Source organism: Leptospiraceae bacterium (assembly GCA_015075105.1).
GTDB lineage: Bacteria > Spirochaetota > Leptospiria > Leptospirales > Leptospiraceae > JABWCC01.
In genome coordinates this window covers 1598427-1713769 of the sequence record JABTUZ010000001.1, presented here as the reverse complement: position 1 = coordinate 1713769, position 115343 = coordinate 1598427, and the positions used below count along the sequence as shown (strand labels likewise).

104 protein-coding genes, 3 tRNA genes and 1 other RNA gene (2 of these 108 cut by a window edge) are annotated in these 115343 nt (G+C 36.0%); 81 read left to right on the top strand and 27 right to left on the bottom strand.

Annotated elements, in window-relative coordinates; all coding sequences use genetic code 11:
- Positions 1-208: the 5' portion of a DUF1564 family protein gene (locus HS129_08410; protein ID MBE7412067.1), read on the bottom strand. Its footprint begins 254 nt before the window's first position; the window shows 208 of its 462 coding nt (coding positions 1-208); its start codon is at positions 206-208; its stop codon lies beyond the left edge, outside the window.
- A gap of 169 nt (positions 209-377) precedes the next feature.
- Here HS129_08410 and HS129_08405 point away from each other — a divergent pair, with 169 nt between their 5' ends.
- Complete coding sequence (locus HS129_08405; GenBank protein MBE7412066.1) at positions 378-2546, top strand: hypothetical protein; 2169 nt, start codon at positions 378-380, stop codon at positions 2544-2546.
- Positions 2547-2593: 47 nt separating this feature from the next.
- On the opposite strand, the gene HS129_08400 is transcribed toward HS129_08405, so the two are convergent.
- Both HS129_08400 and HS129_08395 read right to left on the bottom strand, forming a co-directional pair.
- Positions 2594-3463: an urea transporter gene (locus HS129_08400; protein ID MBE7412065.1), complete on the bottom strand. Its 870-nt coding sequence runs from the start codon at positions 3461-3463 to the stop codon at positions 2594-2596.
- Positions 3464-3509: 46 nt separating this feature from the next.
- Positions 3510-5036 (bottom strand): hypothetical protein, encoded by a 1527-nt coding sequence (locus HS129_08395; protein MBE7412064.1) that lies wholly within the window; start codon positions 5034-5036, stop codon positions 3510-3512.
- A gap of 94 nt (positions 5037-5130) precedes the next feature.
- Here HS129_08395 and aroA point away from each other — a divergent pair, with 94 nt between their 5' ends.
- The 13 genes from aroA (at position 5131) to HS129_08330 (ending at position 16029) form a co-directional block, all read left to right on the top strand.
- Positions 5131-6426, top strand: a complete 1296-nt coding sequence (gene aroA, locus HS129_08390; GenBank protein MBE7412063.1) for a 3-phosphoshikimate 1-carboxyvinyltransferase — start codon at positions 5131-5133, stop codon at positions 6424-6426.
- Positions 6423-7133, top strand: coding sequence for a (d)CMP kinase (locus tag HS129_08385; protein ID MBE7412062.1), 711 nt, complete (start codon positions 6423-6425; stop codon positions 7131-7133). Before aroA ends, HS129_08385 begins: the two co-directional genes overlap by 4 nt.
- A gap of 40 nt (positions 7134-7173) precedes the next feature.
- The gene (locus tag HS129_08380; protein MBE7412061.1) at positions 7174-8859 is read left to right on the top strand and encodes a 30S ribosomal protein S1; all 1686 of its coding nucleotides are present in this window, start codon (positions 7174-7176) and stop codon (positions 8857-8859) included.
- A 5-nt stretch (positions 8860-8864) separates the two neighbouring features.
- Positions 8865-9620: a hypothetical protein gene (locus HS129_08375; GenBank protein MBE7412060.1), complete on the top strand. Its 756-nt coding sequence runs from the start codon at positions 8865-8867 to the stop codon at positions 9618-9620.
- Between the two features lies 1 nt (position 9621).
- Positions 9622-10236 carry an ATP phosphoribosyltransferase gene (locus HS129_08370; protein MBE7412059.1) on the top strand — a complete coding sequence of 205 codons (615 nt, stop codon included), beginning with the start codon at positions 9622-9624 and terminating at the stop codon, positions 10234-10236.
- A 98-nt stretch (positions 10237-10334) separates the two neighbouring features.
- Positions 10335-10538, top strand: coding sequence for a 50S ribosomal protein L32 (gene rpmF, locus HS129_08365; GenBank protein MBE7412058.1), 204 nt, complete (start codon positions 10335-10337; stop codon positions 10536-10538).
- 6 nt (positions 10539-10544) lie between these two features.
- A complete protein-coding gene (gene plsX, locus HS129_08360) occupies positions 10545-11549 on the top strand; it encodes a phosphate acyltransferase PlsX (GenBank protein ID MBE7412057.1) in 1005 nt (334 codons plus the stop codon).
- An 87-nt stretch (positions 11550-11636) separates the two neighbouring features.
- Positions 11637-12398 (top strand): 3-oxoacyl-ACP reductase FabG, encoded by a 762-nt coding sequence (gene fabG, locus HS129_08355; protein MBE7412056.1) that lies wholly within the window; start codon positions 11637-11639, stop codon positions 12396-12398.
- A 178-nt stretch (positions 12399-12576) separates the two neighbouring features.
- Positions 12577-12810, top strand: a complete 234-nt coding sequence (acpP, locus tag HS129_08350; protein MBE7412055.1) for an acyl carrier protein — start codon at positions 12577-12579, stop codon at positions 12808-12810.
- Between the two features lie 57 nt (positions 12811-12867).
- Complete coding sequence (rnc, locus tag HS129_08345) at positions 12868-13605, top strand: ribonuclease III (GenBank protein MBE7412054.1); 738 nt, start codon at positions 12868-12870, stop codon at positions 13603-13605.
- Positions 13606-14055 carry an NUDIX hydrolase gene (locus HS129_08340; protein ID MBE7412053.1) on the top strand — a complete coding sequence of 150 codons (450 nt, stop codon included), beginning with the start codon at positions 13606-13608 and terminating at the stop codon, positions 14053-14055.
- Positions 14056-14059: 4 nt separating this feature from the next.
- The gene (gene aroB, locus HS129_08335; protein ID MBE7412052.1) at positions 14060-15148 is read left to right on the top strand and encodes a 3-dehydroquinate synthase; all 1089 of its coding nucleotides are present in this window, start codon (positions 14060-14062) and stop codon (positions 15146-15148) included.
- Between the two features lie 5 nt (positions 15149-15153).
- Positions 15154-16029, top strand: coding sequence for a mechanosensitive ion channel (locus HS129_08330; protein MBE7412051.1), 876 nt, complete (start codon positions 15154-15156; stop codon positions 16027-16029).
- Here HS129_08330 and pyk read toward each other — a convergent pair.
- Positions 16022-17455 carry a pyruvate kinase gene (gene pyk / locus HS129_08325; GenBank protein MBE7412050.1) on the bottom strand — a complete coding sequence of 478 codons (1434 nt, stop codon included), beginning with the start codon at positions 17453-17455 and terminating at the stop codon, positions 16022-16024. The two genes, HS129_08330 and pyk, sit on opposite strands and share 8 nt — an antisense overlap.
- A 131-nt stretch (positions 17456-17586) precedes the next feature.
- Between pyk and HS129_08320 the strand changes: the two genes are divergently transcribed.
- From HS129_08320 to ssrA, 9 genes are all read left to right on the top strand, one after another.
- Positions 17587-18477: a histone deacetylase gene (locus tag HS129_08320; protein MBE7412049.1), complete on the top strand. Its 891-nt coding sequence runs from the start codon at positions 17587-17589 to the stop codon at positions 18475-18477.
- Between the two features lie 153 nt (positions 18478-18630).
- A complete protein-coding gene (locus tag HS129_08315; GenBank protein MBE7412048.1) occupies positions 18631-20406 on the top strand; it encodes a HAMP domain-containing protein in 1776 nt (591 codons plus the stop codon).
- Positions 20393-22147 carry a FecR domain-containing protein gene (locus HS129_08310; GenBank protein ID MBE7412047.1) on the top strand — a complete coding sequence of 585 codons (1755 nt, stop codon included), beginning with the start codon at positions 20393-20395 and terminating at the stop codon, positions 22145-22147. The genes HS129_08315 and HS129_08310 overlap by 14 nt, the downstream gene beginning before the upstream one ends.
- Positions 22144-23079: a hypothetical protein gene (locus HS129_08305; GenBank protein ID MBE7412046.1), complete on the top strand. Its 936-nt coding sequence runs from the start codon at positions 22144-22146 to the stop codon at positions 23077-23079. Before HS129_08310 ends, HS129_08305 begins: the two co-directional genes overlap by 4 nt.
- Positions 23076-23741 (top strand): dethiobiotin synthase, encoded by a 666-nt coding sequence (bioD, locus tag HS129_08300; protein MBE7412045.1) that lies wholly within the window; start codon positions 23076-23078, stop codon positions 23739-23741. The genes HS129_08305 and bioD overlap by 4 nt, the downstream gene beginning before the upstream one ends.
- The gene (gene bioA, locus HS129_08295; protein ID MBE7412044.1) at positions 23738-25030 is read left to right on the top strand and encodes an adenosylmethionine--8-amino-7-oxononanoate transaminase; all 1293 of its coding nucleotides are present in this window, start codon (positions 23738-23740) and stop codon (positions 25028-25030) included. The genes bioD and bioA overlap by 4 nt, the downstream gene beginning before the upstream one ends.
- Positions 25031-25066: 36 nt before the next feature.
- Entirely contained in the window at positions 25067-26131 is a 1065-nt protein-coding gene (gene bioB, locus HS129_08290) for a biotin synthase BioB (GenBank protein MBE7412043.1), read from the top strand.
- Positions 26128-27189 carry an FAD-dependent oxidoreductase gene (locus tag HS129_08285; protein ID MBE7412042.1) on the top strand — a complete coding sequence of 354 codons (1062 nt, stop codon included), beginning with the start codon at positions 26128-26130 and terminating at the stop codon, positions 27187-27189. Before bioB ends, HS129_08285 begins: the two co-directional genes overlap by 4 nt.
- A gap of 179 nt (positions 27190-27368) precedes the next feature.
- Positions 27369-27720: a transfer-messenger RNA gene (ssrA, locus tag HS129_08280) on the top strand.
- Between the two features lie 19 nt (positions 27721-27739).
- Here ssrA and HS129_08275 read toward each other — a convergent pair.
- The 4 genes from HS129_08275 to HS129_08260 form a co-directional block, all read right to left on the bottom strand.
- Complete coding sequence (locus HS129_08275; GenBank protein MBE7412041.1) at positions 27740-27985, bottom strand: hypothetical protein; 246 nt, start codon at positions 27983-27985, stop codon at positions 27740-27742.
- Between the two features lie 325 nt (positions 27986-28310).
- Entirely contained in the window at positions 28311-30680 is a 2370-nt protein-coding gene (locus HS129_08270; GenBank protein ID MBE7412040.1) for a hypothetical protein, read from the bottom strand.
- Entirely contained in the window at positions 30677-31747 is a 1071-nt protein-coding gene (locus tag HS129_08265; protein ID MBE7412039.1) for a hypothetical protein, read from the bottom strand. The genes HS129_08270 and HS129_08265 overlap by 4 nt, the downstream gene beginning before the upstream one ends.
- Entirely contained in the window at positions 31740-33890 is a 2151-nt protein-coding gene (locus tag HS129_08260) for a cation:proton antiporter (GenBank protein ID MBE7412038.1), read from the bottom strand. The genes HS129_08265 and HS129_08260 overlap by 8 nt, the downstream gene beginning before the upstream one ends.
- Before the next feature lie 188 nt (positions 33891-34078).
- On the opposite strand from HS129_08260, the gene HS129_08255 reads away from it, so the two are divergent.
- The 3 genes from HS129_08255 to HS129_08245 are packed head-to-tail and all read left to right on the top strand — an operon-like array spanning position 34079 to position 36031.
- Entirely contained in the window at positions 34079-34486 is a 408-nt protein-coding gene (locus HS129_08255) for a transcriptional repressor (protein ID MBE7412037.1), read from the top strand.
- Entirely contained in the window at positions 34477-34770 is a 294-nt protein-coding gene (locus HS129_08250) for a late competence development ComFB family protein (GenBank protein ID MBE7412036.1), read from the top strand. Before HS129_08255 ends, HS129_08250 begins: the two co-directional genes overlap by 10 nt.
- Positions 34754-36031: a hypothetical protein gene (locus HS129_08245; protein ID MBE7412035.1), complete on the top strand. Its 1278-nt coding sequence runs from the start codon at positions 34754-34756 to the stop codon at positions 36029-36031. The genes HS129_08250 and HS129_08245 overlap by 17 nt, the downstream gene beginning before the upstream one ends.
- A 19-nt stretch (positions 36032-36050) precedes the next feature.
- On the opposite strand, the gene HS129_08240 is transcribed toward HS129_08245, so the two are convergent.
- From HS129_08240 to HS129_08230, 3 genes are read right to left on the bottom strand one after another with little or no spacing between them, the layout of a single operon-like run.
- Positions 36051-36989, bottom strand: a complete 939-nt coding sequence (locus HS129_08240; GenBank protein ID MBE7412034.1) for an adenylate/guanylate cyclase domain-containing protein — start codon at positions 36987-36989, stop codon at positions 36051-36053.
- A gap of 24 nt (positions 36990-37013) precedes the next feature.
- Positions 37014-38066, bottom strand: a complete 1053-nt coding sequence (locus HS129_08235; protein MBE7412033.1) for an alpha/beta hydrolase — start codon at positions 38064-38066, stop codon at positions 37014-37016.
- A gap of 33 nt (positions 38067-38099) precedes the next feature.
- Positions 38100-39536 (bottom strand): PAS domain S-box protein, encoded by a 1437-nt coding sequence (locus tag HS129_08230; protein MBE7412032.1) that lies wholly within the window; start codon positions 39534-39536, stop codon positions 38100-38102.
- 225 nt (positions 39537-39761) lie between these two features.
- Between HS129_08230 and HS129_08225 the strand changes: the two genes are divergently transcribed.
- From HS129_08225 to HS129_08190, 8 genes are read left to right on the top strand one after another with little or no spacing between them, the layout of a single operon-like run.
- Positions 39762-40091: a hypothetical protein gene (locus HS129_08225; GenBank protein MBE7412031.1), complete on the top strand. Its 330-nt coding sequence runs from the start codon at positions 39762-39764 to the stop codon at positions 40089-40091.
- Between the two features lie 55 nt (positions 40092-40146).
- The gene (locus tag HS129_08220; protein MBE7412030.1) at positions 40147-41838 is read left to right on the top strand and encodes a formate hydrogenase; all 1692 of its coding nucleotides are present in this window, start codon (positions 40147-40149) and stop codon (positions 41836-41838) included.
- An 8-nt stretch (positions 41839-41846) separates the two neighbouring features.
- Positions 41847-42716, top strand: a complete 870-nt coding sequence (locus HS129_08215; protein ID MBE7412029.1) for an NADH-quinone oxidoreductase subunit H — start codon at positions 41847-41849, stop codon at positions 42714-42716.
- A gap of 9 nt (positions 42717-42725) precedes the next feature.
- Positions 42726-43340: a formate hydrogenase gene (locus tag HS129_08210; protein MBE7412028.1), complete on the top strand. Its 615-nt coding sequence runs from the start codon at positions 42726-42728 to the stop codon at positions 43338-43340.
- Entirely contained in the window at positions 43337-44557 is a 1221-nt protein-coding gene (locus HS129_08205) for a formate hydrogenase (protein ID MBE7412027.1), read from the top strand. Before HS129_08210 ends, HS129_08205 begins: the two co-directional genes overlap by 4 nt.
- Positions 44550-45989 carry a metal (Ni/Fe) hydrogenase large subunit gene (locus HS129_08200; GenBank protein MBE7412026.1) on the top strand — a complete coding sequence of 480 codons (1440 nt, stop codon included), beginning with the start codon at positions 44550-44552 and terminating at the stop codon, positions 45987-45989. The genes HS129_08205 and HS129_08200 overlap by 8 nt, the downstream gene beginning before the upstream one ends.
- Positions 45986-46819: a 4Fe-4S dicluster domain-containing protein gene (locus HS129_08195; GenBank protein MBE7412025.1), complete on the top strand. Its 834-nt coding sequence runs from the start codon at positions 45986-45988 to the stop codon at positions 46817-46819. Before HS129_08200 ends, HS129_08195 begins: the two co-directional genes overlap by 4 nt.
- Complete coding sequence (locus HS129_08190; GenBank protein ID MBE7412024.1) at positions 46809-48422, top strand: SulP family inorganic anion transporter; 1614 nt, start codon at positions 46809-46811, stop codon at positions 48420-48422. Before HS129_08195 ends, HS129_08190 begins: the two co-directional genes overlap by 11 nt.
- Positions 48423-48482: 60 nt before the next feature.
- Here HS129_08190 and HS129_08185 read toward each other — a convergent pair whose 3' ends face one another.
- The 4 genes from HS129_08185 to HS129_08170 form a co-directional block, all read right to left on the bottom strand.
- On the bottom strand, positions 48483-48947 hold the full coding sequence (locus HS129_08185) for a DUF1564 family protein (protein MBE7412023.1): 465 nt from the start codon (positions 48945-48947) through the stop codon (positions 48483-48485).
- 457 nt (positions 48948-49404) lie between these two features.
- Positions 49405-50547, bottom strand: a complete 1143-nt coding sequence (locus tag HS129_08180) for a deoxyguanosinetriphosphate triphosphohydrolase (GenBank protein MBE7412022.1) — start codon at positions 50545-50547, stop codon at positions 49405-49407.
- A gap of 48 nt (positions 50548-50595) precedes the next feature.
- On the bottom strand, positions 50596-51771 hold the full coding sequence (locus HS129_08175) for a DUF115 domain-containing protein (GenBank protein MBE7412021.1): 1176 nt from the start codon (positions 51769-51771) through the stop codon (positions 50596-50598).
- Between the two features lie 246 nt (positions 51772-52017).
- Positions 52018-52470 (bottom strand): DNA primase, encoded by a 453-nt coding sequence (locus HS129_08170; GenBank protein ID MBE7412020.1) that lies wholly within the window; start codon positions 52468-52470, stop codon positions 52018-52020.
- A 196-nt stretch (positions 52471-52666) separates the two neighbouring features.
- Between HS129_08170 and HS129_08165 the strand changes: the two genes are divergently transcribed.
- The 4 genes from HS129_08165 to HS129_08150 are packed head-to-tail and all read left to right on the top strand — an operon-like array spanning position 52667 to position 57952.
- The gene (locus tag HS129_08165; protein MBE7412019.1) at positions 52667-53233 is read left to right on the top strand and encodes a TlpA family protein disulfide reductase; all 567 of its coding nucleotides are present in this window, start codon (positions 52667-52669) and stop codon (positions 53231-53233) included.
- Positions 53234-53236: 3 nt separating this feature from the next.
- Entirely contained in the window at positions 53237-53935 is a 699-nt protein-coding gene (locus tag HS129_08160; protein MBE7412018.1) for a type 1 glutamine amidotransferase, read from the top strand.
- A 23-nt stretch (positions 53936-53958) separates the two neighbouring features.
- Positions 53959-56688, top strand: a complete 2730-nt coding sequence (gene secA / locus HS129_08155; protein ID MBE7412017.1) for a preprotein translocase subunit SecA — start codon at positions 53959-53961, stop codon at positions 56686-56688.
- Entirely contained in the window at positions 56627-57952 is a 1326-nt protein-coding gene (locus HS129_08150; protein ID MBE7412016.1) for a U32 family peptidase C-terminal domain-containing protein, read from the top strand. The genes secA and HS129_08150 overlap by 62 nt, the downstream gene beginning before the upstream one ends.
- 12 nt (positions 57953-57964) lie before the next feature.
- Here HS129_08150 and HS129_08145 read toward each other — a convergent pair whose 3' ends face one another.
- Positions 57965-59005 carry an AraC family transcriptional regulator gene (locus HS129_08145; protein MBE7412015.1) on the bottom strand — a complete coding sequence of 347 codons (1041 nt, stop codon included), beginning with the start codon at positions 59003-59005 and terminating at the stop codon, positions 57965-57967.
- Positions 59006-59388: 383 nt separating this feature from the next.
- Between HS129_08145 and HS129_08140 the strand changes: the two genes are divergently transcribed.
- From HS129_08140 to HS129_08130, 3 genes are all read left to right on the top strand, one after another.
- Positions 59389-61953 carry a tetratricopeptide repeat protein gene (locus tag HS129_08140; GenBank protein MBE7412014.1) on the top strand — a complete coding sequence of 855 codons (2565 nt, stop codon included), beginning with the start codon at positions 59389-59391 and terminating at the stop codon, positions 61951-61953.
- 1 nt (position 61954) lies between these two features.
- On the top strand, positions 61955-63520 hold the full coding sequence (locus HS129_08135) for a peptide ABC transporter substrate-binding protein (protein ID MBE7412013.1): 1566 nt from the start codon (positions 61955-61957) through the stop codon (positions 63518-63520).
- A gap of 68 nt (positions 63521-63588) precedes the next feature.
- Positions 63589-66537: a TonB-dependent receptor gene (locus HS129_08130; GenBank protein ID MBE7412012.1), complete on the top strand. Its 2949-nt coding sequence runs from the start codon at positions 63589-63591 to the stop codon at positions 66535-66537.
- Here the strand turns inward: HS129_08130 and HS129_08125 are convergent.
- The gene (locus HS129_08125; protein MBE7412011.1) at positions 66528-67688 is read right to left on the bottom strand and encodes a pyridoxal phosphate-dependent aminotransferase; all 1161 of its coding nucleotides are present in this window, start codon (positions 67686-67688) and stop codon (positions 66528-66530) included. The two genes, HS129_08130 and HS129_08125, sit on opposite strands and share 10 nt — an antisense overlap.
- Positions 67689-67697: 9 nt before the next feature.
- A complete protein-coding gene (locus tag HS129_08120; GenBank protein ID MBE7412010.1) occupies positions 67698-68075 on the bottom strand; it encodes a hypothetical protein in 378 nt (125 codons plus the stop codon).
- 208 nt (positions 68076-68283) lie between these two features.
- On the opposite strand from HS129_08120, the gene HS129_08115 reads away from it, so the two are divergent.
- The 4 genes from HS129_08115 to pbpC all read left to right on the top strand — a co-directional run bounded on the left by HS129_08115 (position 68284) and on the right by pbpC (position 72417).
- Positions 68284-68889, top strand: a complete 606-nt coding sequence (locus HS129_08115) for a LemA family protein (protein MBE7412009.1) — start codon at positions 68284-68286, stop codon at positions 68887-68889.
- A 3-nt stretch (positions 68890-68892) separates the two neighbouring features.
- A complete protein-coding gene (locus HS129_08110; protein ID MBE7412008.1) occupies positions 68893-69393 on the top strand; it encodes a TPM domain-containing protein in 501 nt (166 codons plus the stop codon).
- Between the two features lie 73 nt (positions 69394-69466).
- Positions 69467-70369: a YgcG family protein gene (locus HS129_08105; GenBank protein MBE7412007.1), complete on the top strand. Its 903-nt coding sequence runs from the start codon at positions 69467-69469 to the stop codon at positions 70367-70369.
- Positions 70363-72417 carry a penicillin-binding protein 1C gene (pbpC, locus tag HS129_08100; GenBank protein MBE7412006.1) on the top strand — a complete coding sequence of 685 codons (2055 nt, stop codon included), beginning with the start codon at positions 70363-70365 and terminating at the stop codon, positions 72415-72417. Before HS129_08105 ends, pbpC begins: the two co-directional genes overlap by 7 nt.
- On the opposite strand, the gene HS129_08095 is transcribed toward pbpC, so the two are convergent.
- The 3 genes from HS129_08095 to HS129_08085 are packed head-to-tail and all read right to left on the bottom strand — an operon-like array spanning position 72414 to position 74779.
- Positions 72414-73394: a class I mannose-6-phosphate isomerase gene (locus HS129_08095; GenBank protein MBE7412005.1), complete on the bottom strand. Its 981-nt coding sequence runs from the start codon at positions 73392-73394 to the stop codon at positions 72414-72416. The genes pbpC and HS129_08095 overlap by 4 nt on opposite strands.
- Positions 73395-73396: 2 nt before the next feature.
- Entirely contained in the window at positions 73397-74089 is a 693-nt protein-coding gene (locus HS129_08090; protein MBE7412004.1) for a DnaJ domain-containing protein, read from the bottom strand.
- 18 nt (positions 74090-74107) lie between these two features.
- On the bottom strand, positions 74108-74779 hold the full coding sequence (locus HS129_08085) for a hypothetical protein (GenBank protein ID MBE7412003.1): 672 nt from the start codon (positions 74777-74779) through the stop codon (positions 74108-74110).
- A 232-nt stretch (positions 74780-75011) separates the two neighbouring features.
- Here HS129_08085 and HS129_08080 point away from each other — a divergent pair, with 232 nt between their 5' ends.
- Together HS129_08080 and HS129_08075 are read left to right on the top strand one after the other, a co-directional pair.
- Positions 75012-76232, top strand: coding sequence for a thioredoxin domain-containing protein (locus tag HS129_08080; protein MBE7412002.1), 1221 nt, complete (start codon positions 75012-75014; stop codon positions 76230-76232).
- Positions 76233-76302: 70 nt separating this feature from the next.
- Positions 76303-76374, top strand: a tRNA-Cys gene (locus tag HS129_08075).
- Here the strand turns inward: HS129_08075 and HS129_08070 are convergent.
- A complete protein-coding gene (locus HS129_08070) occupies positions 76373-77380 on the bottom strand; it encodes a hypothetical protein (protein MBE7412001.1) in 1008 nt (335 codons plus the stop codon). The genes HS129_08075 and HS129_08070 overlap by 2 nt on opposite strands.
- A gap of 120 nt (positions 77381-77500) precedes the next feature.
- Here HS129_08070 and HS129_08065 point away from each other — a divergent pair, with 120 nt between their 5' ends.
- The 22 genes from HS129_08065 to HS129_07960 all read left to right on the top strand — a co-directional run bounded on the left by HS129_08065 (position 77501) and on the right by HS129_07960 (position 98347).
- Positions 77501-78385 carry a 4-hydroxy-tetrahydrodipicolinate synthase gene (locus HS129_08065; GenBank protein MBE7412000.1) on the top strand — a complete coding sequence of 295 codons (885 nt, stop codon included), beginning with the start codon at positions 77501-77503 and terminating at the stop codon, positions 78383-78385.
- A complete protein-coding gene (locus HS129_08060; GenBank protein ID MBE7411999.1) occupies positions 78378-79184 on the top strand; it encodes a 4-hydroxy-tetrahydrodipicolinate reductase in 807 nt (268 codons plus the stop codon). The genes HS129_08065 and HS129_08060 overlap by 8 nt, the downstream gene beginning before the upstream one ends.
- Positions 79185-80033: a TIGR00159 family protein gene (locus HS129_08055; GenBank protein MBE7411998.1), complete on the top strand. Its 849-nt coding sequence runs from the start codon at positions 79185-79187 to the stop codon at positions 80031-80033.
- Positions 80030-81052: a YbbR-like domain-containing protein gene (locus HS129_08050; protein MBE7411997.1), complete on the top strand. Its 1023-nt coding sequence runs from the start codon at positions 80030-80032 to the stop codon at positions 81050-81052. Before HS129_08055 ends, HS129_08050 begins: the two co-directional genes overlap by 4 nt.
- Complete coding sequence (gene acpS, locus HS129_08045; protein MBE7411996.1) at positions 81015-81446, top strand: holo-ACP synthase; 432 nt, start codon at positions 81015-81017, stop codon at positions 81444-81446. The genes HS129_08050 and acpS overlap by 38 nt, the downstream gene beginning before the upstream one ends.
- 2 nt (positions 81447-81448) lie before the next feature.
- A complete protein-coding gene (locus tag HS129_08040; protein ID MBE7411995.1) occupies positions 81449-81670 on the top strand; it encodes a tetratricopeptide repeat protein in 222 nt (73 codons plus the stop codon).
- Between the two features lies 1 nt (position 81671).
- Positions 81672-82025, top strand: a complete 354-nt coding sequence (locus HS129_08035; protein MBE7411994.1) for a polymer-forming cytoskeletal protein — start codon at positions 81672-81674, stop codon at positions 82023-82025.
- A 75-nt stretch (positions 82026-82100) separates the two neighbouring features.
- Positions 82101-82334 carry a hypothetical protein gene (locus HS129_08030; GenBank protein MBE7411993.1) on the top strand — a complete coding sequence of 78 codons (234 nt, stop codon included), beginning with the start codon at positions 82101-82103 and terminating at the stop codon, positions 82332-82334.
- Positions 82335-82337: 3 nt separating this feature from the next.
- Positions 82338-83216 carry a 30S ribosomal protein S2 gene (gene rpsB, locus HS129_08025; protein MBE7411992.1) on the top strand — a complete coding sequence of 293 codons (879 nt, stop codon included), beginning with the start codon at positions 82338-82340 and terminating at the stop codon, positions 83214-83216.
- A gap of 2 nt (positions 83217-83218) precedes the next feature.
- Positions 83219-83818 carry a translation elongation factor Ts gene (tsf, locus tag HS129_08020; GenBank protein MBE7411991.1) on the top strand — a complete coding sequence of 200 codons (600 nt, stop codon included), beginning with the start codon at positions 83219-83221 and terminating at the stop codon, positions 83816-83818.
- 1 nt (position 83819) lies between these two features.
- Complete coding sequence (locus HS129_08015) at positions 83820-84578, top strand: UMP kinase (GenBank protein ID MBE7411990.1); 759 nt, start codon at positions 83820-83822, stop codon at positions 84576-84578.
- Positions 84568-85119: a ribosome recycling factor gene (frr, locus tag HS129_08010; GenBank protein ID MBE7411989.1), complete on the top strand. Its 552-nt coding sequence runs from the start codon at positions 84568-84570 to the stop codon at positions 85117-85119. Before HS129_08015 ends, frr begins: the two co-directional genes overlap by 11 nt.
- A 52-nt stretch (positions 85120-85171) precedes the next feature.
- On the top strand, positions 85172-85855 hold the full coding sequence (uppS, locus tag HS129_08005) for a di-trans,poly-cis-decaprenylcistransferase (GenBank protein MBE7411988.1): 684 nt from the start codon (positions 85172-85174) through the stop codon (positions 85853-85855).
- Positions 85848-86756: a phosphatidate cytidylyltransferase gene (locus tag HS129_08000; protein MBE7411987.1), complete on the top strand. Its 909-nt coding sequence runs from the start codon at positions 85848-85850 to the stop codon at positions 86754-86756. Before uppS ends, HS129_08000 begins: the two co-directional genes overlap by 8 nt.
- 4 nt (positions 86757-86760) lie before the next feature.
- Positions 86761-87915 carry a 1-deoxy-D-xylulose-5-phosphate reductoisomerase gene (locus tag HS129_07995; GenBank protein MBE7411986.1) on the top strand — a complete coding sequence of 385 codons (1155 nt, stop codon included), beginning with the start codon at positions 86761-86763 and terminating at the stop codon, positions 87913-87915.
- Between the two features lie 56 nt (positions 87916-87971).
- On the top strand, positions 87972-89684 hold the full coding sequence (locus tag HS129_07990; protein MBE7411985.1) for a site-2 protease family protein: 1713 nt from the start codon (positions 87972-87974) through the stop codon (positions 89682-89684).
- Between the two features lie 3 nt (positions 89685-89687).
- On the top strand, positions 89688-91445 hold the full coding sequence (locus tag HS129_07985) for a proline--tRNA ligase (GenBank protein MBE7411984.1): 1758 nt from the start codon (positions 89688-89690) through the stop codon (positions 91443-91445).
- The gene (trpB, locus tag HS129_07980) at positions 91435-92625 is read left to right on the top strand and encodes a tryptophan synthase subunit beta (protein ID MBE7411983.1); all 1191 of its coding nucleotides are present in this window, start codon (positions 91435-91437) and stop codon (positions 92623-92625) included. The genes HS129_07985 and trpB overlap by 11 nt, the downstream gene beginning before the upstream one ends.
- Positions 92622-93434 (top strand): tryptophan synthase subunit alpha, encoded by an 813-nt coding sequence (locus tag HS129_07975; protein ID MBE7411982.1) that lies wholly within the window; start codon positions 92622-92624, stop codon positions 93432-93434. The genes trpB and HS129_07975 overlap by 4 nt, the downstream gene beginning before the upstream one ends.
- Positions 93435-93598: 164 nt before the next feature.
- On the top strand, positions 93599-95851 hold the full coding sequence (locus HS129_07970) for an adenylate/guanylate cyclase domain-containing protein (GenBank protein MBE7411981.1): 2253 nt from the start codon (positions 93599-93601) through the stop codon (positions 95849-95851).
- An 83-nt stretch (positions 95852-95934) separates the two neighbouring features.
- Positions 95935-97827: a 1-deoxy-D-xylulose-5-phosphate synthase gene (locus HS129_07965; GenBank protein ID MBE7411980.1), complete on the top strand. Its 1893-nt coding sequence runs from the start codon at positions 95935-95937 to the stop codon at positions 97825-97827.
- 46 nt (positions 97828-97873) lie between these two features.
- Positions 97874-98347, top strand: coding sequence for a hypothetical protein (locus HS129_07960; protein ID MBE7411979.1), 474 nt, complete (start codon positions 97874-97876; stop codon positions 98345-98347).
- On the opposite strand, the gene HS129_07955 is transcribed toward HS129_07960, so the two are convergent.
- The 4 genes from HS129_07955 to HS129_07940 are packed head-to-tail and all read right to left on the bottom strand — an operon-like array spanning position 98337 to position 101682.
- Positions 98337-98729: a response regulator gene (locus HS129_07955; protein ID MBE7411978.1), complete on the bottom strand. Its 393-nt coding sequence runs from the start codon at positions 98727-98729 to the stop codon at positions 98337-98339. The genes HS129_07960 and HS129_07955 overlap by 11 nt on opposite strands.
- Before the next feature lie 23 nt (positions 98730-98752).
- Complete coding sequence (locus HS129_07950; protein MBE7411977.1) at positions 98753-100006, bottom strand: serine hydroxymethyltransferase; 1254 nt, start codon at positions 100004-100006, stop codon at positions 98753-98755.
- Positions 99978-100853, bottom strand: a complete 876-nt coding sequence (locus HS129_07945) for a lipoate--protein ligase family protein (protein ID MBE7411976.1) — start codon at positions 100851-100853, stop codon at positions 99978-99980. Before HS129_07945 ends, HS129_07950 begins: the two co-directional genes overlap by 29 nt.
- Positions 100854-100857: 4 nt before the next feature.
- Positions 100858-101682, bottom strand: coding sequence for a rhomboid family intramembrane serine protease (locus HS129_07940; protein MBE7411975.1), 825 nt, complete (start codon positions 101680-101682; stop codon positions 100858-100860).
- Between the two features lie 166 nt (positions 101683-101848).
- Between HS129_07940 and HS129_07935 the strand changes: the two genes are divergently transcribed.
- Together HS129_07935 and HS129_07930 are read left to right on the top strand one after the other, a co-directional pair.
- Positions 101849-102802, top strand: coding sequence for an MBL fold metallo-hydrolase (locus tag HS129_07935; GenBank protein MBE7411974.1), 954 nt, complete (start codon positions 101849-101851; stop codon positions 102800-102802).
- Between the two features lie 4 nt (positions 102803-102806).
- Positions 102807-105257, top strand: a complete 2451-nt coding sequence (locus tag HS129_07930; GenBank protein ID MBE7411973.1) for a transglycosylase domain-containing protein — start codon at positions 102807-102809, stop codon at positions 105255-105257.
- Positions 105258-105264: 7 nt separating this feature from the next.
- Here HS129_07930 and HS129_07925 read toward each other — a convergent pair whose 3' ends face one another.
- A complete protein-coding gene (locus tag HS129_07925; GenBank protein ID MBE7411972.1) occupies positions 105265-106434 on the bottom strand; it encodes an HD-GYP domain-containing protein in 1170 nt (389 codons plus the stop codon).
- A 145-nt stretch (positions 106435-106579) separates the two neighbouring features.
- Here HS129_07925 and HS129_07920 point away from each other — a divergent pair.
- The 10 genes from HS129_07920 to rpoC all read left to right on the top strand — a co-directional run.
- Positions 106580-106651: transfer RNA gene (locus tag HS129_07920), tRNA-Thr, on the top strand.
- 11 nt (positions 106652-106662) lie between these two features.
- Positions 106663-106736: transfer RNA gene (locus HS129_07915), tRNA-Trp, on the top strand.
- Between the two features lie 14 nt (positions 106737-106750).
- Entirely contained in the window at positions 106751-106972 is a 222-nt protein-coding gene (gene secE, locus HS129_07910) for a preprotein translocase subunit SecE (protein MBE7411971.1), read from the top strand.
- 34 nt (positions 106973-107006) lie between these two features.
- Positions 107007-107546, top strand: coding sequence for a transcription termination/antitermination factor NusG (nusG, locus tag HS129_07905; protein MBE7411970.1), 540 nt, complete (start codon positions 107007-107009; stop codon positions 107544-107546).
- A 35-nt stretch (positions 107547-107581) separates the two neighbouring features.
- Positions 107582-108016, top strand: coding sequence for a 50S ribosomal protein L11 (gene rplK / locus HS129_07900; GenBank protein ID MBE7411969.1), 435 nt, complete (start codon positions 107582-107584; stop codon positions 108014-108016).
- A 5-nt stretch (positions 108017-108021) separates the two neighbouring features.
- Positions 108022-108714 (top strand): 50S ribosomal protein L1, encoded by a 693-nt coding sequence (locus tag HS129_07895; GenBank protein MBE7411968.1) that lies wholly within the window; start codon positions 108022-108024, stop codon positions 108712-108714.
- An 11-nt stretch (positions 108715-108725) separates the two neighbouring features.
- The gene (locus HS129_07890; GenBank protein ID MBE7411967.1) at positions 108726-109256 is read left to right on the top strand and encodes a 50S ribosomal protein L10; all 531 of its coding nucleotides are present in this window, start codon (positions 108726-108728) and stop codon (positions 109254-109256) included.
- Between the two features lie 35 nt (positions 109257-109291).
- Entirely contained in the window at positions 109292-109675 is a 384-nt protein-coding gene (rplL, locus tag HS129_07885; GenBank protein MBE7411966.1) for a 50S ribosomal protein L7/L12, read from the top strand.
- Between the two features lie 250 nt (positions 109676-109925).
- Positions 109926-113606, top strand: a complete 3681-nt coding sequence (gene rpoB / locus HS129_07880; protein MBE7411965.1) for a DNA-directed RNA polymerase subunit beta — start codon at positions 109926-109928, stop codon at positions 113604-113606.
- A gap of 2 nt (positions 113607-113608) precedes the next feature.
- Positions 113609-115343: the start of a DNA-directed RNA polymerase subunit beta' gene (gene rpoC / locus HS129_07875; protein MBE7411964.1), read on the top strand. 2489 nt of this gene lie beyond the right edge of the window; the window shows 1735 of its 4224 coding nt (coding positions 1-1735); its start codon is at positions 113609-113611; its stop codon lies beyond the right edge, outside the window.

Sequence of the window (115343 nt, the reverse complement as noted above, 5' to 3'; positions counted from 1 at the left end):
GCAAAGATTGCCCTTCCTCCTGATACTTCGTCTTAACGCAATCCAATTTATCAAAAGTTTTCCAAAGTAAAACATTTCTGTATCTTTCCAAAAGAGCATGAAAATATTCTTCTCTCGAAAAAATTTTTGTTCTTCTATTAAACTCATCCATGTATTTTTCCGGAATGAGTAAACTTGACTGTGTTCGTTCAAATTTGTCAGGGTTCATGTTTTTCTCCTTATATAAAAGTTTTTCAATTCTCAGTTTCCAAATATATAGGGAAAAAGGTATGAAAAAAAAATAAAAATTTTACAAATTTTCGTAAAAAATCATAAAGGGTTGGCAGAATAGGAAAAACTTTACAAAATTCTATTTATATGTCGATTTTATTAGTAAGATGACAGATTTTTCATGGACACATTATCAAAACAATCCTGACGATATACTCAGGCTTTCAAAAATTTTTTCTACTGATGCTGCGATATATATTAAGTCACCAGAAAATTTTTCTGGATTCAATGCTACTGCAAGAGCGATTTTAGATGAGTTAAAGAAATGGCACACTCGAATTAGAAAGCACAACTCTACCGAATTTCATCCATCACTTCTATTGTCCTTAGAGCAGTTGTTTGATTCGTTAAAAAAATATCCGAGTTTAAATGAAGAGACATGCTCATATAGTGCAATCATAGAGTCTCTTGTTTTTCTGGCTGGATATTCAAAGAAAAGTTTGGATAGATACATCTATATATACCCTTGTATCGTGGAATCAGGGAATCAGGTATTTCCTAAAATATTTTTGATTGCGCCACAGGTTGAGTCTCGAACACCTACGGCTCCTTATAGAGAGGCATGCTTTCAAGCGTCTGCACCTTATTTGGAAAAGTTTCTATTAGAAAAATTGGATAGAGACAAGGTATCTCAAAATTTTTATCCCATTATAAAAAATCAGGAAACAGGAGAAGAAAAATATTCTCCATTCGTAATGTCATTGGAGTTTGAGCTTCACGAGTTTTTAAGGCGAGGTTTTTTTGATAATTTGTATATTCCTATGATAGACTTTATAAGTGATTCGATTCATTATGGAAAGTCCGAAGGTCTTATTCTTGAAATAACCTCCGATTACCATATAGTTAAGGATGAATTAAAAGTATTCAACAAAGAGTTATTTGTTCAGTCAGAAATATTATTGCATCTGAAACATCAGATAAGTGCACTTTTTCTATTTTGTGAAAAAAATTTATCTAAGTATATAACGGATACAGTTCCAATATTGCAAAAAAAATGGGAAAAACTAAACGATATATACGGAAAAGAAAAAGAATTCTACAATTCAGATGAGCTGATTAATGGATTATCGGAGGTAATTTCTGATTTTCCTTATGACGAATACCCCACGGAAACCTTAAAGAAATTTAAAGAAGATTCTGAGTTTGCAGTACTCGTCCTCGCTAATTTAAAAAAAGAGTGGGGATATTTCAAAAATCTTAGAGTAGAATTGGCGATTGTGAATACAATACAAAAACTATTTAGAGAGATAGAAACTTTTATAGGTTCAAAACTTGTTTTATACGAGTTGGATATAGAAGCAAAGCTAAAAGAATCAGATTATATTCCTTTGGAAGAGAAAGGCAGGTTACGAGAAAAAATATTAGAAGGAATTCATTCTAAGTTTCTCTTTCATGTTGAAAAAGTTTCTGATACGATTGGGAAATATTTTATTTCATCGAAAGATGTCATACAAAAGAGTGTAGAAAACTTGCAAGAACTTTCTAAAATAGACATTCACTATCAAAAGCAATTGCAAGTCGCACTCTCCTTATTTAATGAATCTGAATTTTTTGAGAACAAGAAACCTGTTCCTGAGAAGAAGGCAACAGTAAAAAAAGTCAGTGCATTTCAACCGGAGTATGTTCATGGGGCAATTGGTGCATTTACTCTAATGCTATTTTTTTTATTACTCTATCTTTTGTTTGGCAATTCAATTTATATTGCATTAGGTGGGATTATTAGTCTTATATTTGGAGTGGTATTGTCCATTGTATCACCGGTATTACTCAAGAAAACAAAAATATCTCCAAAAAATATTTCTGAAGAAGTAGAGAGCCCAATTCCTTTCACCGGTAAAAAGGCTTCTATAAACGCAGAGGATTCTATTTCAAAAGCATTTGAAAAAATTGTTTTTGGAAAATCAACTTCTATAGAAGAAAGAATTTTTGACAAGGAGAGTTTTTCAAATCAAGTCAAGGATAATTTTAAAGAACTGGTGAAGGAAGTTCCTGAATATTCAAAAGGAGCTCAAAACGAAAAAATATTTTCCAAAATGGAAGATTCGATACTTTCTCATTCGATGAGTGTAATCCGTATTCCTTCTGAATTAGTCTTAGGAAAAAAATCGGATAAAATTCTACTTTACAAGCAAGATCTTCGTTCGGTTGCAAAGAGAAAAGAATTAGCCGAGTATTTCAGAAATAAAGCAGAAAGATTTGGGTATGATAAAGAAATGGTCAGGTACTATAACTTTATTATTCATGCGATAGAGATCGGTTTTGCAAAATATTTATGACACAGAGTTCAAACTCTTAAACATATTTTTTCATTTTGTTCATTCTTTTATTTTTTCTTTAAGCTTTGTTTTAAGATCAGCCCTCCCCAAGTGCCTGCAACAAAAGGAAAAGTTAATCTGGTGAGATTGTACTGAAACATAAAAAATCCGACTATGAAGGAAATAAAGATTGAAGTAAAGGCAAGCACCCCGTCAATTTTTTTTGTGCCAGAGAAAGCGATTGCACACAGAACTGCATTGTAGCTAAAAAGTCCGAGTGCAATGTCAGAGGTGGGTAATAAAAATACCACTGCAAGTGTTCCTGTGAGTACTGCCCCTGCAAGTCCATAGAGAGCCGAGACGGGTGAGTTTATAAATACGCCAAGAAAAAATAAAATCCCGGACATTGTATTTTCTTGAAAAATTACTTGCCCATATCCTCTTAGTGGAAACGTGAAGTAATGGCTGTCATTCACAATAGTCAGGGGAGTTTCTACAAATAGTTCAGGTAAATACATTTTTGCAAAAAAAAGGATTCCCCAAGTAACTAAAACAAAAGGCAGGGTGAATACAGGGAGTTTGATTTTAATAAATAAGTTTTGGATGAGTGCTGAAACTACCGATCCGATTGCAACTAACGCCCAAGTCCAAACTGCCGGTTTTAGGAAAACCAGCATTGCAACACCTACAAGAGCAGGGCTAAAGCCATACATACCCTTATCCGTTTCATCCTTGTCGAATTTTAAGACTTGTGCTAAGGTTGTGCTTGTGATAACCCCTAAAATAGCTCCTATCCCCATGAAAATAGATCCATAAAATATTCCAGATAAAAAAAGAATTCCTGTGAGCCGATTCTCTTGCAGCATAATCTGGCTCATACCGTTTAGGACTCTGTTTATAAAAAAGGATTTATCTTGGGCAAAAGAGAAAATTTTCATTATTGGACTCTTCTTCTAAAGGATATTTTCATAGATTTTATTTTTTTTAAAATTTGTTCAACTCATTTTTATTATATATATAGATTTCTAAGTCTTCACAATTACGGATTTCTTTAGGATAGGAAAACTTAGAATGAATTTGGTCTTTGTCTAAGCGATTTGTAATAATAAAATTAAAATTTTCATTTTTATTTGTCCACTCAGGGTTATAAATCCATTTGTATTCATCTAAATTTTTTGTGAGCTGTTTTAATGCTAATTTCTTTTTAGAATATAGCATTACATACTTTGAGTTCCAGTAATCCGAGAATCCAAATTCTAAGCGGAACTCATTTGCAATATTATCCAAGCATTGTATTTTTTTTGGATAAGGGTTTTTTAAAATAGACTCACTTTTAAAATACAAATCTTGAAATTGTAAGCACAGTAAAAATAGAATCACAAATCCAAAAGGAGTGATTTGTTTTTTTGAAATATCGGAAAAAAGTAAAGCAAAAAAGGGAAGGTAAACTAAAAACCAAGAGTATCTCATCCCGCCCCAAACACCAAAGAAGAATTGTACAAAATTTGTGCAAAGTATGGAAATAAAAATTAGAAAAGTTAAGTTTTTATTTTTTTTCCAATTGGATGGTAAAAAGATTAATAAAACAAAATAGAAACAAAAAAAGATCATCCAAAATGTTTCTTTAGAATTTGTAATCCATTCAGATTTTATAAAATTCATTACAGATTGGAAGTTGGATAGGATTAATTTTTTTTGAATTATGGATTTGAAAATAGAAAAAAAAGGAACTTCAGGAATTTGAAAAATTGAAAGTTTTTTTAATAGTAAATGAAATATATTGGAAAAAATCCATCCGGATAGGATTGCAATAACCATTAAGAAAAAATCTTTTTTAGAAATTTTTTTATTCCAGAAATTCCAAGATAATACAATAAGTGCAGGGATTATACATTGTAGAATTATTTGCCCGTCAGAAAAAATAAAAAGAAAGCTAAGTATAGATACAATTGCATACTTTCTTTTAAGGAAAATAGCAATAGATAAAAAGCAACCGAAGGCAACTACAAACCCATGATAGCCCGGAAGTAAGAATAAAGAAAATTGACTCGGAGAAAAAAGAAAAACTATATTTAAACTAAAAAAAAATCCAAAAATCCTATTTAGGGTAATGTTATTATCTTGGGCTTTTGTTTTTTGGTTAGAATTTTTTAATAGATAAAAAAGTGAGAGAAAAAGAATGCACTCAAAAAATGCTACATAAATAAAAAAGCTAAAATGGATTAAGCCTCCCGTAATTTTCCAAGCTATGTAAAATAAAAATAGATCAGGGAAAAAAGAAGGGGCAGGCGGCAGTGCCCAATTTTTTATAGATGTTCCATTTTCAATATCGGTAAAAAAACTAATTGGAAAAATTAAATCTGAATTAGAATCTATTTCAAGATTCTTAACCGATGAATTGGTGCTTACAATATAGATTTGAAACACCAAAAATAGAAACAAGAAATACTTTTGTTTAAAAAAAATAGTTCTGTAAAAATTTGTAAAATTAGAGGCAGTATTTTCTTTCATGGTATGAATTTTAAGAACCAGAAAAATACCTCGAATTTAGAAAACGAGTAAATAAAATCCTTTTCTCTAATTCTATGTTTTATTTTCTGTAAACATGATTCAATCCGATTTTCAAATTCCCAAAGATTTTAAAATTACTGTGCCGGGAGACAAGTCTGTATCTCATCGCTCTGTTCTATTTTCCTCTCTTGCCTTAGGGAATTCAAGGATTACCGGATTTTTAGAAGCAGAAGATCCTTTAAATACCATGAAAAGTTTTGAAAAAATGGGGGTTCTTTTTGAAAAAAAATCTCCCACAGAATATTTTGTGAAAAGTCCGGGAAAAAGAAAACTTCACTCTCCGAAACTTGAGTTGGATTTTGGAAATGGAGGCACTGGGATTCGACTTTCTGCGGGACTAATTTCTGGTCTAGAAGGGGTAGATGCAATTCTTACAGGAGACGATTCTTTAAAGAAAAGGCCAATGAATAGGATTATAGATCCGCTTACCAAGATGGGTGCATATATTTCTTCTATTTCTGGAGACGGAAAGGCTCCTTTGAAAATCTCTGGAAGGAAGTTACAAAATTTTCAATTCAAAAGTCCAATTGCAAGCGCTCAAGTAAAATCTTCCTTGATGCTTGCAGCCATATCGTCTGACGTAGAGTTGGAGTATGAAGAGGATGAACTTTCTCGTGACCATACCGAAAATATTTTAAAATTTCTTGGTGGTAGAATTTTCCATAAAACTAAAACCCACTTCACGATTACTCCTCCTTTTCATTTTGAAGGCTCTGAATTTAAAATACCGGGAGATATTTCTTCTGCAGCATTTTTTATAGTTCTTGGACTTTTGTCAAAAAATAGTGAGCTTGTGATCCAAAATATAGGATTAAACGAATCTAGAATTGGCATCATAACTATTTTAAAAAGGATGGGCGGAAAAATTTTAATTGAAAACGAAAGAATAGAGTGTGGAGAAAAAACCGGAGACCTAAAAGTATTCTCATCAAATTTAAAAAAGTGTAAAATAGAAAGTGCAATCATTCCTTCGATTATAGACGAGATTCCTATTTTAACCATTGCCGGTTTATTTTCGGAAGGCGGATTTGAAATTACTGATGCCGAAGATTTAAGAGCCAAAGAATCAGACAGGATTATTTCTATGGTCAAGAATTTGAGAGAAGTCGGTGTGGATGTTGAAGAAAAAAAAGACGGTTATAGTTTTGGAGAAGTAAAAAATATTAAGCCTGCACTAATCGAATCTTTTATGGATCACAGAATTGCAATGAGTTTTACCATATTAAAAACTTTATTAAACAACGATATTAAAATAGACGATGACTCTTGGATCGAGACTTCTTTTCCGGAATTTAAAAAAATTATTTATTCCATAACAAATTCAAAATGATAGAAGATATTATAGCAATTGATGGGCCTGCCGGTTCCGGGAAAAGTAGCGTGGCAAGGGAAATTTCAAAAGAAGTCGGATATAAGTATTTAGATTCCGGTGCGTATTACCGTGGGGTGACCTTATTTTTTATCCAAAAATTTCAGAAAGAAAACCAATGCGATACATTTTCTGACTGGATTTTGAAACTCGATGTACGGAAATATTTGAAAAACGTGAACATCGATTGCCTACTTTCAGAGTCAGGGGAAAATTCTGTAATTCTAAACGGGGTAGATGTATCTAAGGAAATTCGATCTCCTGATCTGACAAAGGAAATCAAATATATCTCTCCTGTGAGAGAAATACGAGAATTTGTGAACAAAAAAATACGTGAACTTGCAAAAAATCACCTTCTAATTTTAGATGGAAGAGATATTGGGTCAGAGGTATTTCCTGAATCTCGGTATAAATTTTTTCTTACTGCATCGGCTGAGATTCGGGCAGAAAGAAGGTATAAAGAGCTATTGGAAAGGGGATTTCAGGCTGATTTGGAGAATTTAAAGTCTGAAATTATCCAAAGAGATAAAACGGACTCGGAACGAAAAATTGCACCTCTAATTCAGGCTAAGGACGCATTCCTTATTGACACCAGCGGTCTATCTAAAGATGTTGTCATAAGGACTATCCTATCTGAACTTCGGAACAAGGGTTTATGCCCAAAATAGCCGTCAGTTAGGGTAAATACATATTTTTTTCGGAAATAATTTGAATTCAAAGAAAGAGTCACCCTCAAACAAGAAAAATCAAGAATCCTTTGCAGTTGCTATTGAAAAATCTTTGAGCGAACAAGGGCAAAATTATGGCAAAGGTAGGATATTGGAAGGCAGAATTATTGCCGTTGAAGAATCTGGAATATTTGTAGATATCGGATTGAAGTCAGAGGGCAGAATTCCGAGGAATGAATTTACCGACCTCCCTGAAGTTGGTGCATCTGTAGCTGTTCTTGTAAAAGGGAAGGAGCACGAGTCAGAAGTTTATCTATTATCAAAAACCGAAGCCGATGCAAGAAAAGGTTGGGAAACTGTTAAAGAATCTCATAAAAAAGACCTACAAGTTCAAGGGAGAATAACCTCTGAAGTTAAGGGAAAGGGTTTTAACGTAAATGTAGAAGGCTTAGAATTTTTTCTGCCTGCATCTCAACTCGCTTATAAGTTTACGAATCTCGACGATCTTAAATCTAAGCTATGGGATTTTAAGATTATCCGGCTTAGTGAAAAAGGTAGAACCGGTGTAGTTTCCAGAAAGAAATTATTGGATGAAGTGAATCAAGAAAAATGGGGAGAGTTGATAAATATTGTCAAGAAGGGAGACAGGGTAACCGGTGAGATTTCTAAGGTTACTGATTTCGGAGTATTTGTAAATATTCACGGAGTTGACGGGCTTCTCAGACAAAACGATATTTCTTACAAAAAATACGCTCCATTTAAGCAGTATTTTCAAGTGGGTCAATCAATCGAAGTCCTTGTTTTAGAAATAGATCAAGAGAACAATCGGCTTAGCCTTGGCTTAAAACAATTGTCTGAAGATCCTTGGGAATGGGCAAAAAGAGAATTGGAGAAAGGAGTTATCGTTCGTGGAACTATCACTTCTCTTACAAACTTTGGAGCTTTCGTAGAATTGAAAGAAGGCTTAGAAGGATTGATACACTCAAGTGAATTGAGTTGGGCAAAAAAACCTCCACTTCCAAAGGATATTTTAAAAAAAGGACAAGAAGTTGACTCTATTATTCTAGATATTGACTTTGAGAAAAGAAGACTTTCTCTCGGAAGAAAGCAACTCGAGAAAAATCCTTGGGAGAGCCTTAGCTCCAATGTGAGAGTCGGAAATTCTTTGGAAGGAAAAATTACAGGTATTACTAAATACGGTGCTTTTGTAGAAGTTGAAAACGGAATTGAGGGGCTTATTCATATCGGAGACATTACATGGGATGAAAAAGTAAAAGACCCTACAACTCTTCTAAAAAAGGGACAGTTGGTAAACTATAAAATCCTTGATATTAACCAACAATCCAACCGTATTTCATGCGGGTTAAAACAATTGCAAGAAAATCCTTATGAAGTGTTGAGAAAGAAATATCCAACCGGCACTATCATTGAAGGAAAAATCAAAAGTATAGTAGCCTTTGGTATGTTTATAGAGATAGAGCCGGGGTATGAAGGGCTTGTCCACGTCTCACAAATCCCTGATGGTAAAAATCTGAAATTAGACGAGGTTTATAAAGCAGGAGATTCTATTAAGGCTGTTATCCTGAAAATTGAACCGAATAATAAAAGAATTTCTTTATCCATAAAAGATTTTGATTCTGCGCAGGAAAAAGCAGATATTGCAAAATATATGAAAAGCGATTCTCCTTCCAGTGAAAGCATGGGGAGCTTTTTTAACCGGAGTTAATAACCATGTCGAAATTCGATCGAAAAAAATTTAGAGAAGACCTGCAAAGAAAAGCAGCCGAAGGCCCGATTGAAGTTCCTTCGGGGGACTTGAGTTCTGTAGAGATTTTTTTTCATAAGTTATCGGTATTTATAAAGAGAAACCGAATACAAGTTTTTTCTGCTATTTTAGGTATCGTGGTTGTAATCGTGTTGATTATATCTATAACTGAATATATCAAATACAGAGAAAATGTAGCTACAGTCGAAATCGAGAAAATTGAAAAAAAACACCTTCAAAATCCATTGATTGATATTAAAGACAAGATTAAGGACTATGAAAAATACCAAAAAGATTTTACCTTGGAAAAACCTTTTCTTCGGTCATCAAAAGTGCTTTCAGAATTGTATGCAAAAAATGGAGAATTTTCCAAAGCTGCGATTGCTTTAGAAAGTGCAGGAAAAAAAATCGAAGATTCCAAAGAAATAAAAGCATACTATTTCTATATCGCAGGGAATTATAGAGAAAGAGCAAATGAAATGAAAGAAGCTCTACAAAATTACGGCATATCTAATTCTTTACTTACACCCAAAGACACTCCAAGTTTTTCTGCATGGAGTTTATACAGCACTGCAAGATTGAAATTACTCACAGGGGACAAGGAAGGAGCCAAGAAAGATTTAGCCAAGGTATTAGAAATTGACTCTCCTGAATTTGAAGAAAATTTAAAATCAGTAAAAGAGCTTGCCACTTACCTTATTATCAAACTGAATAAAGGTTGAAATGCTCACTCTTGCTCTGCCCAAAGGAAGGCTGGCTGAAGAGAGTATGGAAATTCTTGTAAAGAAAAATTGGTTAAAGGACTTACCTTCTCCAAATTCAAAAGAATTGGCATACGAAGAAAAATCCGGAAAGGTGAAACTACTTTTTGTTCGCTCTCAGGACGTGCCTACTTACGTGGAAGAAAAAGCCGCAGATTGTGGGTTTATAGGGTTTGATATACTTAGAGAAGGAAGTTTTGATTTAATTCAGGCTTTGGATGTAGAGATCGGGAAATGTAGATTGTCCTTGGCTTCTAAGCCGGAGTTTATTTTCACTGGTGCTTCTGGAAAGATCAGGGTAGCTACAAAGTATCCAAACTTAACAAGAGAATTTTTCTTTTCCAAGGGAATCAGTTGCGAAATAATTAAATTGTACGGAAGTATTGAGCTGGCACCTCTTTGTGGTCTATCGGATTGCATTGTAGATCTTGTTTCCACAGGAGAAACTTTACGAGCCAATGGCTTAAAAGAAATCGAAGTGATTATGCACTCTACTGCAAGGCTTGTTTTTAATAGGTCTTCCTTGTATCAGAAGAGAAAAGAAGCCTTAGAGTTGATATCAGATATTTCAAGATAATTATTTTTATTTTCTTGTTTAAAAAAACTGATTAAAAAAAATGGTAAACTAATTGTTAAAGGCTAAATTTTTAAGTGTGGAATAGAGGATAAATTGCCATGGCTGTCCCAAAAAGAAGAAGATCAAAATCCAAAGTGAGATCCAGAAGAGCTCATCAAGCAATAGGTAAGCCAAATTTATCACCTTGTTTCAATTGCGGCTCTTTTATACAGTCTCACAAAGTGTGTCCTACATGTGGGCATTATAATAGAGTGCTTGAGTTAGCTCCAAAAATCAAAAAACCTAAAAAAACGGAAGAATAGTTCGGAATGTGGGTCGCCGTTGATGCAATGAGCGGCGATTATGGTCCCGCCCAAATAGTGGATGGGGCAGTTGATGCAGTCAATCAATACGGATATAAAGTAGTTTTAGTAGGAAAAGAAGAAGAGTTAAGCGAAGAGTTACTAAAGCACGATTACGATACCTCTAAAATTAGAATTGTTCACGCCTCAGAGGTAATTGGGATGAACGACTCTCCTTCTACCGCAGTTCGCACTATCACTGATTCGTCTATCGTACAATCGGTTCAACTTGTAGCCAATCGGGAATGCGTAGGAGTTTTTTCACCCGGAAATACTGGTGCAACTATGGCAGCGTCTCTACTCTACCTTGGCAGAATCCAAGGAGTTTTGCGTCCACCGATTGCAGCTCCCATTCCCCGGGAAAAGGGAAACCCTCTTTTATTATTGGACGCAGGTGCAAACGTAGATTGTAAGCCTGAATATTTGGCTCAATTTGCTGTAATGGGAGAGATTTATGCGAGAGAAATTTTCTCTATCCAAAAGCCTAAGATCGGAATACTTTCCAATGGAGAAGAGGACAAAAAAGGAAGCGCACTATCTCTGAAAACTTTTGAAATTCTAAAAAAATTAGGTTTAAATTTTGTAGGAAACGTAGAAGGCAGGGACTTGTATGGATCCGGAAGAGAAGTGGACGTGGTTGTGTGTGACGGATTTATCGGAAATATAGTGCTCAAAGCGACAGAAGGATTAGCAAAATCTATTTTCAATGTACTAAAGCAAAATATTCAAGGCTCAAGCCTTGCACAAACCGGAGCCTTGCTCTTAAAACCTTCTTTGGCTATGATGAAAAAAAGATTGGACTATGCTGAATACGGAGGAGCACTTCTTCTTGGAGTGAACGGGATTTGTATTATCGGTCACGGTGGCTCTAATTCGCTTGCAGTAAAAAATGCAATTCGAGTAGTCATCGAGTGCGCAAAAAATGAAGTAAACACCAGAATTGCAGAAAATTTAATTAAGTATAAGATATGATTTGTATTTTTTGAATTATCCGGTTTTAGAATTATTTTAATAATAATATTCTGGATCCGGTTAATTTTAAAAATTGTAAGAGGGAAAATGATAAATTTAAAAGATAAGTCTGCTATTGTTACCGGTGGTGCGAGAGGTATTGGAAAAGGAATTGCTTTAAAGCTCGGCTCACTGGGTGCAAATCTTGTAATTGCAGATTTGAATGAAGATTCGATCAATTCGTGTGTCACTGAATTGAAAGGTTTAGGTTACAAGGCTATTGGGGTAAAGTGCGACGTTTCCAAAGAAGAAGATGCTGTAAATTTAATCGACTCCTGTCAGAAAGAATACGGAAAAGTGGATATCTTAGTAAACAATGCAGGGATCACAAAAGACACATTGCTAATGAGAATGAAAAAAGAGCAATGGGATGCGGTAATTTCTGTCAATCTTACAGGAACATTTAACTGCACTCACGCAGCTATTAAATACATGTTGAAGCAGAGAAGTGGAGCGATTGTGAATTTATCTTCTATTTCAGGAGAGAATGGAAACATTGGACAGACAAACTACTCAGCGTCTAAAGCGGGCGTGATCGGATTTACTAAGGCTTGTGCACTTGAGCTTGCGTCTCGTGGGATTCGAGTAAATGCAATTGCACCGGGATTTATAGCAACTGAAATGACTGCTGCCATTCCTGAAAATATCAGAAATGGAATGGTGAATGCGATTCCTTTGAAAAGAGCCGGAGTTCCTGAAGATATTGCAAATGCGGTAGCTTTTTTATCGAGTGATTCTTCCTCTTTTATTACAGGTCATATACTTGACGTAAATGGTGGAGGCTTTTTGCCGGGTATAGGCGGCGCATAAAAATTTGAAATCTGAAAAAAAAAGTGGTTTATGGCTTGCCAAATTTTTTTGGTTTTTAGACGTTCAAAAATCAGAGGTATTCTTTCTGAGAATACTTGCTGGCCTCTATATTTCTTAATAAGAAGTAAGTGGTTTACATTATCAACTAGTCCCGCAAAAAGCGGGTTGGAGGAAAATTATGGCAGATATGGAAAAAATTAAAGCAATCATCGTTGAGCAACTCGGCGTTGATGAATCTGAAGTAACTCCTGAAGCTCATTTCATCGATGATCTCGGAGCAGATTCACTGGATACAGTTGAATTGGTTATGGCATTGGAAGAAGAATTCGGTATCGAAATTTCTGACGAAGATGCAGAGAAAATTCAAACTGTGGGCGACGTAGCTAAGTTTATCGACAAGCTGAAGTCTTAAGATTCAGAATTTAAGCGGGTTTTTTTTAAAGCCCGTTTTTTTGCGTATTAGAAGAAACTGAAAAACAAATTTCAAAAAACATTCATCATTCCTGAAAAAAGAATTGAAGATTTGCAAAATTTAGCAAATCAGTTAGGAATCAAATTCAAAGATATATTTTTACTCAATCGAGCATTCACCCATAGTTCCTATTCAAACGAAACCGGAAAGCTCTGGCCTGACAACGAAAGGTTGGAATACCTTGGTGACTCTGTACTTGGATTAATCACAAACGAATATCTGTATAAGCGATTTGAAAATTACCCGGAAGGAAAACTTGCTAAAATCAAGGGAAGGGTCGTATCTGAGGGTGCTCTCACTAAAATTTCTGATAAACTTTCTTTGTCCGATTATTTACTACTCGGAAAAGGAGAAAAAGAGAGTGGTGGAGGCTCAAGGGCGAGTAATCAAGCTAACCTTGTAGAGGCTCTACTCGGGGCGATTTATTTGGATCAGGGGTTAAACACTTCAAAAAAATTTATATTGAACCATATTAAAGATTTAGTTGACAATTTAGAAAAAATTGAAGCGATTAAAGACTATAAGACTATTTTACAGGAATATTGCCAAAAAAAATACAGGTTTGTTCCGTCCTATGAGCTTGTTTCGGAAACCGGCCCGGATCACGACAAAGAATTTAGAATTCATGTATCCATTAAGGGGGTTGTGTCTTCTGAAGGAATAGGAAAGAATAAAAGAAAAGCTGAGCAGAATGCCGCAAAAAATGTATTGAAACAGTTAAAATTAATTCACTGAATGAATATTTTTAGAAACAGAAAAATCCGAATCAGGGTCGCAGGAATTGTGACGAATTATAGAAAAGAAATTTTATTTATTCGTCAAAGTAAAAAAAACCACAGTTATTGGCTCTTGCCCGGTGGAGGAATCGAAAAAGGGGAGAGTGCTTTGGGTGCTTTAAAAAGAGAATTGAAAGAAGAACTCGGGCTTATAATAAAAAAAGCAGAATTTTTGTTATTGAATGAAAGCATAGGACCGAAAGGAGAAAGGCATATCATTCAACTTGTGTATAAGGTAGATGTCGCAAATAATTATCCTATTTTGAATTTAAAAGAGAAGAGTATTTTAGAGTTTAAATATTTTTCCAAGAAAGACATGAAAGATATAGAAATTCGTCCTGATATAAAAAATTACCTTTTAAAAGGAAAGTTTTCAAAATCTGTTTCTATAGAAAGTAAATGGATTTAATTCGATGATTTTTTCTAAAGAGCAAGTCCGTTTTGGTTCTACAAATTACCCTGTAATTATTGCAGAAAATTTTTTGGGGCTTAGCGAAGAGTTGAGTCGGTTTGAAAAGATTTCTAAACTATTTATCTTGACCGAAAAAAAAATCGCAGACCTATATTTAAAAGATATTTTCAAAGAGTTGAAAAAATTCAACCCTGAATGTATTCTTATAGGAGGCTCTGAAAAAAATAAACATATAGACAATCTAAAAAGTGTTTATCAAAAACTAATTTTAAAAGGAGCCGACAGGAAATCTTTTTTTCTAGCTTTTGGTGGGGGAGTAGTCGGAGATTTCGTCGGGTTTGTCGCCGCTACTTTTCTAAGGGGGGTGCGTTATGCGCAAATCCCTACGACTCTACTTGCATCGGTTGACTCGTCTGTAGGTGGAAAAGTAGCAGTGAATGTAGATTACGGAAAAAATATGGTTGGAGCATTTTATCAACCTTCTTTTGTATTTCTTCCGATTTATACATTGAACACTCTCAAGAAAAAAGAATGGAACTGTGGACTGGCAGAGATCGTAAAGCATTCTTTTTTAGAAGGAGGAGATTTTTTGAATTTTATAGAAAATCATTCTCGTAAAGATATTCATGCACTATCTCCGGTTGTAAGAAAATGTATTGAAGATTCTGTTAAGTTTAAAACCAAGATAGTGTCCATTGATGAAAAGGAAACCGGACTTCGAGCTATTTTGAATTTGGGTCACAGTACAGCTCATGCGATTGAGTCAGCGACGAATTATAGAAAATATTCTCACGGAGAGGCTGTTTCTATCGGGCTTGTGACTTGCTTGATTTTGTCTAAAAATAGATTGGGGTTTTCTGAAAAATCCTTAAATAGGTCAATTACAATTTTAAAAAACTATGAATTGCCTCTCAACCACAGTCTAAAACCTTCTCTAATTGTATCGCATATAAAACACGATAAAAAAAATGAGGGAGACACTATAAAATTTGTTTTATTGAAAAATTTTGGTGAGCCTGAATTTGGTGTTTCTGTTTCCAAAGAAGAAATTTTCAATACACTGAAAATACAAAATTCAATAGTAGCGTGATACCAATGAAGTTAGAAGATTATTCCATATTCAATCCGTTTTATCTCATATCCAATAAAAACAGGGATTTTGCGGAAGAGATTTTACTTTATGTATATTCTATTATCTTGGTGTACCTTGGAGTAAAATTAGTTATATTTATTTTAGATCGAATCAAGCCTACAGTAGAAACTGCGGATATGTACAATAGAAGAAGGATCGGTCGTATTACATTTGTAATCATGTCGATAATTATTTTGTTTCCGGTTTTCTTTTCCAGAATAGAATATCTTCCCACTCTTCTTGGTTTAACAAGCGTTGGTTTTATTGTATCTATGAAAGAAGTTACCCTTAACTTAGTAGGGTGGGTTATGATCCACGGATCCAATGGATTTGAAGTTGGGGATAGGATTGAAGTAGATGGGTTTAGGGGAGATGTGATCAATATCGGGATGATGAGGTTTACACTAATTGAATTGAATAGGGAATACGACTCGGATCAATCTTCTAACAGGTTGATTCATTTTCCAAATCATTCAGCCGTACTTCAAAAAGTAATTGTAGTATCGCAAAAAATGGATTTTGTCTGGGATGAAATGAGAATCCATTTAAGTATTGATTCCAACTGGCAAAAAGCAGAAGAACTATGCAATAAAATTTTGAGAAATGAATTTGTATTGGATCACAGGCTATTAGAAGAGAAAACAAGAGAGTTGTCTAAGAATTATTTAGTACGACTCGGCAAAACTACACCCATCGTATACACCACGATTGAAGAAGGAGAAATTTTGCTCTCACTTAGGTATTTGACTCCTATTCGAGAAAAGAGATGGAAGAGATCTGCGGTATCAAAGGAAGTTTTAATTTCTTTTAAAGACCACGAAGATATCCAAATTATTTGATCTTATAAACTTGGATAAAATCAACAGTGTACGCATCTCCTCCCGGAGCACCCGCTAAAATCACTACTGTATCGGTTTCCTTTACCAAATTCTCACTTTTCAGGGTTTGACTCATGTAGCCTATCATATCGTGAAACTTATCCATGAGGGGCATGACGAAAGAATAGACTCCCCGGTATAGATTCATTTTTCTTGCAGTCATTAAAAATGGGGTAAAAGAATAGATTGGAACAATCGGGCGAAATTCAGAAGCAAGCCTTGCAGAGTAGCCACTTCGTGTAAAATTGATGATCGCTTGTGCATTAATCGACTCTGCGATTTTTACGGTTGCAGTACCAAGTGCAGTTCTTTCTATTTCTTCTTTTGTTCTAATGTCTTTTCGTCTGATTGAGTAAGTAGTATAGATTTTTTCTGCTTCATGGATAATCTTATTCATGATCTTCACGGATTCTACTGGGTACTTACCACTTGCAGATTCGGCAGATAACATGACCGCATCCGTTCCATCTAAAACCGCATTCGCTACATCACTCGCCTCAGCTCGGGTAGGTCTTGGATTGTCTATCATAGACTCCAACATCTGAGTTGCGGTGATTACAGGTTTTCCAATTGTATTCATTTTGTGGATGAGGTCTTTTTGAATTAGAGGGACTTGCTCTGTTTCTAACTCTACCCCCATATCACCTCTTGCGATCATGATTCCGTCTGACGCATTGATAATTTCCTCAATGTTGCGAATTGCCTCTGGTCTTTCAATTTTTGCAATAAGTCCGGTGAATGTTCCTTTCATGTATTCCCGGGCAAGTTCCAAGTCGGACGCACGTCGAACAAAACTAAGAGCAATATAATCAACCCCAAGAGATAGAGCAAATTTTAAGTCTTCCATATCTTTTTCGGAAAGTGCCGAGGCGGTCACAGGGGTTCCAGGCAAATTGATTCCCTTATTGTCTTTTAGTGTTCCTCCGACTAAAACTTCTAAAGCTGCGCGCTCTGAAGTTTTTGATTTTACTGTTAGGACTAATTTTCCGTCGTCTATCAAAACCTTATTGTCTATTTCTAAATCTTCTATAATTTTCTGGTAGGTGCACCCGATTTCTTCTTTCGTCCCCGGAAAATTTGGATCGTTGTTTATGAAAATTTGGTCTCCTACCTTTAGTTCAATTGGACCGGTTGAAATTTTACCGGTTCTGATTTTCGGTCCTTGTAAATCGGCAAGAATCCCTAAGGGTCTTCCCGATTTTTGTTCGCAGAGCCTTAGAAGCTCGAAGGTCTTCTTATGGCTTTCATGGGTAGAGTGGCTGAAATTCATTCTGGCGACATCCATTCCTGCATTCAACAACTCCATGATGGTTTTTTCGTCTGAAGAGGCAGGTCCGATTGTGCAGACAATTTTTGTTCTTTTGTTTGATGAGTAAAAGTTTTTCATAATTTCAAATTATCTTTTTTGCATTAAAAACTTGCAAGTATTCCAGCAAAATTTAATTTAAAAAAGTGAATATTTTTGATATTTTAAAGAGAGGAAAAAATAAGCCCTCTGAGGATTCTGAAAACTTTTGCATTGTTTATCACCCAAAATACGATTTAGACCTTGGTGCACACGTATTTCCGGCGACAAAATTCTCTAAAATTATGGAGAGAATCGAAAAAGACGGGTCTTTTTCTAAGTTTCAGGTTCACCACCCCGAAAAAGCCGAAGTAAGTGATTTGAGATTGGTTCATACAGAGGAGTATTTAAAGAACCTTTTTGAATTGAACAGAAATCATTCTACTTCTTATTCAGAGCTTCCTCTTACCTCAGAGATTGTAAATAGCTTTGTGCTCGCCTGTGGGGGGACAATTCTTGCCACTGAGCTTACCCAAACTCATAAATTTGTTTTTCACGTAGGAGGTGGGTTTCACCATTCTTTTCCTGAGCACGCAGAAGGGTTTTGCTATTTGAATGACGCTGCAATCGGAACAAGGTATTTTCAGAGAAAATTTCCACAGAAGAAAGTTTTGCTTATTGATTTGGATTTGCACCAGGGAAATGGAAACTCTTATATTTTTGAAGGAGACCATACAGTTTTTACATTCTCTATGCACCAAGGGAATCTCTACCCTAAAAAAGAAAATTCCACTCTCGATATTTCTTTAGATGAAGGTTGTGGGGATGCGATCTATTTAAAACAATTGGAAAAAGGATTAAAAAAGATTGGCTCTACTTTCAAACCGGACTTAATATACTATCTTGCCGGTGCTGATCCTTATGAGAACGATACCCTTGGTAGTTTGAATATCACTATATCAGGGTTGATTCAAAGAGATGCTCTTGTGAAGAAATTTGCAGAAAAAGTAAAATGTCCGGTTGTAGTTCTATTAGCCGGAGGGTATGCGAAAGATTTTTCGGACACGATTCAAATTCACTTGAACACTGCAGGGGTGTTTGCTGATATAATTCAGTCGGTTTAAAAAAGTGGATAATCGTCGTATTTATATTTGTTTAGAATTTGGAGAGTTATAATGAGATATAAAAAGGCAAAAAATGCCCACAGTAATTCGGAGTCTGTAACTTCGGAGTCAAAGGATTTTCATATTTCAAAATGGACTATTCGATGGAAGATGATGCTTGTTATCTCTACAATCATGGCTTGTGCTTTAATTGGGATTATTTCAGTTGCGACTTATTTCTTTAAAACAGATTCTGAGCTTAGAATCAAAGAAAATAATATTAAGATTACAGAAGTTATTACTCTGAAAGTCAGTTCCGACTTAAAAAATTTAGCCAACGATGCAAAAATTTTTATAAGCTCTATGAAGGGAAAAAGAAATAGTTACGAGAGAAATACTTTTTTTGAAACCGAGAAAGATTTTTTGCTCATAGGAGTTTACTCTAGGGAAGATACCGGATTAGAGCCTATAAATATAAATTATAATTATAAATATCTTGGAGATTCTGGATTGGACTCTTCCGGTTTAGATCGCGCAATTCAAAAAAATGCGAAATTTTTTTCTAAGTCAACCCATGGAACGATGATGGTTCAAAATCTTAGCGAGGGGTTAAGCACACCGTTAATAGGAATATCTTTTTCTCGTGATGAGAATTCTGATGAAATTATCATAGTGGTATTAAAAATGGATCACATTCAAAATGTATTTCAGACTTCAGGTTTGACTGAAATTTTTATGGTGAATTCTGAAGGTGCAGTGGTTGTCCACCATGATAAAAATGTACTTCTTTCCGGAACCAAGTTTTCTGATTTACCTATTTTCAAAGTAATGCTTTTGAGTCCACTGGACAACGGTCAGACAAGGTATAAATACGGTGACTCTTACTATTTAGGCTCATTTAAAAAATTGAGCAATGTGCAAGCAGGAATTATCTCTACTGTTTCAGAGGACAAGGCTTTTGAAGAGGTCTATAATATTCGCAGAAGAAATATTTATTTAATGGTTATCGTAGTTTGTCTGTCTGTGATAGGAGTATTTTTTTATTCTAGATCCTTAGTCCAACCAATTTTGGAGTTAGTAGGTGCTACTAAAAAAATAGAGAAAGGTCAATTCATTTTAAATATAAGACCAAAGAGTAGCGATGAGATTGGATTACTTACAAATTCTGTAATTCACATGAGTCAGGGATTACTCGAAAGAGAAAACATGAAAGATGCTTTCGGTAAATTTGTAAATAAAGAGATGGCAGAGCTTGCTTTAAAAGGTGAGTTGAAATTGGGTGGAGAGAAAAAATATTGTGCAATATTTTTTAGTGATATAAGGGGTTTCACGGCAATCTCAGAAAAATTAGAACCGGAAGAAGTAGTAGAGTTTTTAAATCAATATCTGTCTGAAATGGTTGCTTGTGTAAATGAATACCATGGGGTAGTCGATAAATTTATCGGAGACTCTATTATGGCTGTGTGGGGTGGGCTAAAAACTTATGGAAACAATACCGAGAATGCAATCAACACTGCGTTAAAAATGAGAAAGCTACTCCTCCAGTTCAATAAGGGTAGAGGGAGTGCTAAAAAACCAATCATTCATATCGGTTGTGGAATCAATACCGGCTATGTGATCTCCGGTCAAATAGGCTCTCAAGAAAAATTAGAATATACCGTAATTGGTGATGCAGTGAATCTTGCCTCAAGAGTGGAATCTGCAAGCAAGGCTTTTGGTACGGATATTTTAATTAGCGAAAATTCGTATAAGGAAACTGAAGGAATTTTCAAAGTAGAAAAAATGCCTGCGATAAAAGTGAAGGGAAAGACCGAGCCACAAACCGTGTATGCGGTACTTGGGAGAGAAGACGATCCAAAAACTCCCGAAAATGTAAAAGAGTTGAGAAAAATTCTTGGAATTGTATTTAAACAGGGAGATACCAAGGGCGAAAAGTATGCGATTGTCTAATCAAGAATGGAAACTACTTGGCATTCTAATTGCAACAATTTTTATTTTTTCGGGATTATTGTATTATGATTTGAATAAGAAAGAAAAATTTGGAAATAGAGACATTATCGGTACAATCACTTTTAAAAAAAATATAGTTCAAAGAAAGTTTGATAGGCAGGTTACATGGGCGAGGTTAGAAAAAAATAGCCCGCTTGCAAACAGGGACACTGTTTTATCGTCGGACTTTAGTGATGCGGTAATCCGACTCAACGACGGCACAGAAATTCAAATAGACGAGAATACTATGCTATTTCTTGAAGTGTATGGAAAAGAAACAAATTTAGATTTTGAGACCGGGTCTATCAAAATAAAAAGAAAAGACGCTTCGGGGGAGTTGAAGATCAAATCAAAAGACACTACGATTGAAGTAGAATCGGGAGATGTTAAGTTAGAAAAATCAAAAGACAAGAATTTGGATCTTTATGTAAATGAAGGAAAGGCAAAAATCAGCGATGGAAAATTTTCCAGAAGTCTGAATAGCGAAGAAAGAGCCGAGTTCGGAAAAGATGGAGTCTTGGTTTCAAAAATTGGTTTGAAACTAGTTTTTCCTGAAAATCAAAAAATGGAATACCAAACAAATCATCCTATTCTATTTCAGTGGTCAAAATCAAAAGATTTTTCGGCTACGAATTTTGAAATTAGTAAAAGACGAAATTTTTCTTCTATATGGAAGAAAATACACATCAAGGATAACTCTGCTTCGATTCGTATTGATGAAGAAGGCACTTATTATTGGAGAGTGGCAGGTCTAAACCAAAAGACAAACAATGTCGAAACAAGTGAATCTCGAAAAATTATTATTTTACAAAAAGAAGAATTAAAATTACTATTACCGAGAAATGGAAGTGTTATAAACTTTCAAGCCATTTTACCCAGGATAAATTTCCATTGGAAGAAGTTGCAAAATGCAAATGGATATAAACTGCAAATAGCAAAAAATCAAAATTTTACTGATTCTCTTAGAACATTTGATGTGTATTCTAATTCTTATGGAGTGGAGAATACAAAAGAAGGTAAGTATTTTTGGAGAGTGATCGTGAAGAGTGGTGTTTCCGGGGCAGAAGAGAAATCTACCGTCTCTACATTTTCCGTTATCCAAAAAACAAATTTAGACACAGAGACTCATAAATCTGCCAAAGAAAGTTCAGCCGATGAAAAGGAGAAAAAATTTACAGAACTTAAAGAGAGCACAAAAAATCTGAATAAGGTTCAAGAAAAAGAAAAATCTAAAACAAAAAATAATTCTCAAACAAAAGAAAATTTATCAAGAAATAGAAATCACTCTAATGATAAAGAAGAAGATTTAGAGAATAGAAGTAATAATGTTCAGGAATTGAAAGCTCTCTATCCAGTGAATTCTGAAGTAGATTTGGTAAAAGAGAAAGCCCTCAAATTCAAGTGGACAGACTTAATCGAAGTAGAATCATACTCTTTCAAATTGTTCAATGCAAACAAGGGACAAAATAAATTAATCTATCATAAAGAATTGAATTCCAATTTTATTTCAATTACCGACTTTTCAATTGTGGAAGAAGGGGAATTTTATTGGACAGTTACTTCTAAGATGAAGAACAAATCAAAGAGCAAGTTAGTAAAAAGTAATTTTAGAATAGTAGCCAAAAGCCGGTTGAAAAATATAAAACCGTCTGATATAAAATTAATTTCTCCTACAACAATTTATAAGGAAGACAAAAAATGAAAAAATTATACGTTATGATTTTTTGTGTTTCCATCGGTAGTTTTGCCCAAGACAGAGGAGATGAATATATAGCTTGGACAAAAATTCCTGATGCAAACGGGTATGTAGTTGAAATCAGAAATGAATCCAAAGAAATTGTTCTACAAAAAAAAGTGACGACAAGTTTTCTTGAAGTCAATTTACAAAAGGGAAAATACGAAGTTAGAACTGCACCTCTCGATATTTTCGGAAAACCAGCAGTTTGGTCGAATTGGGAAATAATCAAAGTTATAGTATCTATTCCACCAGTGGTCTCGGGGAAACAACCTCCCGTAAAACTACAAACAGGCAAAAAGAATCCAGATATAAAAATAGAAGGAAAGAATTTTCTTGATAATATACAGGTGTATGCAAAAAATAATTTAGAAAAAATTCCAAGTAAATCTGTGAAAGTTTCAGAGGGCGGCAATTCTGTTTCATTCTCTTTGGATACAAAAGAAGCCAAGCCCGGAACTTACGATTTAGTATTGGCAAATCCCAGAAAAAAAAATATAGAGATAAAAGATTTTGTAGTGATAGGCGAATCCTTGGATGAGTATTCATGGAAAGAATACTTAGCCTATCTGAATGGATTAAAAAAATCTTGCCCCGGGTCAGAGACACCTGATTATCTTGTGCAGGATTGTTTTCAAGAGTATATATACGTTGATTTTTCAAACAAGGAAAAAGAAATAGCGTTTCAGTTTTTAAAAGCTGTAGGGAATAATTACAACGATAGATTTTCTGCCTACAATTACTTTGCCAAAAATTGTCATTTTGCGTTTAAGCCGATAATAGGGTATTTAGAATATAAATTGAATTCTTCTGATTTATCTACAGATTCCATAGAAATATCGGCAATGAAAAGAACTCTAAATACGTTAAAAAATTGTACCGGAAAGAATTCGCTTTGAGTTTTTTTGTAACTGCTACCGGCACCGATGTGGGGAAAACTATTTTTTCTGCTTTTGTAATTGCAAAATTCAAAAAAAAATATAATATAAAATATTGGAAACCCATTCAAACCGGAATGGATATAGATTCACAAAAGATTCATAGTTTAACCGGATTAGAAAGCGATAATATAAAGCCCTCTCTTTATCATTTTTATTATCCGGCTTCTCCTCATTATTCGGCTTATTTTGAAATGGAAACAATAGACACTGGACTTGTTATAGACGAATTAAAGAAAATTCAAAACTTAAACTATGTTATTGAAGGAGCCGGTGGAGTTTTAGTTCCGATTAATGAGGATAAATTACAAATAGATATATTCTCTGAAGTAAAAATTCCTGTGGTAGTAGTGTCTTCTTCTGAGCTTGGAACAATCAACCATACCTTGCTTACCATAGAAGCTCTTAAAAAGCGGGAAATGAATATTTTGGGTTTTTATATATACGGAAAAAATAATGAACTCGTTGAAAATAATATTGCAACAATCGAAAAATTTTCTAAAATTCCGTTTCTCGGAAAAACTTTTCTACCGGAGGATATTCGAGATACCGATTCATTTATTCAATTTACGGACAAAGATTTTGACAAAGAAAAAATTTTAGAAAAAGCGTTATTTCCGTGATTTGGCATCCTTACACAATCCAGAAAAATGGAACGAAGCCAATTAGAATAAAAAGTGCAAGAGAAGAGTTTCTTTTCGACGAGAATGGAAAACGCTACATTGATGCGATCTCTTCTTGGTGGGCGAGTATCCACGGGCATAACCACCCTAAGATCGTGGAGGCGATTCGGACTCAACTGAATAGTTTGGATCATGTTTTATTAGCCGGGTTTACCCACGACAGTGCAGAGAGATTAAGTGAAAAATTAATTCAGTTTACAAAAAAGAATTTTACTCGAGTATTTTATTCTGATAACGGGTCTTGTGGGGTTGAGATTGCACTCAAGATTTCTTTTCAGTATTTTCAAAATAGGAATCAACATGAGAAAAATGAAATCCTTCATTTTTCTTTGTCTTACCACGGAGATACCATTGGGGCTATGAGTGTTGGGGGAAAGTCGCATTACAACAATAATTTTTCTAAATTGTTTTTTTCTTCTAAAGAGTTTATTTCTCCAGATTGTTATAATTGTCCCTTAAATAAAAATCCTTCTGACTGCAAAGTAGAATGCTTGAATGAATTAGAGTTGTATATAGCCGAAAATGGAAAAAAAATTTCTTCAATCATACTTGAGCCTTTGATTTGGGGAGCCAATGGCATGGTTTTTTATGAAGGAAAAGTTTTGCAAAAAATACGTACGTTATGCGATAGAGAAGATATTTTATTAATTTACGATGAGGTGTTTACAGGTTTTGGTAAAACTGGAAAACATTTTGCATTTGAAGAGGCAGATGCTACACCGGATATTCTGGTATTAGCGAAAGGATTAAGTGGAGGAACGCTTCCAGTTGCAGCGACTTTAGTAAACGAAAAGGTGTATGAGGGGTTTTATTTTAAAGAATTGAATAAGGCGTTTTTGCACGGACACACAATGACAGGGAATCCATCTGCTTGCTCTGCCTCCATCGCATCCATTGAGATTTTTGAAAATGAGAATATTTTATACAAGATTAAAAAACTTGAATATAGAATGAAAGAATATTCATCTAAACTAAAAGAGGAATACGGAGAGCTGATAAAGGTTAGGTGTCTCGGTGCTGTATGTGTGATGGAAATAGTTTCAGAATATGCAGGGGTTCAGGGCAATGTATCTGAAACAGTTAAGCTAAAATGTATAGAAAAAGGCGTAATTATCCGACCTTTAGGGAATGTAGTTTATGTAACTCCTCCTTATGTAATCAGAGAAGAATCTTTGAGAGAAATATTTGAAGCTGTTCGCTATGCCCTTTCATTTTTAGTGAAAAAATAATTGGTTTTTTTGCAAAGGTTAAAATAGGATGAAAATATGATTATAAAAGAAGAAATAACATCAAAGGTTGAAAGTATTCTAGATCCGAATGAAGCCCTGTCTATTTTGGAAGGGAGTGTTTCTATTACACAAGTGTTGGACAAAGCCTATCAAGAGAGAGTAAAATATTTCTCTAACAAAGTCAGAATTCAAATCTTAGACAATATAAAAAATGGTCACTGTTCAGAAAATTGCGGGTATTGTGCACAAAGAAAAGACTCAAATTCCGGTATCCAAGAATATTCTACAAAATCACACGAAGAAATTATACAAGATGCGTTAGACGCTAAGAAGAATGGAGCGTATCGTTTTTGTATGGTCACTTCGGGGAAAGGACCTACAGATTCTTCTATTGAGAGATTAACAAAATCAATACGAATGATTACGAATGAAATTGGATTAAAGGTTTGCTTATCTGCCGGAATTTTAGATGAATCTAATGCTTTAAAACTAAAAGATGCAGGATTAGATAGATACAATCATAACTTGAATACTTCAGAGGAAAGCTATGATAAGATTTGCAATACTCATTCCTATAAGGATAGAATGGATACTCTTGAAATTTTGAGACGCTTTGAAATAGGAACATGCAGTGGAATGATAGTTGGGATGGGTGAGAGTTTAAGAGAAATCGTTGAGGTCGCATTTCAATTGAAGAAAATGGAAATCGCTTCTATCCCTATAAATTTTTTTATTCCTGTAAAAGGACACGCAATCGAAAATGTCAGCCGACTCACGCCAGAATTATGCCTTAGAATATTATGTGTGTTTCGATTAGTGAACCCGGACTCTGAGATCAGAATCGGAGCGGGTAGAGAAGGGCATTTGAGAGGATTACAATCTATGTCCTTATTTCCAGCGAACTCTTTGTTTGCATCTGGTTATCTGAATGTAAAAGGAAGTAATGCTTATGAAACAGTGGAGATGATTAGAGATGCAGGGTTTGAGCCTGAATTTTCCGGTGAGTTTGAATTTAGTGAAAAAAGGCAAAATGAGAAGTTTGATTATTCTACTGAAAATATTACAAATTTATATAAATTCAAAAAAGATAAAGATACATGAAAACAGCAATAATTGGGTCTGGAATTACAGGTGCAGTGCTTGCAAGAGAAATTCAAGATTCAATAGTATTTGAAAAAGATTTAGACATAGGAGGCAGAACCTCTACTAATGAATTTTCAGAAAGAGAAAGATTCGATCCTTTTTCTACTTTTTTTTCTGATAAAATTTCTTATTCGGGTACAAATAATTCAAAAGAAGAGTTCTCGCTTCTTTCCTACTTGGCAAAGAATGAAATAGATGTTGAGTGTATTCTTTCTACGTTCTCTTCCAATCATTATTACCCAAAGAATGGAATGAAAGAAATGATTAAAAAAATTCTTTCTAAAAATCAAATTTTTTTATCTCATAAATTATTGGATATATCGAGAAATCCCCAAACGAATCAATGGGTTTGCTCTTTTCAAAACGGGAAAGAGCTTGGATTTGATAGAGTGATCCTTACTCCACCACTACCTAAGTCACTCGCTTGTTTGAAAAGTTCAAAATGTATGTCTGAGTGGGAAGATTTTATCTCTCCTTTTGTGGAATACAAGGCTTCGACTATTTTAGTAGGGATTTGGAAAGGCTTATCGAATGAGACCAATCGAAAATTAGCAGACTTACACGAATCTACATTTTTTCGCAAAAACGAAGATGCAGAATATATTTCAATCGAGAGTTCTAAATTCAAAGAGTCTGAAGATTCACTTATTGTAATGATTCAATTTGGTCAGTCCTTTAGTTCAAGAAATTTAGAAAGGTGGGTCACGAGCAACAACTCTCCAACTAGATTTGCTAAGATTACGGGTGAGTCTTTTTTTCAAAAGTTTTTTATATCCAAGGGCTTTTCAGAATTGAAAGACCAGCCCCCACTTGAGTTGTTTGCTTTTAAAAAGCGTTATGCGGCCCCTGATAGATCTTTATGGAAAAAAGAAGACTTACACCTTAGTAGTGAATTATTTTTAAAATATATTGAGCTTGGAAGAAAGCACGGAATTTGGTTGGCTGGTGATTGGGTGTTTGGAGCGAGAATTAGCAGGTGTGCCTTAGGTGCGACAACCCTCGCTTCTCAGCTGTGATTTTCTTACTCTGAAAAAAAAGGTCCTTAATACAAAGGACCAAAGCCAATAACACACACAATTTAGCTAATTATTCTTTCGGTTGGTTTTATTTTTCACTGCATTATTTTTTGGCTATCGGAGATTTTTTTTTCAAAAAAAATAAACTTTTTTTTGATTTTGTCGTCTATATAAGTAACGGGGACGACACTGGTTTCGACTGTTACAGTCTTCGATGTAGTGGCATGTAGGGGTGAGGGACCTCTTAAAAACCTTCAAAAAAACAAACGCTAACAACGAATTAGCATTAGCAGCTTAATTTAAGCTGTTTCGATTTTAGAGTCTTATTCTCTCGGTGGATTTTAAAATCGTCACTAAACGAGAGGCGAAATTTCTGATGGCTGGTTTTTGGAAATTTTTGTAAACAAATCAGCTGGAAGTGGATTACCTGGTTTTCGGTGAAACCTCTTCGAGATTTATAGAAGACCTAAACTTGTAGAGGCTACATTAGAGCTTAATAGGACGGGGGTTCGATTCCCCCCGTCTCCATTTTTTGAACTGAATCGTAAAACTATCTACACACTTTTACGTTTGCTGCTGTAGAGCAAGAAGATGTTCCAGATACTTTACAACCTCTTTGTTCACAAGTTTTTCTGTCTGCTTGAGTGTCTTTTCCAGAATTGGATCTGCACTGTTGACAGGAACTTCCAGAAGAACAAAGAAAGCAAAGCTCTCCGGCAGAAATCTCTCTTGGGCTGATTGAAAATAGTGTTACTAAAAGAAACAACACCCCGGTAAATGATAGTATTTTTTTCATATTTCCTCCAATGTAAAAAAATATAACGACATAGTAAAAGTTACATAGGAATAGTCAATATCTTTCTTAAAATTTTATTTCCTGAAATTTATGACGCTACTGCAAAAACCCCCTTCAGGGCTTTTTACAACGCTAGAAAATGGCGATTTTATTGGCTTTTTGAACAATTGCTTTTTCAAAAAACGACTTTTTGCAGGTACGCCATTTATAACAATTCTAAAAAATAATTAGAGTTTTTATCCGATAGTATTGACGAATATACTGAAAACTTTACAGACATACTTCTTAATGTATTCAGGATGATTCATCTTGAGCGTAACATTTTTTACTTTTCTACGATAAACAAATCTGCATTTCCTTGAAAGTCATGTGGAGTTTGTATTTCACCTTTGTAAATAAAACTCTCTCCTTTTTTTTCAGGAATCAATTTCACTTCACCAAGTAAAGAGCCTGTAGATTTACTGATTAGCTTGCCATAGATATTCAAGTCCCCTTTTTTAGAAATATAAGAAACAGGGTATTTGTGGTCATTCCAAACAAGAGATGCAACTGTTCTGCCTGAGCCTTCGGTTTCAAGTAAAGGAATGGCTGAAATGTCAAAGCTATAACTATATTTTTTATTTTTATAGATTTCGTTTACTTTTAATACGGTAGGACCAGTGGATACTATGCTTACCGGCAGAACTCTATAAAAATTCATATTGGCAGGTATAGAAAATTTTAAATTTTTCCCTCCAGGGATAAGTGCTTCTCCTTTGTCTAAGCTGATTTCGTACTCTATTTCTTGTGCTTCATTTTCATTTATTTTTTTTTGTAATACTAAATATCCGAATCCAGATTTCTCATCTACTAAATCGAAACTGACCTTATTGAATTTTTGAATATTTGCGAACTCTGTCGTAACTTCCATACTTTGGTTGGAGGAAATATTTCTAGGTTCCCACCAAAGTGCAACCGCAGAATCTCCAGTTAAGTAGCGATCCTCGTTTACCTCGATTTCCCAATCTGTAGAGAATCCGTTCCACCAATTAATGAACGCTATCTTTTCCGGTGGAGTTAATCCCATCCCGATTAAATTGTTTCTGATATATACAGTTCCAGAGTCATTCACATCAAAGGTTTCCCAAACTGGACTTGTGGCCGGATTAAATTTTAACTCTTTGATATAAACGTATTCTTCTTTTCCGACTGCACCCGGGATCGTAAATGGGACACCATCATTGTTTCCTGCCCATGTATCGAGTAAAAGCCTAAAGCCAACACTCGTATTTCGTCCGGAAAGATTTTTTGCTCCAAGAGAAATTTGGATGGAGTCATAATTGGACTCTATAGCTTTTATTTTTAGATAGACTTCGATATTCTTTTCAGGAATTGATGCAAGAACCAAAGACTCTTTCTTATCTTTTGAAATTTCTGATTTAAGAATATTTAGTTTGTGGAATTTATAAATATCTTCGCCGACCTTAACTGAGATAAAAGACGACCAAATTCCATCTGCATACACTCCATTTGGATGACCAAAAATTGTATCTACCGGAGTAGAATTAATTTTAGATCCCATTGAAAATTGCCCGTTAGACAAAACTTTTGCTTCCATTTCTTTTCCCTGAACTGTCAACATAGGTAATTCTTGAAAAAATCTAGAAAAGAAATCAGAATACCCCGAATTAAAAAAAGCGGGTACATTTTGGATTTCGTAAGCGTTTGGATTTACTGATGCAGTAAATTGAGATTTAGAGCCGAATTGCTCTAAGGTTTGCAGTGTATCATTTGAAAATGTGGCTAACTCAAAAGTAAGCGTATTCTCTGTTTTTGTCATATTGAGTGACGAAACTGGAAATGAAAATTCTAAATTTTCAGATAAATATATTTCTTCGGTTGCATAGAGAGGATTTTTAAATCGAATGTCTTTGTTTCCTTTGATTATGAGTTTGTATTTTGTGTTTTCTTTTAAACCATTGCAACGAATAGAGCCGCTAAACAAATCGTCAAATCCTGTATTTGCATACACAGGTCCGGATGGCTCTGTAATGTGGATACTGCAACTAATTTGAGATTGTATTTTTTCTATTAGGGACAGAACTCTTGCTTTTAATTTTTCGTTGGAAGTTAGATCCGGCTTCTTGGATAGAGAAATTTTTAAATCTTCTAACGCCAATAACTCTTTTTCGTATTGAAAGTTTTCGAGAATACTTAGCGCTTCACTGATCATGTATTCCGGTGAGTTCAATTTTTCTTCAAACTCAGACTGCATTTTTCTAAATTTTTCAGATTTTGAAAAAGAATTGGATTTTATTATTTTTAATGCTTCTTTCCATTTCTCTTCTTTTTCAAAGGATTTTAATTTGTTATATTCTATCGATACAGTAGAAATCTTTTTATTGTTCTCAACCTTCCAAAGTTTTTCATCTTTTTTTTCTATAGACTTGGATATATCTGAAATACTCTTCAGGAATTCTTCAACGGGCTTTTCGCATACTAAATAATTCGATTGAGACTCGCTTTCTTCTTTGCAATTTCCATTTTCCCAAGAATTTAATGAATTCAATAGACTGGAATAATCATTCTTTGAATCGACGGATTCTCCGAATATTAAAATAGAGTCAGGGTATTTTTTTTGAATTGCCTTTTGTAAACTACTGCAATTCATAGAAAACAAAATAAACAGTAATATTAAACCAATATTGAATTTCATTTTTCGTTCTCCGATTTTTGAATTATAATTTCTGTTTCGGGTGGAGTATTGTCTATCTTGCATTCAATAGAAAGAATATCAGACGAGTTTCCAGCTAAGTCAATAGACATGGCTTCAAGTTTGAATTCTTCTTTTTCTATAATGGAAATCGGCTTTTGATATACAGTCCATTTTTCTTCTCCATTTTTTCGGTATTGTATTTTTTTTAATCCAGATTCATTGTCTTTGCCTTCTAAAGTTACAATGGACTTCGGTGTGCAGAAAGGATAGCCTTCTTTTTCTACTAAGGGTTGGATATTGTAAACCAATTTAGGATTTTTAGAATCGGATACTACTTGGAAAACAACTTTCTCTGATTTGTTTTCTAAATTATCTTCGGAAATAAATGATAAAGAAAAACTCCCTTCGCTTTTCAATTCGTACTCTTCTCCTTGCACTATTTGGAATCCTTCTCCTTCATCTACATAAATATTTTTTAATCCGGAAATTGAATCTATGGCAGAAATTTTAAATTTTTGTCCGGGTTTAATATAAAGAATTCCATTATGATTGGTGGGTGGGTCGATTGCAAAAACACTTATTTTGGGAGGAGTATTGTCGATTATGACAAAGAAGTCTTTTGTTTCTTCTTTATTTCCTAGATTATCTTCAGAAAAATATGCAATCCTTTTCTCTCCTTCTTCTTGAATAGCTATCGGCTCAGTGTATTTTTTGTTTTCAATTCCATTTATAGAGTAGTAGGTAATGGACTCCTTGTATTTTTTAAAATTTGTTTCGAGATTGAATTGGGTGTAACTATTGCTAAATAGTCTTCCTTTCTCGTCTTTATAAATTTTACCAACTTTTTTAGGGTCGTGGATTCTTGCCTCCATTTGTCTCATAATTTTTTTTTGAGAAATTTTCTTTTTCTCTTCGATTTTTTTTTCTTCAGAGACCTCGTTCGTGATAATTTTACGAGGAGCAATTTGTACTTCTTTTTGGTATAAAACTTTTTCACTGTAAATTATCGAATTTAAAAAAAAGAATATACTGAGGACTAAATACTCCGCAACTTTTCTCTTAGTCATTTTTTTTACTCCTGAATAAATTTCCGATTCCTTTAGTAATCTTTTGAATTGTTTCGATTCCCATATTTAAAGGCTCTGTAGCTATATCGTACCCTTGTTGCAGTCCATCAGGGTTGTACTGCTCTGGATAAATAAGTAGTTTACTATTTGCTTTAAAATGTTTTTCTATTTTAATCGGCAAGTTTTCTAAAACAGACATATAAGAGGGGGCGCTTTTTCTTGCTGAAACCAATACAAATAAATCATTTTCATGGATATTTCTTGCAAGGACTAAAAAGTCTTCCCACTCACTAAATTGATTAATCGAAACCGCAGAGGCAAATTTAAACTTTTTGAATCTGTCTTCAAATGCTTTTCCTGTCAGCTCATTGCAATAGAGCGAGATCGGGAGACTTAGCTCTTGTGCTAGTTTCGCTATTTTCAATAACCAATTTTCAAATCCTTTTTCGCGTTCAGAAAAAGGTGGAGAGGCAATCACAATTCTTTTGTGCAGTATCAATGGTTTTACTAGGTGACAAATAAAAGTATTTTTATCTGTATTGGTTAGAATACTATCAACTTTTTCACCAATTAGCTTGTCTATAAAGCCTGTTTTTTTTGGCCAGCCGAGCACGATAATATCTGCCATTATCTCTCTGGAAATTCTAGAAATTCCACTTGCAGCGTTATGGTCAATAGTGGTGAGTATATTTACTTTTGTTTCTGATGCGATTGCCTGCTTCGCAAATTCTTCTAATTTGTTTCTTGCTTTGATTATATTTATTTCTGCCTCATCGTTATTGGATACTACAGATAGGATTGACAATGGGTTGGGTGATTTTTTGTCTTTTATAAAAACTGCAAACTCTAAGAGCTTATCCATGTTTTCTACGTTTGCAATCGGTAATAAAATATGCTCTTCATTGTCCTTTTTGTCTTTAGAAATATCGGAGGTATCATTTTCAGATTCTACAATGATTTGTTTCGCTGCTTTTTCTGTAGCAAATGAAGCGACAATGCAGGTAATTAAAATTAGTATAATCGTGCCGTTTAAAATATTTTCGTCTAAGATTTTTGCTTCATACCCTACTAATATAATTGCAAGAGTAGCTGCTGCGTGTGCACCGCTTAGACCAAATATGAGCTGTCTTTGGGCTTTAGAATATTTGAATACGATTTGTGTAACAAAGGCTGCAATCCATTTTCCGAATAATGCGACTACCGAAAGTGTAAGTGCTACGATGAGTGCAGTCGGGCCATTTAATAGTACCCGAATATCTACAAGCATTCCTACACTGATTAAAAAAAAAGGAATAAAAAGTGAGTTCCCGATAAACTCGATTCTATTCATAAGTGCAGAAGAATTCGGAATCAGTTTATTTAAAGCAAGACCTGCAACGAATGCACCTATAATAGGTTCAACCCCTGCAACCTCAGCTAAAAAGGCAGCAAAAAACACAATGGATAAAACAAAAATATAGTGAGAGTGTTTTTCACTTTCTAATTTTTGAAAAAACCATTTTGCAATTTTAGGAACAATATAAAACATGATTGCAGAAAATATGGCAAGCGATACACTTAAACGAATCCAAAATTCTTGATTTAAGTTTCCTTTTGAGTTTCCTAAAATCACTGCAAGAATAATAAGTACCGCAGTATCCGTTAAAATTGTTCCGCCAACGGTAACGGCTACAGCCTGATTTTTGGATATACCAAGTTTACTTACGATAGGGTAGGCTACTAAGGTATGAGTCGCAAACATACTTGCGGTTAGAAAACTGGAATTAAAATCGTAACCAAGCAGATAATGACAAACAGGAAAACCTATTGCAAGAGGAAAGAAAAAAGTAAACAGTCCAAATCCAAGGCTTTTATTTCTGTTGGCTTTGAATTCATTCATGTCCAATTCAAGACCTGCAATGAACATAATGTACAATAGCCCGATAGTTGAAAAGAGAGTAATTGCAGATGTTTTTGCAAGTATGTGGAGTCCGTGTGGACCAATCACTACACCGGAAATAATCAGTCCAATGATTCCGGGAATATTTAGTTTACGAAGTACAATCGGGGATAGAAGAATGATTAGAAGAATTAAGGAAAAAATCAGTACAGGGTTTGTGAGTGGTAGTTCAAATTCTCGCACTAAATGGTTAAAAAAGTTCATAGTGAAATTATCCTAAATAAATATCTGCTTAAACAAAAGTGTTTTTGGCTAAATTATTGATTTGATTCCAATATCCCTGTAAATATTTGCAAGTAATTATCAAAAAGGGAACGAAAAATATTTATAGAGTATAAAATAAAATTGGACAAAGGCAAACCCTTTCGTAATTTTGAGTTATTGTGTTTAAGATTCATCCAAAAGATATTTTACAGGAATTGGGTTTAAAGGTTACTCGAAGTCGTGAAGCTGTGATTTCTGTGCTACAAAATTCTTCTAATCCACTCACCCATACCGAGCTTATGGAGAAACTCCCAAAAAACAAATCTTGGGATAGGGTGACAGTGTACAGAATACTTTCAGAGTTAGAAGAAAAAAAAGTTTTGCGATCTGTGTCTTCAAATGAGAGAATTACTTATTTTGAATTGAAGGACTCTGAATCTGATTTGCATGGGCATAGCCATTTAGTTTGTGAAAGTTGTGGAGCGATAAAATGTATAGAGGAAAATATTCCATTGCCGCATGAAAAAAAAATTGAACAATTTCGTATTAGTGCGATCGATATTATATTCAGGGGAATTTGCAAGTTTTGTCAGTAAAAAAAATACCTATTAATATTTCCGGATGGACAAAAAGCATCCGCAACTCAAACGAAAAAAGAGTATTAAAATTTTTAAAAGAAAAAATTCCTTCTTTTAAAACTATTCCTTGGGACGAAGAAATATTTTTAGATTTATATATCTCGATTTTAAACTCTCTTCCTCCACGGTATAGACAGAAAAATTCAATTGTTTTATCAGGGAGACTCGAAGACAAAAAAATTCAAGACTGTATAGATGAAAAAATAGAAGAGCTTTCCCATAAATTTGCAAAAGAAAAATAATAATCTCACTGAAAAGATTCCTCAAGGCTTTTTAGATGACCTGACTTTTATTTCTAAAAAAATAGAGTCTATCGGTCATGAATGTTATGTAGTCGGGGGTGGGGTTCGAGATTTGATTTTAGGTAAGACTCCAAAAGAATTTGATCTCACAACGTCTGCAAGACCCGAAGAAGTAAAATCCCTTTTTTCAAAGGTAATAGAAACCGGGATCAAGCACGGTACGGTTACTGTGCTATTGAAGGGTGGCTCTTACGAGATAACTACTTTCAGAAAAGATATTGACTATGTAGATGGGAGGCGACCCGAAAAAATCGAATTTGGTGTTAGTCTTTCTGAAGACTTGAAAAGAAGAGATTTTACGATGAATGCGATTGCGCTTAACGTACTCTCAAATGAGTTTGTTGATGAGCACGACGGGCTTGCTGATATTTCAAATAGAATTATACGAACAATAGGAGACTCTGTGTCTCGGTTTTCGGAAGATGGACTTAGACCGGTTCGGGCGATTCGATTTGTGTCCACTTTGGCTTTTTCTATTGAAGATGAGACTTACAAAGCGATTCGAGAAACAAGGCATGTCACAAAAAAAGTTTCTGTAGAAAGATTTCACGATGAATTGAATAAAATTCTAACCTCCGATGACCCATTTTCTGGAGTATATGAACTTTTTAAAAACGATATATTTTCCCTTTTTTTAAATCGAGAAGTTGAAATTCCTGAGAATATAGAAAATATAAAAAAAATTAATTTTTTAGATATTGAGCCTTTTTTTTTACGGCTATTCTTTCTGTTTGATTTTTTAAAAACAGAGCCTCTACCTGAATTGGATTTAAAAAAATTAAAATACTCCAATGAGAATACGAAGGGTGCTATTTTTTATTTTTTACTTAGGGAAAATTGCCCCAATCTAAAAAATTATAATGAAATCGAAATAAGAAAATTTTTATCTTTTGTAAGAAAGCACTACCCAAGAGAAAAAATGCAGTTTTTACTGAATGCGTTTTTTTCATTTTTGAAAATTGAATATACAACAGAGGATGTTATAAATTTCAGAGAGTCTATCCAAGGAATTTTAAAAACAAACCCACCTCTCGTCCTATCTGACTTGAAAGTTGACGGAAACTCTATTATAAAAAAATTTCCAGAAATCGAAAAAATTAAAATTGGTGGGATTTTGCAAAACTGTTTAAACCGAGTTTTAGAAGAACCAAATTTAAACACAGTGGAAGGTCTGGAGAAAATTATTTTATTGGAGTTATGAGGGATGAGTATTTTATTTTTTATGAAAATTGTTTGGTTTTTATCCCGACTGCTCCCATAACTACCTTGCCGGTAATTTTTAATAAGGGGCCTGTTCTTCCAGAGTTGGATTTACCGTCAAAGACTCCAAGGATTGCTTTACCGTGTATATCCACGTTAAAATTTTCTGGAACTACGATCCCGACTGCTCCACAATAATTCAATATTTCTATTTCAATGACTGGATGGGTAACTTTTATTTGAGTGAAATCTATGAGTATAGCTCCAAACGCATTTTTTATAAACATGGATTTTTTTACTTCCCAGACTCCATTTCTTTGAAAGCTGCCAAATAAAACTTCAATTTTTTCGTGGTCGGGTCCTTGGGGCTTTTTAGAAAGTGAATGGGTTTCTATATAGGCTGTATCCATTGGGATGGAAGAAGGATGACTTTCTACTTCTCCTTCAATTTGCATTCTGTAAATTACTATGGGGTCAGAAATATTTTTTAGATTCACAGGACCCACTCGGACAATTTTTTCAGAGTAGTGGTTTTGGAGCTGCTCGTAAACTGCTTGAGAAAAGCAAATTCCACCGGGATCAGCCAATGGTTGGAGCCTTGCTGCAATATTTACGCCATTCCCAAATATATCGTTATTTTTATAAACTGTTTCTCCTAGGTGAACTCCGATTCTTACTCTTAGGTATTTTTTTTCTTTTTCATGGTTTGCTTTTATTTCTAAAGCATTTTGAATTTCTATCGCGCTTTGAATTGCAGAAATGCAGGAGTCAAATACAGATAGAATTGCATCTCCTACAGTTTTGATAATTTTTCCAGAGTGGGCTTCTATAATCGGAAACAAAAGCGCATTATGCTCTTCGAGTAACTTTAAAGTCAAGGCTTCATCTTTTTGCATTAGTCTGGAATAGCCTTGTATATCGCTAAACATAATTGCAGACAACTTTCTTGTTTCAGTCATAGAATTTTTCGATCAAAAAGGTTTTTAAAAAGTTTTGATTTTGGTTATTACCTCTGTAAAAAAAGATTCAGATAAAGATGCGTTATTTGGAACTTTAAATGTAAGCATCAGGTGATCAAATCCGGTCTTTGTAGTGATTTGTGAAACAGATACTTTATCTGCCATTTTAGCGCTATTGACTGGAACGATTCCATCTGTTGCAGGGAAGGCTGGACTTCCAGTTTTTAAAACAGAGCAACCTGTTACAAAAATTGCACTGGTTTTTGCTGCATTGCAATCGGAAGATAAATCTCCCACGTAAGGATAAAATCGGGAGTCTCTCGAAGTGTTTGCATTCAAAGAATCCAAGTCTGAATTCACTGCATTGGGTATCGTAGTTTGGCCGTTACCATTGTTCGTATGAGACAACCCTCTACCCCCATCAGTGTTGGTTAGAAAAGAAATAATCTCTGCAAGGGTAGAGCTGGATACTTGGTAAGCACTTGAAGCAAAAGGAGAGCCATAGTGTGGTGTTCCGAGAGTAACTACAAAGTCTATTACATCGCCTGTATTTTTTGGATCGTACATTGCATATCTAGTTACAAGACCTCCCATAGAAGATGCGATGACGATAACCTTATCGTTTTGGGTAAATACTGAGTTTAGTTTTTCTGCTAGCCTTGTGCCATTTTTACTGATAGAGTCTGAAGTACGATAGGTGAATGTGTAAAAATCAAAACTTGTGCGTGAGCCGGAAATATCTCGATTGTAATAATCTAGTGCATTTGACCAAGTGCTAGTGATTTGGGCAATTTTCTTATCGAATGAAGAAGGCAAGTCGCTTGACCTTTCAGTATAGTCCCAGCCATGGATCAAGATTACTTTTGTCTTGGAGGTGCTATTGGAAGTACTTGCAGGAGTAAATTGCCACGTAGAGTTTGTAGTTCTCATCAATGGGTCTTCGTTGTATTTAAATAATTCGTGGTTGAACTGATCTTTTATTAACCAAAGCAATATACTGGATAAATCATTTTTATTTTTAATATCGTGCGTATTGCAAAAACTTAAAAATAGACATAAGAATAGAATTTTTTTCATACATACCTTCCCTTTCAATAAGGGAAGTATTCTTCATTCAAAAATCAAGGATTTTTTTATTTCGTGTTTTTTGTTTTTCAAGACAGGGGCAAATGTAATTATATAACAAGTACCTTTTGAGTTGTCCACGATTACGTCTGCCTTTAGTTGTCTTGTTAGCATTTGAATCATTCTAAGCCCCAAGGTGGAGGCGCTATTCCATTGAATTTCATTTGGAAATCCCTTGCCGTTATCGTATATTCTCATTTTGCATTTTTCATTTTCAAGAATGAAATCAATTCCAATTTCTCCTAATTGATTTTCATGGAACGCATGTTTAAAAGAATTTGTAACAATTTCATTTACAATTAAACCGCAAGGCATGGCTGACTCAATATTCATTTCTATATCTTGGATATTAAGATGAATTTGGATTTTCTCTTGGAGGGTATGAATTTTTTTAATTTGTCGAACAATAGTTTCGATATAGTCGTACATATTGATACGTGAAAAATTTTCAGATGAATAGAGCTTGTTGTGCAATGTACTCATTGCCTGCACTCTCAAAGAAGTATCGTTTAGAAATTTTAAGACTTGCTTGTCAGTGATAACAGAGGTACCCATATTGATTATGGAAGATACGATTTGCAAATTGTTCTTTACCCTGTGGTGAATTTCTGAAAGAAGTATTTCTTTTTCTTGGACAGAAGTTTTTAACAATTCATTTGTAATTTTTCTTTGAGTGATGTCTTCTTTTACTGCAAGAAAGCCGATAATTTCTTGATTGTCGTTTATAATAGGCGAAATAGAGGCAAGCTCCCAAAAAAACTCTCCATTTTTTTTCTTGTTGTGAAATTCCCCGTTCCATTCTTTCCCGGAAAGGATTGTATCCCAAAGAACTTTATAGTCGTCTTGCGACAGTTCTCCCGACTTTAGAAATTTTGGATTTTGACCGATTGTTTCTTCTAATGTGTATCCTGTAGTTTGAAGGAATTTTGGGTTTACGTATTCTATAATTCCATTTGGGTCTGTCATAATAACCGAGGCAGCGCTTTGCTCTACAGCACGAGAAAATTTTTTTAATTTATTTTCTTGTTTTTTTAACTCTGTAATGTCTATTGCGGTGACCACAGTATAGAAATCTTTATAAGGTAGTGGAATTGCGTTAACTCGTACCCATACAAATTCGCCATTTACTTTTTTAAATCCGACTTCTACATTGGAAACTGCTTTTCTTTCTCTGTGGGCAATAAATCTTGGCAACTCGTCTTTTGTAAATATGGAGCCATCGCTTTTATAATAATTTCTTTTCCAGTGGGAACCGTCTAAAATTTCTTCCCAACTTAAATCAAAGGTCTTTACAAACATCGGGTTTGTTTCTACAATATTTTCGTTCTCATCCAGTACGATGATTCCTACCGGCAGGATAGTAAATAGTACGCTTAATTTTTCTCTCGCCTCTTGGTTGAAGTCGCTTTGCTTATTTTTCATGTTTTTCAAGATACGTTAAATCCGTAAATTCTGTAGAGTTTTTTGGGAAAGGATTTTTTCTAAAAAGTAGAATCAATATTTTCTTTAAAAATTCTTTTATCATATCAAAATTTTTTTAATGACTTTCTATACGACGAAAATTTTATTTCTTTTAAAAAAAAATAATATATTGATTTACTTTTTTTGTGAATCAAAAAAAATTGTATATTGAGAGACTAAGAGAAAATGATTTCTATAATTCAAAATATAGATTTTAGAAAATACACGATACTTTTCCTTGTTTTATTTGCTTTTAACTCGCTCTATCGAGGTCTTTTCTCTCTTGAAAATACGACTTCCGATCTCGGTAATTCCATTTTTTACAGCTCAGTGGGCAGCCCGGAAAAGCCTGAACAAACCCCCGAAGAAGACAATATTTGTTTTTCTTTCGATTTACATTTTATTCTAAATACCTATTCACTCATTTTTGAACCTGTCTTTGGAAAAACTCAAGTTTTTGTATTTAATGAGATCTCTTTCAAAGAGCTTAGTATTCCTCCTCCGCAATCTGTTTAATTTACTTTAACAGAAGTATCTTTACATTCAGATAATCTATTTTCGGAGGGTGGCTTTGGCTAATCTACTTCATCTACTTACATTTCTTGTACTTATTGGCTCGATTCCTGTCGGAATTTTCTTGGAAAAAAATTTCTTTGGTGAAGATTTTCCGATTTTTGTCGGGCTTTTACTGCAAGTTTTGATCGGCAATGCAATACTTTTTTATATAAGAGGGTATGAAAAAGATAAAAAGCCTCTCCCTAAAATCTATTTCGGCTACTTTTTATTTTTTCTTGGGCTTAGTGGCTCTTTCCTTGCGGGAAAAACAATCTGGCTTTTAATTTTTTGGGAAACTTCTACTTTTGGTGCAATATTTATTTTTGGAAATCATTTTCTGGGAGATAAAGAGAATGGTAGCTTAATCGCATTATTTGCAGTAAGCGGGATTTCACTTATTTTTCTCGCCATGTGGGTGTTTCTTCCCCATAGTAAAATAGGGATTCAGTTCTTGCTCATTGGACTGCTTGCCAAGGGAGGATTTTCCGGAATGCACCTCTGGCTTCCTGAGGCACATTCAGGACCGCCTGCTCACGGATCAGCGTCTTTTTCCGGTCTAATGGTGAATGTTCCATTACTACTATTTGTGCGTTATGTGACACCCGATTGGAATTTAATTGGCTGGGATATAGCTTTAATTCTTTTTGCTGGGGTTGGAGTTTTTTTTGGTGGAGTGACTGCTTTTTTTAACAACAACGTAAAGAGGTCTTTGGCGTATAGTACGATTGAGATGCTGAACTTTTTATGGCTTTGTATTTTTGTAGTTGGGTATTGGGGAAAAAGTAGCGACGAAACAACGAACTTGATCGGAAAGAGTTTTCTTGTTCTGTTTTATATTACTCTTTTTCACCACAGTATTTCTAAATCTTTTCAATTTTTGTCTTTGGGGTATCTTTGTAAACTGAAAGGGGATACGAATATAGATTCTTGTAAGGGGATCGGCAGAATTTCAGGAATCTCGTCTATTGTGTTAGGGTTTGGAACTTTTAGTTTTGGAGGAATTCCCGGCAGCATTGGTTTTTTATCTGAATCTACTTTTTTATTCTTAGGCTCTGAAATAATAGATCTTCCGTTTGGAAGCAGTGTCTATGTCTTACCCGCAATTCTGTTTATTTTATTTGGAATAGTGCTCGGTGTAGCTACTCATTTTAAATTGTATTTTCCTATTGCACTATCTATTCCTGATGAAAATATCCCTGAAAAAGTTGCACCGGAAAGTATAAAAAATTCACTAAAATTTTTAGGGATTTTGATTTTTTCTACCCCAATCATTTTATATTTAGCGTACCAGTATTACCATGAGCTATTCCAGATTCCCCAAAATCTAAAAATTTGGTTGGATACCCTTTTCTTGGTTTCTATTGCGAGTAGCCTATTTTATTTGAGTCTCGTTCTTTTTCGGTGGTCGCATAAGGTCAAAGAAAGAAAATCTTGGGATTGTGGAAACAAATACGATGGGAGTGAATTGTCTATTCATTCTTCTGTAATTTCTGATCCCTTGCACAATTCCATCGGAAGATACTTCAATAATTTTTCAGGCGAATCAAAGGTTGATGGCAAATTGTTTATGGTAATTCACAAAACTTTGGATCTCGGAAAATTTTGGATTTCCAGAGTGGAGTCGGGAGCTGTGTCAAATTATCTCGCATTTTCTGCGTTGTGCCTTCTCGCATCCATAGCACTTTTATTTACTTTCAAAAATTTTTAGGAGAGGGTATGGCTCACATTTTTATATCAATTATCTCATTTTGTTTATTGCCTGTTTTTCTTGGAGGGATTATTAGAAAAGTTCGTTCACGAGCGCAAGGCAGAAAGGGTCCTCCTGTGTTACAAAATTTTTATGACATACTAAGACCCTTTGGAAAAGAGCCGATAGACGGTTTTAGTTCTGGAATTTTTTCTGAAATTGCACCTGTGACTGCATTTTTTTCTGCTGTAATTTTATGGTCTCTCGTTTGCTTTGAGTGGGGTTCATTTATACTCATCCCTTCTTTCTTGCTATTGCAGAGATTTTGTGTTATGGCTTTTGCAATGGAGACCGGGACTTCTTTTGGAGGGCTTGGAACAAAAAGAGAAATTCTGCTTTCGATCACTACCGAGCCTATTCTTTTTCTGATGATTTTAGTTGCAGAGTCCCACTTGCAAGTTGAGCCTTCTTTTACTATAATTGCTACAGGATTAATATTTCTTGTAGTTTCGGGAATTGCGATTCTTGTGGAGCTTACAAAACCTCCCTTTGACGACCCAAGAACTCACTTAGAATTAACCATGGTACACGAAGCTATGATTTTAGAAGCATCGGGAAAAAGTTTGGCTTACTTTGAAGCTGCGAATCAAGTTAAGATTGCCGCTTTACTTGCCTTTCTTGTGAAACTTGGGATTAAGCATTCAAAGTTTATGATACCTCAAGAAATGATAGAAGGGGTAGAGATGGTTTATGTTTCAGTTGGAACAATTTTTTTTGCAGGAGTTATAGGGTGGTGGGAATCTGTGAGCGTTAGGCGGAAGTGGGTTTGGATTCCTGAAATTATGGGGCTTACTTTTTTGTTTATACTTCTTCTGGGGACTTTGGTGAAACTAAAATGAGGAGAGCGTATGTTTTTTGATTTTATATACTTATTAATTTTATTGTCGGCGGTAGTTATTTTGGTGGAGAACAGGCTATCGAGAATTATTCGACTTCTTGGAATTCAAGGATTTCTTTTGATCTTTCCAGTTTTTCATTTTCATGGGTTGAAGGATATACATGCATGGATACTTGTCGGGCTCATTTTATTTTTTAAAGCATTTTTGACTCCTATGATTTTAAGTTGGACTGCAAGGAAAAGTGGGGCTTTGGAAAATACTCATCCAAGGTTTGGATACATTGCTACGTTGTTTTTTTTACTCGTTGGGCTTATTTTCACGATTCATATTATAAAACTAATAGAAGATTTCCCTATTGATATTCATAAGTTAGCGTTTAGCTATGTGATGTTACTTATCTATACAGGAATCATTGCGTTTATCGTAAGAACTCACTGGATTCCTTTGGTGACAGGATTCGTGGTATTTGAAAACGGAATATTTGCTTTGACTCTGCTCTTGCAAGCAAAATTACCATTGGGAGTAGAGATGGGGGCGTTTGTGGACGCTGTACTCGTAATCGTATCAGCCGCAGCACTTAGGATGAGATCCAATTTACAAGGTATTTCTGAGGTGAAGGTATGATCAACTTACAAGTTTTAACTTATATCTCAATATTGGTTTTTTTGATTATTCTATTGAGTTTTCTTTTTAGCCCGACAAAAAACCAAACAAAAATCCCGCTATGGTCGTTTCTAATGATCGTATTTTTTCTAGTGTTAGCGGTGTCTTGGTTTGTAACAGATTTGGCTTTGCAGTGGGTTCTGATTGAGGCAAGCACACTTTTTGGGGCATTACTCGTTTCAGTGATTCGATCTAAAAAAGCAATCGAAGTAGCGTGGAAATTTTTACTCATTAATTCTTTTGGCCTTGGTATAGCATTTCTTGGGCTTATCATTCTTGCCTTCGGAGTGCAGTCTAATGTATCGTTTGATTCTGAGTTGATTCTTAAAAAAATTTCCGAACACGATACAATTCTTGTGAGGTTTGGTCTTTGGCTTACCATATTCGGGTATTCTGCTAAACTCGGTCTATTTCCAAATCTGTTTTGGGTGAGCGATACTTATGCAGAAAGCCCAAGTCAAGTATCAGGAATTATAGCTTCATACATTCCGGTTAGCGTGTGCATCGCACTTCGTCCTTTGATTAAAATGGATCAAATGCTGTCTTTTCGTATTTTAAGTGTATCTAACGCATTTTTATTCATGGCAATTCTAACCATGCTCTACAGCCTCTGGACACTCTATCAAACAAAAGATATAAGAAGAATCACGGCTCAGGTCGCGTTGTTTCACAGTGGTGCACTCGGAATATTTCTTTGGTACAATCCGACAGATGAGGTATTCTATTATTTATTAATTTCTAATGTTGTAGTGAAGTCACTCTTATTTTTCACTCTAGGAATTTTTAGAATGGACTCAGGGGCAAGATTTTTAGAAAAAATTCTTTTGCAGAAAAAAATCAATAGGATGAGTGTAGTTCTCTTTCTGACTTCATTTTCAATAGCTTTTGCCTTGCCCATATCTTCTGTATTTGTCTCGGATCTGATTATAATAAAAATGTCTTTAGTTTCAGGATATTACTGGGGGATTTTGGTTCCATTTTGTAGTCTTATCTTTTTTGCTATCGGATTATTTCGATTTCTGCCTGTGTTGAATGTTCCGGCAAGGGAATTTTTAGAAGCAGATTCCACTCGGCTGAAAATCAGGGTAAGTTTCTCAATCGTACTTTTTCTAATCACTGTTGGTTTTGGAATTTTTGGAATTTATATTTTTTTGAACGGGGGATTTGGAAATGCCTGATAAAACAAATTACAACTGTATCACCGGATTTTTTCAAAATGCAAGGGATAAAAAAAATTACATTTTTCATCAAAACGAAAAAACTATTTTTTTAGAAAAATCAGAAGAAACCACATTATCAAATATTTTGAATAACATAAAATTTCCGATTTGGTTGATTCGACATAGCATCGGAATACCCGGCAAGGAAGAAATCCTTACAGGGAGCTTGCACGGAAAAACTCAAAAGAGTGAAAGAGAAGAAGAGTTAGAGAATTGCATTTTGCCGAGTGGACAAATTCGTGATTTAGTGTATAGGGGAATAAAAGTTCCGGTTAGCGATAGGGGGTATTCACACGCTGTAGGTCCTATTCATGCAGGAGTTATAGAGCCGGGACATTTTCGTTTTTCTGTTGAGGGCAGTGTTGTACATTCTCTTAACATTCGACTCGGCTTTCAAAAAAGGAACATCCCGGAGCTTATAAAAGGGAAAGAACCGATTGAAGTCATGCCATTTAGTGAAGCAATTTCCGGAGATTCGACAATTGCTTACTCCACTGCATTTTGTGAAATTTATGAAAATGCGTTAGGTATTGAGGTTGCGGATAATGTAAAACTAATTCGTTCTATTCTTTTAGAAATTGAGAGAGTTGCCATGCACATTGGTGATATTGGTGCGATGGCCGGAGACATAGGGTATTATCCACTTCTCGGAGTTTGTTCTACAGATAGAGGAGTCCCGCTTGGAGTTATGGAAAGACTCACCGGATCCAGATTTGGCAGAGGAGTGTTGTATCCGGGAGAAGTTCGGTTGGCAAGAAATTTAACAAAAGATGCGTTAGGCGATCTTGTGAAAAGACTGCAAGAAGTATTCATTCGGGTAGAAAAGCATTTTCTTCGAGCGACTCGTTCCTCTACTATTCGCGAAAGGTTGCAAGGTTGTGGAGTTGTTTCAAAAATCCAAGTACATAGAAATTCCTTTGTTGGAATGACTGCAAGGTGTACAGGAGCTAATCAGGACATGAGATTTTCAAACCCGATCTACGGAATGTTTTCTAAACCAATTGCTATAGAAATAGAAGATAAAAATTTAAGAGGAGATGCTTGGTCAAGGTTTTACCTCAGGTATATCGAATTAAAAAATAGCGTAGAATGGTTGAGAAACTCTATCCCGCAAATTCAGTTGAGCGATAGAACATCAGGAGAATTTAGCGTTCAAAAATACAAGCAGGCAAAACCAGACGTATATTTTTCTTCGGTAGAAGGTTGGCGAGGACCTGTGCTTGTGGCGTTGGATATTGACTCCCATGGGAAAATACTTTCGAGTTATATCCGCGATCCATCAGTTCTAAATTGGCGAGCTTTGGAGCTTGCAATCCAAGGAGAATTGGTTATGGATTTTCCTTTAAATAACAAATCGTTTAATTTAAGTTATGTAGGTGTTGATCTATGATATTCTTTTATGAATTATTCAATCTTTTATGCAAATATAAAACTTTAAACTACAGAAAAATTTCAGACACAAATCCAAGTTCTAAAGGAATTCCTGCCCCAATTGGTCTTGGAAATAGTGAAGATTGTTTTGCTTGTAAATCTTGTGAAAGGTATTGCCCGACTAAGGCAATTCAGATCGTGTCTGAAACAGAAATTCAATTCGATTACGGAGCTTGTACTCAATGCGGTCTATGTGTAGAGATTTGCGAAAAAGAGAAATTGGAGAATTCAGGCTTTGTGAATGTGTTTGCATTGAACAGAGAAGAATTTGTTATCCGATATAAAAATGGAAATTTTACACCCAAAGAATATCCTATTTCGCCTAACGTAGAAAATTTCAGAAAACTCACAAAAAGAAAAGGATTTAATTTTCGAGAAATTGCAGCAGGTGGAAACAACTGTGGAGAATGTGAGATAGGTGCTAGTTTTAATAATGTATTTGATAGTGAGAGTGAAGGAGTAAAAAATGTAGCTTCTCCTAAACACGCGGATGCGATTGTATATACCGGACCTATTAGTGAAAATATGAAAGAACCTCTCTCTATAGCATGGAATGTTATGCCAAAACCAAAGGCGTTAATTGCTTGTGGGACAGAAGCAATCAGTGGAGGAGTTTTTACGTTAGGCGAAAGACCTTGTGAGCCGGATTTGTTCATCGCCGGCGATCCTCCAAGACCGGATGTGTCTGTTAGTGCTTATAGGTTACTGATGGGAAGAATCAAATTTTCATTTCAAATAAAATTTTATAAAAGATTTCAAGAATTAAAGGAGAGAAAACATGAAAGATAAGGCAATTCAATCGCCTTTAGACGGCATAAAAGGTTTAAAAGAAAATTGGAAGACAGACATTGTTTCCGGGTTTATAATATTTTTAATTGCACTGCCACTATGTATTGGGATTGCAGTTGCATCCGGAGCTCCTCCTGTTTCTGGAATATTCGCAGGAATTGTAGGCGGAATTTTTGTGTCTCTGTTTAGTGGATCTTACGTAACTATAAATGGTCCCGCTGCCGGGCTGATTGTTATTGTACTTCATGCTATTGATAATCTTGGAATGGGAGACCCGTCCATTGGGTTTAAATATACATTGGCTGCAATTGTATGCGCTGGAATCTTACAAGTGATCATGGGAATTTTTCGATCAGGCTCAATCGTTGCACTTTTTCCCGCATCTGTAATTCATGGAATGCTTGCATCAATTGGAATTATTATTTTTTCTAAACAATTTCATACTGCATTGGGTGTAAAACCTGAATCTAAAGAAGTCTTTGATTTGATTTTAGAAATTCCGAGAAGCATATCGCATCTGAATCCAGAGTTGGCTTTAATTGGATGCGTTAGTCTCTGTATATTGATAGTTTTACCGATGATAAAAAATGACTGGATAAAACGAATTCCTGCACCACTACTCGTAGTTATTGTTGCTGTTATACTAAGTAATTTATTTGATATAAGCCATGAACATTCTGTAACACTTTTTAATCATTCTTATTCAATTGGACCTAAAGATTTAGTAGCTCTTCCTAATGTACTTTTGAATGGGATGGTATTTCCGGATTTCTCTATAATTTTTTCTATAAAATCTATCTCAACAATTATTGCAATTGCTCTTGTGGCAAGTCTTGAATCTTTGCTAACTGCATCGGCAGTTGATAAGTTGGACCCTTTTAAAAGAAGGTCGAATATGAATCAAGAGCTTATCGCTAAAGGAATCGGAAACACTTTTCTAGGTTTTATTGGAGGTATTCCTATCATCGCAGAGGTAGTAAGAAGCTCTGCAAATATTACCAATGGTGCAAGGACAAGATGGTCCAATTTTTTTCATGGACTATTCTTACTTCTCTTTATATTATTGGTGCCGGGGTTAATACAAAAAATTCCTTTAGCATCTCTTGCCGCAATTTTAATGATTGTGGGTTATAGACTTTCTTCTCCCGGACAATTTAAAGAAATTTATAAAGTTGGAAATGAGCAATTGGTGATTTTTCTGTCCACCATATTTTTTACACTATGGGTGGACTTGCTTGTTGGCATAGGGATGGGGATTCTTACAAAAATATTAGTTCAGTTTATTCAAGGAGTCTCACCTTCTGAAATGTTTGTATTAAAGCACGACAAAAAAGTTGAAAAGAATGGAACGAATGTAATTTCCATTACAGGCGCTGCAACTTTTTCTAATTACATACTTTTGAGGAGGGCTATTGCCAATATCCCACAAGACAAAAATATTATTTTGGATTTTTCTAATTCAAAATTTATCGATCATACTGTAATGGAAAATCTAATCGAACTTGGAATACAAAAAGAGAATGAAGCTAATCGAATTATTATTAAAAATGTCAAAGGGCAAAAAAGATTGTCAGAAGAAATTGGTACTGCTAAAGTTCACTAAATAGTTTATGCACAGCACGGATCGCTTTTTTTTGTCTGTTCTTTTGGTGTTTTGACTCGTTTATTTTTTCAGTTTATGTCGTATCAGTCTGTTGTATCGGGTTGTTTTTCTCTTGGAGAGGTAAGATCCCCCCGCAATCGTGGTCACCGGGGTGGGAACTCCATTCTCGAAGAATCGACTGGGGAGAATTATGTCCCATTCGGCAAGGTCAAGCACTAACAAAAGAGTAAAAAGAGCTGTCTTTGTGGTGCCAAGCCAGTCTGCAAGAATGCCAAGCTCAATCCAGTCCTCGTTATTTGGGGTAAAATTCTTCTTCTGCAAATTTTGCCCGACTTCTTGATACGCTTTCTTTACCCTCTCCATCTTCTCAAAAGTCCCCCAAAGAATCACATTTCTGTATCTGTTCAGCAATGCGTGCAAATATTTTCGTCTCGAAAAACCCGTCGTTCTTCTATTGAACTCGTCCATATATTTTGCTGGAACAAGCAAGCTCGATTGGGTTTCTGTAAATTTTTGTGGGTTCATAAATTTCTCCTTAAAGTAAAATTTTCTGCTCTCCTTTATAAGGTAAAAAAAGTTTGCTTTAGAAAAAAAATTTTTGCATTTTTTAGAAAATTTTTTTAGCTTTTACATAAAAAGTCCTAAATTTGCACTAAAGGTGTAATTTTTTTTAATCCCCCCAAAAAGTGGAGTTCCCATATTTTTGCATAAAAGGTTCACAATTGGTATAAAACATGCACTTTACTGAAAAGAGTGGAGATCCCACATTTTCGCACGAAAAGTGTAAAATCTGCACTAAAAGCGTAAGCTCAAAACCTCATCCTAAAAGATAAACCTATATGCAAAGATTCTACCTCCACTATTTCCGACCTCAGACCTCAGTCTATTTGTCCTCCGAATTGGAGATCCCACATTTTAACACGAAAAGTGCAAAAACTACACTAAATGCGAAAGGCAAGTGATAGGGATTTTTGAATGGATATTATAAGTTATCAAAAACAGATTCCGCATAACGGTCTGTCATACCGGCGATATAGTCCGAGACAATTCTATGAGTTCCTTCTTCTGAAATTTTATCGAGGTAGGATTTTGGCATTTTTTCAGGGAATTTAGAATAATAGAAAAAAAGTTTTTCAATGATATTTTGCCCCTTTCTTGTCATTTTGAGAACTTCAGCATGTTTATATAGGTTTTCGAGTAGAAACTTTTTTAATGCAATTACATCCGATTGCATATTTTTGGAATAGGAAACAATTTTTTCTTTTGCTTTCCAAGATCTCGTTAAATCTGCCGTAGAAAAAATTTTATATTTTTGAATCCTTTTTTCTGTTTCCAATAATAAGTCTGTAGTCATTTCATTTAAGATTTGCCTGATGCATCCTCTTACGATTAGAATCTCATCTTTTGATTTGGATGAGCTTTGTGCTGTGGAGAAATTTCTTTTCCATATATCCAAAGAGTTTAGACTTGAGAGAGAAATAAGATTTTTTTCGATACCGTCTTCTATGTCGTGAGAATTGTAAGCAATTTCATCAGCGTAGTCAGTCACCAAAGATTCAAGACTTGGACCTTCTTCATTGCGATCTAAGTTGACATCGGAGAGTTCATAGTCCCCGCCGTGTTTCATAATTCCTTGGAGGGTTTTTATTGTAAGATTCAGTCCCGGAAAGTTTGGGTATCGGTTTTCTAATTTCTGAACAATTCTTAGAGATTGTTTATTGTGTTCAAATCCACCATAAGGTTTCATCAATTCAGATAAAATATCTTGACCTGCATGGCCAAATGGAGTGTGCCCTAAGTCGTGAGCCAAGGCAATGCACTCGCTGAGGTGTATATTCAGTCCGAGAGACGTTGCTATAGTCCCTGAAATTCCTGCAACTTCTAATGTATGAGTGAGTCTTGTTCTGTAGTTGTCTCCTTCCGAATTAATAAAAACTTGGGTTTTGTATTCAAGTCTTTTGAATGCTCTGGAGTGAACGATTCTATCTTTGTCTCTTTGAAATGGGAGTCTGTATATATGCTCTTTCTCTGGGTAAATTCTTCCACCTGAATATGAGCTTTTCACTCCATAAGGAGCGATTGTCAGATCTTCATCTCGAATTAAGTCACTTGCTTCTTTTAGCATAGATAGAAAATTTTGATTTGTATTTTTTAGTCAAGGAAAATCTAAAATTCAGGAAGGATGAATTGTAGATAGCAATTTTTTCCATTCTTTTTGTGAGATGTGTAATTCTTTTTTCAACTCTTTTTTGATTGCAGGGGTTTTCAAAGAATTGAGGAATTTGTCCAATGGAAGCGTATCAGACTCTTTTAATACAAAACCACGAACAGTGGATGAAAAAAAATCTTTATCAATTTGGATTCCTACATTCATAAAAGTTTTTATCTGATCTGATTTTCTTAATTCATTTAGTGCGATAGTATTTTTTTTAGATATTGAGTTATTGTACACTCTCGAAGATATAGACTCCAAAGTGTGTTTCCTATTTGTTTGGGGTAAGAAAAAATTTTCGTATCCTGTTCCTTTGCAGTGCGACTGGAAACTTTTTGAAAGAAAGGAGACTCCAGAATACGCAATTGCTTTCGCTCCACAAAATATAGATAGTGCTTTGGCTAGCCCTGCAATATTTAAAGAAGGGTTTCGTATAACGCATGAAGAAAGATTTAAAATCTCTGCAAGCGTTTGATCCAAAGGATAGGAAGAAAAATACAAGATTAGAGGGTTTTCTTTTTTGAATATTTCTGGATTACCCCCTATCCATGTTAAGATAGGGATGGAGCTTGGAAAATCTTCTCTAAAATGAAGTGCAGTCCCTCTTCCTGAATCAATGCTTATTACTAAGTCGGGATAAATATTATTTTTGTATAAATAATAAGAAGAGGTGTCGCTACTGATTATAAATATATTTTTTTGATGTTGCAAGATCCAAGGTATATCGTCTTCTAACTCAGGAGATGCCCCGATAAATAATACCAATTTTTCTTTTATATCGAATAGGTTGGCGTGGAGGAGAGTATATTCTTTTGTTTTCAATTCTTGAATATTTATTGCATAGTTTTTCAACCATATTTTAGAAAAATATTCTTTAGTATTTTTATTGGTGTCCGGTTTTAGGCTCTTTAATATGAGATTGGAAAAAATTTCAAACTCTTCTTTTACATTTCTATTATAAAAAGGCAGGACGATAAATTGGATATTCGTTTTATTCTTTAAAAAAAAAGTATTCAGCTCAGACAATTCTAAAAATGAAATAGAGTGCCCAAGATTTTGCAATTCTGATTGAGTTTCTTTTAGAATAGTTTGAATTTTTTTATTTTCTTTAAGCTCTGTAAAAGGCTCATAAGCCAAAACGGAAACTTTTTCTTTTTGTATATTTGGGATTTGTTTTAGATGAAATCCTAAACCTACCCCAAAAAAAATATATAGAGTCGATTTTGGATCTGAGTTTTTAAAATGGACTTCAAGAAATCTATCTGCTTCTATAATAGGATTAGAGTTAGAATGTACAAATTGATTGTATTGTGTATCGAATAGAGTTTGAATTCCTTTTGTATTGAAAGAGAGTTGAAAGCGTTCGGAAATTTCTAAATCTCCTTACTCATCCTCTTCGGAATCTTCATCCTCATCTTCAAAGCTATCTTCTTCTGAAACAGTTTCATCGTTGTCGTTGTCTTCGTCGTCCAAAGAAAAGTCACGAACAGGTTTGGATTCTTCTTCAGGAATATCTTCTTCTTCGGCAACTTCTTCTACAACCGGTGCTAAAGACTTGGAAGACCCAGCAAAATCTTTTTTGTAAGGAGAGTCGGATAGGTTTGCCTCTGCTAAGAGTTTTTTCCTTTCTTCGATAGAAAAATACCCGTATTGAACTAATTTTTCGGAAAGTGCGTGAAGAGCCTGAACTGCAAACTTTCTGGTTCTCATTTTTTTAGGGAGTTCGATTTTATCTATTTTGTCTAAAGCCGCAAAACCAACCGATGTCATTTCATATTTATTTGCACGAGTTAATTCTACTAATTTTAGAATATCAAATTCCTGAGATGTGCTCATACCACCTTCCTATTATAGAATATTTGTAGGATTTTACCAGATTTGCTAAATATGGGTATTTGTCAACATTCATTTTACATGAATTTCAAAAACTCAGATCTATTCTTTCACATATCCGTCAGAATAGAAAATTTTGCTATACTCAGAATAAGTCTATAATCTTTAGTTTTAATAGGACGAATTTTTTTTGCAAATTATGAAATTTTTACTATTTGTTTTACTTTACTTTTTGTTATTTTGCTCTCCGAAGGTCGAATCTAATTTTGGGGTAGATAAATATGAAGGTGTTTACTTAGACGAAAGGACTATAAAGTTCTCAGAGTTAGAATACGAAAGAATTGCTTTCAATGTGTATTCTCCTACATGTATTCCCTGCATTAAGGAAATTCCGGCTTTGAACTATATACATTCGATGATTCCAGACAAAAAAAAGTCGGTAATTTTCATGGTGGTGGATCCATATTTTATCGTAGAAAATTCCGAGAATAAAAAATTGGAAGAAGTATTTCGACAGGCTAAGGAAATTATGCAAAAGGAAGTGAAAACTCGTAAAATTGAGTTTCCGGTAATCCTTATGAAAAAACCGTTTCAGGTAAACCCGGAAGGAGGCTTGATTACCGGCACTCCAGAAACATTGCTATTTAAAAATAGACCATTTACTTTATACTATAATTTTATAGGTCCTATTTCAGAGATAGGTGAAGTTATAAATTTAGAAAAGGATGCTAAGGTTCGGTTTTTTTTACGAATGATAGGAGGTTAAATTATGAGAAGTTTGATTGTTCGATTTATAAACTGTGAGGGGCCGGGAATCATCGAAGAGATTTTAAGAAAAGAAAATTATTCCGTAACCTATCACGATACTTTCAAAAAGCACGAAAAATTAGTTCCAAACTCTCACCTCTTCTTTGACTTGTTGATTCTTATGGGTGGACCTTATTCTCTTGCAGACAACTCGAATAAAGAGTTTTTTCACCCTTATTTTGAATTAGTAGAGAATATGATTTCTATTCCAAGTAAAAAAATTATCGGGGTTTGTCTTGGGGGGCAACTAATCTCCAAGGTTTTGGGTGGAGACGTATCCAAGGGTGAAAAAGGAATCGAGACAGGTTTTTCAAAAGTGCAGATTCAAGATAAGTCTGATTTTGTATTCAACGGAATAAATCAAAATTCCATTACTGCATTTCATTTACATGAGAATGTTTTTACAATTCCAAAAAGCGGCAAGCACTTACTTTCAGGTGGTGTTTATCCAAATCAGATGTTTTCTTATGAAGATAGAGTGTTTGGAATTCAGTGCCATTTAGAGCCTACGATGAAAATGGTGAAAGATTGGTCTGTGGTACACAAAGATTTTATTGGGAAGTCGTCTAACGCATATCCTCTTTTGGACGAAAACATGCAGAAAGAAACAGAAGAAACCGGAAAGATTATTTTTCAAAATATGATCCGAAAAAAAAAATAAATTCATTTTAACGGAAAAAATCAATGATTCAAAAGACATTAAATTTGATATTCGGAAGCAAGTACGAAAGAGACTTGAAGAAACTGATTCCGGTTGTCGAAAAAATTAATATATTAGAAGAAAAAATCAGTAACCTCTCTGATTTAGAATTAAAGAACCAAACTCATGTTTTAAAAGAAATGCTCGCCAAGGGTGATACGTTAGACGATATACTTCCCGAAGCCTTTGCTACTGTTAGAGAAACTGCCAAGAGAACTCTTGGACTTCGGCATTACGATGTACAGATGATGGGGGCTACCGCTCTCCATCAGGGTAATATTGCAGAGATGAAAACCGGAGAGGGAAAGACCTTGACTTCTACTCTTGCCATATACCTGAATTCTCTTGCTGGAAAAGGAGTGCACGTAGTTACCGTAAACGACTATCTCGCTAAACGAGATGCAAATTGGATGAAACCGATCTATGAGTTTCTTGGTGTAACTGTCGGTATCATTCAGCATGATATGGAGCACGACGAAAGAAAGGAAGCCTATCAATGTGATATTACTTACGGAACAAACAATGAGTTTGGTTTTGACTATTTGAGAGACAATATGGTCTCTTCTCCTGATCACAAAGTTCAAAGAGAGCATTTTTTTGCAATAGTGGACGAGGTGGACTCAATTCTCATAGATGAGGCAAGAACGCCTTTAATTATTTCCGGATCCACAGATGAGACTACCGACAAATATGTGAAAATTGATCGAATCATTCCAAAGTTAAGCCAAGGAGCAGATTATGAAGTCGATGAGAAGGCGCATAACGTCTTATTGACAGAAGCGGGTGTTGGCAATGTAGAGAAAATTCTTGGCGTAGAGAATTTGTATTCACCGGAAAATGTAGAGCTGGTTCATCATATCCATCAGGCTTTAAAGGCTCATAAGATTTTCCATAAGAATGTAAACTATGTAGTTCAGAACGGAGAGGTGGTTATTGTAGATGAATTTACCGGAAGGATGATGCCGGGAAGACGATATTCTGACGGGCTGCACCAAGCCTTGGAGGCAAAAGAGAGGGTGACGATTGCAAGAGAGTCCCAAACTCTTGCTTCGATTACATTTCAGAATTATTTTAGGATATATACAAAATTAGCAGGGATGACGGGAACTGCCGATACAGAAGCCGAAGAATTTAAAAAGATTTATAATTTAGATGTGATTGTGATTCCGCCTAACGTCCCAATGGTGCGAAAAGATTATCCCGACAAGGTTTACAGAACTGAAAGAGAGAAATTTGACGCAATTATTAAAGAAATTCAAGAATTGCAGAAGAAGGGGCAGCCGGTACTGGTTGGAACGATTTCCATAGAAAAATCGGAGCTTCTCTCCGATAAATTAAAGAGATTGGGGCTACTACATAATGTACTCAACGCTAAATTCCACGAAAAAGAAGCAGAGATTATTGCCAATGCCGGAAAACCTTCTTCTATAACCATAGCTACCAATATGGCAGGAAGAGGAACGGATATTGTGCTCGGTGGGATTCAAGTGTATAAAGACCAGTTAGACTCTTTTCAAGAAGATGAGTCTGCAATTCTTGAGTTTAAGCAAGCCGTTAAAAAATTAGATTTTGAAAATGCGAAGAATTTTGTAAACGGTATATCTTCTCAGATAAAAAGAAAAAAAGCGGAAGATATTTTAGGGCAAGCTATTCTTTGGAAGGAGCGCCACGACTTAGTTCTCGAAAAGGGAGGGCTATTTATTCTTGGAACAGAAAGACACGAGGCAAGAAGAATAGACAATCAGTTGAGAGGACGATCGGGTCGGCAGGGGGATCCGGGAGCGAGTAGGTTTTATCTTTCTTTGGAAGATGACCTGATGAGAATTTTTGGATCGGATCGAATTTCTTCGATTATGCTGAAATTAGGAATGGAGGAAGGTCAGGAGATTGAGCACAAAATGGTAACGAACGCAATCGCCAGATCTCAGAAAAGAGTAGAGAGCCATAACTTCGATATTAGAAAACATTTATTGGAATACGACGATGTAATGAACAGACAAAGAATGTTTATTTACAAAATTAGAAACGACGTTCTCTATAAAAATGACGTTTCCGAATTGATCTATGCATGGATTGATGAAGTTGTGGAAAATCAGATCCTGACTTATTGTGATGGAAATAATCCGAATTCGTGGGATTTGGCAGGGATAAACGAGTGGCTAGTTTCTATTAATTTGGAACTAAATATCCAAGCAGAGGATTTCTTGAAAGGGAAGGCTCAACTTTTACTTTTTGAGCACATTTCCTCCAAAGCAAAAGAAGCTTACAGTGCAAAAATGGAGAGGGTGACAAAGGATATATGGTCTTCTTTGGAAAGAAGTATTTTCCTCGATATTTTGGATCATCGCTGGAAAGAGCATCTCTATACGATGGATCACCTAAGAGAAGGTATTTGGACTGTAGGTTATGGTGAAAAGAATCCACTTGTAGAATACAAATTACAAGGTTTCAAACTTTTTGATCAGATGGTGGACAATCTGAAAAGAGAAATTATCGTATTTTTGTTTAGAGTGGAAGTCACGGATAAAACCGAGTGGAAAGAGGAAAAAACTGAATACAAAAAAATTGGCGAAGAGTCCCTTGATTTTCAGTTAGGAGGTCAGGGAGAAAAATCTTTTCAGTCTAACATTACAAAGAGGAAAATCAATACAGATGTATCCAATAGCGCAGGCGGGGCTTCTGAAAGAAAAAGTAGCCGAAGAAGAAAAAAGTAAAAGGATAAAAATTCCGGAGCTTCTTTTACCCGCAGGAAGTCCGGAGAAAATGAAGACTGCATTTCTGTTTGGTGCGGATGCGGTGTATTGCGGGGTTCCTCGCTATTCCCTTCGTGCAAGAGAAAATGAATTTCGATTGGAGTCTTTGAAGGAAGCGGTCGCCTTTACTCGAAGTTTAGGCAAAAAAATATATTTTACAATAAATGCAATCCCCAGAAATTCCAAACTGCCGAATTTTCCAAAATATCTTGATGAAATGGCAGCAATGTCGCCTGACGCATTTATTATGGCAGACCCGGGGTTAATACTAGTTGCCCGTGAGCGTACACCAGAAATAGATATACATATTTCGGTTCAGACAAATACGATGAATTATGCGGCCGTAAAATTTTGGGAAAAGATAGGTGCAAAAAGGGTAATTTTATCTAGAGAGGTCAGTATTCGAGAGGCAGGAGAAATTAAAAACGAAGTGCCTTCTATGGAATTGGAAGTATTTGTTCACGGCTCGATTTGTATAGCTCATAGTGGAAGGTGCTTTATGAGTAATTATTTTGCAAAAAGAGACGCAAACCAAGGAGCGTGCAACAACGCTTGTAGGGATAAGTATCAGGTAGTAGTAAAAAATCTTAGACAAAACGATGAATTTATGGAAATCGAGGAAGATGAGAATGGAACGTATTTAATGAATTCCAAGGATCTTCGAGCGATTGAATTTTTGAAGGAAATTTCAGAGGCAGGAATAGATTCGATTAAAGTGGAAGGACGCACCAAAAACGATTACTATGTAGCAATAGTAGCCAAGTCTTACAGAAATGCGTTAGACGACATCAAAGAGGAAAAATCATTTGACAGGGGCTTATTGAAGGAGTTGGAAAAAGTTGCCTCCAGAAAATATTTTTCAGGATTTCTGACTTATGGAATGGAGGATAGAGTAACTTCGGAAGAGATGGATTTTCAGAATCACGAAGAAGGGGTGAGTGGAAATCAAAACCAAGTGTATTTGGGGCGGGTGATATTTTTTGATAAAAAGGGACAGAGTATCCAAATTGAAATTAAGAACAAGGTGCAAATCGGAGATACTGTAGAGGTTTTTTTTCCGAGCGAGAGAAATACAAAAACTTTTCAAGTATCTGAGATCTACCATAAAAATGTTTTGAAAGACGTGCTGAGTGGAGGTATGGGAGAAATTCGGTTGAAGGTTCCGTTTGAAATACCGGAAAATTCTTTTTTAAGTATTTTAAAAAACTCAAATATTGAAAAATAGGAGTCCAAACTTTTATCTTTGAAATTTTCTGTATTCGGCAGGTGATTTGCCTGTAGCTTTTTTAAAAATTGCCAAAAAATTGGAGTTAGATCGAAACCCGGATTCTATACTAATTTTTGTTATACTTTTCTTTGTATTCTTTTTATCTTGAAGTTTTTTAATTGCTTCTTGGACTTTGAATTCGTTTATTAGCTCGTAAAAAGTTTTTCCAAAATTTTCAGAAAAAACTTTCAAAGTTTCTTCCTTAGAAATTTGAAATTCTTTGGAAAGATTTTTTAATTGGAAGTCAGGATTTAGGAAAGGTTTTTCTTTTTCAAGGTAGTGCAACACTTCTTCTTTGATAGATGGCTTAGAGTTTGGTTTTGAATTTATTGAATCCGGGTCTATTTCCTCTCGAGTATAGACAGATGAATTTTTCTTTGTGGCTAAGTAGCGATGAACTATTATTGCAATTGAAATAGCCAATGATGGTAAAGAAAAAATGAAGGAGAACCCTCCCGATAATATAAGGAATGTATTCAATGAAGAAAATAGGTTCAGTAAAATTGCAATAGATGCAAAGATTTTTAGTAAGAGACTCTTTTTTTTGTCTAATTTTTGTACAAACAGTAAATGTGAAAAATATATTCCTACAGAATGATTCACTCCACAAATTGCAAAAATCACGTAATAGTCAGTGTTTATCCCCAATATAGATTCTTTCGCACTTATGTCTGATAGCAAAAAAGGCAAGAGGTAAAAAAATACAGAATTTGGGACAATGAAAAAATACAGGTCGTTTGGTTTGGGTCGGTTAGATTGAGCCAATGCTGCTCTCGTTGAAATGTAGGTGAACCCTCCGAGAAGACTGATAAAAATCAATTCTACTCTGAGTAGATTTGGGTAATTGTAGATTTCTTTAGAAAAGTGCAAAGAGCCAAAGATGAGGCAAATTCCGTTAACGATAGAGAGTAGAGATGAGTAAATGATTCCGGAGTGTTTTTTATGCAGAAATAAAGTATAAAAACCAATAGAAATACTAAAAAAGATGGCAGTGTAAAAAATAAAATTCATTGTATTTGAAGACTGGTAAAACTAATCTTTTTTTCGTGGTCTTGAAATCAAATGAAATATGTCTTATACTCTTTAATTGCGCAGAAAATTTTGTTAATTGTTTCTTGGATTTTCTGTATATCTTATTTTTTCACCATAGTGAACATTGTTTTTTCTTAAAAATAAGATTCTTACACTTTTTTTGAAAAACACTTGACATACTTTTCGGAATAAAGAAAATTTTAGAGTTTTTGCAGAGAAAAAAAGAAAAAATGGGATGAATTTAAATTATTTTCATTTGGAAATTGGGTAAATAGGGTTTTGACAGGCTTTCTTATTTAGGAGATTTCATTTTTTATTGTAAAACGCCATTTTAGATTTGTTGAATAAAAGGATGTTTAAGCATGAGACTTATAAAAAATTTTTTTAGAATTTTTTTAAATGTGAAAATTCGGATCAAATTGATTATTCTTGTAACAGGGGTAGTGTTATTCAGTGTCATTCCTTTATCGGCTATTGTACTTTATCGAAACCAAGCGGTAGTATTAGACAAGACATTTGAAGTATGTAGAAACTTAGCCAACAATATTGCCAACCTTGCAACCGAAGAATTGCTTATCAACGAAACTTTTGATTCTACAAGAACCTCTGTTTCCAGACTAAAAGAGAGTAACATTTCCGGCTTACTCGATTCCTATCTGATCAATATAGACGGAAAATACGTTGCTGAGTTAAACGAAAAAGAGTTAGGAAGAAGGGCTGACCCGTCTGATCTAAAATATTTTTCTACACTAACTTCCCTTGATATGAAAGAGGTAGCACAAAAAGGAAGCTCTAAGATTGTTTTACGTTTTGCTTACCCGATTTTCATAGATTACAAAAAAGAGAAAATGAGGGTCGGAACAGCAGTTTTTGAATTCGATAAAGAAAAGGTTTATGAGCCTGTTGTCAAGATTCGGACTACAATTTTTGGGGTAGGCGGGATACTCTTGATTATAGGTGCGTTGATTGCGCTTGTATTGGCGATATACATGACAAAGCCTATTAATAAACTTTCGGATGGTGCAAGGATTATTGGAGGAGGAAATCTTAACCATAGAATTAAACTGACCGGGCAAGACGAGCTTGGACAGCTTGCAGCCCAGTTCAACCAGATGACCACTCAGATTCAGGATTTTACCCAAAACTTGGAAGACAAGGTTCGTCAAAGAACAGAAGAGCTAAACCAAACTTTGCAACAAGTTCACGCCTTAAAAGTACAGCAAGACGGTGACTATTATTTGACATCCCTATTATTGAAGCCACTTCAACCAAATAACAACAACAGCCAGTTTGTGAAAACAGAGTTTTTCATGGAGCAAAAAAAGAAGTTTGAGTTTCGACAATGGCATTCAGAGATTGGGGGGGATATTTGTATTACGGATACGATTCGGTTGAACAATAGAGATTATACAGCATTTCTAAACGGAGATGCAATGGGAAAGTCCATTCAAGGAGCAGGGGGAGCCTTAGTTCTTGGGGTAGTGTTCAATGCAGGGCTTATTCGATCCAGACTGCAAAGAAATCAAAAACTATTTCCTGAAATTTGGCTAAAAGAGAGATTCTTGGATCTGCACAATGTTTTTCTATCCTTTGAAGGGAGTATGTATATTTCTATTTGTTTGGGACTTGTGGATAATGAAACAGGCATGATGTATTATATCAATGCAGAGCACCCTTGGACTGTTCTGTATCGTGACGGAAAAGCTAGTTTCTTGGAAGAAGAGTTGGCTCTCAGAAAAATCGGTACCCCAGAGCAAGAAGAAAGATTTTTTGTGAGGGTGTTTCAACTCATGCCGGGAGATGTGATCATCACGGGATCTGACGGTAGAGACGACCTGATGATAAAGGACAAAGAAAGCGAGCTTGAGTCCATGAATGAGGATGAGACAGAGTTTCTTCGCAGAGTGGAAGAGGGTGAGGGCAACATAGAAAAAATAGCAAAAAGAGTCCACGAAACAGGGAAGGTGATAGATGATTTTTCTATACTGAGAGTGAGCTTTAAAGAAGACTTGCAAGAGGTAAGCCCGGAAGATATTCCTTATGAGGTGCAAGCGTCTGTAAGCGAAGGCTATAGCTTAATTGAAGCAGGGAAGGACACTGAGGCTTTGGAAAAGGTAGAAAACCTATTCCAAGACAATCCTAAGTTTCCTGATTTACTGAAACTACTTGCAAGATTGTATTTTAATAAGGGAGAAATTTCTAAGTCCATTGAGTGTTTAGAACAATACCTTGGAATTAATCCTGGTGACAATGAATACATTTACGCTTTATCCAACGCTTACAGACAAATTGGTAGGTATAATGAAGCAGTGGATGTGGGTGAGAGGCTATTTCTTAGAGACCCGAATAATTTTTTAAACTTAGTCAATTTGAGTGCGTCCTACCTTGAACTAAAAATTTATAAGCGCGCAGAAACTATGATCAGTAGAGCCTTGGATAAAAATCCAGACGATTCTGTAGCTATTCAGTTGAAGTTTGCAATTGACCGCGCTAAAAAGAATATCCCTGATGAAGAAAAGGAAGACGAAGAGATTATTATTTCCAAAGAGGAAATAGAAAAACTCATCAAAGAAGCAGACCAAAACTATGCAGCGAAGAGATATGTGCACGCTCAGAATTTGTACGAAAGGATATTGAGAGGAGACGAGCAAAATTCCTACGTACTATTCCGAGTCGCCAATTGCTCTTCTTTGACAGGGCATTTGGAAGACGCAATCAAATATTACAATAGAGCGCTCGTTCTTGCACCCGGCAACCACCATGCGAGAAATAATTTAGCCAGCACCTACTATCGAATAGGCAAATATGAGCAGGCAAAAGAGCAATGGACAAGAGCGATCAACCTACGCCCCGGGTTTAAAACCGCAGAGTTGAATTTGAGCCATTTAGAGAAGATCATGGAAGAAAAATCAAAGGTAACTGCCTAATATGAAAAAGAACTCAATATTTTTTCGTGCAGTTAGATTGATTTTTGGATTCGTTATTTTACTGAATTCGACTACTCTATTTTCAAAAGAATCCAGACCGGTAGAAGTGCTCATGTCTTCGGATAGTATGATTTATGAGCAGGGTCTTTATGGTATTCAGTCAGTCGTTAAAATGGAATTAAAAATAAATTACCTTGATATATTAAAATCAGAAAACCCTGACCTAAGCGTGTATTTTAGAGAACTGGAAGCCTCTGGAATACCGATGTTTATTGCAATTGGTGCACCAGCCGCCAAACTCGCAAGAGAATATTTGAAAAAGACTCCTTTGGTTTTTTCTATGGTGAATTCTCCTAAATTTCTGGGATTGGAATCGGGAGATATTTGTGGTGTAAGTATGGATATTTCAGTTTCGGAATTTTTTCAAACTTTGAAAGATATTCTACCCGACAGTAAGGGAGTGTATTCTTTTTATTCTACCACAGACGGTGAGTTTGTTGCCTCAGAGGGAGAATACACAGATTTAAAATACAATCTTTATTTTCACAAAAAAAGACTTTCTTCTTCAGATGATTTTCGTTCTGCCTTAGAAGAAATCAAAGGAAAAGCCGACGCATTCTACATGGTGAATGATCCCTTATACAACAAAGAGAATTTTGAGAAATTGTCGGAGTTTTGCAGGAAAAATAAAATTATACTGATGACAAGTTTTCCGGCCTTAGTGAAAATCGGAGCTACTTTTGGGATTAGTCCTGATTATAGTAAGATTGGAGTAATCACGGGCCAGTTGGGTGAAAGAATTTATTCCAAAGAATCTACCTGCTCTAAAGAAAGGGTAAAACTTCCAGACCAATCTTCTTTTTTCTTAAACGAAGAATATGCGAAAAAGTCTGGAATCAAAGTCCCTGAAGCGATTGTGGACAGAGCAAAATTTACAGGGTTATTTGTTGCTGGTGTAAATAAATTGAATGAAGGAAAATTAAAATCTGCAAAGATAATATTTGATGAGATTTTAAAAAGAGATCCTAAAAACGTGGCAGCCTCTGCGTATAGAGAGCTTGTGATCGAGAAGATGACAGGCACGGAAACTAAAAAATATATGCTTTTGGCAAATGAGCACTTTCAAGCAGGTAGGTTTTCTCAAGCAAGAGCCGAGTACCAGAAAATTTTGAATATCAATCCCAACTTAGTTTCTGCAAAGGAAGGATACCAAAAATCAGTACTCGGTCAAAGCGAGCAGGAGCGTACCTCTGGTAATAACGCTTTGAGAGCAGGGAAGGTATTTGAGGCGATAAAACTATTTCTTGCTTCTTTACGCACTCTCCCCTCCAACACGAAGGCAAGCTCGGATCTTTCGCAAACAAGAAGTAGAGAAATTTTTAAGGTTCCGGATTATATCAAAGATGGGATTAAAAATTACAACAACAGAGACTATGAAAACTCTATCACCATTTTTGAGGATGTTTTATTGGTAGATCCTGGAAACAAGGAAGCTACGGAATATTTAAGGCTTTCGTATAAGAAACAGGAAGCCATTAAGGTGCTAATAGATAAAACAAAAAAATAGTAGGTTTTACTAAACCTAAGAATTGAATTTATGAGAATAAAAATAATATCGTCAAGAAGGAAAAGAGAATGATTGTATTTTGGAAAAATAAAAACAGATTGATTTCTGTAGTATTGATATTTTTTTTTCCTGGATTGTTATTTCCCCAGACAAAAGAAAAAAAGAAAGTCTATATAGGGAATTTCCAAGCCTACAAATCTCCCTCCGATAGCTCTATTTCCGAAAAAATTATTGAAGAGACTTTAAAAAATTTTAAAGCAAAAGGAATCAACGCACAAAAGGCGAGTCAATATTCAAGTATCTCAGAGGCACTTGCAAGAATAAAATCGGAAGAGGGGGCTGTATTTTTAAGCGGGTATTATAAAAAAGTCAAGGATCAAAACTTGGAAATTTTTGCTCAAATCTACAATCCCGAAACAGGGTTTGTCATAGATGCTTTGAATGTTTCGGAAGAATTGACAGGGCTTACAGGGATCAAATTGCCGGAAGAGGAAACCAAGGAATCGGACAATTTAGTCATTTCAAAATTTGTGTCTAAAATCGTAATCCTAGTTAAAATTAATACAGGTAGAAAGGAAAGGACAGAAAACGTAAACGAATTCTTAGGAAACTCTCAACTAGGAAAAGACATTAGCTTTCCTATTCGGAAAGAAGACGTTAGTGCAAGCGCTGCAAGTACTTTTAAATTTTTAGAAGATATTGAAGTGGTAACCGCAACTAGAACCAAGACCAAGATAAAGGATGCCCCCGCTGCAGTTTATGTAGTTACCGCTCAACAGATTAGAGAAAGAGGGTATCAGACGATTGAGGATGCGTTCCACGATATCCCCGGATTTGATTTCCAGCATACGAATGGTCTTTATTATAACTTGGCTCACCAGAGAGGTTTAATCGGAAATATGCAAAGAACTCTTTTGTATGTGGACGGGATTCCAGACAACAACCTATCTGAGAATGCAATGCTTGGAGGAAGTTATAAATTTCCTCTTGCCAATGTTGAAAGAATCGAGGTCGTAGCCGGTCCGGCTTCTTCTCTCTATGGAGCTAACGCATTCAATGGTATTATAAACATTATCACAAAAGACGGAATTACCAACCCCGGAAACCACGTAGATACTACTTACGGATATTGGGAGCCAAAAAACAAGAGACCCGGGCAAGCAGTGAGTTTGTCTGCGAGGGGAAATTCAGGTGGAGACAACCCTATCCAGTACAGTGTCGGGGCTTACTACTACCAGTCTATAGGTCCGGATATGGGTGGGATTCAAAATTTAAACCCTCCAAAGTACGGAGCGACTACAGACAACCCAAATTACAACTACAAATATGATCCGGTGTATTCTGCTTCTAAAAAAATGTGTGGGAACAGTATGTGTAACCCAAATAGCAAGTCAGTTGGTTATTACTGGTCACCCGCCTACAACAACTCCAATCAAGAGACCTACAACATCACAGCAAAGTTTTCAAAAGGCGGGTTTCGATTTGAAACAATCCATTGGCAATACATTCAGGGAGAAGGTACTTTCGCAAATGGAACTCAACAGCTTGACACGAAACAAAGAGGACTTGAGACAGGGAAGTTTGATAAAAGAAATTTAGCAAGACTCTATGGGATTGCGAGTGGAATGTTGACTAATACGGAAACAAAAGACGACGGCACTACATCCACTACTTACGGGACTCAGGGGTTTTCTGGATCCGGTTGGAATTTTAGAAATAACACTGCTTTAATCGGTTACTTGCATAAGATTACAGATACCTTGAGTTTAGACTCGGAGGCGACAGTGCGTCATACGGAAATACTAAGTACGAGCCACGAAGAAGAGCCGAAGCAATACGGCCCTGGCGGAAATTACAGACCGGGAGATGTGAATATTTATGGAAATTATAGCCGACCAGACAATGCGTATTTTGGTGAAGAGAGACTTTCTTGGAATCCTTCTTCCAATTTTTCTACCATCGCCGGGGTAATGGCAAAAAGATTTCAAGTAGCCAAAAATTATGGAAGCTATGAGCAATTTGTGTATAATAACTATGCAGTGTATATCCAACAGATGTGGAGGCCGATTGAAAAATTGGCTCTGACTGGTGGGTTTAGACGAGACTATATAACTACTTATGGATATGCAAGTACTCCAAGGCTAAGTGCTGTTTTCACTCCTACCAAAGATTTGACTTTTAAATTATTGTATGGAACTGCATTTAGAGAGCCGTCGGGTCAAGAGCTTTTTTCTCAAACAGGGCAAAGAAAACCTAACCCGGATCTAAAACCGGAAAAGCTAAATTCTATTGAGCTTGGAGCGGCTTATCGTTTCTTGAAAAATTATTACACTTCAGTTCAAGCATTTTCCAATGAGATTTCTAATTTGATTTTGGAAGTAGCAACTACGGACACTTCAACCATAAACGGAAAAACTCCAACTGCACCTTGGAATCAGAATAACAACTTGGGTAAAGCAAGAATTCACGGTATAGAGGCAGATGCAAATGCACATATTTTGAGTAATTTGAATATATCTATAAACTATACTTACATGGATGGTATATATTACGATTTACCAAAGAGTTTACAGAAGTCTCCTTCTACCGCAGGACGTGCAGGAGACGACCCGGCTTATGACGTTTATTTGCAGGGTTATAAGGAGCTTACAGGTGCCAAAGCCACTGTTCCCTCTAAAGGGGCTATTCCGAGTATTGCAAAAAATAAAGGAAACTTAGGGGTGACTTACTATATTATGAAAAATCTTTCCATATATCTTGGAATCAATTGGGTAGATGTGCGAAGGACTATTTCATCTAATCCGGAAAAGTCTGTTCCGGGGTATAAGTTTTTTAGGCTAAATATTCGTTGGGAAGATGTTTGGAAAAAAGGTATGTTCTTGCAATTTCACGTGAATAACTTGACTAATGAGCAGTTTTTTGATCCGGGTATTCGTGCAGCTGACGGTGGATACTACCCCACAATGCACCCGATGGAAAGAAGAAATATTTGGTTTTCGGCGGGCTATCATTTTTGAGAAGAAATAATTTTTAGTCCTTTGCGAAATTTTCTTTCTTCGGTTAAAAGACTAACGATTAGGAATACTTCACTCTCTAAATCAAATAAATAACCGGGGTGTGTAAGAATATTTTTTTCTAGTAAACGAATCACAATTTCTTCGTCGGATTTTTTAGTTTCTAACTTTATCATTCCATACCAGCCGGCTTTTGGCTTATAAAATGTAAACTTAGAGTCTTCCCTATTTTCTGCTATAGAGATATTTTGATTTAGCCTTTCTTTTATCTTGGATTGAATCTTCTCTTTTAGAGAAAATAAATCTTTGAGAGCGTATTGAACTTGTGCATTTACAGAAAGATAGGAGTCTGAGATAAACTCTAAGGCTTGCAGAGTATTTGCATCTGAGGCAGAAGAATTTAACCGTATCCAGGAAAGTTTTAATCCGGAAAGCCCAAGAGTTTTTGATATACCGTTTAGATAAAATACGGGTGTAGCCTCTGGGAAACTGTGGATTTTCTCATTAGGGTCATGGATGTAGTCAGAAAAAACCTCATCTACGATTATAGGAATTTTATTTTGGTTAGCAATATCGCATAACGTATCAATTTCAAATCTTGTTGGAATAAAACCTGTAGGATTGTTTGGAGAGACGAGTACAATTGCTTTTGTTTTTTTTGAGATTTTTTTCTTTAATTCCTGAAAATCAATTTCCCATTTTGAAAACCCGGCATTGTCTAACCCTAAATGTCGTAATGGGTATTTTCTGGGTGCCACATTTTCATTCATACAAAGATATTCGTGGAGAGGGTATCCGGGGGAAGGAAGAATCACATCATCTCCCGGATCAGTTAAAAGTTTTAGTAAATAAGAAAACCCTTCTGATGTCCCCGTGGTAAGAAAAATATTCTCTATTTTGGTATTTTCATTTTTTGAAAAATAGTATTTTTGAATTTCTGTTCTGGCAAATTCACTACCCTTAGGATTCGGAGAGTACTTGAAAATATCTGGTTTTTTCAGAGAGTTTAAAATTTCTTTTTTTGGAAATGAAATTCCTGATTGCAAAGGATTTGAAATAGTCAAGTCTATCTCTATATTTTTTGATAATAGTCTCAGCTCTTTTGAAATAGGATTTTCGTCTAAAATATTTTGGAATTTTTTGGATAGGTTCAAAGGCTCTTCTTAGCTTCCTGCTCCTCCACCCGATGCACTCCCTCCTCCCCCGGAAGAGCTTGATGAACTGCTTCGAGAAGAGGAAGTAGTTCTTGGAGTTGAATTGGATGAAGATTTATAGCAACTAGATTTGCATGTGTTGTTCATAATGTAACATAGATAGACCCCTACCGGGTTTATGGAGTTTGTTGTTTTTGATTCTACGGCTCCTGATGAAGATTCTGTGATATAATTCGTTTGATTGTTGCCTATTACGATTGCGCAGAGTGAAAGCTCTATACCACATTTTTCTTCGCACTTATTAAGTGTCTTTGTAGCTTCCCCGCAATGAATAAAAAAAGCTATAGAGAAAAAAAAGATAAGTCGAGTCGTATTTTTTTTAGACATAGAGTATATCATTAAATAAAGTATTTAGTTTATAAAAGAGTAGTCAACAAATTTCTCAAGTCGAAAAAATGTAATCTGGTGAATTTTTTAGATTTTTATAAATTGAATTTTTTAAAAAAAGTATTGACTTTGATTTTTAGTTTAGAATTAATCTGAAATATATTTATTGTAGAAAACTTTTTACGGGTGTGAACTTATAGGAATAGGGATGAAAAAAAATATACTAATTTATTTTTTAAGTTTTTTAATTTTTACCAACTGCGGGTACAATCGAATCCAAGAACTCGATGAGGATGCAAATGCAGGAATGGCTGAAATTTTGAACCAGTACAAACGCAGAACAGATTTAATTCCAAGTCTTATGAAGGTTGTGGAGGCTTACGCAAAGCACGAAAAAAGTGTACTAGTAGAAGTCACCAAAGCACGCGGAAATGTAGGCAGTATTCAGGCGACCCCGGAAACCTTGAACGACCCGGCTTTATTTTCTAAATTTCAGAATGCTCAAAACTCTCTCGGCTCTGCTCTTCAACGATTACTCGTAGTTGTAGAGAAATACCCCGATCTGAAAGCAAATGATAATTTTAGAGATTTGCAGTCTCAATTAGAAGGTACTGAAAATCGGATCGCAGTGGCAAGAACTCGTTTTATAAAGTCTGTTCAAGCCTATAATACTTTTATACGAAAGTTTCCGTATCTAATCACTGCAAAAATATTCGGGTATAAAACCAAGCCTTCATTTAAAGTGGAAAACGAGAAAGAGATTACAGACCTTCCGGATTCTATTTCCAAGCCACCTGAAATAAAATTTGAGTAAGCCATGATAAAAAGAATTTTACATCATATTCGGTCCAACTTAAAAAGAGACGTGAAAAGATTTTTTCCAAAACTTAGTTTGGAGAAAATTGAAAAAGAAGTGAAAAATTCCGAAAAATCCCACTTATCCGAGTTGTGTGTTGTTATAGAAAATTCATTTAGTTTAAATTTATTACTCGAAGGGGTAAATTCCAGAAATCGTGCAATAGAAATATTTTCTAAGAATAGGGTTTGGGATACAGAATTCAACTCAGGTATCTTACTCTATATTTTACTTGCAGACAGGAAAATTGAAATTGTTGCGGATAGGGGAATTGCTAAACTCGCAAAAGAAAAAAGTTTTGCAGAAATAACCTCGATGATCGAATCTAAGTTTAAAGAAAATAGATTTGAAGAAGGGGTAATTCTCGGCATCCAAGCCTTGACTAAGCTACTTTCAAAGCATTACCCGGTAAGAAAGAGAAAAAATAAGAATGAAATTTCCGATAAACCAATTTTGATTTGAGATAGATATGAATAAATATGATATAAAAAAATTTTCAGGGTTTCAATTTCTTTTGAATGCCATAATTTTTCTTATGTTTATAACAGGATTTAACCCGGTTTATTCCGAAGCCTCTATCCCTAAATTACAAAAAAGAGTCACAGACTTGACAGGTACAATCACTCATACTCAAGAAAAGGAATTAGAAAAAACACTGAAAGATTTTGAGAATAGAAAAGGGAGTCAGGTGGCTGTGCTGATAGTGCCTAGTACTGAAGAGGAGACTATTGAGCAATTTTCTATCAGGGTAGTGGATGAGTGGAAGCTCGGTCGAAAAAAGGTGGACGACGGAGTTTTACTTTTGATTGCTAAAAATGACAGAAAGCTAAGAATTGAAGTGGGTCGAGGCTTGGAGGGTGTGCTTACAGATGCAATGTCCAAAAGGATTATAGCCGAGGTAATCACGCCGGAATTCAAAAAAGGAAATATGTTTTTTGGAATAAAAAAAGGAGTCGATGCGATTATCAAAGTGATTGATGGTGAGGAGCTTCCTTTGCCGGCAAACACTACTCCACAAGCTCCAACAAATTCTAGTTCTAACAAAAAATCTTCTTATGATTCTTGGATTCCATTTTTGCCTTTGATCGGGTTTGTTTTATTGATTTTTTTTACGGTTCTACTTGGAGTGCTAAAAACCGGAGCAGTTGTATTTTTAATTAGCTTTATAGTATTTTTAATCTTAAATAAATTTAGCCTAATTTTCCAATCTTTTTATATTTCCTTGGCTATCTCTGCGGGCTATATTCTTTTATTCGGATTTTTTAAATGGCTTGGCTCTCTTGAAGGCTCTTCATCCGGGAGTTCAAGTTCTTCTTCTGGCTCTTCTTGGTCATCATCTTCTTCTTCGTCCTATTCTTCTTCTTCGAGTAGCTCATCTTCTTCATACAGTGGTGGAGGCGGGAGTTTTGGAGGGGGAGGGGCATCTGGAAGTTGGTAAGAAAATTATTTTTTCTATTGCTATACTTTTTATTTACTTCCTTACACTCTAAGGAAATTCCATCCTTCCAAAAAGTAAAAGAAAATTTTAGGTCATCGGAAGGAGTGTTATTCGACAGAAATGGGGTGATACTTCATGAGTTTAGAGCCTCTGATACAGAAAGAAAATTAGAATGGTGTAATTTAAGTGAAATATCTATTGCTTTGATAAAAGCAGTCTTATTGTCTGAAGATAAAAATTTTTTTTCGCACAATGGTGTTGACTGGACTGCATTGTCAAAAGCTAGTCTTGATTTTTTTATATTTCGAGGGAAAAGAGGTGCAAGCACGATCAGTATGCAGCTTGCAACTATTTTAAAAAGTGATATAGAGTGGAAAGGCAAAAGGAAAAGTATTTTTCAGAAAATCAAACAAATTCATTTAGCAAAAGAGTTAGAAGAAACTTGGACAAAAAATGAAATATTGGAAGCCTATTTGAATCTGATTTCCTTTCGAGGAGAGCTTGTCGGAGTTGCGGCTGCCTCTAAAGGGCTTTTTGGAAAGCATCCTCACGGATTGAACGAAATTGAGTCTATTATTTTATCTGTTTTAATTCGTTCTCCAAATTCTAATATAGAAAAAATCATAAAACGTTCTTGTTCTGTTTCTGAAAAGGTATCACCTGAGATTTCCTGTGAAGAAATTACAGAAAAAGTAAAAATAAGTTTTTCAAAAAAATACAATATAGAAAAAGAAACACTCTATGCGTTCCATGTTACTCGAAAATTAAAAGAGATGTCGCATGACGTATATAGTAAATACCTTCAATCGAGTTTGGACTTTCTAATCCAAAAAACTTCTAATGAGATTTTGCAGAGGCACTTGATTTCTTTGCAAACAAAAAATGTAAAAGATGGAGCTATCCTTGTAGTCGAAAACTCAACTGGAGACGTGCTGGCATATATTGGAAGCTCAGGAAGATTCTCCACGAGTCCTGAGGTAGATGCAGTTTTTTCTAAAAGGCAGGCAGGCTCAACTTTAAAACCTTTCTTATATGCCCTTGCTTTTGATAAAAAAATTATATCTTCTGAAACTTTGTTGGAAGATTCTCCTATTGATATTTCTACTTATTCCGGGATTTACAGACCATCTAATTATGAGAAAGACTACCACGGTATGGTTACTGCAAGTAATGCACTTGCGTCTTCACTGAACGTTCCTGCTGTCAGAGTTTTAAATTTGGTTGGTGTAGATTCTTTTTTTCAGATTTTATCTTTTTTAAAATTTAGAGACTTGGAATACCCTTCCTTTTACGGCTCTTCTCTTGCACTTGGATCTTTGGATGTAACTCTTTGGGATCTAACGAATGCGTACAGAACTCTTGCCAACGGGGGAGTGTATTCTGAAATCCATTTATCGGATACGAGTAAAAAAATAGATAGAAAAAGAATTTTTAGTGAAGGTTCATCTTTAACGATAAAAGAGATTTTGGCGGATAGGGAATATAGAAGTCTTACTTTTGGTTTAGAAAATTCTTTATCGTCTCGATTTTCTGCTTCAGTAAAAACCGGAACGAGTAAAGATATGCGAGACAACTGGTGCATTGGATTTTCTGATAAGTTTACTGTAGGTGTGTGGGTAGGAAATTTTTCTGGTGAGCCTATGTGGAATGTAAGTGGAGTGACGGGATCTGCGCCGATTTGGAAAGAGCTGATTGATTGGTTGGAAGAAAAGTATTCTAAAGATACTAAAAAATATTTTGTAGATAAAACCATGAAAGAAAATGAACACAAGGAAAACTTTATATATTCTGTAAATAAAAATAGAATTCGGTATCCGGTAGATGGAGCTATTTTTGCAGCCGATCCTGACATACCAGAAGAGAACCAGAAACTAATTTTTGAATCTGAAATTATTTCTGATAATATTATTTGGAGTCTTAATGGGAATTCAATAAATACAAACAATACCGAGAGGGCGATCTGGACTCTAAAGACAGGGAGGCATACTCTTCAACTAATAGACAAAAAAAAAGGGATATTGGATACTGTGCATTTTGAAGTGCGTTAGTCGCTACTGTATTCCTTTGAACAAGCGATTACTAATTTTAATTTTTCTTTTGGAGAAAGGAAAATATTTTGTCTCATCCCTTTTGCCGTTATCAAAAAAGTATCCCCTTTTTTAAAAGAGATCGAATCTATTTCTAATTCTCCTTCCACTACATGGAGTATTTGAAAAATATCTTTAAGACTGATGGCAGGCACTTCTTTTTTCTTTTCTGTTTCAAATAACTCTAATCTGAATTTATCGTTTTCTGTGAGTAAACTTCTGTCTTCGTCTATTTTTACCGGGGTTAAATTTTCTAACCCATTCGATTTTGAAAAATTCAAAACGTCTAAGGCTTTGTCTAAATGCAATTCTCTGGGTTTCCCGTTATCTAATCTACCGTAATCATAGACCCTGTAAGTGGAGTCGGAAGATTGTTGGATTTCCAAGATTAGGTTTCCTCCCCCAATACCATGGATGGTTCCCGGGTTGATTAAATATGAGCTTCCATTTTTAGGATACAATTTTTGTAGAATATTTTCTGCTTTGTTTTCTTTGACTAATTTTTGATAATCTGTCTTTGTAGTGTCAACCGAAAACCCACAAATAATAGATGAATCTTTGTCGGTTTGTAGAATGTACCAGGCTTCTTTTTTTCCTGAGTTTTTTTTGTCGTATTTTAATGTGTATTCGTCGTCGGGGTGTACTTGAATCGATAAATTCTCGCTTGCATCAATAATTTTTACGAGAAGTGGAAATCCTTTTTTCAGAGAAATATTTTCTCCCAAGATTTCTTTTGGATATTTCAAATACGCTTCTCTGAAATTCATTCCTTGTAACTCACCATTACAGATGATTGAAATATCATCTCCATAGTCTGAAATTTCCCAAGACTCACCAATTTTTCCTTCGGGTAAATTTCTGCTTAGGTGTGTGTGAAGTTTTCTTCCACCCCAGATTTTTTCTTTGTATATAGGTAGAAATTTGATAATATTTTGCATAATTATTCTGTAATAATTTCGAGTTTTACCTTCAATATTTTTTTCTTGAAGTGCACAAATTTATCCGGTCTGAGTCTCCCGAGTTCCAATTCAAAAACTTTACCGTGTGCAATCATTTCCGGTTCAAGTTCGAGTATTAATGTTCTTGTCCCTTTGTAGTTTCCTTTTCCGTTACAAGATTCACAATAAATATCAGAGCCGAGACACTCCGGACATAAAATTCTGACTGTGAGTGGAATTTTTGCTATTATTCCTCTATAAATTTCTTTTTTATCAATTAAGATTTCTACATCGTGGTTGATACCGGAATATTTTTTTCTGTCTTTGGTTCTTAGTCCAACTCTCAACAATCCGTGCTTTGCTAAAGTAGAAATAGAATTGGGAAATACGATTCTTTTTTCATTTAGTAAAATTTTGGTTTGATTGAGAGATTTATTAACCTTGTAAAGAAAAGAAAATTTTTTTAAGTAGTATTCGTCATAGATTTTTCTTTTTTTCTCATTTATTAATACTTTGTAAGCGTAGGAGATTTGAATAAAATTTTCCCCTGATCCGGTTGCTTGATTGTCAGGATGGAAAATCTTAGCTAATTTTTTATATTGCTTTTTAACTAACTCGGAACTTGCACCAAAAGGAAGACGTAAAGATTTATAAAAGTCAGGGATATTCTTTTCTTCTTTTGAAAAGTCATTCAAAACATGATTACTTCGTGCTTAGTGCAACTCACGCATTGTTCTTTCAGTCTCAATCTCTTCAAATCGAAAATTATTTTGAATCACCTTGTCCATTTGTCTTAGTGCCAATTCTAAATTATTTCTATAATGACGGACCAACCTAACTCTTTCTCTTGGGTCAACTATGTTTTTTAAATTGTAAATTTTTACCGGAGCAGTTCCGGTTGCATTTGTATTTGTGAGTCGTAACTCAATTCCCTCATACCCTGATTTACTTGCGCTTGTGTTTGCTATTTCGTATAGTGACTTAAGTTCATCTTTTAATTTTCCGAGACGAGAAACCCTTCTTGAAAAAGTAATATTTTCTAAAACAAATCCTTTCCCGTCAACGGTCCTTCCACCAAGCGAAATCATGAATTGTTCGTTTACCATAAATTGATCGGCGGTGCGAAGTGGAAAAGAGTCTCTGTAGGCTGATAGTTGCTTGATGTATTTTCCGTCTTTGATCTTTTTTTCTTTTTCCATAAAAGGTAAAAGCTCAGAAATCTTTTTATGAAAATCGTCAATATCTTTGGATAAAATTGTTAAGTCAGATTCTTGTTTTTGACTGTATGGTTTTATCTTGAAATTTCCCGATTGATCAACATCCGCAGAAAATAGGTGGTTTTGTAACAGCAATACAATTATGAATCCGGAGATTTTTTTGAACATTTGGTTTTCCTCTTACTATTTTATTTTCGGCTAGTTTTTTCATTTATAGAATATTTTTATTGATTTCTTTCTTGGTCTAATTTCCCATACTCTTGGAATATTGATAGAAGAATTTTTAGCATTGTGAAAATTCCCGATTTTTGCCTTTAGTGCAGGAAAATATAGAATGTAGGGAAGGGCTTCTAAAGGGGTTTTTTGTTTGGGCGTAGAGTTTGAAGATTAAGGGGAATTTATGAAAAAAGAAATTAGAATTTTATTAGTTGTTGGCGTGGTAATGGCGGTCATCGGGTGTATTTTATCAGGGATTCTAATTTTAGAGTATTTTGAGCCTGGAAATAAAATCGGCGGGACACTCTGCTCTGCGAATAACGACATAAGCGCCTGCACAAAGGTTGCCGTAAGCCCATATTCAGGGTTTAGGGATATTCCACTCCTTGGAGATATACCTGTTGCACTACTCGGATTTATTTTTTACGGCTTTGCAGGCACTGTGTTTGTACTTGCATACAGATCGGAGGAATCTGAACAAAATACCCATTTAAGTTTTCTATTATTTACTTTGGGTTTGGGTGTAGTGGCAGACATAGGCTTACTAATTGTTTCTATGTTCTTAATCAAAACTGTATGCACTCTATGTGTATATACCTATTTCGTAACATTTGCTTTATTTGGGATTACATTTGTCATAGTTCAAAAGGATGGGTTAAAGATGGATTCAATATTTACTGGATTTTCAAAACAAAAAGTACCTTACTTTTTGATTGTTTGCGCATTTTTTGCTGTAGGGCATATATTCGGGAATTCTGTTAAGCCCTCTCATTCTCATTCGATTTCAGATGAATCAGAAAGAAAAAAGAAAATCGAAAATGATCTAAAAATGTACGGTAATGCGCCCAAGGTTGACATAGACACCAAATCTTATCCTTTTGCCGGTGATAAAAATGCTCCGATAACAATTGTTAAATACGCTGATTTTAATTGCGGGCATTGCATGCACACAAGCCATATTTTAAAGATGATTTTGGCAGAATACACAGGGATTGTAAAAGTAGTTTATAAAAATTTTCCTTTAGACGGGAATTGCAATAGATTTGTGCAAAGGCTTATGCCCGATGCAAGCTCTTGTGTCGCGGCTTCTGCATCTATTTGTGCGGACAGGCAAGGTAAATTTATGCCTGTGTATTCAGGGATTTATTCTGATACAGAAAAAGGGGTTATGCACACTATAAGCTCTGTGACTCAAATAGCCTCCTCTTCTGGGTTGAACATGGGGCAATTTCAGAAATGTATGGGCTCAAATGATACAAGAGAGCAAATTCTAAAAGAAGTAGAAGAGGCGGGTAAACTTAAAATTGAAAGCACTCCGAGCCTTTTTGTGAATAATAAGCCCATCCCTAGCGGTACACCGGATGTAGATTTTCTGCGAGAGTTGATAAAGCAACTGATGAAATAGGCTTTAGTTTTTAAGAATAGAAGATTTCTATTCTTGACATAGGACGATAAAAAAAAATCATAACATGTATGGCGTCGTGGCCAAGTGGCTAAGGCATGGCTCTGCAAAAGCTTGATCCCCGGTTCGAATCCGGGCGACGCCTATTTCCCCTTTTTTTCTAATCTACATTTTTTATTGAGATAAAAGTACAAACTTTGATACAATACTAAATTTCCGGTTAGGAGTAGAACAAAATTTACACTTTTGTTATAAAAAAGGAAATAGATTATCCCTCCACCCAGATTGAACAAGCTGAAGATTATGGCAGTTTGCTTTTTTGTAAAAATAGAGTCAGATATTCTTTGATAGAGATGCTCTCTGTGAGCCAAAAAAATATTTTTTTTATGAAAAATTCTTTTTACTATGGTAGATATTCCATCAATTAAAAACACGGGGACTAAGAAACCGATCTCCGCTATTTCTACAGTAGGTTTTGAGTGAAAAAATGGAAGTATTGCGATTAGAAACCCTAAAGGAAGAGAGCCACTGTCTCCCATAAATAATTTTGCAGGGGGGGAATTGAAAAAAAGAAAAGCAAGTATTCCTACAGACAGAATATAAAATGTATATTCTTGAAGTAGGAAATAGGAGCTGATCATAGAAAAATTTATAATTACCACAAATAGGATCAAAGACAGATACATATCAATCCCATCCATAAAATTCGTTATATTAATTATAAAAACGAAGTAAACGGATAGGATTGCATAATTGAAAAGTTGGTTTTGGAATAGATTCAGTCCGAGTATCTGAAACTCAGGAAGAAAGAAATACCCGAGAAAAAAGAAAAATACCAATTCTGTTACAAATCGAAAAACAGAAGAAAGTTTATAAATATCGTCGAAAAGACCTAATGTAGAGGTAAACCCTATACCAAGGAGTAGCGGGTAAAAATACTTGATTTCTACGTTTAGAAAAAATTTCAAGAAAAGCATAGAAAAAATTGTAATAATGACAAAGACGACCCCTGCAGATTTTTTTGTGGTCTTTTTGTGCATACTTCTTTCGTTTGGAATATCTTGAACCCCTAAGGTTTTGCTATTGTAGTAAGCGTATAGAGTAAAAATATTCAGTATAAAAACTGAAACAAAAGTAATAATTGGTACCAAATGAAAGCCTGAATCCTTTTTCCATAATTACTAAAACCATTATAGATTCGTAAAGTGAAATTTATATTAGAATTAGGGAAAATTGATTGCAAATATACTCCCAAAAAAAAATATCTTAGTATGTTTAGTGGAGTATTTACTGCAATTGTTACACCTTTTAAAAATGACAAAATAGATTATGACTCTTATTTTCGTCTTTTGCAAATTCAGATTGATTCCGGGGTTTCGGGGGTTGTGCCTTGTGGGACTACGGGTGAGTCACCTACTCTGAATTATGAAGAGCACAGCGAGCTAATCAAAAAAACTGTCGAGTTTATCAATAAAAGAATTCAGGTAATTGCAGGGACAGGCTCTAATTCGACGGCAGAGGCAATTCATCTCACTCGTAAAGCGGTTGAAGATGGAGTAGATGGAGTGCTATCTGTAAATCCATACTATAATAAACCTACCCAAGAAGGGTTGTTTCGTCATTTTTCAGAAATTGCCAAAAATTCCGAAAAACCGGTAATGCTCTACAATATCCCCGGTAGAACTTCGGTGAACCTTCTTCCTGAAACATTGGAAAGGCTTTCTAAGGAAAAAAATATAGTTTCTGTTAAAGAAGCGAGCGGGGATCTTTCACAGATGGCGAGGGTGATTCAGGTTGCTTCTCCCAAGATGACAGTCTTATCGGGTGATGATAGTTTGACACTTCCACTTCTTGCAATCGGTGGAGTGGGTGTCGTATCTGTCGTGTCTAATTTATTTCCAAAGTCTATCCAGCAAATGGTGGGTTTATTTCAGTCGGGAAAAATCGGTGAATCTCGAAAAATATATTTTGATCTTCTGCCGGTTTTCCATTTCGCTTTTTGTGAGACAAATCCGATTCCGGTAAAGGCTTGTTTGAATTGGTTAGGGCTTATTTCGGATGAGATTCGTCTTCCACTCACCGTTCTTTCCAATAGCAAGAATTCGGAAGAGTTAAAAAAATGTATTTTTTCGTTGAAGGACAAAGGATTTGAATAAGTCGGGAGTTTGTTTAATCGGTGCGGGTGGCAGAATGGGAAGGGCGATCACGGAAAGGTTATCTGTTTCGCATAACGCATTTTTAAAATATGCGGTTGATCGTGAGAGTGCAATATTTTTGGGAATGGATAGCGGGTTGTATTCGGGAATTCAATCGAATGGAGTTCTTTACACATCAGACATAGAAGAAGGGATTAAAAATTCTGATGCAGTTATTGACTTTAGTGCAAGCGCCAACCTAAAGCAAGTGATTTCTTCTTGTGTGAAATTCAAGAAACCTGTAGTGGTAGGGGTGACAGGTCTAACAGAGACTCAGAAGTTGGAATTAAAAAATGCTTCTAACTCGATCCCTATACTTTTCTCACCAAATATGTCTATCGGAGTCAACCTATTATTCAAACTTGTTCAATTGGCTGCTGGTGTTTTAAAAGATGAGTTCGATATAGAAATCTTGGATATTCACCACAGGCACAAAAAAGATTCTCCCTCAGGCACTGCCCAGAAATTAAAAGAAATCCTTCTCTCTACTCTAAATCGAACCGAAGAAAATGTGATATACGGAAGAGAAGGAATCTATGAAGAAAGAGAAAAAAAGGAAATCGGGATTCATTCCATGCGTGCAGGAGAAGTCGTAGGGGATCACACCGTGAGTTTCTTTAGTGCAGAGGAAATTATTGAGGTCAAGCATAGCGCAAAAGACAGAAAAACATTTGCCGTTGGCGCTGTGAGAGCCGCTGAATTTTTAGTCGGAAAAAGTACAGGTTTTTTTGATATGTATGATGTTTTGGGAATTGAATAATTGGAAGTAATTAAAAATATTTTTGATAACCAACCTTTTCAGAATCCGGTATTTATAATACTCGATATTCTAATTGTAAGTTTCTTTATTTATAAGTTTTATATGATGCTTCGTAGAACGCGAGGGATTCAACTGTTGTTTGTAGTTGGACTGATCTGGGTCACAGGAATCTTAGCGAGTTATTTTGAGTTAGAGCTTTTGGATTGGCTTGTTACCAATATTCGCCCTGCCTTAGTTTTTGCGATTATCGTACTATTGCAACCAGAGCTAAGAAGAATGACAGGAGAGCTTGCCAATTTCAAAATATTTAAAATATTTCTACTAAAGCCTTCTTATGATTTAGATGAAGTCGTTGACGCAGCGAGCTCCATGGCTTCGACTAAAACAGGGTCTATCATCGTTTTTGTAAGAGAGATTAGCCTGAAAGATATTGTAGAGAGGTCGGTCCAATTAGACGCAATTATTTCTTCCAGCTTGCTTTTGACAATTTTCAAAAAGAATTCTCCACTCCACGATGGGGCAGTAATCATCGAACAAAATAGAATCGTATCTGCATCATCGTATCTACCTATGAGTAAAGGACTCGAAAACACTACTTGGGGAGCGAGACACAGATCGGCGCTTGGTTTGTCCGAGGAAACAGATGCAGTGATTTTAGTGACCTCTGAAGAAACCGGGAAAATTTCTATATGTTGTGACGGAGAGATGATTCACCCGATCAAGCCTTTTGAATTGAAAAGCCAGCTATTGAATTTTTTAAGTGGAAAGAAAAAAAATTCTGAAAAAGAAAAAGAGAAGGAGAAGAAATCAAAAGAGTCCCCAGATAAACACAAGGGTAAAGAAAGATGAGACTCTTGGATCACTGGCAAGTAAAGTTAGGCTCTTTGGTATTGAGTGTTCTTTTTTATATCAATCTACAGAATTCAAAAATTTTAGTAAGAACAATCAATATACCTTTGGAATACCCTAAGCTGTCGGAAAATTTAGTGTACTCTAAAAATAACGAAAAAGCGATTCCTGTTAGGGTGGAAGGTGTAAGAGACTTGGTGAATTACCATTCTCAATTTATGAAGGCAATTTTGGAAGTAACCGATCCTGTATCCGGAAAAAATATTGCCTTAATCAAGAAAATTTCCAATGTACCAAACGGAATCAAGGTAACAAAAAGTAGCGATAACATCATTGTATTTTTGGAATCAAAGATTTCCAAGTCGGTCCCCTTTGATGTTCACTTTGAAGACGAGCCAAAAGAAAACTATATCAAGGTTTCTCACACGATTAAACCTTCGAGAATCACGGTCAATGGGCTGCAAAGCTCTCTTGAAAAATTAAACAAAATCAGTCTTCCTGTGATTTCTTTGAAAGAGAAAAAAGAGTCATTCACGAAAACATTCAAAGTTCCCGATCAAGGAAAAAATGTATTGGTGGATACTTCTGTGAAAGAAGTTCAGGTTCGAGTCAATATTACGGCGGTATCCTCGGGAGTTGGGGAGCAAATTGTTTCTGGAATTCCCGTGAAATGCACCGGGCTAGACGACTCTTTGGAGGCAGAGTTAAGCGACGAGGAAATTTCTATCAAGTTTTATTCTCCTGTTCCATTGAAGAGTCTTGATGTGATTCGAGGAATTACAGCGTCTATTCCCTGCAATTACACTTACGATAAAGCTTTGAAAAAGATTGTACCAAACAGTACTCCTGTTATTTCTAAGGTTAGAATTTTAAAGTCTTCACAAATCAGAAATATTGAAGTGTTGAGCGTGATGCCGGAAAGGATTAAAATCACCTACAAAGTGAAATCGAATCATGATGAAAGCTCTGAAAACACTGAAGATGAGACTAAGCCGGAGCCTCCAGAAAGCGAAGAATAGGAAATTGGTCTTGGAAAAAATCTCTGTAGGAAACGATATAGTGGATAATGCGAGGATTCGCACTCTTTTAAAAAAGTTTGGAGACAGGTTTTTACATAGGATTTTTTCTGAGTCTGAAATTGAATATTGTATGCAAAAAGCAGATCCTGTTCCTTTTCTTAGCGGTAGATTTGCGTGCAAGGAAGCCTTTATTAAGGCTATTCAATTGGATAAACACGAGGTTTTGGATTTGAGAGAAATTGAGCTATTCGGGAGAGATTCCGGAAAAAAAAAGCTGGTCATTCACGGTAGATCGAAAGAAATGTTTCATAATAAGGGATTTGACTCGATTTCTGTATCTATCAGTCATGTAAAAGAATATTCAACTGCTATTGTAGTTTTATATAGGGGGTAGTTATGATAACTAAAGAAATGGAAGAAGTGGTTAAGCACTACAATTTAGGACTTCAGTGTTATAAAGAGAGAAAGTTTGAAGATGCTTTAAAATTTTTTAGGGAAGCATTACAGGTGATCCCGGACGATGGGCCTTCTAAAATGTATGAAAAAAGGTGTTTAGAGTTTATTTCAAGTCCCCCTCCATCGGATTGGGATGGCGTGTATGTGATGAAGACCAAATAATATGAGTAAAAAACAAACCCAACCGATTTTAACCGAAGAAGGACCTATTTCTACAGTTCTTGGAAAAGAAACATCGTTTAATGGAATACTTACATTTAAAAAACCACTTCAAATTTCCGGGGAATTTGAAGGAGAGATAGAATCCGAGAGCTATCTTTATATAAGTGAGGGAGCCAAGGTAAAAGCAAATATTAAGGCAAAGACTGTGGTTGTGGGGGGTGAGATTACTGGAAATATAACTGCACTCAGTCGTTTAGAAATGCTCACTACAGGGAAAGTAAACGGAAATATAAAGACTGCCAAACTCCAGATTGCAGACGGAGTTGTATTTGATGGAAATTGTGAGATGATTTAGTCATTCTCTTGACCTGAGTGTCTAAAAAAAATATTTGGTAAAATAGTCTAAAATGTTCATGGTGTAAAGGAGTTGATAAACAAGGTATCTATCGGGAATCTTGTTATAGCTCTCGTCCTCGGGTTGTTTATCGGCGCGGTTGCCGGTGCGATCCTCGACAAGGTGCTTGGAACTTTGATTTTTTCGATGCACCTTTTTAAAGAGCCTGTCGTTTTAGAACTTTACATAATTAAAGTCGAGGTTCAACTAACCCCTGCAAGTCTTGTGGGACTTGTAGTCACAGGATACCTCGTACTAAAAAAGGGGTAAACTATGTCAGTAATTTCAATGAAAAACCTGCTTGAAGCGGGAGTGCATTTCGGCCACCAGACCAGAAGATGGAATCCAAAAATGAATCAGTATATATTTACTGCAAGAAACGGAATCCATATTATCGATCTTCAAAAAACTGTTCAAAAAGCCAAAGAGGCTTATGATGCCTTAAAAAGGATGACAGGCGAAGGTAAAAAGGTTTTATTCGTAGGAACAAAAAAGCAAGCCAGAGGTGCGGTAGAAAGAGAAGCTAAACGCTGCAATATGTATTATATCTCCAATAGATGGCTTGGCGGGCTTTTAACAAATTGGAATACTGTTAAAAAAAGTATCGCCCGACTTAAAAAATTAGAGCAAATGTTAGAACAAGACACGTTTGCACAAGAAGCCGGAACGAAAAAAGAAACCCTCGGATTAAAAAGAGAATTAGAAAAATTAAGGAAAACCCTTGGTGGGATAAAGGATATGAATACTATCCCTGAAATTTTATTCGTGATTGATCCTAAAAAAGAAGAGATCGCAGTAAAGGAAGCCAAGACTCTTGGACTCAAAGTTTTTGCGGTAATTGATACAAATTGTGACCCGGATTTAATTGATTATGCTATACCTGGAAATGACGATGCAATTCGTGCTATTAGTTTATTTTTGGAAACCATGTCAAATGCAGTGATAGAAGGAACAGGTGGTGTAGTGGTTCAGCCTAAGTTCAGTGATGATTTTGATGCAGAAGCAATGGATAGTATGGACTACCGTGGTGAGTATGACGAAGAAGGCAGATTTATCATGGATGAGGATTTATCATCGGATAAGACTTCCAGCGCTACTGCAACACCGAGCTTTGTAACTGAGGCAACAGTCGAAACTGCCTCAAAGGAGTAGTAATGAGTGTAACAATTTCTAACGAATTAATTAAAGAGCTTAGGGAGAGAACTGGAGCAGGGTTACTCGACTGTAAAAAAGCGCTTACTGATAATGCAGGAAATATTGAAAAAGCAATTGATTTTCTTCGGGAAAAAGGAATGGCAAAAGCCTCCAAAAGAGGAGATAGAGAAACTAAGGAAGGAAAGATCGTATCTTATGTTCACTCCAACGGTAAAATCGGAGTTTTGTTGGAATTGAACTGTGAGACTGACTTTGTTGCTAAAAATGAAGATTTTGGAAATTTAGGGAAGGAGCTTTGCCTTCAAATTGCGGCTACCACACCATTGTATTTGAAATCAGAGGACGTTCCTCAATCTGAAATAGAAAATGAGTCCAGAATTTTAAAGGCTCAGCTTAAAGAAGAAGGTAAAAAGGACGAACAAATCGAAAAAATTATACCCGGAAAGTTGAAATCTTATTTTTCAGAGGTATGTTTGTTAGAGCAAGTGCATATTAAAGACAATAAAAAAACTGTAAATGAAATTGTGCAGGAGGCGATTGCAAAATTCGGTGAAAATATCACAATCGGTAGATTCACACGCTACCAAATCGGTGGTTGAAATGAATTTAGATAGCGATTCAAGACATCGCTATAAAAGAATATTGATTAAACTTTCTGGTGAGGCGCTCGCCGGAGAGGGTGAGTATGGCATAGACTCGGAGAGGGTTTTTTCTTTAGCCAATGAAATAAGTGAGATCCACAGTTTCGGAATAGAAATTGCAATCGTAGTTGGTGGAGGAAATATTTTTCGAGGTATGAAAGGTGCTGAAAAGGGTATCGAAAGAGCCACCGCGGACTATATGGGTATGCTTGCAACGATCATCAACGCACTTGCACTCCAGTCTGCCTGTGAGAAAGTCGGACTTTTTACCAGAGTTCAATCTGCCATAGAAATTCACTCAATTGCAGAGCCTTATATCAGAAGAAGAGCTGTTCGTCATTTAGAAAAAAAGAGAATTGTGATTTTTGCAGGCGGAACAGGAAACCCGTATTTCACTACAGATTCTACAGCTGCGCTTCGAGCGGTAGAAGTTGGTTGTGAAGTGATTTTGAAAGCGACTAAGGTGGACGGAGTATATTCTGCTGATCCAAAAAAAGAGAAAGAAGCAAAAAGATTTACTCAAGTGTCTTTTAACGAGTCAATGAAAAGAAAGTTGCAAGTAATGGATCAAACAGCGCTTACAATGTGCTCAGAGAATAATGTACCAATTATAGTATTTGACATTTTTAAAAAGGGAAACCTTAAAGAGTTGATTTTAGGAAAAGAAATCGGCACATTAATTTCAAGTTCGGAGGAAGTTATTTTTGATGGGAAGTGATATTATTCGTCATACGAAAGTCAAGATGGATAAAACCATTGACGCTTTAAAAAAAGATTTTATGCAAATTCGATCGGGTCGTGCAAACCCTGCCATGATTGAGGATGTTAAGGTAGAATACTATGGCGCTATGACCCCTATGAATCAGATGGGAAGTGTAAGTGCTCCAGAGCCAAGATTGCTCGTGGTCAATCCTTACGATAAGTCTGCAATCAAGAATATAGAAAAAGCGATTCTTTCATCCGGGCTTGGGTTTACACCAAGTAATGACGGTAGTGTGATTAGAATTCCTTTACCGGAGCTTACCGGAGAAAGAAGAAAAGAGCTTGTGAAACTCGTAAAGCAAAAAGCAGAAGAAAAAAAGGTAGCCATAAGAAATATTCGTAGAGACGCAAACGATGATTTAAAAAGATCTTCTGCCGATGTTTCTCAGGACGATCAAAAATCTTTTCAAGATGAAATTCAGAAAACTACCGACTCATACATTGCCAAGATCACCTCATTAACCGAGGAAAAAGAAAAAGAGATTACCACAGTCTGATTTGCTACTTAAGAAAAAAGAAAGAAATCTGCCCAAACACGTAGCCGTCATCATGGATGGAAATGGAAGATGGGCAACTTCCAGAGGGCTTTCCAGATCAGAGGGTCACAAAAAGGGAAGCGATGCAATCGACAGATTGATGGATGCAGCCAAAGAAGCCGGGTTAAAATATATTTCTGTGTATGCTTTTTCTACAGAGAATTGGAAAAGGCCCGTTACTGAAATCCGAGCTATTTTTTCTTTATTGGATGAGTTTATAGATAAAAAGTTAGAAAAAATACAAAAAAATAATATTCGTATTTTTCATTCAGGCTCTACAAAAAAGCTCCCTTCTAAAAGTTTAAAAAAAGTCAACGAAGCTATCGAGGTCACCAGAAAAAACACCGGTATTTATCTAAATTTTTGTCTAAATTACGGTTCCAAAGATGAAATCGTCCATTCTGTAAATGAAATCCTTGCAGAACGAAAGAGAGAAAAAAAAAGCTTAGACAAAGAAATTAAAGCAAAAGATATTGAAGCCCATTTATATACAAAATCTTTTCCTCCTGTGGATCTTTTGATTCGCACTGGAGGGGAATATAGACTCTCAAATTTTTTACTTTGGCAGTCTGCGTATTCAGAATTGTATTTTACGGAAATCCTATGGCCTGATTTCTATAGAGAAACGCTTTTTCAGGCTTTAGATTTTTACGATAAAAGAGTCAGAAACTTCGGAGGGTTAAAGGGAAATGAGTGAAACTACTAAGAGGATTTTATCTGCGGCTGTACTTGTTCCGATGTATATTTTTGCTTTTACCTATAGCGGTGTATATTATATTCAATTAATTTTGGTTGTTTATTTTTTTGCATTTCTAGCGATTAGAGAATTTTATATTTTTTCTGACAGGCAAGAAGATGGCCGTCCATTTAGAGGGACAGGGTATTTTTTTATTTTTTTGGTAACTTCTTTATATTATTTTCATTTTTTAAAAATTCAAAAAAATTTTACAATTCCAGATTTCTTGCAAGAGATTACAAAATATTTGAGTCCAGACTTTGATCTTGTAGTTCCTGCCTTTTTCCTCCTGTTTCTTGTTAGTTTCGCTTTGCAGATTATGAAAAGACCTTTGGATGGAGCCATATTTTCTGTAGCCACTACGATACTCGGTGTTCTTTATATTGCGGTTCCTTTCGGACATTTTATGTTGCTCATTTCTTTTCCTCATGGAGTGTATTATATTTGGGCAGTTTCTGGGATTACAATATTTACGGATACCGGGGCATATTTTGGAGGAAGGCTACTGGGTCGCCATCCTGCCGGCTTGCAAATCTCTCCTAAAAAAACATGGGAAGGGTATGTTTCAGGTGTGATTACCGCTATTGTATTTTTATACTTATTGAATTTCTTTTGGGAAAAATTTTCCGGTGAAGTGCCTGCCTTTGGAATGATCGAATCTTTTTTTATTGCACTTGGATTTTCATTAATCAGTGTGTTAGGTGATCTATCTGAGTCTGCAATGAAAAGAGACGCTAAATTGAAAGACTCTGCTTCACTTATACCGGGACACGGGGGGATCTTGGATTTGATCGATGCCCTTCTTCTTACATTCCCTACGATGTACTATTTTATTAAAATAAAAGAAGTTTTTTTCTCGTAAGACAATGCAGAATATCTGCCTCTTGGGTGCATCCGGATCAGTAGGAGAATCTACACTCAAGGTGTTGAATATTTTTAAAAATGACTTTTCCCTTTTTTCATTTAGTGTAAACGAAAATATTGAAAGGGCAAAATCTATTATTCAAGAATTCTCACCAAAATACGCTGTTGTATCTTCCGAAAAAATAGACAGAAAAATTTTAAAAGAAAAGTATTTATCCACTGAAATTCTTTATGGGAAAGAAGGGTTATCGGAAATCGTAAAACAAAAAGAAGTGGACACAGTAGTTACTGCAATTGTTGGAGCGAGTGGAATTTTGCCTACGGTAGAAGCTATAAAGTCAGGCAAAAAAATAGCAATAGCGAACAAGGAAACTCTTGTGACATTTGGTCCGTATATCAATGAGTTATTAAAAAAATACAATACGAGTCTAATTCCGGTTGACTCTGAACACAACGCACTTTTTCAATTATTGGAAAATCATAGTAGAGAAAATATTCGCTCGATCACCTTGACTGCATCAGGAGGATCGTTTAGAAATCTACCTATAGAAAAACTAAAAAGTGTAACTGTTGAAGAAACATTAAATCACCCTACATGGAAAATGGGTGCAAAGATTACTGTTGATTCTGCGGGTCTAATCAATAAAGGCTTGGAAGTGATTGAAGCGCATTTTTTATTTGGTTTTCCTTACGAAAATATTGAAGTAGTAATTCATCCTGAAAGCATTATCCACGGTTTTATGGAGACTATAGACGGATCAGTGTTTGGCTATGCTTCGGAGCCGGATATGATTTTTCCGGTAGCCCATTCTCTTTTTTATCCGAAAAAAACTCCAAGATTATTGAAAGAAAGAAAGCCTTTCACTTGGAGAGTTTTGAATTTCCACGAGCCGGACAGATCAAGGTACCCTGCACTTGACATGGCTTATAAAGTTGGGAAGATAGGCGGAACAGCTCCCGGTATTTTTAATGCGGCAAATGAAGAGGCGGTATCCGGATTTTTGGATAGAAAAATAGGTTTCACTCAAATCCCTGAGCTGATTGATTTTGCCCTGAATGCGATCCCTGTTCGGAACACTTTAGAATTGGAAGAGTATTTGGACTCTGACAGGTACTCAAGAGAGATAGTTCGCAAAAGAATAGGACAAGGAAAATAGTATATGGTTATTCTGAATAGAAGTTATTTTAGAAAAATTTTACGGGTGGGCTTTTTATGTTAATACTGGTACTGGGGTCTATTTTGATGCTTGCGGTTTCGATTTTTATCCATGAGCTTGGTCATTTACTTTGCGGAATGCTTGTTGGAGTAAAGGCAAGAGTGTTTTCGATGGGCTATGGCAGAGGAATCTGGAAGAAGAAAATAGGAGAGACTGTATATCAAATAACTGCAATTCCTCTCGGAGGGTATGTTTTATTTAAGGGAGACGAATACGGAGAAGGACTAAAAGGCGAGAAAGGTGAATTGTTGTCAACCCCTCCATTCAAGAGGATGATTCCCGTGCTCGGTGGGCCACTATTTAATCTACTAATGGGGTTTATTATTATATTTTTTTTAACACTTTTTGGAGACAGGTCACCTTCCAATAAAATATTTATTGATGAATCTATTGAATCAAGCTCTCCTGCATATTTTGCAGGGCTTAGGACGAGTGACAGAATTGTATCTATTAATGGTAAGAAAATCGAGAATTTTGAAGATATTTTTACAAGAGTGGGTTTGTCTGTTGGAAATGATTTGAATGTAGAAGTAGAAAGAGAAGGGAAAATCCACAATATGAAAATTTCTCCTGATGTATATACGTCAGGCGGAAGACCTACGATTGGTATTGAGCCTTTTGGAGAGAGAAGGGTCGTTGCTACTTTTACGTATTCTGAACAACTTCAGCATTATCTTTCCAATGTAATCGATAAGGACAATAAAAGTGAGAAATTTTTTCGTGAAAAATCAATTATTCGAGATATAGAAGAAGGTAATCCAGAAATTCTTAATAAGAGTAGAGAGTCTGAAAAAGAAAAAAAACTAAGGTCTCGTGCAATCACCTATTTGAAAGATGGGGATGTGATTAAAACTGTGGAAGGAGTCGAGGTCTATACAGTTACAGATTTACAAAAGACTCTAGGAAAATTTCAAAACAAAACGGTTAAAGTAAATTTGGATAGAAAAGTTTATCCTCTTGTAAATCCTTGGACAACCGAAAACCTAACCGTAGAGATTCCAGTTTTAGGGGCAGATATTTTAGAATTGAAAAATGTTCGAGATTCTAAGACTGAAGATTTCATATTTAAAAATTATTCTTTATCCAGTTTTGATCCAAAAATTTCAACAAAACTTTCCAATATAAAAATACGAGGACATCACTTTACTGAATTTTCTGATCTAAAAAAATATTTAGGTGTTTCTCAAGGAAAGGATTTATTGATTCAAGTCGGAGAAGATGAGTTTAAAGTTGACTATGAACTTAGGGAAGTTGGGCTACTTGGGTTTCGTCCGTCTGTAAAATTCACTCCTGAAGTAGATGAGAAGTCAGTTGGAATTGTTGAGGCATTTTTGAAATCCATAGACAAAGTTGTGCAGTATATAGGCACTACTTTGCAGGGAATCAAGATGCTTTTTACGGGACTTATTTCAGCAAAAGAAAATCTTTCCGGCCCTATAGGTATTGTTCAGTTTGCAGGAATTAGTTTAGAATACGGTTGGGAGATGTATTTAGATTTTGTGGCAAAGATTTCTATTGCGCTTATGATTATGAATTTGCTTCCGATTCCGGTTGCAGACGGCGGGCACTTAGTTTTGTATTTGTATGAGGCAATCACCGGGAGGCCATTACCGAGTCGGGCAATAGATATAATTTTCAGATTGGGTTTTCTTTTTTTACTCGCAGTCGGAATATTTGTTTCCTTTAATGATATAGCAAGGTTTTTTTAATTTATGAGAGCAAGTAAGTATTTTATTCCAACCACAAAAGAAGACCCTTCGGATGCAGTAGTCGTGTCTCATAAACTTATGATTCGAGCCGGTCTTGTCAGAAAGGCTTCATCTGGTTTGTACAATTATCTACCCATGGGATTAAGGGTGATTAAAAAAATAGAAAAAATTGTTCGAGAAGAAATGGACAATTCGGGTGCTTTAGAATTTGAATTACCTATTTTGACCCCAGAAGAGATTTGGTCGATTAGTGGACGTTGGGAAAGAATGGGGAAGGAAATGTTTCGTTTGAAAGATCGTCACGAGGTAGAGTATTGTCTCGGACCCACTCACGAAGAAGGGTTTACAAATTTATTAAAACCTATTTTGAAATCGTACAAAGACCTTCCTATCAATGTGTATCAAATCCACACAAAATTCAGAGATGAGATTCGACCAAGGTTTGGAGTGATTCGATCCAGAGAATTTACTATGAAGGATGCTTACTCTTTTCATTTAGACATTGAGTCCTTGAACGAAACTTATGAAGTTATGAGAAAGACCTACCGTAAAATTTTTCAGAGGTGTGGGTTAAAAACAATTTCTGTTCAAGCAGACTCAGGCACTATGGGTGGTTCGGGTTCTGAAGAGTTTATGGTAGTCTCTCCGATAGGAGAGGAAACTTTGACCTTGTGCAATTCTTGCGGGTATTCTGGAAATGTAGAAAAAACTCCTGTTAAATTTTCCGATAAGTCAGAAATACAAAAAAATCCGATAGCAGTGGAAAAGGTTTCTACACCAGACATAAAAACAATTCAGGAAGTTGCAAGCTACCTTAGTTGTGAAACGAAAGACACAGTAAAAGCCATTCTATTGGTTGGAAACGACGGAAGAAAAATTGTGGTATTTATTCGAGGGGACAGAGAGCTAAACGAGGTAAAACTACTCAATCATCTTTCTTTACTCGCAGTTCGTCAAATGAGCCTGAATGAATGCAAGGAGCTTTCTATCGAGGCGGGTTTTACTGGCCCCGGACTCGAAGAAAAAGATGGGCTTATAGTATTGTATGACAATAGTATAGATGAAAATAAATCCTATATAGTCGGTGGAAATGAAAAAGGCTACCATAAGAAAAATTTTATTTTTTCGAGAGAGTTTTCCAATCCGATTTCATTTCTGGATCTTTCAAAAAGTGAAGCTGGAGATGAGTGTCCTTCTTGCGGGAAACCTCTAATTACAGAAAAAGGAATCGAAGTCGGCCATATTTTTAAATTGGGTGATAAATACACTAAAGCCTTTGATCTAAAAGTATCTGATAAAAATGGCAAGCCCAAGACTCCTACAATGGGCTGTTATGGAATTGGAGTCAATAGAACAATGGCTACTATATTAGAGCAGTCAAACGATTCAGGTGGGATAATATGGCCGATTAGTGTCGCTCCTTATGAAATTTCTATAGTGAGTATTGCAAAAGAAAAATCGGATATAGACAAAGTTCATTCGATTTATACATCTTTGGTTGATTCAGGATTGGAAGTTTTTTGGGACGATAGAGATTTGAGTCCCGGCTATAAATTCAAAGATTCGGAATTGATTGGCTTTCCTATACGACTCACACTTGGCAAAGATTTTTTTTCGAGTGGAGAGTTTTCTATATTGAACAGAAAATCTATGGAAGAAAACAAATATAAATTTACTTCTAATGAAGATATTATTACAATTCTAAAGGGTTTAAGGGATTCCTTGTCCAAAGAATTGGAAGGAGAGATTCATGGGAAGTAAAGAAGGGATTGGCTATTTCGGAGAGTTTGGGGGACGTTATGCGCCTGAGGTCTTGATTGAAGCCTTGACTAAATTAGAAAGCATTTATAATAAACTAAAAAAAGACCCTAAGTTTAAAAAAGAGCTTGAATACTACAGAAAAAATTACATAGGAAGACCTTCTCTTTTAACCTTTGCGGAAAGGCTGACTAAAAACTGGAATGGAGCCAATATTTGGTTGAAAAGAGAAGATTTAAACCATACAGGTGCTCATAAGATCAATAATACGATAGGACAGGCGCTAATTACCAAAGCAATGGGAAAAAAAAGAATCATCGCTGAAACAGGAGCAGGGCAGCACGGGGTAGCAACTGCAACAGTGGGTGCCCTATTTGAGTTGAAGACAGTTGTGTATATGGGAGAAGAAGACCTCAGACGACAAGAGCTAAATGCAATTCGTATGAAAATGCTGGGTGCAAGTGTAATTGGAGTAAAGAGTGGAACGAAAACTCTAAAAGATGCAACGAGTGAAGCTATGAGAGACTGGGCATTGAATGTTGACTCTACTCATTACATAGTAGGCTCGTCAATCGGTCCCCATCCGTTTCCTACAATTGTGAGAGATTTTCAAAGTGTGATTGGAAAGGAAACAAAACTTCAATTAAAAACTCTAAAAAAGAAATTGCCCGATGCAGTAGTTGCCTGTGTAGGTGGAGGCTCCAATGCAATCGGGATGTTTTACGGATTTTTACAAGACAAAAAAGTACAATTGTTTGGTGTCGAAGCAGGAGGGAAGGGAAAAAACCCGGGGGATCACTCTGCTACCTTAGGTTTTGGTAAAACTGGATTTTTACACGGGACAAAAACTCTTGTGATCCAAGATAGCTCAGGACAGATTGTTCCAGCCCATTCTGTTTCGGCGGGCTTAGACTATCCGGGAGTAGGACCTGAGCATGCGTATCTTGCCAAGATCGGCAGAGTGAGTTATGTGAGTGAGTCAGATAAAAGTGCGTTAGACGCTTTCCTCGAAGTATCAAAATTGGAAGGAATCATTCCAGCTCTTGAGACTGCCCACGCTTTTGCATTCGCTAAAAAACTCGCTAAAAAACTTGGAAAAAATAAAGATTTAGTTATTACGCTTTCCGGAAGAGGGGATAAGGATGTGGCTGAGGTGTTTCGATTGAAGGGAGGAGAAATTTGACAAGCTTAAAAGAAGTTTTTTCTAACCCTAACCCTAAGTCAAAATTTATTACCTATATGTCTTTGGGTGATCCAAGTTTTGATTTGAGTTTGGAGTGGGCAAAGACAATTATAGATTCCGGGTCGGACATATTAGAGCTTGGGATTCCTTTTTCTGACCCAGTTGCAGATGGTGGGGTGATTCAAAAATCTTACAAGAGAGCCTTAGAAAATCCTTTCTCTATGGAAAAAGTTTTTGGTGTAGTGAAAAAAATTCAGGAACACAGAAAAGGTTTTCCGATTGTGTTTTTAACCTACCTGAATCCGATCCATGCTTATGGTGCAGAAAAATTTTTTAAAAAGTGTAAAAGTGAAGGGGTTTTAGGAGTTGTTATCCCTGACCTACCTTACGATTCAATGGACTCAAAAGTGTATTTTTCCCTTGGAAAAAAATACGGAATAGATATTATCCAACTCATTACTCCTTCTACCTCGCTTGCAAGAATTCGCGAAATAAAAAAAAATAGCTCAGGGTTTATTTACTACGTTACCTCTTTTGGAGTTACCGGAGAGAGGACATCCATTTCCAAGAACTTGAAAGCAAGGGTATTGCTCTTGAAAAAAGAAATTGGGTTGCCGATTTGCTCAGGTTTTGGGATTTCCACAAAAGAGCAAGCCGGAGAAATCTCCGAATACAGCGATGGGGTTATCATAGGCTCTGCCATACAAAGGATAATTGAAGAAAATTCTGCAAATATGGAAGAGTGTAAACGCAAACTGAATGCCTATATTTCCATGATTCGTAATTCCATGAAAGTAGAAATTTTCTGAATTTCTTGACTTAGTTTTGAGCCTATAGTAATTTGATTTTTACGAAAAGATAGAAAATACGAATTTGCGTATTTTGGTGCTTTTAGAGGGAGAGAAAAGTGAGTTCAGAAAAAAAACCGGTAAAATTGACAATTATAGATATTTTGAGTATTGCGGTGGCAGGGATTTCTTCTGCCTTGGTTGTGTATTCTTCTTTTATCCCTCAATCCGAGAATTTTTCTCTATTTGCAGGAATTGGCTCTATCCTACTTATTTTGTCGTCTTACACTCTATACAAACTTTTTGAAAGAATTTTCCCTAAGACCAAGCAATACTACGGAGCTATTTTAATAGGCTATGTGATTTCAGTTTCTATTTTTGTTCTGACGAATTTTTTTACTCCTATGAGTGCACTAGAAGAGAATTCTATATCATGGAGATTCACACTTCTAAAAGGTGGAGCAACCAAGACGGAAAAAGAATCTGATTCCGGTAAAATAGAATACACCAGATACAGTCCTCCACAGGGAGCGAGGCAGGACATTCAGATTATCGGTATCACTACAAACACTTTGGAAAAGTTGCAGGGAACTTGGCCTCTCCCTTGGGAAAATTATTCAAGTATCATTAAACATTTTCAAAACACGAATAACAATCTTTTGATGTTTGATATTTTTTTTGTTGATTATAAAAAAGGTCAAGTCGAGCCAATGGTTTCTGCCTTGAAGGGAAACAAGGGAGTTCTTTTTGACTATCCGATGGAAACAAGTGCAGAGTCAAGAGACGAGGTAATTAATTTAGAAGAAAGAATTTCTATTCTAAGAAAATTCAGACTAAAGAATGTAGCAGGGAAATCAGAAGATTTGTCTGAGTGGGTAAAATTTCCTGTTCCTCCAATAGAACAAATTTCTTCTCTTTCCGCAGGTCTGGGTTTTGCAAATATTAAAAAAGACGAAAGTGGTTTAAATCGTAAGATGCCTATGTTGGTAAAATTGAATAGCCACGGTCCGAATAAGGAAGTTGAGTATTTCCCTTCGATAGATTTTTTACTGGCTTGCAAATATTTTGGAGTGGATGTAGTAAACGATACAGAGGTTGTTCTCGGTGAATATATAAAGATTAAAAATATTCCTAAAAAAGAAATTACTACATTTAACAGGCAAACTCTAAAAAATGAGACTAAGGACGTAATGCACATTCCAAACGAAAAAAGAGAAATTATCATCCCGATAGATCAAGACGGTCAAATGGAAATTAATTTTGTAGGCGGCAGGTATTCTTTTCGTTCTCACGAATTGTTTGAGGTTGCAACAGAATGGAATAATGAAACAGCCTCTCAGTTCAACAATACGATTTTTCTTGTAGCAATGTATTATGCGACTGGCAGAGGGGCTTCCAAGGATTCTCATCTTTCCCCGTTTGGTGAGATGAGTGGGATAGAGCACCACGCGCACGCCTTGAATACGATTCTAAATCAAAATTTCTTAAAAACCCAGCCGGTATGGATGAGTTTTTTGATTTATGTATTTATGGGGATTTTAATTGGTTTTGTTCAACCAAGGGTGAAAACATGGCTTGGCTTTATTTTGATTGTGGTTATAGCCCTAATTTATTTTTCGATGACCCTCGTAAATTTTTATTACTTTAATTTTATAAATATTTTTCCTACAGTTCTATTTGAACAATTAGTAATATTTGTAGGGATCATCGGATTTAAAATTTTAACCGAAGAAGAAAATGTAAAATATATTCGTAATACATTTTCTAAGTTCGTTTCAAAAGACGTGGTAGATGAGCTTTTAAAAAATCCAGAGAGTATCGCCCTCGGTGGTGCAAAACGAGAAATCACTATTTTCTTTTCGGACATACGCGGGTTTACAACAATTTCAGAAGCACTTGGTCCTGAAGATTTAGTAACACTACTCAATGAGTACCTTTCCGCAATGACTGAAATCATTATCGAATACAAGGGCACTATAGATAAGTATATGGGAGATGCGATTATGGCTTTTTGGGGTGCTCCTGTTCCTCTCGAAGACCACGCATATTACTCATGTCTTGCATCGTTATACCAGATGCAACACTTGAATAAATTGCAAGAAGATTGGAAAAAAAGAAAAGTTCCGTCTATTGATATAGGGATTGGTCTAAATACCGGTAGCGCAGTTGTAGGGAACATGGGAAGTTCTCATAGGATGGATTACACTTGTATGGGAGATACGATTAATCTTGGATCTCGCTTGGAAGGATCAAACAAGGCTTATGGTACAAACATCATTATGAGCGAATACACTTATGAAAAAGTAAAAGATAGGGTATATGCACGCGAGCTGGATTTAGTTCAAGTAAAAGGAAAAACTCAACCAGTTAGAATTTACGAACTTATAGGTCTTGTAAATGACGCTGATTTCGAGAAATTCAAAAGACCATTGCAGTAGTAAGATAGTCTTTTACCATTATTAACCAATTTGTTTGCAAAAAATCAAAGTGGTAATTGATTGGTATTTTAATAATACTTTTTATGAATGATTATCCAAATCTAAGCAAGGTCAATTTTCCAAAAGACATACGAAGCCTTAATATCAAAGAGCTGCAAGTCCTTAGCAAAGAAATTCGTGAATACATTATAGACACCCTGTCCGGAATAGGGGGGCATTTTTCGAGTAACCTTGGAGTCGTTGAGCTAACGGTTGCACTGCACTATGTTTTTGAGACTCCAATAGACAGGCTGATTTGGGATGTTGGACATCAGACCTATCCTCACAAAATTTTAACAGGCAGAAAAGAATTGTTGAGAACTGTGCGTAAGTTTGGTGGGATTTCCGGGTTTCCAAAAAGAGAAGAGTCCGAGTACGATTTGTACAATACAGGCCATGCCGGAACTTCTATTTCTCAGCTCCTTGGAGAAGCCATGGCGAGAGACATGCTTGGGAAAGACTATAAGTGCATAGCGGTAATAGGGGATGCATCTATTGCAACAGGAATGGCTCTTGAGGCTCTAAACCACGGTGGACACGTTAGACCGGATTGTTTGGTAGTCTTAAACGACAACTATATGTCGATTTCAAAAAATGTAGGTTCAATCTCTACTTACTTGAATAATATAATCAGCTCTCACTTTTACAACCACTACAGAAAGTTGTCTTATACTTTTCTGAAGTGGCTCCCGATCATCGGTCCTGCCTTAGAGAGCTTTTTTAAAAGAGTGGAAAAGGGAATTAAAGACGCACTTATGCCGGGTGCTTTATTTGAAGACTTGGGGTTTCATTACATCGGACCCATAGACGGACACGATATAGAAAGACTCGTAACTATACTAAAAAAAATCAAAAAAATCGAAGGGCCTATTTTACTCCATGTAATCACCCAGAAAGGAAAAGGGTATATCCCTGCGGAAAATGATCCGATCAAATACCACGGAGTGACCCCATTCAACAAGTCCGACGGGAATATGGAGTCTTCTCCTTCTTATAAGATCGGGTTCAGTCAATTGGTGGGAAAAGTGCTTGGTCTTTTAACAGAAAAGAATTCTAAAATTGTGGTGATCACACCTGCTATGATCGAAGGGAGTGGTTTAAAAGAATATTCGGAGAAATTCCAGAAGCACACGATTGATGTAGGAATTGCAGAGCAGCACTCTATAGGGCTGGCAGCAGGTCTAGTATCTGCGGGAATTATTCCTTATTTAAGTATTTATTCTACATTTTTAACAAGAGCCTTGGATCAGATTGTGGAAGAAATTTCACTCATGAATTTACCTGTGAGGTTTTTGATTGATCGGGCAGGTTGTGTCGGACCAGATGGAGAAACTCATCAAGGTCTATTTGATTTAGGGTATCTTTGCTCACTCCCCAATATGAGTATTTTGACTCCATCAACAGGGGAAGATTTAATTTCTTCTATTCGCTACATGGAGAAATTCAATTCAGGTCCTATTGCAGTGCGTTATCCGAAATCAACTGTGAACTCAGAAAATTTAAACTATGAAAAAGAATTTTCAGAACAAGAAATAGGTAAGTCAAAAATAATTTATTCAGGAAAAGATGTGACTATTCTTAGTTGTGGTTCGACCTTAGAACTTGCCGTAGAAATACGATCTATATTGGACAAAAAAAATATTTCCTGTACTATTCTTGACTTGCTATGGATTCGCCCCCTCGATATAGATACGATTGAAAAAGAAATTTCTAAAACAAAACGATTTCTCATTCTGGATGAAAATTATTTAGACAGTGGCGTTTCTGGATATATCTTGAATAGGGTTGATTCTAAGTTCTTGAATAGATTTATAAAAACTTTTGCATTCCCTTCTCTGCCCATCATTCACGGAGAGCGTTCAAAAATACTGAAACACTATGGTTTAAACGCTGAAATAATTTCTCCACAAATCGAAGAGTCTCTATCTAATTGCTAAAGTGCTAAGAATCCTAATCCGAAAATAAAGGTATTAGAGGATTGTTGTGGAATTTCATTTAGACAAAGATAAAGCATTCAAAAAAGCAAAAATATTATTTCAAACAGGTGACTTGGATCGAGCAGAATACTTCTTTTTAAGCTTGTTGGAAAATTCAGAAGAGTCTGAAGTGTATTTTTATCTTGGTCTTATCTCAAATCAAAAAAGACAATACGAAAAAGCCCTCTTAAATTTCTATCGCTCTGTCGAAAAGAATCCTGATTACGGAAGCCCTTGCAATGAAATCGGTGTTATACTTCTGAGAATGGGAAAAGATAAAGAGTCTATTTTCTGGTTGAAGAAGTCAGTTAGATGCAAAACGAATGAAGCACTTCACATACCTCTATACAATTTAGCGACCTTATATAAAATTTGGAATAGACCGGAGAGGTCTCTTCAATACCTTCACAAGGCAATCGAATTGAATCCGAATTTTTCAGAGGCGATCCGATTGAGAGCAGAAATTTTGTCTAAGATTTAACTTTCAAAATTTTTTTTAATTTTTCCATAGTCTCTTCTTTTCCGTATTCCAATTTTCCGAATCCTAGGGTTCCTCCATTTTGTATAGACTCTTCTTGTGCTTCGGGGTAGTTGGAGATCATCATTACAGGAATATCAGAAATAGATTGTTCTCTTTTCATTTCTTGGATAAGTATTATGCCATCGGTATAGTCAGCATCAATTTTCCTGTTTACGAGAACTAAGTCGTATTTCGATTTTTTTAGTTCAATCAATGCTTCTTGTGTGGTATCTATTCTTGTAATCTCACAGTCGAATTTTCTTTCAAAAAAATTTTTTAAAGTAGAATGATCCGGGTTACATTGACCGACACTCATTACTTTATGCAAAGAATTATTTTTCATATATTTTAGACTTTTACAAAATTCTAATCATCACCAAGTCTGAAATTTTTCATAGGAAATTGAGAGGTGATTTCTTTCACAACACGTTTACATTTTTCTTGTATTTTAGGGTTACTTAGGTCTTCTAAAAAGTCGCAAATTGTATTTGTTACAATTTCGATTTCTTTAATTCCAAACCCTCTTGTGGTAAGAGCCGGAGTTCCGAGCCGAATACCAGAGGTGATGGCTGGCGGTTTTTCGTCGTAAGGGATTCCGTTTTTATTAACAGTGATGCCTATTTCGTCTAACGCATTTGCAGCGTCGGCTCCTGTTAGATTTTTGACGGAAACATCAACTAGGATCAAGTGGTTGTCTGTCCCTCCACTAATCACTCTAAAGCCTCTTTTCATAAAAATATCTGCCATAGTTTTTGCATTTGCCACAACATTTTGTATGTAGGTTTTAAAAGAAGGTTGGAGTGCCTCACCAAATGCAATAGCTTTACTCGCTATTACGTGCATAAGCGGTCCTCCTTGAACTCCGGGAAATACTCTCGAATTAAGGATTTTTTCGTTTTCATTGGAAGATAGGATTAGACCGCCTCTTGGGCCTCTTAGAGTTTTGTGGGTGGTAGTCGTTATATAATCGCAATGACCAATAGGGGTAGGGTGGTCTCCTGTAACTACAAGACCGGCTATATGAGCAATATCTGCCATGAGTTTGGCTCCGACAGATTTTGCGATTTCAGAAAATTTACTAAAGTCGATTTGTCTCGGATAAGCCGAAGCCCCAACCACAATGAGTTTGGGTTGAGTTTCTTTGGCGAGTCTTTCTACTTCTTTGTAATCAATTCTGTGAGAGTCTTTCGTCACTCCATAAGGAACAACCTTGTATGTCCTGCCACTAAAATTTACCGGGGAGCCGTGCGTTAGGTGACCTCCATGCGACAAATTCATCCCCATAAATGTATCCCCCGGTTCAAGGCAAGAAAGGAAAACTGCCATATTAGCCTGGGCTCCACTGTGGGGTTGAACATTTGCGTATTCACAGGAGAACATTTTTTTGGCTCGGTCTATCGCAATTTGTTCTATTGTGTCTGCGTTTTCGCAACCGTTATAGTATCTTTTTTTTGGATAGCCTTCGGCGTATTTATTTGTTAAGGTTGAATGGTAGGCTTCCAGTACAGCCTTGGATACAAAGTTTTCTGAGGCAATCAGCTCTAAAGAATTCTCTTGCCTTTCGTCTTCTTTTTTTAATGCTTTATATACTTCAATATCTTGTGCTTGAATGTACTTCATGTAAATCTCCAAAAATAAAATTTCTATTCAAATACTTTTCTAAATACAATCTTTTCCGATCTTGAAAAATAGACTTTAAAAAAATTCTTTCTCTTGAAATAGAATTTTCTCTTCTATATTCTGTATTTTTATCGCCCATGTATTCGGTAAACAACCAAAATAGGTCTGTTTTAAATTTTTCTACAGAAAAACTCTTTGGGAGTGAGGTTAAAAAGTCTTTATGCTCTCGTTTTTCTCTGTAGTCCGGCTCACTTTTTGGGTGGGGAAGATATTTTTTTATTTTTTCAATAATATCTGTATTGATAAGAATCGTTCCATGATGAACTAAGCAATTTTTTTTTCTGAACTGGGCATTACCGGAAAACTTTTTTTTAACCCCATTTTCCACAATTGCTAAGTCTGATTTTCCCTCGTGTGAAGTTTTTATACCTTGCTTATGAAGTGAGTCTGAAACCAAAGAGAGTAGAATCTGGTAGGAGTTTGATATTGGGTAAAGCTCTGGTTTTTTTTCTAATGAAATAAAAAATGAAAAGTTGAAGTTAGAATTCAAATCGTGAAAAACAGTTCCCCCACCGGAGGCTCTTCTGGCAATAAAAGGCTCCAAGTTCTTGTTGTGTTTTATCGTATGAATATCTGAAAATTTTTTTAAGAAATCTGAAATATAGGAACTGTTTACACAGTCTTGAATTTTTTCAGAAAGACCAAGCACGATAGAGCTTTCATTTTTCCAAAATCGAAGCCCTCCTGAAAATTCAGAGTTCGTTAGATTGATAGAAATTGATTCCTCTAAGGCAAGATTGTAGTAAATATTTCTGTCTGAATTTTGATCAAAAAGAAACAGATTCAAAGAATTATTCGTTGTAGTATTTATTGGATGCTTCGTTTAAGAATTGCTTTTCTTTTCTGGAAAGAGATTTCATCCCTTGTTTTGAAATCTTCTCTAACAATTCATCGACTCTTTCTTTAGCGTTTACTCTTTTGTTAATTTCTTCTTGAAGTCTTTTCATTTTTCTTTTATGGAAATAGTCTTTTATAGAAAATTGGAAATTAGAAGTGGTGTTGATTTTTTTAATAAAATATAAAAATAGCAGCCCACCTAAGACCCCACCCAGATGAGCTATATGAGCAATGTTTTTTCCTTGAGAAAAAGCAAGCATCAGCATAAGAATCGCCACCATGTATTTGATCTTGATCGGAAAAAACATCATAAAAAGAACTTCTCTGTTCGGCCAAATAATAGCGTAAGCAATTAGAAGTCCGTAAATTCCGGCAGACGCACCAAGAACTGTTCCTTGGTCATAACTCGTGAAACTGTCAACAAGGTAGGTGAGGACTCCCCCCGTTAAGCAACTGAATAAGTAGAATTGTAAGAATCTTTTTGAGCCCCAAAGTACCTCTAACTCGCTCCCAAACATCCAAAGAGTGAGCATATTAAAAAGAATATGAAAAAAATCTCCGTGTAAAAATGAGTAGGTCAATAATTGCCAGACATAGCCCCGGCTCACAAGCTCAGGAGTAAGTGCTAAAACAGATTCCATTACCGCACTTTGAAACAAATGTAAGAAACTTTGAATTAGGAACACCACTACATTAAAAATAATCAGTAGCTTAACGGTAGGGGTTGCAGGCGGACCAAATCGAACTTGATAGCCATAAGAATTTCCAGTATAACTCACAATACCATGAATTTTATGTTCTCATTTATAAAAAAGCGAAATTTTATAGCGGAGGTCTTTATTTTTCTCAATTTATAGAATGGATTTCAATTATAATAAGTTGTAAAAAGTACAAGGATTTTTAGATTGGCACAAGTATATAAGGAATAACCCTCATCAAACTACATTGAATATAAAATTGTACGGAACTCGCGGTTCTATGGCCGCTCCACTTAGAAATCAGGAATACAAATCTAAGGTTATTGAAATTTTAGAGAAATTTGTAGATAGCGCAGAATTTTCAAAAAATACAATTCCGAGTTTTTATCAATCTCTCCCTGATAATTTGAAATACACAATGGGTGGAGACACTACTTGTGTTACGGTTACTTCCAAAGCGGGAAATACGTATGTCGCAGATTGCGGTACGGGTGGCAGGGTACTGGGCGATGAGCTAATGAAAACAGATTTGGGAAAGGGAAAGGGCGAGCTGAATATTTTTATAACCCACACCCACTGGGATCATATCCAAGGGTTCCCATTTTTTAAGCCCATGTATATACCTGGAAATGTATTGAATTTCTATTCTCCTTATCCAGATTTAGAACAGAGACTTATCCAGCAGCAGGAAAAGGAATACTTTCCTATGCCCTTCCACGGTACGGCTTCAAAAAAGAATTTTATCACGATTAAAGAAAATGAAGAGATTCGTTTTCCTGATGGTCTCGTAGTGGACGCTCATCCTCTAAAACATCCAGGGGGTTCTTATGCGTATAGATTCAGAGACCACGGTAAATTTTTTGTGTTTGCGACTGACGCAGAATTCACAGGAGAAGATTTACCTGATATCAAAAATAAATCTGATTTTTTCGGTGGTGCTGATTTATTGGTAATAGACTCACAATACACTTTAGATGAGTCTTTTGCTAAATTCGATTGGGGGCATACTTCCTACACTATGGCGGTGAATTGTGCTACAATCTGGGAAGTGAAAAATCTTGTACTCACTCACCATGAGCCTGCGTACAACGACAAAAAGGTTTTTGAAATTTTGGAAGATGCGATAGAACACAAAAAAAATCTTGGTGGTGCAAAATTGAATATACATTTAGCAAGAGAAGGTCTTCAATTTCAATTATAAATTTATGGATAACTCTAAAAAATTTTTTATCATTACATTTCTGTTTATATCATTATTTGGTGGTGGATTTTTCGGATATATTTTGTCGGAGGTGGATAAGGGAGAAGAGCTTGCAAGATTGTCAACATACCAACCTACCACCCCAACCAGATTGTACGACATCAATGGAATATCTTTTGCAGAATTATTTCGGCACAAACAAGAATTATTAAAATATCAGGATATTCCCCCTCACGTAATCAATGCTTTTCTTTCCGTGGAAGACAATAATTTCTTCAATCATTTTGGAATTGATTTTGTAGCGATAGCGAGAGCAGCTTTAGTGAATCTTATTCATTTTAAGATTAAACAGGGAGGCTCCACTCTCACACAGCAATTATCAAAAGCCATACTTCAAAACAGCAAGAGAAACTTTACTAGAAAATTTATAGAGGCTTTACTCACGCTGCAAATAGAAGAAGAATATACGAAAGAAGAAATACTTGAAATATATTTTAATCTGATATATTTAGGGCATGGCTCTACCGGATTATCTTCTGCGGCTTCCGTATATTTTCAAAAGGACGTTAGGGATTTAGACCTTGCAGAGGGAGCGCTTCTTGCCAGATTGCCAAAGGCTCCAGTGAAATATTCTCCTTTTAAAAATCCTGAAATTTCTAAAAACGCTCATCTTGAAGTTTTGAAGCAGATGTCCGCAAACGGTTATTTGCCTAAACAATCCGTACAAAAGATTCACTCTGACTTTTGGGCGAGGTATTGGCCGATTGTTATTACCCAGTCTCCTTCGAGCTCTACTTGGGGAAACCGTATGGATAGAGCACCTTATTTCACTGAGTATGTTCGCCAACAATTAGAAAAAGAGCTTGGAGAAGAAACACTATATACCGCAGGACTAAAAATCTATACTACTCTCGATATTCGAAAACAAGAAATAGCAGATAAGGAATTGCACGCAGCCTTAGTAAAACAAGATAAAATTGCTTACGGTGCTAATAAAAGCTATGTAGGTGGGGTGGATAGAGAGTTGGTGGATATCTATCGCTCTATGGGAAGAATCTTCCCTATAGCTGATCTAGATATTACAAGACTCGATGAGCGTGCCAATTTTCGATCTCAATTTGAAAAAGAGCTATTTGATGCGGGAGAGATACTTTCTATTCTGACTCCAACCGAAAATGAGTCTGCTGCAATGATGGAGTTTAGAAGACAATCCGCAGTATTTAGTGAAAACCTTCATGTAGAAGGTGCAGTGATTACGATTGAGCCATCTACAGGTTATATTCAAGTAATGGTGGGTGGGTCGAAATTTACCCCTAAGAATCAGTTCAATAGAGCCATGCAAGCAAGAAGGCAAACTGGTTCTGCCTTCAAACCATTTGTTTATGGCGCTGCAATAAACGAAAGAGCCGTAGCCAGTGGAACAGGTATAATGGATGCACCTCTAATGACTTTGACAGACGATGGGCAAGGCTGGGCACCAGAGGATATAGAAGGCGGGTTTAAAGGAATGATTCCACTTTCGAGAGCTTTGGCATTATCTATAAATATTGTTTCTGTACAAGTGTATTTTCGGGTTGGACCGGATGCAATCATAGACTTTGTTTCTAAACTTACAAAAATCAACAAGAATAGACTCCCAGCAGGACCTGCACTTTCTCTTGGAGTTCCAGAGCTTACTCCGTACGAGATGGCTCTTGGCTATGCGATTATAGCCAATAAAGGAAGAGATGTAATTCCTTTTTCGGTGCGTTATGTGATAGACCAAAGCGGCAATACCGTGATTAATAAAGAAATCGAAGTCCAAAGAAAACTTGCTTTGGAAACAAAAGATGGAAGTATCCAAGTAATTCCCGAAGCTACAGCGTATATTTTAAGAAGGATGTTGACCGAAGTAGCCGTAGCCGGCACAGCGTCCAGCTCTCTTAGAGATAAAGAAATGGGGAATTACCACGGGGTAGCCGCAGGGAAAACCGGCTCTACCTCTTCCTATACGAATGCGTGGTTTTGTGGGTTTGACCCAAAATACACTACCGTGTTTTGGATGGGTTTTGATAAGAGTACAATTTCCTTAGGAAGGAGTCAGACTGCATCAGGGACTGTGGTTGCACCTTGGGGAAGGATATATAGAGGGTTTTATGACGGAAAAAATTACCCTAAGTTTGGAGATGAATACGGAAATGACCCGGCTCCACCGGATGTAGTGAATGGTGCTACTTGTGCAATCAATGGTTTGACTCCTAGACCCGGTGTATGTCCATTAATATCTTCTCTCTCTCTAAAACCGATTATGATTGCAGGTCAATACAAAGGAGTTCCGGCAAACAGAATGTGCGATGGAGAAAGAGACCATATGAAGTCCCTCGATTTCAGAGAATTTCTTCAACAGGAATACAAGATTTCTGATGATGAAATCGGAAAAGGAAGGACGGATAAATACAAGGTGAATACGGAATAAAAATACTCTATTTTTTCAGTGAATAATTTTCTAAATTGATTTCTTTTGGATTTAGTGTTCTTTCAATTTTTCTTTTTTCATCTTCTGCCAATCGAATAATTTTTGTGTTTTTTACTTTTCCTGTTTTTGGATCAGACAAAATACTCACAGTGAATTCAGGTCCTATAGGGTTTTCGACGATATCTACAATTTGACCGATTTCTCCTGTATTCAACAGAACAAGGAATCCTTTAGAGAGTTGATTTTTGGATTGGATGGAAGACTGAATATCATGGATAAACTTTTCTGCAATCCTTGGAGCAAAGTGAGTTCCGGTATAAGTTTCAATTACCTGAATAGATTCTTCGGGTGAAAAGGCAGGCTTGTAAGAACGAACAGTAGTGAGTGCGTCATACACATCGGCAAGGGCAACGATGACAGAATAGTCGTCTAAGGTATCTCCTGAAATTCCTCTCGGATAGCCTTTTCCGTCAAATCTTTCGTGGTGCTCGTAAGCCATGTTTACAATTCTTTTATTAATATTTTTATCGTTCTCCATAATTCTTTTGGAATGGGATGGGTGGCTTTTCATTATTCTTTTTTCTTCTTCACTCAAAACTCCAGTCTTATTTATGAGAGAGGCAGGTATTGCGATCTTCCCTATATCGTGTAAGAAGCCTCCAAGACCGATGAGCTGAACTTCCTCATCGTTGTAGCCCATTTTTATGGCGAGGTTTAGAGCGATGATTCCTACATTGATCGAATGGCAAAGTGTATAGTAATCGTGAGATCGAATATCCATGAGATTCACCAAAGCAGAAGGGTTGTTTCTGATTTCTCTGTAAATGTCTCTGACTGCAAATCTACATGAATAAAAATCAATAGAGTTTTGACTTCTTAAAAAATCAAATGTCACCTTTCGTAAACTGGTTATGGAGCTTTGAATCGATTCTCTGGAAACTATACCGAAATGGTAGTTTTCTAAGATGATGTCGATAGTTTCGTCTTCTTTTAATTTTTCTTTTTTATCGGCAATTTCTGGCTCGTATAGGATTTCTGAAATTTTATTATCGTTCAGTTTCTCCCTAAATTCTTTAGTGAAGACGATTTTTGTAGGGGACAATGTATTTCCTTCAAGATCGGTGACCTTGCCGTCTAAAATTGTACCGTTTTTAATGTCTTTCACGTTCAATTTCATTGAAAAAATTTCCCTCTATTAGACTATTAACGTCAACTTTCCATGAATATTTGAGTCTCTTTATGATTATATTATTGACTGCAAAGGGGGGTATAAAAATAATGAGAATTTCTGGTCATTTCCTGCCAAAAGAAGGTGTGATATTGCCCTCTTAGCTCAGTGGTAGAGCACCTCCATGGTAAGGAGGGGGTCGCCAGTTCAAGCCTGGCAGAGGGCTAAATAGGATCCAGGCCTGTAGTTTAATGGTAGAACTAGGATCTCCAAAGTCCTTGGTGGGAGTTCGATTCTCTCCGGGCCTGCCAAACAGTAGAGAAGAATCTTTAATGATTCAAAAGGTGTAAGTAAGGGGGTAAGTTTGAAAACGTTTTTGCAAGAGTGCAAAGTGGAATTGGATAAGGTTCAATGGCCCACAAGAGAGGAAGTGGTAAATTCTACAATAGTAGTTCTTTTTACGGTTATCGTTTTTTCTTTATTTTTATTTTTTACGGATGCAATATTTCTCAAGGCTCTAACCTGGATGTGGAGTTTTGTAGGTTAATCGGATTATATAAACGGAAAATGGCATAAAAAATATGGCACTCAAATGGTATGTATTGCAGGTTTATTCCGGGCATGAGAATAAAGTGAAAGCTAACATTGAAAAGTTAGTCTCTCAGAATAACCTGACTGAAAAAATAAGTCAAATCGAGATACCTACGATGGATGTTGCCGAAATGAAAAATGGCAAGAAAAAAATATCCAAAAAAAAGATAATGCCCGGGTATGTTTTAATTGAAATGGATATGGATGACGATCTGCAATTTATGATTCAGAGTTTACCTTCTGTATCTACTTTTGTTGGGCCGAGATTAAAAGGGCCTGAAGCACTGACTTTAGAAGAAGTGAAAAATCTTTTTGCGGAGATGGGGGATGTTCAGTCTGAAGAGCCTGTTAAGCCAAGACTACTATTCAATGTAGGTGATAATTTAAAAATTATAGACGGGCCCTTTGCGAACTTTAACGGTTTAGTGGATGAAATATTTCCAGATAAAGGAAGGCTGAGAGTCAAGGTAGAAATTTTTGGAAGGTCAACTCCTGTCGAATTAGATTATTTGCAGGTTAGTAAAATTTAAAATCAATACTATGGGAAATTAAAAGGACAATATACATGGCGGCAAAAAAAGTAATAAAGCAGATTAAACTTCAAGTAGAAGCAGGGAAGGCAAATCCGGCTCCACCTGTGGGACCTGCACTTGGACAGGCGGGTTTAAATATAATGGAGTTTTGCAAACAGTTCAATGCTAAAACTCAAGGGCAGATCGGATACAAGCTACCTGTAGTGATTACGGTATTTAGTGACAGAAGTTTTACTTTTATTACTAAATCTCCACCGGCTGCCTTATTGGTAAAAAAAGCACTCGGTATTGAATCTGGATCAGGCACTCCTCATAAAGCAAAAGTTGGGAGTATTACCAAAAAACAATTGGAAGAAATTGCTCAAATGAAAATGAAAGATTTGAATGCAAACGATGTAAATGCAGCTATAAAAATTATTGCAGGAACATGTCAGTCTATGGGTGTATCTGTAGAAGGAGTAAATTAGAAATTATGAAACGCGGAAAGAAATACAAAGCTCTAAAAGATAAGGTGGATAAGACAAAAGTATATCCACTTTCAGAGGCAATTGATCTTGCGAAGGCTACCTCCTATTCAAAATTTGACGGTAGTTTAGAAGTAGCTACAAAAATCAATTACAAGAGCCTTCAAAATGTAAGAGGAACAATTTCTCTTCCTCACGGAACAGGAAAAAAAGTAAGGGTTCTTGTTTTCTGTAAAGGTGAAAAACAAAATGAAGCCAAGTCTGCCGGTGCAGATTTTGTGGGGGACATGGATTTAATTGAAAAAGTTTCCGGTGGTTGGACAGATTTTGATGCTTGTGTTGCAACACCTGATATGATGAAAGATGTAGGTAAATTGGGTCCGGTTCTCGGTAGAAAAGGACTAATGCCAAAGCCCAAAGCAGGAACAGTGACAACAGATGTAGTAAAAGCTGTGAATGAATTAAAAAGCGGGCGAGTAGAATACAGACCCGATAAGGGTGGAGTGATTCATCTTGGAGTTGGGAAAATTTCCTTTGATAGCTCTAAACTTTTGGATAATGTAAAATCAGTAATTGCTGCAATCCAAAAAGATAAGCCGTCTGATGCCAAGGGAGAATACTTGAAATCTTTTTCAGTCTCTGCCACTATGGGTCATGGTGTAAAAGTAGATGTTAAAGAAATAGTGAATACGGTTAGTTAGAAGAGAAAATTATGAATGCAGAGAAGAAAACTCAAGTAGCTTATTTAAAAGAAAGGCTTGAAGATAAAGGGAACTTTATTTTAGTTTCCTATAGTGGATTGACAGTTGAGGATATGGAGGGTTTACGAAGACAATTTCGATCTATCGGATCGGAGTTGAAGGTTGTCAAAAATAACCTATTCCTTCGTGCTCTAAAAGAATCCTCTAAACATAAAGAAAGAAATATTGATTTTGGAGAAAGCTACAAGGGTCCGATTGCAGCAGTTTTTTCTGATGAAAAATTGCCGGAAGTTGCAAAGGTTTGTAAAGATTTTTCAAAAACGAATGAAAATCTTGTAGTCAAGGCAGGGTTTATTGACGGGGAATTACTCGATGCGAAAGGTGTTCAAAGTATAGCGGGTCTTCCTTCCAAGGAAGAAATTTTGGCTCAAATTGCAGGAGGACTCAATGCACCTGCGAGGTCTATTGCGGTTGGAATCAATCAAATTATGGCTTCGCTTGCAAGAGGAATTCGAGCTGTAGCAGAAAAAAACGGAAAATAAGTAATCATTTTTAAAGGGAAATTAAGGAGAAAAAAATGTCAGCAGTATCAACAGAAAATTTACTCGAGCAAATCGGGAATCTTACATTAGTTCAGGCAGCAGACCTTGTTAAGGCAATGGAAACTAAATTTGGAATTTCTGCAGCAGCACCGGTTGCAGTTGCAGCGGTTGCGGCGGGTGGGGGAAGTGCGGCAGCAGCAGAAGAAGAAGCTCAAGTTAGTGTTATCTTGAAAGCCCACGGAGATAAAAAAATTGATGTGATTAAGGTTGTTCGTGAGATTACAGGCCTCGGATTGAAAGAAGCGAAAGACCTTGTAGAAGCTGGTGGAAAACCTGTTAAAGAAAATATTTCCAAAGATGAAGCCAATGACATCAAGAAAAAACTTGAAGCAGTTGGTGCATCGATAGAAGTAAAATAATAGTTTTTACAAAGACTATTGACTCACTTACAAATATTTTTTGATACGGCGAAATGGAATTTTCATTTCGTCGTATTAGTGGTTTTTCATCTTATACAAATGGCATTGATACCTATAGTCGCAGATTCGTTTTTTCAACTTAAAAACTATGGTGTAAATACCATTGACTAGTATATTGTTCAATTCTTTGAGTTCTCATGGAATGAATTGTAGTGTCATAAATTATTTTTACAATTAGGAGTGTCACGGAATGAGTGCACATACTGAAAGAAAAAGAGTCAATTTTGGGAAAATAACCAATTTAGACTATCTACCCAATCTCATACAAATTCAACAAAAATCTTTTGATTGGTTTATACAGGCTGATGTAAAAGACCCTTCTAAAAGAAAAAATCAAGGACTTGAAGCAGTCCTTCGTGAAACATTTCCTATAGAAAGCCCTAATAATGATATAGTTATGGAGTATGGGCATTATATACTTGGGGACGTTAGACGTAATCCTCAAGAATGCAAGGACACCGATTCTTCTTACGCTGTCCCTTTGAAGGCGGTCATTCGCCTTATCATAAAAGAAACAGGTGAGATTCGAGAGCAAGTAGTGTATTTGGGCGATCTCCCAATAATGACAGAGCAAGGGACATTCATCATCAATGGAGCAGAAAGAGTAGTTGTAAGTCAGTTGCACCGTTCTCCTGGTATATTTTTCTCTTTTGATCCTTTAAAGAGTGTATTTTCTGCGAGAGTGATTCCGTATAGAGGGTCATGGCTTGAATTTGAAATGGACAACAAGAATATCCTTGTCGCAAAAATTGACAGAAAAAAGAAATTTCCGGCTACTCTTCTCATAAAAGCATTAGGTGTAGGGACAAATGAAGAAGTTCTAAGATTATTTTATACATCCTCCAAGTATAGGATTGCAGGTGCTACCCCTAAAGAGTTGAAAAAAATTCTTGGACGAAGAGCTATTGCAGATGTGATTAACTACGAGAACGGCGAGATTATGCTCGAAGCCGGCTCTAAAATCAATGAAGACAATATTGATATTTTAAAGGAAATGAAAGTCAAGGAAGTTGACCTTATTGAATTTCCGGCTGGGAAGGACAATGTAACGATAATCAACTGTCTCGAAAAAGACGGGGTAAACGATTACGAGGATGCGATTAAAAAGTTCCATCTGATTATGAGACCGGGCGAGCCTTCTACTATCGAAAACGCCCAAGCTGAATTAAAGAGATTATTTTTTAGCCCGAAGACTTTTGATCTCGGAAAAGTCGGTAGATATAAAATCAACAGTAAGTTTGAATTTAACAATCCAAAAGATTTTAAAAACTGCACAGATAGAGTACTTAGACCTGAGGATATAAAGGAAGCCATTCGTTATCTTGTGATGCTTATCTCTGAAGCTGAAAATTATTACCCGGATGATATTGATCATCTCGGCAATAGAAGAATTCGATCTATCGGTGAGTTATTAAGCAATCAGATAAAGCTTGGCTTTACAAGAATGGAAAGGGTGATAAAAGAAAGGATGACTGTACAAGAAATTGAGCAGCAGACTCCACAATTATTAATTTCTATTAAACCGATTACTGCTGTGATTAATGAGTTTTTTGGCTCTTCTCAACTTTCTCAATTTATGGATCAAACAAATCCATTGGCAGAGTTGACCCACAAGAGAAGGCTGAATGCGCTCGGTCCCGGTGGACTTTCCAGAGACAGAGCTGGTTTTGAAGTGCGTGACGTGCATTATAGTCATTACGGTAGAATGTGTCCGATTGAAACTCCTGAGGGTCCAAACATCGGTTTGATTTTATCTATGTCTTCATTTGCAAGAGTGAATGATTACGGATTTTTAGAAACTCCATATAGATTGGTAAAAAGTGGGAAACCTCAAAAGCAAATCGAATTTTTAACTGCGGACAAGGAAGAGTATTATTACATTGCGCAAGCCTCTGCCCAAACAGATGAGAAGGGTGATTTTAAGAATAAATTAATTTCAACTAGGCATAGGTCGGACTTCCCTTTTAGAAATCCAAACGAGATCCAATACATGGACTTGGCTCCAATGCAAGTGGTGGCTGTTTCTACCGCGCTAATTCCATTCTTAGAGCACGACGATGCAAACCGTGCGTTAATGGGATCGAATATGCAGCGTCAAGCTGTTCCACTACTTGTAGAGGAGTGTCCTTTCGTAGGAACAGGGATGGAAGGTAGAACCGCTTACGATTCCAGAATTTGTGTCGTAGCTAAAAAAGATGGAGTAGTGATGAAGGTTGATTCCTCCGGGGTCACAGTCAAGGAAGATGGAAACAAGGATCCGGTATATTATCCTTATGTAAAATATAAGAAGACAAACCAAGGTACTTGTTTTAATCAAAGACCCTCAGTGTCATGTATCTTGGCAGACGAAGCCGGAAAGATTACAAAAGTTACAAAAGAAAAAATTGAATTAACTTCAGTAGATGGCGAAAAGTTCAACTACAATTTAACAAGTAGCGGCAAAGAGTTTACTCCAACTGTCAAAGAAGGTGCAAATGTTGTCAAAGGCGCTAATTTAGCGGGTCAGATTGTTTATGGAGAAAGATTTGACGATGAAGGGAATTTAGTTCAAAAAGGAACAATTCTTGCAGACGGGCCTGCGGTTGATGACGGGTATTTAGCACTCGGAAGAAATGTATTGGTCGGGTTTATGCCGTGGGAAGGATTTAACTTTGAGGACGCTATTCTAATTAGTGAAAAAGTCGTAAAAGATGATGTATTCACTTCTATTCATATAGAGGAATTTGAAATCCAAGCGAGAGAGACAAAGCTCGGTCAAGAGCAAATCACTCGTGATATTCCCAATCTTTCCGACAAGGCTTTTCGTGATTTAGACGAAACCGGGGTGATTCGAATTGGCGCTGAGGTAAAAGCCGGAGATATTTTGGTCGGGATGGTTACACCGAAAGGTGAAACTGATTTAACTCCAGAGTACAAGTTGCTCCATTCTATATTTGGAGAAAAGGCAAAAGAAGTGAGAGATTCATCTCTCAGACTCCCAAATGGAAATGAGGGAACTGTAATTGATATTAAACGTTACTCCAGAGATAAAGGAGATGATCTTGCAGCAGGAGTAGAAGAGCTTGTAAAAGTTTATGTTGCAAGAAAAAGAAAACTGCTTGTGGGAGATAAAATGGCAGGGAGACACGGAAACAAGGGAGTTGTTTCTAGAGTACTCGCTGAAGAAGATATGCCTTACATGGCAGATGGGACTCCATTGGATGTTGTACTCAATCCACTTGGTGTACCTTCTCGTATGAATCTTGGGCAGATTTTTGAAACTCAACTTGGGTTTGCAGCCAAGAAATTAAATATCAATTTTGAGACTCCTGTATTTGATGGGGCATCAGAATCCGATATTGCAGAGTATTGCAAAGAAGCTGGGCTACCACTCAACTCCAAGTTTAAGTTATTTGATGGTAGGACTGGAGAACCTTTCATTAATGAAGTTTTCTGCGGGTACATTTATTTATTGAAATTAGCCCACTTGGTGGATGATAAAATTCACGCAAGATCGACCGGACCATACTCACTTGTGACACAACAACCTCTTGGGGGAAAGGCACAATTCGGAGGGCAAAGACTCGGAGAAATGGAAGTGTGGGCACTCGAGGCTTATGGTGCAAGCCATACACTTCAAGAGCTACTCACAATCAAGTCTGACGATATGCTCGGAAGGGCAAGAATCTATGAAGCAATCGTAAAAGGTATCCACGCAATTAAGCCTGGAATTCCTGAATCGTTTAACGTTCTTGTTCAAGAGTTAAGAGGTCTTGCACTGGATATTGTTATCACAGATACGGCAGGGCAGACTGTAGATATAGCCGATTTAGATGATGAATACACAAGAAGTAAAAAGAATATCAAAATTGAGACAATTGAGAATAACTAACCATGAAAAATTACACAAGTTTTGAATCCATTACCATCCGACTCGCATCTCCTGAGAGAATCAAAGAATGGTCACACGGTGAAGTAAAAAAACCGGAGACTATAAATTACAGAACTCTGAAACCGGAAAGGGAAGGACTTTTTTGTGAGAAAATTTTCGGAACGACTAAGGACTGGGAATGCTATTGTGGTAAATTCAAATCTATTCGTTACAAGGGAGTAGTTTGTGATAAATGTGGCGTAGAAGTCACCCACTCGAAAGTTAGAAGAGAAAGAATGGGGCATATTGAGCTTGCGGCTCCTGTATCTCATATTTGGTATTATAGGTCTGTACCTTCTCGTATGGGGCTACTGTTGGATATGACTATAAACGCTCTAAAAACTATTTTGTATTTTGAAAAATATGTGATTATTGAACCGGCAGACTCAGGAAGATTGAAAGGAGAGCTGTTGGACGAAGAGGAATACCATACCTATCTCGATGAATATGGGGATAAATTTATCGCAGGTATTGGTGCCGATGCAATTAAAGAAATTCTTGCGAGAATTGATGTGGACGCAGAGGCAAGGGCTATTCGACAAAAAATACAAGATAAGAATAAAACTTCCGATAAAAGATTATTGAAGAGGTTGGAAGTTTTAGAAGCCTTTCGAGATTCCAATAACCGTCCTGAATGGATGGTATTGGATATTTTACCTGTGATTCCTCCTGAACTTCGACCAATGGTGCAATTGGATGGAGGAAGATTTGCTACATCCGATTTGAATGACTTATACAGAAGAGTTATCAACCGTAACAATAGATTGAAAAGACTTTTGGCTCTCAAAGCTCCTGAAATCATTGTAAGAAATGAGAAAAGAATGCTCCAAGAAGCAGTAGATGCACTCTTTGATAATTCCAGAAGAAAAAGGACTGTCAAAGGGAAGGGGAATCGTCCTTTAAAATCTATTTCCGATATGTTGAAAGGAAAGCAAGGAAGGTTTAGACAGAATTTACTTGGTAAGCGTGTTGACTACTCCGGGCGATCTGTGATTGTAGTCGGTCCTGAGTTAAAATTTCACCAGATGGGTCTTCCTAAAAAAATGGCTTTGGAATTATTCAAACCTTTTATTATGAAAAGATTGGTTGACCTTGAGTTAGCTCCAAATATTAAAAGTGCAAAGAAAAAAGTAGAAGCAGAAGATAAAGATGTATTCGAGGCGCTTGAAACAGTAGTAAGAGAGCACCCTGTTTTATTGAATCGTGCACCTACTCTACACAGATTGGGAATACAAGCATTTTTACCTATTTTAGTAGAAGGTAAGGCAATCAAACTCCACCCACTTGTGTGCCACGCATTTAACGCTGACTTTGACGGAGACCAGATGGCGATTCACGTTCCACTTTCTCCAAAAGCACAATTAGAAACTTGGATGCTCATGCTAAGCCCTCACAATATCTTGAACCCTGCAAACGGTAACCCGATTTGTGGTCCTACTCAGGATATAGTGCTCGGAATTTATTACCTTACGAGTGAAATTCAAAATGGTCTTGGGCATGGAAGATTTTTTACAGGTCTAGACGAGATCAACTATGCTTTAGATACTAAGTCTTTGGAGCTAAGGGCAAAAATCAGCGTATTGTATCAAGATAAAATCATCGAGACTACACCCGGAAGAATGATTTTTAACACTGCGTTTCCAAAGGGTTACAATTATATCAACCGAACTCTTGGGGACAAGGAAACCAATAAGATCA

Coding starts and splice junctions, on each gene's coding strand:
- HS129_08405 (MBE7412066.1), top strand. CDS start 378: ATGACAGATTTTTCATGGACACATTATCAAAACAATCCTGACGATATA.
- HS129_08400 (MBE7412065.1), bottom strand. CDS start 3,463: ATGAAAATTTTCTCTTTTGCCCAAGATAAATCCTTTTTTATAAACAGA.
- HS129_08395 (MBE7412064.1), bottom strand. CDS start 5,036: ATGAAAGAAAATACTGCCTCTAATTTTACAAATTTTTACAGAACTATT.
- aroA (MBE7412063.1), top strand. CDS start 5,131: ATGATTCAATCCGATTTTCAAATTCCCAAAGATTTTAAAATTACTGTG.
- HS129_08385 (MBE7412062.1), top strand. CDS start 6,423: ATGATAGAAGATATTATAGCAATTGATGGGCCTGCCGGTTCCGGGAAA.
- HS129_08375 (MBE7412060.1), top strand. CDS start 8,865: ATGTCGAAATTCGATCGAAAAAAATTTAGAGAAGACCTGCAAAGAAAA.
- HS129_08370 (MBE7412059.1), top strand. CDS start 9,622: ATGCTCACTCTTGCTCTGCCCAAAGGAAGGCTGGCTGAAGAGAGTATG.
- rpmF (MBE7412058.1), top strand. CDS start 10,335: ATGGCTGTCCCAAAAAGAAGAAGATCAAAATCCAAAGTGAGATCCAGA.
- plsX (MBE7412057.1), top strand. CDS start 10,545: ATGTGGGTCGCCGTTGATGCAATGAGCGGCGATTATGGTCCCGCCCAA.
- fabG (MBE7412056.1), top strand. CDS start 11,637: ATGATAAATTTAAAAGATAAGTCTGCTATTGTTACCGGTGGTGCGAGA.
- acpP (MBE7412055.1), top strand. CDS start 12,577: ATGGCAGATATGGAAAAAATTAAAGCAATCATCGTTGAGCAACTCGGC.
- HS129_08340 (MBE7412053.1), top strand. CDS start 13,606: ATGAATATTTTTAGAAACAGAAAAATCCGAATCAGGGTCGCAGGAATT.
- aroB (MBE7412052.1), top strand. CDS start 14,060: ATGATTTTTTCTAAAGAGCAAGTCCGTTTTGGTTCTACAAATTACCCT.
- HS129_08330 (MBE7412051.1), top strand. CDS start 15,154: ATGAAGTTAGAAGATTATTCCATATTCAATCCGTTTTATCTCATATCC.
- pyk (MBE7412050.1), bottom strand. CDS start 17,455: ATGAAAAACTTTTACTCATCAAACAAAAGAACAAAAATTGTCTGCACA.
- HS129_08315 (MBE7412048.1), top strand. CDS start 18,631: ATGCTTGTTATCTCTACAATCATGGCTTGTGCTTTAATTGGGATTATT.
- HS129_08310 (MBE7412047.1), top strand. CDS start 20,393: ATGCGATTGTCTAATCAAGAATGGAAACTACTTGGCATTCTAATTGCA.
- HS129_08305 (MBE7412046.1), top strand. CDS start 22,144: ATGAAAAAATTATACGTTATGATTTTTTGTGTTTCCATCGGTAGTTTT.
- bioB (MBE7412043.1), top strand. CDS start 25,067: ATGATTATAAAAGAAGAAATAACATCAAAGGTTGAAAGTATTCTAGAT.
- HS129_08285 (MBE7412042.1), top strand. CDS start 26,128: ATGAAAACAGCAATAATTGGGTCTGGAATTACAGGTGCAGTGCTTGCA.
- HS129_08275 (MBE7412041.1), bottom strand. CDS start 27,985: ATGAAAAAAATACTATCATTTACCGGGGTGTTGTTTCTTTTAGTAACA.
- HS129_08270 (MBE7412040.1), bottom strand. CDS start 30,680: ATGAAATTCAATATTGGTTTAATATTACTGTTTATTTTGTTTTCTATG.
- HS129_08265 (MBE7412039.1), bottom strand. CDS start 31,747: ATGACTAAGAGAAAAGTTGCGGAGTATTTAGTCCTCAGTATATTCTTT.
- HS129_08260 (MBE7412038.1), bottom strand. CDS start 33,890: ATGAACTTTTTTAACCATTTAGTGCGAGAATTTGAACTACCACTCACA.
- HS129_08240 (MBE7412034.1), bottom strand. CDS start 36,989: ATGACTGAAACAAGAAAGTTGTCTGCAATTATGTTTAGCGATATACAA.
- HS129_08235 (MBE7412033.1), bottom strand. CDS start 38,066: ATGAAAAAAATTCTATTCTTATGTCTATTTTTAAGTTTTTGCAATACG.
- HS129_08230 (MBE7412032.1), bottom strand. CDS start 39,536: ATGAAAAATAAGCAAAGCGACTTCAACCAAGAGGCGAGAGAAAAATTA.
- HS129_08225 (MBE7412031.1), top strand. CDS start 39,762: ATGATTTCTATAATTCAAAATATAGATTTTAGAAAATACACGATACTT.
- HS129_08215 (MBE7412029.1), top strand. CDS start 41,847: ATGGCTCACATTTTTATATCAATTATCTCATTTTGTTTATTGCCTGTT.
- HS129_08210 (MBE7412028.1), top strand. CDS start 42,726: ATGTTTTTTGATTTTATATACTTATTAATTTTATTGTCGGCGGTAGTT.
- HS129_08205 (MBE7412027.1), top strand. CDS start 43,337: ATGATCAACTTACAAGTTTTAACTTATATCTCAATATTGGTTTTTTTG.
- HS129_08200 (MBE7412026.1), top strand. CDS start 44,550: ATGCCTGATAAAACAAATTACAACTGTATCACCGGATTTTTTCAAAAT.
- HS129_08195 (MBE7412025.1), top strand. CDS start 45,986: ATGATATTCTTTTATGAATTATTCAATCTTTTATGCAAATATAAAACT.
- HS129_08190 (MBE7412024.1), top strand. CDS start 46,809: ATGAAAGATAAGGCAATTCAATCGCCTTTAGACGGCATAAAAGGTTTA.
- HS129_08185 (MBE7412023.1), bottom strand. CDS start 48,947: ATGAACCCACAAAAATTTACAGAAACCCAATCGAGCTTGCTTGTTCCA.
- HS129_08180 (MBE7412022.1), bottom strand. CDS start 50,547: ATGCTAAAAGAAGCAAGTGACTTAATTCGAGATGAAGATCTGACAATC.
- HS129_08170 (MBE7412020.1), bottom strand. CDS start 52,470: ATGAGCACATCTCAGGAATTTGATATTCTAAAATTAGTAGAATTAACT.
- HS129_08165 (MBE7412019.1), top strand. CDS start 52,667: ATGAAATTTTTACTATTTGTTTTACTTTACTTTTTGTTATTTTGCTCT.
- HS129_08160 (MBE7412018.1), top strand. CDS start 53,237: ATGAGAAGTTTGATTGTTCGATTTATAAACTGTGAGGGGCCGGGAATC.
- secA (MBE7412017.1), top strand. CDS start 53,959: ATGATTCAAAAGACATTAAATTTGATATTCGGAAGCAAGTACGAAAGA.
- HS129_08150 (MBE7412016.1), top strand. CDS start 56,627: ATGTATCCAATAGCGCAGGCGGGGCTTCTGAAAGAAAAAGTAGCCGAA.
- HS129_08145 (MBE7412015.1), bottom strand. CDS start 59,005: ATGAATTTTATTTTTTACACTGCCATCTTTTTTAGTATTTCTATTGGT.
- HS129_08140 (MBE7412014.1), top strand. CDS start 59,389: ATGAGACTTATAAAAAATTTTTTTAGAATTTTTTTAAATGTGAAAATT.
- HS129_08135 (MBE7412013.1), top strand. CDS start 61,955: ATGAAAAAGAACTCAATATTTTTTCGTGCAGTTAGATTGATTTTTGGA.
- HS129_08130 (MBE7412012.1), top strand. CDS start 63,589: ATGATTGTATTTTGGAAAAATAAAAACAGATTGATTTCTGTAGTATTG.
- HS129_08120 (MBE7412010.1), bottom strand. CDS start 68,075: ATGTCTAAAAAAAATACGACTCGACTTATCTTTTTTTTCTCTATAGCT.
- HS129_08115 (MBE7412009.1), top strand. CDS start 68,284: ATGAAAAAAAATATACTAATTTATTTTTTAAGTTTTTTAATTTTTACC.
- HS129_08110 (MBE7412008.1), top strand. CDS start 68,893: ATGATAAAAAGAATTTTACATCATATTCGGTCCAACTTAAAAAGAGAC.
- HS129_08105 (MBE7412007.1), top strand. CDS start 69,467: ATGTTTATAACAGGATTTAACCCGGTTTATTCCGAAGCCTCTATCCCT.
- HS129_08095 (MBE7412005.1), bottom strand. CDS start 73,394: ATGCAAAATATTATCAAATTTCTACCTATATACAAAGAAAAAATCTGG.
- HS129_08085 (MBE7412003.1), bottom strand. CDS start 74,779: ATGTTCAAAAAAATCTCCGGATTCATAATTGTATTGCTGTTACAAAAC.
- HS129_08080 (MBE7412002.1), top strand. CDS start 75,012: ATGAAAAAAGAAATTAGAATTTTATTAGTTGTTGGCGTGGTAATGGCG.
- HS129_08065 (MBE7412000.1), top strand. CDS start 77,501: ATGTTTAGTGGAGTATTTACTGCAATTGTTACACCTTTTAAAAATGAC.
- HS129_08050 (MBE7411997.1), top strand. CDS start 80,030: ATGAGACTCTTGGATCACTGGCAAGTAAAGTTAGGCTCTTTGGTATTG.
- acpS (MBE7411996.1), top strand. CDS start 81,015: ATGAGACTAAGCCGGAGCCTCCAGAAAGCGAAGAATAGGAAATTGGTC.
- HS129_08040 (MBE7411995.1), top strand. CDS start 81,449: ATGATAACTAAAGAAATGGAAGAAGTGGTTAAGCACTACAATTTAGGA.
- HS129_08035 (MBE7411994.1), top strand. CDS start 81,672: ATGAGTAAAAAACAAACCCAACCGATTTTAACCGAAGAAGGACCTATT.
- rpsB (MBE7411992.1), top strand. CDS start 82,338: ATGTCAGTAATTTCAATGAAAAACCTGCTTGAAGCGGGAGTGCATTTC.
- tsf (MBE7411991.1), top strand. CDS start 83,219: ATGAGTGTAACAATTTCTAACGAATTAATTAAAGAGCTTAGGGAGAGA.
- HS129_08015 (MBE7411990.1), top strand. CDS start 83,820: ATGAATTTAGATAGCGATTCAAGACATCGCTATAAAAGAATATTGATT.
- frr (MBE7411989.1), top strand. CDS start 84,568: ATGGGAAGTGATATTATTCGTCATACGAAAGTCAAGATGGATAAAACC.
- uppS (MBE7411988.1), top strand. CDS start 85,172: ATGGATGGAAATGGAAGATGGGCAACTTCCAGAGGGCTTTCCAGATCA.
- HS129_08000 (MBE7411987.1), top strand. CDS start 85,848: ATGAGTGAAACTACTAAGAGGATTTTATCTGCGGCTGTACTTGTTCCG.
- HS129_07995 (MBE7411986.1), top strand. CDS start 86,761: ATGCAGAATATCTGCCTCTTGGGTGCATCCGGATCAGTAGGAGAATCT.
- HS129_07990 (MBE7411985.1), top strand. CDS start 87,972: ATGTTAATACTGGTACTGGGGTCTATTTTGATGCTTGCGGTTTCGATT.
- HS129_07985 (MBE7411984.1), top strand. CDS start 89,688: ATGAGAGCAAGTAAGTATTTTATTCCAACCACAAAAGAAGACCCTTCG.
- trpB (MBE7411983.1), top strand. CDS start 91,435: ATGGGAAGTAAAGAAGGGATTGGCTATTTCGGAGAGTTTGGGGGACGT.
- HS129_07965 (MBE7411980.1), top strand. CDS start 95,935: ATGAATGATTATCCAAATCTAAGCAAGGTCAATTTTCCAAAAGACATA.
- HS129_07955 (MBE7411978.1), bottom strand. CDS start 98,729: ATGAAAAATAATTCTTTGCATAAAGTAATGAGTGTCGGTCAATGTAAC.
- HS129_07950 (MBE7411977.1), bottom strand. CDS start 100,006: ATGAAGTACATTCAAGCACAAGATATTGAAGTATATAAAGCATTAAAA.
- HS129_07930 (MBE7411973.1), top strand. CDS start 102,807: ATGGATAACTCTAAAAAATTTTTTATCATTACATTTCTGTTTATATCA.
- HS129_07925 (MBE7411972.1), bottom strand. CDS start 106,434: ATGAAATTGAACGTGAAAGACATTAAAAACGGTACAATTTTAGACGGC.
- nusG (MBE7411970.1), top strand. CDS start 107,007: ATGGCACTCAAATGGTATGTATTGCAGGTTTATTCCGGGCATGAGAAT.
- rplK (MBE7411969.1), top strand. CDS start 107,582: ATGGCGGCAAAAAAAGTAATAAAGCAGATTAAACTTCAAGTAGAAGCA.
- HS129_07895 (MBE7411968.1), top strand. CDS start 108,022: ATGAAACGCGGAAAGAAATACAAAGCTCTAAAAGATAAGGTGGATAAG.
- HS129_07890 (MBE7411967.1), top strand. CDS start 108,726: ATGAATGCAGAGAAGAAAACTCAAGTAGCTTATTTAAAAGAAAGGCTT.
- rplL (MBE7411966.1), top strand. CDS start 109,292: ATGTCAGCAGTATCAACAGAAAATTTACTCGAGCAAATCGGGAATCTT.
- rpoB (MBE7411965.1), top strand. CDS start 109,926: ATGAGTGCACATACTGAAAGAAAAAGAGTCAATTTTGGGAAAATAACC.